Raw genomic sequence first — 115,343 nt, 5'->3', positions numbered from 1 at the left:
GACCATCGCCACGATTGAAAATATAGCTGGTATCGCCACGACCGCCAGCCAGACGGTCATCACCCGCACCGCCGGCCATGGTCGCGGTGATATCGAGAGCGGTGCCGAAATCGATATCGTCATCGCCATCACCGCCAGTGGCGGCACGGTCGTAAATATCCTGCAAGGACCAGCTGGTGCCATCGGCAAAGACGAATTGCTCTACCCCGCTATCCTGTTGGGTCGGGGTAAACATGTTGCGAATGGTGATGCGATCCTCGCCACCGGCAATGCCGATGGTGAGATCGGCGGGACCAACGGACAGGAATTCAATATCATCGGGGGCAATGCCAGCCTCGAAGCGCAGCGTATCGATACCGCCATTGGCGATCCCCTCAATGTCAAGGATGACATCCTGGCCGTCGCCACGCTCGAAGAAATAGCTGTTGCTGCCTGAATGACCTTGCAACAGGTCATTGCCCAGGCCGCCGGTAATGACATCATCGCCACGGCCACCCTCGATAGTGTCATTGCCCAACCCGCCAAAGATCGTGCTGCCCGATCCGCCAGCCTCATTGCGGCTCGGCGTCGGCACGATGACATGGTCATCACCATCGGTGGAGAGAATGGCGGCGGAAATGTCGCTGATCAGCGCGGTGCGGCCATCCGTGAATTCCAATGTGCCGACAATGGCATCGGGATCATTGACCGGATCGACCAGCGTGATGCGATCATCATCTCCGGCGATCTGCAGGATGATATTGCCATCGGCATCGCGCTTCGCCGAGATATCCTCCAGTGCAATATCGCGGCCAAATCTTATGGTGCCAAAGCCATCGGCGCTGCCGCTGGTACTGATACGGTCCTGGCCGTCGCCACGGTCGAAAAGATAGACATCGGTGCCATTGCCGTCGATGATCTCGTCATTGCCGCGGCCCGGGCGGAAGGTCTCGGCACCGTTCGTACCGACCAGCCGGTCATCGACTTCGGTGCCCGCAGTGTTGACGGTGGCCAGCAGCTCGGCGCGCGACAATGTGGCGCCACTCGCAAAGCGTACGGTGTTGATAACCGCACCGCGAATAATCACCGAATCTTCAGCATCGACAAAGGTCAGGCGCAGGTCATCGCGTCCTTCGGCCAGCCGCTCGACACGCATGTCGGCAATCGCATAACCGCTGATTTCGAGAGTATCGCTGCCGCCGCTATCCTCGATAACGTCCTGACCGCTGCCGCGTTCGAAGCGATAGACGTCATCGCCATCGCCGCCGCGCAACTGGTCATTGCCCGGGCTGCTCTCGAATATGCCGCCACGGTCCGGCCCGATAATCGTGTCGTCGAGCGTCGTGGTCTGGCCGTCGATCAAGGCCTGGGAAAGATCACTGGCATCCCATTCGACACCATCGGAAAATACGATGCGCGGCAGTGCGCCATCACCCAGGGCACCGGCGATAATCAACTGATCACCGGTTTGGGGGAAGGTCAGCACCAGATCATTGCGGTCGAGCGAGGACAGACGTACCAGAACGTCGCCCGATGTCAGATCGTCGAGCCTGACCCGCGCATCGCTCGCACCCGGGGCCATGACGATTCGGTCAATGCCGTCACCACGGGAAAATTCCGCAATATGGCCGTCATCGAGAATGACGGTGTCGTTGTTGAGGCCGGCGGAGAGCTCGGCGCCGGTATCGAAATCGCGGCTGTCGACAATATCCTGACCATCGCTCGAAAGGCCATCGCGAATACGGGCACGGACATCGGCGATGGACAGCGTCGTACCGTCGGCAAACTGGAACGTCTCGACCGGATTGTCGCGATAGCCCGAAAGCACCACCAGACGGTCATCGCTGCCATCCAGGCGGATCAGCAGGTCACCGTCGATATTCTGGAACCGCACCCGATCCTGGGTGATGGTGTCGCCAAAGACAATGGTGTCGACGCCGCCGACATCTTCGATGCTGTCACTGCCATCGGTATAGCCGAAATGATAGGTGTCATCGCCCAGACCGCCGATCAGCGCGTCGGAGCCGCCGCCGCCGCGCAGCACATCGTCGCGATTGTCGAGGCCGACAAGCTGCTCGTCGAGCTCGGTACCGGTGAGCATGCGGTCAAGCAGGTCATCAAAGGTCAGCGTCGTACCATCGGCGAACAGGAATTCCTCGACCCGCTGATTGCCGAGACCACCGACAATGGTCAGGATATCGGTACGGTTGCCCAGATCGATAACCAGATCATTGCCATCACGGGTAACCCGCAACGCATCAAGCGTTACCGAAGCCCCGAAGACCACCCGGTCGATGACACCGGCGACATCATTCCGTTCAATGATCCGGTCGGAGTCATAATCCGCGCTGAACGCATAAATATCGGCGGCATTGCCACCGATCAGCGTATCGTCGCCCTGCTGGCCATCAAGCGTATTGGGATTGTTGAGCGATCCCTCGATGACATTATCGCCACGATTACCACCCTCAATCTGCAACAGTTCCTCAACATCGGATATGTCGAGGAAGCTGCCATCGCTGAAGCGGAAGCGCTCGACACCATCATCGATGCTGCGGAACTGGTTGCGGATGCGCAGCGTGTCGACGCGCTGGTCGACCGAGATCACCAGATCATTGCCATCCTTGGTGAAGACGACATTCTCGCGGGTGATGTCGTCGCCAAAGGCAACCACATCATCGACCGGGACGTTGAAGCCGCGGCGATCATTCCACGAAGCACGAATACGCGTGTCGACAATGACATCCTGACCATAGCCGACATCGAAGCGATAGGTATCGCCACCATCATTACCGATCAGCGTGTCGTCACCGCCCCGTCCGTCCAGGGTCTCGGCAAAGTTGGAGCCGGTGATGGTTTCGCCGGCGTTGGTGCCAACCAGATCAATGTCTTCCGGGTTGAAATCGGTGAACACCAAAGTGCGGTCATCGAACTGGAAGAACTCGGTGGCAAATTGCTGCCGCCCGGCGCGGACATACTGGTTCTCCAGGACAATCCGATCACCAGTGCTGCGCACGGTGAGGATCAGATCAAGCGCGGTACGGCTGAATTCGATATCGGTCGACAGGATGTTGCGGAACTGGATGCGCTCCTCGCCGCCACTGTCAAGAATGGTGTCGGTGCCATAGCCAAGATCGAAGATATAGGTGTCATTGCCGCTCAGGCCCTCGAGCCTGTCGTCGCCCGCACCGCCATCCAGTGTGTCGGAAATGCGCTCAAAGCCGTAGATGACATCATCGCCATCGGTCTTGGCAATGGCGACATAATGTTCGAGCAGCTCGATCCAGTTCCATGTCGTGCCATCGGCGAATTCGAGCTCTTCGACGAGGTTCACATATCCGACCAGCAGAATATGTTCGAGGAAGTCGGTGAAGATGACCTCGTCATCGGTACCGCTGACCCTCAGCGTCAGCGTGTCACTGGCCCCTTCGCGCAGAAAATCGAAATCGGTCCAGCGCAGATCGTCGGTAAAGGTGATCTTGTCATCCTTGGGACCGAAGAGCGATGAACTCAGGTCATTGTCGAGAATGACATCACGGCCATAGTCGCGGCCGTAAATATAGGTGTCGAACCCTTCGAGACCGGTGAGGAAATCATCACCCGCGCCACCATCGAGCGTGTTGTCGTTGAGCACACCGTAAATGGCGTCGTCGCCATCGGTTTTGGCATTTTCCAGCACCCGCTGCACGATCTCGGTAAACTCGAGCAAAGTTCCGTCTTCGAACAGGAAGCGCTCGATGAGATTGGGCGCGACATAATCAAGGCCATCAGCGCTGCCGAGCAGTTCGCCAAAGGCGCCAAGATTGAGGCGCACACCGCCAAACTGGCCGACGACGTCGATGATATCGGATGTCTCATTGCCATCCTCGTCGAGCAGGATGATCCTGAGATCCTCGCTCGGTCCGTCGCGCAACAGCTTGACATTGTCAGCCGATATGTCGCCGCGGAACTGGATGAAGTCGAGGCCCGCCTTGACCGGGCCAAAAGAGAATGTCCCCAGATCATCAACGACATCCTGGCCATCGCCACGCTCGAAAATGTAGATGTCGCCACCGGCGCCGCCGCTGAGATAATCGCTGCCGCGTCCGCCCCAGAGAATGTCGCCTGATCCGGAACCGATATAGGGATCGCTGAAATCTCCGGCGGCGCGTTCGCGGTCGATCACTTCGAGCGACATGCGGAACCGGTCCCAGATCACCCCGTCGGAGAAAACTATCTTGTTTACACCCGATTCCAGCTGGGTGCCGTCACTCAGGAAACCGTTCAGCTCACCGAGAAACTGGTCTCTGAGGCGCAGCACATTGTCCTGACCCTCGATTTCGAGAATCAGGTCCTCGCCGTCACGAATGGCCTTGACCTCGGTCGACTTGACCTGGCTGAAACGCAGCTCGTCCTCATCGCCGTCATCGACGTCATGGATCAGATCCTCGCCGAAATCGCGCCCGACTATATAATAGTCGGCACCATTGCCACCTGTGAATGTCTGGTCGCCTTCGGAAACATAGAAAAAGTCGGTGCCGCCAGTGCCGTCAACATCGGTGTCATCGGCCAAGTGGGTGCGGATCAGGTCCTGATTGATCGACAGCGCATTGGCGGTAGCGAAGATGTCGAGATCGATGCCGATATTCTCGAATGCCGAGAGCATCATCTGGAAGATATAGGGCTGGTCTATCTCCGCGCTGGAGCCGAAGACATTGCCGTTACCGCTAGGGGCGTAGTCGGGATAGACCTGCCACAGCACCTCGTTCCAGTCGGTGAGATAATCGAAAACCGCGTCATTATCATTCGACGCCGGAGCCGCTTCGAAAATGGCGTCAAAGACTGGCGCAATCTCACGATCACCAGTGGGCCGGTATTTGTCGGTTTCGACATCATATTCCAGCTCGCGGGCAAATTCGGACAGGCCACCCTGAAGCGCCAGCCTGACGGCGAACCGCCGGCTGGTGGTGATATATTGCGCCATGACCGGGCTGAGCAGGTCGATAATCGCGTCGATGCCGGAGATATAATTGTCTTCAGTACCGAGATTGAACTGACCATCGCCATTGATCGCATAATCGATAATGCCGGTGGTATCGTTGGCTGTCGCGGTCAGTATCTCTGGCTGGAAGTCGATGCCGCTCAGCGATGTGGCAAAGTGGAATTGCGCCGGGGTGAGAATTTCCACCCGGAACTGGCTGTCATCGGTCGAGCCGACTTCATCGAGCGTGTCGAAATCGATCTCGAAATTGCGCAGGTTGAACTCGCGATAATCGCCGGTCTTGACCTGAAGCTCCAGCGCCCGGTCGAGATTGCGCGCCCAGACATGGAAGTCGCCATCACGGTCGGTGACCAGCACGGTATAATCGATCGCAATACCGTCCTGGAACCGTACACCGATTTCATCGACCGGAATACCGGCATAGGGGTTGAAGCCGATATCCTCGACACGCCATTCCTGCCCCTCGGCCAGGTCGAGCGCCAATATCTCCTCGGTGGTGGCATATTCGACATTGGGTGCCGAAGCGAGGCTCCAGCTGCCATTGCCGTTACGCACAGCGTAATCGAGGATGACCGCGCGGCCGTCGACAATGGTTGCCAGATAGGGCGCGTTATCGCGAAATTGGACCGCCTCGCCACGATCTATGGGAGACCATATCTGCTCGAGCCGCCAGCCTTGATCGGCATCGGTGGTCATCGCCAGCACGTCCTGCAGGGTGGCACGCGCAATGGGCTGTCCACCGGCATCCGTCACCGGAGCACCCGAATCCAGCACCCAATATCCGCCCTGATCGTCCTCGACATAGATGCCGCGATCAACCAGCGTGACATTACCCTCGGCATCGGTGGCAACCAGAACCGGCGCCAGCTCCCGCGTCGTCTCCAGCGTCTGGCCCCAATGACCGAGAATATCGCCCGCCTGCTGCACCAGAGTCTTCAGCTTCGGCGCGTTCATTTCAGGCACCCGCGCGGCAACCAGCTCTGCCAGATCGATATCATTGGCCATGGCCACGCCGAGATCGGTAATCGAACCGAAACCGGCAACATCGACTTCGAATCCTGCCTGCCAGTCGGCAAGACCGTCTTCGCCGGCAAAGCGTGTCTCGACCTCGCTCGATTCAAAGATCGCGTCAAAAGCGTTGCTTATCCGGCCATCGTCGAACACCACTTCGGCGCGGCCGAGCAACTGGGCCCCTTGCGCTGTTGTCGCGTCGAAATCGATAACATCCAGATCAAATTCGACGATGCCCAGTTCATCGAGGCTGAACAGTTCACCGGCATCGGTTTCGCCATCGCCATCAAAATCACGCCAGACCTGGAGTTCCTGCCAAACCGCATCGGCGACGGTGATGCGGCCATCGGCATTGCCGCCATTTTCCGCCAGATCCCATTGGCTGAGTTCTTCAAAGCCGGTGGTCTCGGCATCGCCGAACATTTCGCTGATGCCATCGATACGGTTGTTGCGATTTTCATCAAGGACCAGGAAGCCATCATCGCTGCGCAGCCAGCCGGTCTTTTCGGCAAACAGATCACCATCAATGTCGAAAAAGGCACGGCTCTGCTGCAACGCGATCGTCTCGATGCCATCACCATCGAGATCGATAATCAGCGGGTCGGCCTCAAACGCCCAGGCGGCCGCCTTGGCGGCACGGCCAAGCGCCGCCAGAACCACCAGCGAGCTATCGAGCACGGCCAGGGCCTGCAGCACCGCCGCAAACACTCCGGAGCCGGCTATCGGTGGCAAAGCCGCAATCAGCTGAATAACACCCAGCACCGGATTGGCCCGCTTGAAAACCATATTGAAGGTGCCGAGCGGACGGCCTTCTTCAAATATTTCACGCCCCAGCGCGAACTGCTCATAGCCCCAATAGCTGTCGACAAAGTCAAAATTGCGGATTCGCTGCACACCGGTGGCATCGAAGGTGCCACCATTGCCATCCGGTATTTGCGTTGGCGCACTGTCACCCGTGACCGCCCGGAGGAAATCATCAAAGACATTGCCAATCAAGAGATCATCGCCATCACGCTTATAGGTGATGAAAGGCAGCAGATTATCGAAATAGACGGTATTTCCGGTTGCGAAACCGGCCAAATTCAGCGCACCCACGACCCCGCTGGCAACCGCCAGACTTCCCGTGGCCGCACCGAGCGCCAGCCCGACACTGGACGCTGCGGCATCCCCACCGGTCAGGGGCAGGCCGTAAAAGGACAGAACATCAAAATGCTGCGCATCCTGGATGACGGTGTCGGGGGCGAACCAGAAAGCATCCGAATTTTCTTTTGAGTCTTCGATAGTGATCTGTTCACCATCGACAATCGCAACGCGACTGCCATCACCGGTCGAGGAACTGTTGGCTATGTCGCCCCAGATTTCACCGCCTTTGGTGAAATTGACCACCCAGTCACGACCCAGTCCACCGGAAACGGTAGCCGGCTCATCACCACCAGCAACAATGACCCAGTCATCGCCATCGCCGCCATCGACTGTGTCAGCGTTGTAAGCGAAAACAATATCGTCGCCATCATTGCCGAAAATCGCATCGCTATTGAAACCGATGACGATATCATTGCCTAAAGTACCTTCAAGCCGCTCCTCGCCAAAACCGAAAACCGTGCGACCATCGACATCCTGCCCATCATCATCGCCGTCGTCATCCTGGTCTTCGCCACCACCCTCATCACCAGCTCCTTGTGCCGCTGCCGGCTCCGGCGTTTCCGGCTCTTCTTCTCCTGCTTCAGGAAACTCGTAAATATCATCAATGGAGCTTCCGACGGTTAGATCGTCTGTAATCTCGCTATTATCGGCATCCACTTCGAACAGTTTATTGTAAAGCGCGATCCCGCCAAAAATGAGGCCGACAACACCCAGCACCAGGCCCGCACCAGCGATAAATGGAGCCGCGGGAGGAAATGCAATGCTGAGACCGAGCGCAGCGCCGGAAACGGCAGCACCGATTGCGAGATTCTGGCCCTCTTCGTACAGCGCCTGCACAAAGCCATCATATCCGCCTTTATAGATGCCGACCCCGATATTCGCCAAACTCAAAGCGATGCCGGCAACACCCAAGCCCTTGGCCAGCCTTTGAAGCCGTGGGCCGAGAATATTATTCGTGACCGCACGTGTGCCATGTTGCTGCTGCACAAACCGCAATATGGCCTGTGTGGTCCGATTTCGTGTTGCATGGAGATCATCAAGCGATGACGCATTGCGGTAATTTCTGTCACCGGCCTGAAAAGCACGCGTATTTTTGACATCATCGATAGTATCGACAATTCTGCCGTCATTTGCCTGAGGCCTTGGCTCATTGTTGTTCAGACGAACTTGCGAATGATTGACCTCTGGTCGACCGGCACCATTTCGGCTGCCAATAGACACGCGTTCATTCAAATAGGTCTGCACGCCGTGTATTTCGGGGGCGAGGTTGGCCAATGCCGCTCTATAGGCAGGGTTCGATAAGTTGCGATTTGCAGGCTCGATGTCCTTTAGAACCCCGTTTTCAGGGTCGAACATCAGCTCCGAGAGCAAACGCCTTACATCAGCGGTATAGCCTGCACTCGGACCCCTGTGCAAAGACAAGCCGGTTCTGCGCGCGAGAGTCTCGTCGGCCGGTAATCTGACACCGTTCGTGACTGCATCCCGCCCGCTGAACAGACCTTCTCTGGTCAAGTCACGCAGAACGCTTCCGACCGGATCATTCTGTGCGCGCAGCAGCTCTTGAGGAATTAAGTGATGAAGCTGCCATTGATTGGCATTACCGCCAAATGTGTTCTGGAAAAAACGGGGGTTAAGGTCTTTCGTCTTGCCGGTGAAATCAAAATTCGTAGCGGGTTGGTTACCTTGCGTTACTCTGCGCAGAGCAGTGAGACTATTCGAATTTATATTGCCAGTCGGAGTATTATATAACGACATCGCCAACCTCCACTAACTCGTCTTTTACACCGATTGGATAGAAACCCATCCACGGCGGCAATACATCACCCATCTCGTCAACAACATCAGGGCTAAAGACGTCAGAATAGGTCTCTGTTATAAAAAATACCTTCTGATCATCAACCGTATTTCTGCGCAGATAGAAGAAATAATAATCTTCTTCTTTTTCAGCTATGTATTGCGCACCATAATTGGGTATTGCCGACAGAGAAAAGTCACCATTTTCCTTTTCAAAGACCCTGTGCCCCACCATGTCACCATCGCGCGCGAGCATGGTGTGCTTTGACCCACCCCGATTGATGAAAACATATTGCCGCAGAGAATTGCCATCAGTTGATACGTCGACGGGGATAAACACATGCATGCCCGGTTCGTGACGCTCAATAATGTCGTGTACACGCTCGCTGACCAGCGATATTCCATAAGCGAATTCCGGCCATTTCTTCGGAGCCTTTCTGCTGACCACGCCGCTCAGGGGCTGTTTCCAGAGATCGCGCAGGCCACCCTGCTCATCAAACAGCACAGGGCTGGATCGCACATGATAGCCCTCCAGCATGTCATAAAGGACAGAGGCAATGAAATTGTTTGGAGGCTTATGGGCCCCGGGGCCGTCATAATGACCCTCTATACCGACAGGAGAATTGCCGATCCGCTTCCCATATTGCTGCGCCACCCTGTAATATATCGGGCCATCATAATTATCGGGCACATGGCCATAAATCCGGGGCGGTTTGTACGGCTTGTAAAAGCGCGTATCGTAATCGCCCATGGTCACGCCCCCTCTTGTCCCAAAAGGACCAGGCCATAGACCGGCTTGTTCACACCCCCCAGTGGCGACCAGCGAAAATCCAACCTCGCATCCTGGCCGTCATTCTCGCCAAAACCAAATGTATGGCCATCGGCAAATATGGGGCCGGCCTGGGCCATAAAACGCGCGACACCGAATACCGTTTCCGCCAATGGTCCGGGCGCAATATCATAGGGGCCGCATTCGATTTCACGATCCATGAAAATATCGAGCCCGCGTGACTGGCAAACGATCCTGCCATCATTGTCGTAATCCGGGCCCGGGAAAAAGCGAACAGAAAACCAAAGCTGCGGAGGAAATTCAGGCTGGGCCAGCATTGCCCTGGTGCCCTCCTCAAAGGCTGCCGGAGGAAATACGGATTCGCTTGATGGCCAATACACCCCCAAACCGCCATCCATTTGCGCGGCGCAATTTGTAACCAGCGTCAACAAACGCGCCTGATTATCCGCTTCCGCATGGTTATTCGTGGAGTTCATAACTGCAAGAAGCAGGTGCGAACGCGCTTTATCGAACTCGCTCGAGGCCGCCTTCCATACAAGCTCATTGCCAAAAGCATCTGCCAGCGTTTCGGTCGGTATTGCGAAGGGCATGAATATTGCCAGCACCGAATAGGGGCCAATGGTGATTATGAAGCTGCGGGTGTCCTCATAATCTGTATCGGTTAACTGCGGCTCCGGATCATCTTCTTCAAGATAAGTTTCAACACGCGAAAACAGAGCAGTGCTATCGATCTTGGACTTATCGGCGAATGCCACCATGGATATAAAGCGGCCATCATATTGTTCAGGACCCGCCGAACGGATAGCGTCTTGCAAAAGGGAATTATTCTCAGAATCGGAAGGCACTATGCACCTCGGACTCCAGAGTTGGCCGCGCAACTGTAAAAGAGCTGAAATTCAGTGGTGCAGCTCGTAGCGACACCAGTAAAGTAGCGCGATTCACGCGGCAATCCTCCCCCTGTTATTTTGGTTCAACATCCTCGGAAAGCTGCATCCCGTCAAGTTCAGACTGATAGTTTTTTCACACCGATTTCGTTTCTTTACCGATAGAATTGTGACCAAACCTTCATAAATGTGCCACAAGCCTGAAAAACGTTCTCTCCAAGACAGAATCGACAGTTGACTATATACTGGTGTAAGCTACTTTTTACTAGAATGTCACGCAAGCGCGTGACAAAAAAACAGCATGAATTACGCAGGAAAGCAAGAGGGGAAAATGGCCAAAAAACCGGCATCAAAAAGCAAGCCAGCAGCCAAGAAAGCCAGCGCCGCAGCCAATGGCGGCGCTGCACAGCAAGCAGCACCCGTGGCGGACGCGACCCAGGGACAGGCCAGCGCCACCGGCAACCCGGATCTCTCCCCCGAGGTGATCGAGAAAATCGTCGAGGTCCGCTCCGCGGTGCGCGAAAATTTCGGCAAGGCTGTGATGTCGATGATGATGTTGCCGCGCTATCGTGCCCAGACACTGGCCGACCTGCAGCATCTGGTACTCGATCCACTGATCCAGGATCGCCTTTCCATCGCCTATCCGAGCGAAGCCAAGGACGGGCTCGCCGATATGAGTGGCTTTGCCATCTGGGCCAGCGTATCCGAAGAGGTTGACCAGAAGATCCGCGAACAGATCAAGGCCGGGGTATTTCCGGTGAGGCTGGCCAGCGACGAATGGAAGTCCGGCGAAATCAACTGGCTGCTTGATGTCGTCGCCAAGGACAGCAAGACCACAGCCAGCGTCATCGCCAATTTCAAACAGGTGGTGAAGCAGGGCGGCCTGCGGCTCCACCCGATGATCACCCGGCTGGTCGACAAGGAAACGCTGGAGAAAATGGGCGCCGAACGGATGAAACAGCCCGAAGCCGGTGGAGCATCCGCCGAGGCCGATAGCCCAGCCGATACCAGCGATATGCCAAGCACCGCAGTCAACTGACCTCAAAAGCGGCCTTATAGCCCGTTAGACAGCGCAATTCTCGGCAATGTAATTGGCGTGCACCGGCAGCCGGTTGCATTGCTGCACATTGTCCTGCGCCACTTTACTGACCACCGATTGCAACTCCTCTGCCGGCACCGCATCAACCATGGGGTGATAGGCCCCGGCACGCTCACCCTGTCCCCACATCACCTGCAGCCAGCTGGTCACGTCGAACAGCTCCTGATGCTGGCGGATGATCTGACCCGAGCTGCGGAACATGTCGAGCTTGTGCTGCAGGCTGTCGGGCACCGCCATGGTGCGGCAATAGCGCCAGAATTCGGTGTCGTCGCGTTCGGTGGCATGATAATGCAGAATCAGGAAATCACGGATCGCGGCATATTCCTCATCGGCCTGAGCATTATATTCGGCGATGAGATGTGGCGCCCTTTGCCGCCCAGGGAACAGCGCCATCAACCGCGCCAGCCCTGTCTGGATCAGATGGATGCTGGTCGATTCCAGTGGCTCGAGAAAGCCTGAAGACAGACCGAGCGCGACGCAGTTGTTTTTCCAGACCTCGCGGCGCTTGCCGGTGGTGAAGCGCAAATGACGCGGTTCCGCGAGCCGGTCACCCGGAGCATTGTCAAGCAAGATCTGCGTCGCCGCATCACTATCCATATAGGCGCTGCAATAGACATGACCGTTTCCGGTTCGGTGTTGCAGCGGGATATGCCATTGCCAGCCGGCTCCGCGCGCAGTGGAGCGGGTGAACGGCTCAAGCCGACCATCGCCGGTAGTCGGCATCGCGACGGCGCGGTCGCAGGGTAGCCAGTGCGACCAGTCCTGATAGTCGCTGCCCAGCGTTTCCCCGATCAGGAACCCGCGAAAGCCCGAACAGTCGATAAAGAAATCGCCCGCAATGGTCTCTCCGCTCTCCAGGCTGAGCGCAGTAATGTCTCCGCTTTCCGTATCCTGTTCAGCGGCAACCACCCGGCCCTCGCGCCGCATAACCCCGCGCTGTTCGGCATAGCGGCGCAGATAGGCCGCATAATGCAGCGCATCGAAGTGATAGGCATAGGGCAGCGAGCGGACGATGCCGGCCTGACGGCCCGACCGACCGAAGCGGCGCGCCCGCGCCGCCAGCACGTTGAGGCTCAGCTGGTCGATATCGCGATTGCCCCCCTCGGCACGATAGCGCAGCCAATAATGGTAAAAGGGAACCAGCCCGACCTTGGCACCGACATCGCCGAAACCGTGAATATAGCTGCTCCCCTTGCGGTGCCAGTCGACAAATTCGATCCCCAGCTTGAACGTGCCCGCGGTCGCACGGACAAATTCGGCCTCGTCAATACCAAGGCCGGTGTTGAACAACCGGATCTGGGGAATGGTGGCCTCGCCAACGCCGACTGTGCCAATCGCCTCGGATTCGATCAGGGTGATGTTCAGCGCATTGGAAAAATATTGCGACAGCGCCGCCGCCGCCATCCAGCCAGCGGTGCCACCGCCCATGATCACCAGACGCACCGGTTCCGCATCGCGCTGCTGTGTTTCCGTCACCTTTTTGTCGGCCCCTCATTCTACTGTGCTTTCGCATCGACATGCGACTATGGATAGAGTGCAACAGAGGCACCGATTCTGCCATGACAAAATTGACTGCACAGCATTTTGCACCCGGCAGGGCATCGCAAACCGGATGGATACAGATCGGCCCTTCGGGCGAGCATGTGCTGGTGATTGATGACATGCTGGCCGAGCCCGGGCATCTGCGCGACCATGCTTGTCGCGAGGCGCAATTTTCCGCCGCTGACACAAATGGCCAGGGCTATCCCGGATTGCGGGCGCCACTGCCGACGGCTTATGCCCGGGCGATGCTCAACCGGCTCGACCCGCTGATCCGCGAAAAATTCGCACTGGCGGAGCGCAGGATTGACCGCTTCAATTGCGGTCTGTCCATGGTCACCCGCGCTCGCGACGCTCTCCATCCTTTACAGCGCGTGCCGCATATCGACATTGCCCGCAACCACCGCATCGCCATCCTGCATTATCTGTTCGACCGGCCCTATGGCGGCACCGCATTTTATCGTCAGGAGGCAACCGGGCTGGAGCGTGTCGGTACCGCCGACAAGCAGCGCTATCTCGATCAGCGGGAACAGGATATCGCGCTACTCGAACCACATCACAGCTATCCCGATGCCGACACGCCCGGCTATAGCCGGTTACTGGTTGTGCCCGCCCGAATGAACCGGGTGATCATCTATCGCAGCTGCGTGCTGCACAGCGGCGTAATCATGCCTGCGCCCGAATTGACCGACAATCCCGAAACCGGTCGGCTCACAGCCAATTTCTTTGTCGATTATGCCTGAGCCCTGGCCATCAGATGTTCGCTTTCGGCATCGGCCGGGAAGAACAATTCGATGCGGATATCGGCCAGCCGCAACACCATATCCCTGCTGGGCATCGCCTTGCCGGTCTCCAGATAGGAAAGATGCCGGGTTGAAACGTCGGACTCCAGCGCCAGAGTCATCTGGCTCATGCGCCGCCGGTTGCGCCATGATTTCAGTAGCGCGCCAAAGCCTTGCATACGCCATTCTCCTTTGGGCCCCGGCGTAAACCAGAGTGCAAATACGCAACCATAACCTGCGAGGTCATTGTTTTTGAAAAATGTTTGCGGTGAACTGCACATCCTCCGCAAGCAGCTACAGGAACAAGGCCATGTCCAACCCTGCCAATCCCGGTCCAGACAATGCCAATCTCGCCGACGCCATGCCGCTGGCCAGACTTTTGGGTGTTGCGGTGTCGCGTGCCGGTCCGCAAGAGATCATCGGTACGCTGCATGTGCGCGAAGATCTTTGCACCGCCGGCGACGGCGTGCATGGCGGTACAGTAATGGCGTTCGCAGATTCGCTCGCCGCAATTGGCGCGTTTTTGAATTTGCCGGAGGGGGCAACCGGCACCACGACCATTGAGAGCAAAACCAATTTTGTCGGGCGGGCCGCCAGCGGCATCACTTTGACGGGCATATCTACCCCGGTTGCGCGCGGCAAGCGTCTCTCTGTATGGCAGACCCGAATCGAGACTGATCAGGAGAGGCTGGTCGCGCTGGTGACCCAGACGCAGCTGGTGCTGTAAAATATTGACATTGTGACGGGCAAGCAGCCGCCGGTTCAGGCACCACCCACCGCATCCACCATCTCGGCCAGCACCGCCAGGCAATCATCGGCAAGCTTTTTGCAGCGCTCGGGGCTCCAGCCCTGATCGCTATCGGGCAGGTCGCGATTGTCCTTGAACGGCATTTCCAGCGTCATTGCGATACAGCCATGGCTTTTGGTGAATCGTTCAGCGACCTGGTTGGTCGACATTGACAGGTTGGCTTTGCCTTTGGCCGCCACCGGATAGCCAAGCTCGGTCTGGAAATCGGGGGTGCGCGCGGCGAGCAGGTCGCGATAGCGGTGATAGAGCTGTCCCTGGCGCTCGGTCCATGACGGGATACCTTCAAAACCGGCAATGAACACCGCCGGGATCGCCTCGTCGCCATGGACATCCATGGCAAAGGCGCAACCGGTCTCGTCCATGGCGTTGCGCACGCACAGCACTTCGGGGCTGCGTTCGGCGCTGGGCTGATGCCATTCGCGATTGAGATTGACCCCGGCAAAATTGGTGCGCAAATGCCCGCGGCGGCTGCCATCGGGGTTCATATTGGGTACGATATGCAGGCGGCATTTTTGCCGCAACAGCCGGGCATGTGGGTCGCTGGGGTCAGTCAGCTTTTCCAGGGCACCTTCCATCCACCATTCGGCCATGGTCTCGCCAGGATGCTGGCGCGCATAGAGCCAAACCGGAATGTCGCCCTCGCCGATTTCGAGACAGTCTATCGGTTGGCCTTCAAGGCTGTGGCCGAGACAGCGGTAATCGACGCCTTCACTCGCCGCCGCCTCGGCAACCAGATCGTGATGGCGTTCCATCGAATAGGGCGCGAAATAGGCAAACCAGCAGACACCCGATGCCGGGACATGGCGGATGGTCAACGTGCCTGTCTCTTTGTCATAGCCGGTCTCGGCACGCTGCCAATAGTCACGGTCCTCGCTGACACAGGCAGCATAATCGGGCCAGCCCTGGGGATAGGCGGAGTCGGTCAGGCCGGTAATCTCCAGCACGACTTCCTCGCCCGGGTCAGCGGTCAGGCGAAAGTGGAACCACTGGAAAAAATCAGACTCGCGGTCCTTGTTGATAGTCAACCGGGCGTAGCTGCCGGAATGCTCGGCAATAGCGATATTGCCGGAATCGAATGCGCTGCAAATGTCATGAATCATGGCACCGTGATAGTCTCACCCGGACGCCCTGGGAAGTCACCAAACATGGCCGAGAGTATTTTATCGGCAAAGCCATAGGGCTCGCTTTGCGGTGAGCCCGGCTTGGCCTCACTCTGACCGCGCGCCTCCCACAAGGTCTTCTCGCTCTCACGCTCCTCTATCGACACGGTTAGTTGACAGACCATGCGGTCACCGGGTCCGCCAAAAGGAACGGTGATGCCAAGCCCGACCGAACCACCGGTGCCGATGGCGGCCGGACCACCACCGGTCAGAATTGCCCGGTCATCGACATCGCGGCTGTCAAGGATGCGATATTCCAGATAGGCAATCTGGTCGCTGTCTCTGGCATCAGAAGCAATGGTATAGCCCTGCCCTTCCAGAATCCGGCTGAGCCGCTCGGCAAAGGCCTTATGTACCGGCGCATCAGGTGCTGCTTCGTTGGCAACCATTATGGTGATTGTGCCGCTACCGAGAGCCTCGGCCTTTTCGGGCAGGTGAAAGCGGGTGATTTCGGTTGGCCCCAAAGGAGCAGCACAGGCGGTAAGCAATCCGGCCAGCACCAGCAATATCAGATTGGAAAAGCGCATATCTTCTGTTGTTGCCGGATGATGACGGGTCATTCGACCTCGATGGTCGCGCCCGATTCACCGGGGAAATCACTAAACAGCGCGCTCGCCAGCTTGGCCGCGGCAATTTGCGGTTCTGCCGCCGGTGTTCCCGGCTTGGCCTCGCTCACCGCCTGCCCTTCCCATAGCCGGACATTATCAGCCGAGCGCATGATGATCACCTCAACGGTGGTGAAGATCCGCTCGCTCGAACCGCCACCGAGATTGAAGCCGATACCCCCGCCAACACCCGAGCGGAAACCGCCCGTGCCGCCGCCAACACCGACACTCACCGGCCCCTGCCGGCTGCCGACCGTCTGGGTCTGGCTGTTATAGGCCAGCGTCGCCAGTTGCTCGGGCGCATCGGTGCCATCGACCACGCTATAGCCCTGGGCAGAAAGCTCGCGGCCTATCGCCGAAGCATAGGCGCGAAATTCGAGACTGTTATTATCGAAGCCCTCAGCCGGAACTACCGCAATCCGCGCCGATGTCGCATCGGGTGCATCGTTCAGCACATGGAAGCGGCGCACTTCGATCGGACCGACGGGAGCAACACACCCGCTAAGCGCCATGGCCATCACCAGTGCGAGGCCGAGCATCAGCGACCGCAGGGCATTGAACGGAAGAGCAGAGGCATAAAGGCTGTGAGACATATCGGGGCATCCTGTCAATTTTGCGCATCTATAGCCTAAAATCGGCAAGGCTGCGAACCAAATAGCCTTGCACCAATGTAACAAAGGCTTTCGGATATATTTGCGATTTACCTTATGGCCCGGACTGGATTAAGCGGGACTGACCGCGACTGGAGAGGCCGGCAAGGCTGTGACAAGAGAGCAGAGCATGGCAAGAAAAGTAGAAGCAGAGCTGGCCAAATGCCCGGTGCTGGTCACTGGTGGGGCCGGCTATATTGGAAGCCATGCAGTATTGGCCCTGACCGACGCCGGATGGCCAGTGGTGGTAATCGACAATCTGGTCACCGGTTTTCGCTGGGCTGTCGCCGATGACGTGCCCTTTTATCAGGGCGATATTGCTGATGCCGAACTGATGAGCGAAATCATCGCCGATCATGATATCGGCGCGATCATGCATTTTGCCGGATCGGTGGTGGTACCGGAATCGGTCAGCGACCCGCTGAAATATTATCATAACAACACCGCCAAGAGCCGGGCACTGATCGAGACAGCAGTGACATCGGGGGTGAAGCACATCATCTTCTCGTCGACCGCCGCCACCTATGGCATTCCCGAAACCAGCCCGGTTGCCGAAGAGGCGCCGCAGCGGCCGATCAATCCCTATGGCATGTCGAAACTGATGACCGAGATCATGCTGCGCGACACCGCCGCAGCGCATCCGGTCAATTTCTGTGCCTTGCGCTATTTCAACGTCGCCGGTGCCGACCCTGAGGGACGTTCGGGCCAGTCAACGGCAGGCGCAACGCATCTCATCAAGGTCGCGGTCGAGGCGGCTTTGGGCAAGCGCGACAAGGTGGCCGTGTTCGGCAGTGATTTCGACACCCCCGACGGTACCGGGGTGCGCGACTATATCCATGTGACCGATCTCGCCGCAGCGCATCTGCTGGCACTGGAGAAGCTGATCGAATCACCGGCGGACAGCCATTTCCTCAATTGCGGCTATGGCCATGGCTATTCGGTGCTCGAAGTGCTCGATGCTGTCGACCGGGTGACCAACAGCCCGATTGTCCGTGAAATGGCCGGTCGCCGCGCCGGCGACCCGGATGCGCTGATTTCCGACAATCGCGCGATAAAAGCGCGCTTTGGCTGGCAGCCACAGCGCGATGATCTTGACCGGATTGTCGAAGATGCGCTCGCATGGGAGCGGAAACTGGCGGAAAAACACGGCCGATAGCGCTATTGTCCGCTTGACTTTGCCCCGGCTTTTGCCTTATCCGCCCGGCTTCGCATTGAGCGCGAGTCATTTCGGACGCCGGACCATAAAGGCTTTGGCGCGCATGGCTGGCGGACAAAAAGGCAGATGACAGATGAAAATTCGCAACTCGCTTAAATCGCTCAAGGGCCGTCATCGCGACAATCGCGTGATCCGTCGTCGTGGCCGCACCTATGTGATCAACAAGACCAACCGCCGGTTCAAGGCCCGCCAGGGCTAAGCGCCAGCGGACAGCCTATGGCATACAGGAAACCGCCCCTAGTCCGGGCGGTTTTTTGTTGGCCGAATGATTTTGGAGACCTCCGGGATGGCCGTGATTTCCAACGTTATCTTCGATGTCGGCAATGTCCTCTACCAATGGGATATCCGCCATCTCTATGCCAAGCTGATCGATGATCCGCAGCGGCTCGACTGGTTCCTTTCCAATGTTGTCACAACACAATGGCATTTCCAGCATGATGCCGGGCGCGAACTGGCGCCGATGGTCGCAGAGCTGATTGCCGAATGGCCCGGGGAGCGTGACCTGATCGAGGCCTATGTGCCGCGCTGGCTGGAAACCATACCGGGGCCGGTGCCAGGATCGCACGCGCTGGTCCAGGCACTGCACCAGAACGGCGTACCGATTTACGGCATTACCAATTTCGGCGTAGAGTTCTGGGACATGTTCCGCCCTACGGCACCGATATTCGACCTGTTCGGTGATATCATTGTCTCGGGTGCGGAAAAAATTCTGAAGCCCGATCCGCGCATCTATCGCCTTGCCGAACAGCGCTTCGGCATCGACCCTGTGACGGCGCTGTTCATCGATGACCGGCAGGACAATGTCGACGGTGCCCGCGCCTGCGGCTTCCAGGCGCATCGTTTTGAAGATGCCGGTACTTTGCGGGTGGTGCTCGCAGACTATGGGTTGATCTGATCCGCAAAACCATAAATCATGCGAAGCCGGACTGGAGCCTGTGACCCATGACAGCTCGCATACATCTGCTCGACTTTTTGCGCGGTTCTGCGGTTCTGGGCATGCTCGTCGTCAATATGCCTTGGCATGCTGGCGATTCCATGGCGCGGGTCTATGATCCCGATGTCGCCAGCGTCGCGGCCTGGTTGTCGCAATATCTGATCTTCGACCAGCGATTCATGCCGATCTTTGCCATGCTGTTCGGCTCCGGCCTGTTGCTGATGCACCGCCCGGAAAAGCCATTGGGACCATTTGCGCCCTATTATCTCAAACGCATGGCGATATTGTTGGCGATAGGCATCTGTCATGCCTATCTGCTGTGGCCTGGTGACATTCTCATCACCTATGCTGTCTGCGGGCCTTTTTTGCTGCTGGCATTGCATCTCTCGCCCGCGCGCCTGATTGTCATCGGTATCGCATTGAAGATGCTCAACATGGCGTTCAACCAGTGGCCGGAACTCTACGAGTTGACCGTTGAGGCGATGCTGTTCACATGGTGGGTCGATTATGGCGATGCACCCTCGACGATAAACCAGGCCTATGCCGGCGGCTATGGCGATCTGTTCCGCTATAATGTCTGGCGCAACCAGTTCATCCAATGGACGGCGTTGCCCTATTTCCGGGTCTGGAACGCGCTGGGCTTCATGCTGATCGGCATGGGGCTATTCAAGCTCGGCATAATACAGGGTCTGCGCTCGCCTGCTTTCTATCGCAGCCTGGCCGTCTGGGCCCTGGTGGCAGGGATACCGCTTGTCCTATACGGCATAGTGGCAAGAATCGGTGTCAATGAAACGGTCGGACCTTATCTGGGCTTTACCAGCGAATTGCCGCTATCGGGCATCACCTTTCTGACGGGGTGCGCGATTACCTCGCTCGCCATGCTTTCGGGGCTGAATATATTGCATCCGATGCTGCCGATATGGTGGCGGACCAGCATCGAGCGTGTCGGCCGGATGGCGCTGACAAATTATCTGATGCAATCAGTGCTGATACTATTGCTGTTCCATGGCCTCAAGCTCCTGCCTTTTGACGCGCTTGATCCCGATGCGCTGTTTGGCCTTACCGTGGCGGTCTGGCTGATCCAGATAGGATTCAGCCGCTTGTGGCTGTCGCATCATGATCAGGGCCCGGTAGAAGCATTATGGCGACGACTATGCGGCCCCAATCCATCATCTGCCGGCGCAAAACTGTCAGCTGCCTGATGGTCAGCCTGAAAAGCTAACTTTCTTTTCCGGCACGATAGTTCAGGAAATCCTCCAGATGGTGGAGCTTTTTGCTGCGCGATGCGGCAGCCGCCTTTTGCGCGGCGCGCGCCAGCTTCCTGTGCCAGCCGGCCATCTTCTTTTCCGCCGACCCGCGACGCACCGGGCCGAAAAGATAAAGTCTGGCGGGTTTGAGTCCGCAAAAACCCAGAATTTGCTTGCGCCAGCGGTGCATAATGGAATTGCCATAGGCAAAACGCAGGAAGATCGGCGGTGTATCAAGTGTTACCAGGGCATCGGCGGACCGGCCCGCCAGCAGGCCGTCCCAGAAGCTGTCATTGTCATGATAGCGAAAGGTGAAATGCGGCAGCAACACCCGGTCGACAAAGCCTTTCAGCAATGCCGGTTCCGCGCCCCACCACATGGGGAAGGCAAAAACCATATGGTCGCAGGCATCGATCAGCCGCGCCGCGTGGAGCAGATCGGGTTCCCAGGACTGCGGCTCGACATAGCCCTTGTGCAGTACAGGATCGAAATCCATGTCGCGCAGCACCAGCCGGTCGATCTGCGCTGCGCCACCGCAATGACGCTGATATTCGTCGAGCAGATGCGAAGTCAGCCGGTTCGCATCGGGATGGCCGTCAATCAGCACTATACGCATATTCTGAAGCCTCTCTGGCTGCTATTCGGGCTGCATGATCAGCGGGAATAGCCTTTCAGCTCATCACCGCTCAGCGTCACGATATGCAGCACATTGGTCGAACCGGGCGTGCCGAACGGAACTCCGGCCAGTGCGATGCAGCGATCCCCGGCCTCACCAAAGCCATGGCGCAGCGCCATACGCTTGCCCTTGCCAATCATTTCCTCGAAACTGCCGATGTCGCGCGTCACCACCGCATGTGCGCCCCATAGCAGTCCCAGCCGTCGCGCCGTTGCCCGGGTCGGGGTCAGCACCAATAGCGGGATAGACGGCCGCTCGCGCGCCACGCGACGCGCCGTTGAACCCGAGCCGGTAAAACAGACAATCGCCGAGGTACTGACCGTCTCGGCAATCTGGGCACAGGACGCCGCCAGCGCATCGGCAGTGGTGGCATCGGGCAGCGTTTCGGTGAGGTGCACCCGTTCGGCATAGCCAGGATCAGTTTCCACCTGCACCGCAATCCGGTCCATGATCGACACCGCTTCGACCGGCCAGTCCCCGGTCGCCGTCTCGGCCGACAGCATCACCGCATCGGCGCCGTCATAAACCGCCGTGGCGACATCGGAAACCTCGGCGCGGGTCGGTGTCGGCGCAGTGATCATCGATTCGAGCATCTGCGTCGCCACCACCACCGGCTTGCCCGAAACCCGCGCGGCGGCGACGATATTCTTCTGCAGCGGCGGCACCTCCTCGGGCGCCATTTCGACCCCCAGATCGCCGCGTGCCACCATCACCGCATCGGATAGCTCCAATATCTCGTCGAGCCGGTTGACTGCGCTGGGCTTTTCAATCTTGGCGATCAACGCGGCACGACCATCGATCAGCCTTCGTGCCTCTGCGACATCTTCGGGGCGCTGGACAAAGCTCAGCGCAATCCAGTCGGCGCCCTGATCGAGAGCGAAGGCCATGTCCTTGCGATCCTTTTCGGTGAGTGCCGCCATAGGCACCACCGCATCGGGCACGTTGAGCCCCTTGCGATCAGAGATGCGCCCGCCGACCTCGGCGCTGGTCAATATGCTGTCCTTTCCCGCACGGATCACCCGCAATTGCAACTTGCCATCATCGAGCAGCAGCCGCGAACCCTTGTCCAGCACTGCGAACAGTTCGGGATGCGGCAGATGCACCCGCGTCGCATCGCCTGGTGCCTCGTCGCTATCGAGGGTGAAATGGCTGCCATGACGGATAATCGCCTCGCCGCCTTCGAACGTGCCAACACGCAGCTTTGGCCCCTGCAGGTCGCACAAAAGCGTGATCGGACGCTGTACCCGCTGTTCAAGATCACGGATATGCATGATGACCCGGGCATGATCAGCATGGTCACCATGACTCATATTGATGCGGAACGCATCGGCACCGGCGCGATACAGCGCTTCGATCATCTCGGTGGTGCGGCTCGCCGGGCCCAGTGTGGCGAGAATCTTGACCTTTCTGTGACGGCGTCCGGGCCGCTTTCGTCCTGCGTCGCTCACCGTCACGTCCCCTCTATCCATCCGCTGCTGGTCACAGCACGCGCCTATGCCTTTGCTCTATGACAGGATGGTTGCGGGAAGTGCAATCTTACAGTGTATTTTCGTCTCTGAAGCGGTACCGGGTAAGACCATCACGGCGAGTCAGTCGGCAAGTCCGGCGCGTCGCATAAAGGCGTTTTCGAACATGGCACGGTCCTCGGCATCGGGCAGCAATCGCGCCCGGGCCGCCTTCCACTTGTCGACATTGCCGCCATAGGTTGCGCGGATACGCTGCGGATTATAGCCGTTGGTCTTGCCCCAATGCTGGCTGTAGGGAATGCCCAGAGCCTCCATTTTCTCGGGGATTTTTTCGAGAAAGTTCAGCGCACTGTTGTTGTAAACGCCGTCGATGCTGATGACAAAAGTGGTCTCCCACTGGTTGAAAGCCAGCAGCGCCGGAGATTTTTTGACATAGCGACAGCCAAAAACCAGCGGCACCGGGCCGATATCACCATTAAGGTCGATCAATGCATCAAGCGTTGCCAGCGCATGTTCCAGCGGTACCGCAACGGTGCCACTGGCGACCTTGGTGCGGTGCGCCTTATAGCCGAACTGCTCACCCCAGCTGCCGCTCTTCCTGCCCAGCGTGAACAGCTGCCCCGCCACCAGCTGCGCGAACAGCGGCACCGCGCTCTGGAACAGGTCGAGCGCACGCCCAGCCACCGTCACAAAATCATAGCCGGGTCCAAACTTCCCGGCCGGCATAAGATAATCGGGGTTGTGCCCTGTCTTCCATGGCTTGTCATGCATCTGGGTGATCAACACTTCAGGTGGGTTGGTATTGGGGTTGATGATCGGCTGAAAGAAATAGGGTCGCCCGGTATCGGGGCCATCCGGATTCTCGGGATCGGCAGGGGGGTCGAGATCGGGGTTGAGCGAAAAGTCGAGATGAGCAATGCGCTGGCGCATCGCGGCATCGAACACCAGCTTTTTGTTATTGGCCGCATCATAATTATAGGCATTGAGCAGGAAGCGCGGTCGCGCCTCGATAACCACATTATGGATTACGCCAAAGGCCCCGAGACCCACCAGCACCGCGTTGAAAACATCATCATCGCGGAGCAGTTCGGCATTGATTGAATTGGGCAGCGAATGCTTCATCACCGGATAGCTTGCGCGTTCCAGCCAATATTGCTTCTCCGGTCCGGCGAGCAGATGAATAGCGACAATATGGTCATGCAAAGCCCCGAAATCGAGTGCCGAACCATGGGTGCCGGTCGCCGTGGCGCCGGCAATAGTCTGACCATTGGCGGCGCCCGTTGTCTTGAACGACAGACCTTTTTTGGTTTCGAGCCAGGCATTAATCTCGGAAATATAATTGCCGCACTGTATTAGGCACAGGCCGTTGCGCGCCTCGGCATTGCCCTTATAGCCGGGGTCAAGCTGATCCGCGCGCAGTTTCTTCTTGCCAATCAGCACCGAGATATCGAGCAACACCCCATCACTCAGAGGCGCATCCGAAAGCGACCAGGCGCGGCCCACAGCCCGATAGGCTTTGCCCTTCTGTTTGGCATCGGCCATAGAGCGCTGAATCTGCCGGGTACAGCGGTTTATCGTTTTCGAGCCATAGGGCGGATTCTCCAGTGGCGGATGAACCTTGTCGATACCGGCAACCGTGCCGGAGACCGTCTCATGCCAATTTTCCCATTGGCGCGGGCCTGGAACCTGTTCCAGCATCTGGTCGTCATTGGGCATTGCATCTCTCCCTCACAGTCAAACGCATCCCGGCACGGGCTTCAAAACCCGTCAGGATCATTGTCTTCTTCGGGAGGCGGAGGTGGCTTGGCGCAATAATAATAGATTTTCGACGGATTCACGATGCCCAGAGTCAGCAGCGACAACAGTCCTTGACCGAAATTGCGCCGCACCTCGACCCGACCAAGTCCGGCAGAACGGCATTCGGAAACCAGAACACCTTTTTCGGCGTCGGTCGAAAAACCGCTTCTTCCCGCAAAGTTGGTCTGCGGCGCAGGGCTGTTCTCGCCGCGCTCGACAACGATAACTCTGGTATTCTTCTCCACCACCACGATCTGAACCTTGCAGTCCTCGCCATCGACCGCCGGATCGCAGCCACGGGCATCGGGCACATCGCCGGCAACCGAAGTCTGCGACGCCTCATAGGGGTTGCCGCCAATGCCGGTATAATCGGGCGGATTGATCTGGATCAGATGGCTGGCACAGCCGCTGCACAATAGCAGCGGCAGCGCAGACAGTATAACCGGGGTGCGTTTCATGGTCGCTTCATCCTCTTATTGCAGAAAATGCGACCATTATGTTCTGGACCGGAATATTATTTTTTCGGCCCAGACTATATCATGCATGGGTACATAACATGGCATGGCATTTCCACCAAACCGGAGAGGATTGGGGAAAGCTGCCACTCGCGCATTGCGGGAATCGGAGCCAGCCCGGTATAGCGCTGCTGCACCCGAACCGGGACACCACTATCCAGGATGGAGTATCTATGAGCGAAGGAAATGTCGCTGCCGATCAGCTGCGGCTGTTTATCGAGCGGGTCGAGCGGCTGGAGGAAGAGAAAAAGGGCATCGCCGATGATATTCGCGATGTCTATGCCGAGGCGAAATCGCAGGGCTATGACCCCAAGATCATGCGCCAGATCGTGCGGCTGCGCAAAATGGAAACGCATGACCGTCAGGAAATGGAAGCGGTGCTCGACACCTATAAATCGGCGCTGGGGCTGGCCTGAGTCATGGCCCTCTATGCGCCCCTTTGCTAAAGACTGTGTATGGGAGATGAGGCCATGTACAAAAAGCTGCTGATCAGCACCACGCCGACGCTCGAAGGCTATCGCATCACCGAATATTGTAATGTCGTCACCGGCGAGGTGATTGTCGGCGCCAATCTGTTCCGCGACCTGTTTGCCAATATCCGCGACATGGTAGGCGGTCGCTCCGGCTCCTATGAAAATGTCCTCGAACGCGCCCGCGCCGAGGCGATGACCGAAATCCAGGAACGCGCCGCCGATATGGGCGCCAATGCCGTGATCGGCATCGATCTCGACTATGAGGTGGTCGGCCAGAACGGCTCGATGCTGATGGTCTCGGCGACGGGGACCGCAGTGATCGTCGAGCGCACTGCCTAGAGGCACGCCGCCCCGGATCATCTGCTGCGATTGCCCATGGCGGATTTTGCCGCTATTGGGCTGTCCACTCCATCACCCGAAATGCTGAAGTGAAAAGACAGACATGGCAGGCCATTCCAAATTCAAGAATATCATGCATCGCAAGGGCGCGCAGGACAAGAAGCGCTCGGCGATGTTCTCCAAGCTGAGCCGCGAGATCACCGTCGCGGCGAAAATGGGCATGCCCGATCCGGACATGAACCCGCGCCTGCGGCTGGCAGTCAACAACGCCAAGGCGCAGTCCATGCCCAAGGACAATATCCAGCGCGCCATCGACAAGGCGACCGCCAATGACGGCGATGACTATGAGGAAATCCGCTATGAGGGCTTCGGCCCCGGCGGCGTATCGTTGATCGTCGAGGCGTTGACCGACAATCGCAACCGCACCGTCACCAGCGTGCGCACCGCTTTCTCCAAAAATGGCGGCAATATGGGCGCATCGGGATCGGTAGCGCATGGTTTCGACCGGCTCGGCCTGATCTCCTATCCGGCCAGCGCCGGCGATGAGGACAAGATGCTCGAAGCGGCGATGGAAGCCGGCGCTGAAGACATTGAATCCTCCGAAGACGGCCATGACATCTGGACCGGCATGGACGATCTGCACGAAGTGGCCGGGGCGCTGGAAACCGCGCTAGGCGAGGCAGAAAGCGTCAAGCTGGCCTGGCGTCCGCACACCAGGGTCGAAGTCGGCGAAAGCGAGGCGCAGACGCTGCTCAAGCTGATCGACGTGCTCGACGATGATGACGATGTCCAGACCGTCTGGGGCAATTATGATGTCTCCGACGAAGTCATGGAAAAGTTGGGCCAATAGCCGCGTAACTGCCGAATATCCGGTTATATTTCCATCCGGCAGGCCAGTGCCTGTTGCGGACAATTTTTGTGCTGCGCTGGACAAACACAGTATTTCCGCGCGATTCCATGGTTAACAGCCTTTTAATCTTTCAGATTTGCGCTATTTTACACCTCCACAGCGACAGCAGTTGAGGAGAATAGCGATGGGCACGGAGAAAAACGATCTCCCTGCAATCGACACCATGGCCACAGCGCGTCATGCCGACGGCCCGGCGGTGAGCAAGGATGCCGGAGCGGCAACGCTGCGCCAGCCATCCAACCCCAATGAGCAATCGCTGATCAGCGAAGACACCGCGCCCATGGGGGTCATCGTCAACGCGCCGCTGGCCAAGGCGCAGCGCAAGGAATATTTCGTCTATACCTCGATCAAGAATGGCGGCACGCTGCTGGCGCTGATCTGGATTGCCACCCAGCCGACTGACTGGGTCATATGGTCCGCTTTCTTCCTGTTCTACTGCCTCAATGTTCTCGGCGAGAGCCTGGCGCACCATCGCTATTTCACCCATGGCTCGTTCAAGACGTCGACGCCGATGCGCTATGCACTGGCCATATTGGCGCAATGCGGCGTCTATGGCTCGGCGCTGTACTGGGTCGCCGACCATCGCCGCCATCACAGCCAGACCGACCAGCCCGGCGATGTGCACAGCCCGTTTTTCGATGGCGAGGGCAAGGAACCGGTCAGCAAGCTCAAAGGCCTCGCCCATGCTCATCTCGGCTGGGCCTTCGACAATTGCTCCACCGATATGGAGATTTACGGCAAGGGCCTGCTCGAGGACAAGGTGCTGGTGTTCGCGCACAAGACGCGTTGGCTGTGGCTGTTCACCTCGGCGTTTTTCGTGCCCGCATTGTGGGGCTGGGCGTTTGGCGGCACGTGGAACCATGTCATCGGCACGGTACTGGTCGCCGGCACCTTCCGCATGATGCTCGGCCTGCATGCCATCGCGCTGCTCAACAGCGTCTGCCATTATTGGGGCTATGAGCGGTTCAAGGGGCCGCATCATGCCAAGAATAACTGGTGGGTCGCCCTGGTCTCGCTCGGTGAGGGCTGGCACAATAACCATCATGCCCATCCGCGCGCTGCCACCACCAGCACCCGCTGGTGGGAGATCGACCCGACCTATTGGGTGATTATGGTACTGGAGAAGCTCGGCCTGGTCTGGGACGTCAAGCGGATGCCGAAAGATGCCGGCCGCGAGGAAGAACCAAAGCCCAGTGCCCGCCCCGCCATCGGCTCGGCAACACGGACGGTCGCCAAGGTGACCGAAAACGCCTGACCTTTTCAAAACAGCAGTGCATTTCACATGAGCCTGATTCTGGGTCTTGATCCCGGCCTTGGCACCACTGGCTGGGGCCTGATCCGCACCGAGGGCAATCGCTTGGCGCATATCGCCAATGGCCAGATAACAACCCAGGCCAAGGCACCGCTGGCCGAGCGGCTGCTCACCCTCGATACTGCACTGCAGACGCTAATCCACGAATGGCAGCCCGATGCCGCCGCAGTCGAAGAAGTCTTCGTCAACAAGAACCCGCAATCGACACTCAAGCTGGGTCAGGCGCGCGGTGTGGTGCTCCTCGGTGCGGCGCGCGCCAGGGTACCGGTGGCGGAATATGCCGCGCGCGCGGTCAAGAAAGCGGTGGTCGGTACCGGAGCGGCAGACAAGATGCAGATCCAGGCGATGCTCAAAGTGCTGCTGCCCGGCGCGAAAATCAGCGGCGCCGATGCCGCCGATGCGCTGGCGGTGGCGATCACCCATGCGCATCATGGCTGAAACTTCGGATATTGTACCCGAAACCACGCTCCAGACGGCTGCAAAGCCGTTCGCAAGGCCGACCGGCCGCCGGCCCTTATTGGACCGAACCCGTTTGGAGGCGGCGCGAAGCGCCTTGCCGTGAAATCAAAAGAAGCTAAACCAGTCTGATGATCGCCAAGCTCACCGGAAAACTCGATGACGTCTCCGCCGACACCGCGGTGATCGACGTCAATGGCGTCGGCTATCTGGTGCATGCCTCGGCGCGGACATTGTCGGGGCTGGGCGCGCGTGGCGACAGCGTCACCATCCACACCGAGATGCAGGTCAGCGAGAATGACATGCGGCTGATCGGCTTTGCCACCGCCACCGAACGCGACGGCTTCCGCCTGCTCACCGGGGTGCAGGGCGTTGGCGGCAAGGTGGCACTGGCGATCCAGTCGGCGCTGACCCCCGAAGAACTCGGCACCGCCATCGCCCAGGGCGATGTGACCCAGGTGACGCGGGCCCAGGGCGTCGGCCCGAAACTGGCCAAGCGCATCGTCAATGAGTTGAAGGACAAGATGGGCGGCGTCGATCTGGGAGGCAGTGGAGCCAGTGGCGTCGCCCCGGCCCCCGCCGGCAGCGCCAGCGCCGATGCGGTCTCGGCGCTCAGCAATCTCGGCTTCAAACCCGCCGAAGCCGCGCGCGCTGTGGCCAAGGCCGAGGCGGAACTGGGCGATGACACCGATCTCGATGCGCTGGTGAAGCTGGCACTGAAGAAGGTGGGGCGGTGATGGAAAACTGGCCAGATTGGGTAAGCGCAATAGCCGCTCTAGCGGCAATATTGATTAGTCTATGGACAATCTATCGCTCTAGCCAGACGGAAAAGCGGACATCTGAATTAGAATCTAAAAGTGCTGATTTAGCTAAAGCACAGACGATTCTTGCTCAACAGTCATGGACTGACGAATATTTTCGAGAGATAGCTGACTGGGCTAGAGAAGTCTCTCAAACCTTATCAAATGCAATTCATCATTTTGAAGTCTTAGAGATTCAAAACGAGCATAAGCTGAAAATTTTAAGTGAATTGAGTTGGGCCATCGACACAGGGCGTTGGTATTTCCCAAACAGTATAACTGACAACTATGGTTCAGAAAAGCCACCAGCATATAGAGGCTACAGGCAGCCAATACTCGACTGGTTAGTAAGAGGTTACAACATCGTTGATAAACCGGACAGATTTCCTGAAGCCAAAGAACTTCTCATCGATGTACAGAGAAATTTTGTAAGTCTTGTGCAAGCACAACTAGACCCAAGAGCTCGAGAAGAATCTATAAATCGAATTTTAGCTGAGTTTGAGGGAATCGCAGAAATGCCTCAAAACTCTCCACCGAAGCAAGGCTAAGCCTCAGTGATGCCTATGCCTAAACGCCCTGGATTCCCGCTTTCGCGGAAATGACAATTTGTCTAGACCGGTTTGATGGAAGCCGAAGACCGCCCAGAAGACCGCCTCGTTTCGCCCGACAGTACCGCCATGGATGCGGATGCCGCATTGCGGCCGAAAAACCTGCGTGAATTTATCGGACAGGAAGCGGCGCGGGCGAATTTGCAGGTGTTTATCGAGGCCGCCAAGGCGCGTGGCGAAGCGCTGGACCATGTGCTGTTTTTCGGGCCGCCGGGGCTGGGCAAGACGACGCTGGCGCAGATTGTCGCGCGCGAAATGGGCGTCGGCTTTCGCGCCACTTCCGGTCCGGTGATCGCCAAGGCCGGCGATCTGGCGGCCTTGCTCACCAATCTCGAAGAAGGCGATGTGCTGTTTATCGACGAGATTCACCGGCTCAACCCGGTCGTCGAGGAGGTGCTCTATCCGGCGATGGAGGATCGCGCGCTCGACATCATCATCGGCGAAGGCCCGTCGGCGCGCAGCGTCCGCATCGACCTGCCCGCCTTCACCCTGATCGGCGCAACGACGCGGCAGGGGCTGCTGACCACGCCGCTGCGTGACCGTTTCGGCATCCCGGTGCGGCTCAATTTCTACACCGTCGAGGAATTGCAGCAGGTGGTGGCCCGCGCCGCACGGCTGCTCGGCCTCGCCATTGCCGAGGATGGCGCACGCGAAGTGGCGCGCCGGGCACGCGGCACGCCCAGAGTGGCCGGTCGGCTGTTGCGCCGGGTGCGCGACTTTGCCGGGGTCGCCGGAGCCGCCAGCGTCAACGCCGCGACCGCCGATGCCGCCCTGACCCGGCTCGAAGTGGACGGCCTCGGCCTCGATGCCATGGACCGGCGCTATCTCACCATGATCGCCGATATCTATAAAGGCGGCCCGGTCGGCGTCGAGACGCTGGCGGCGGGACTTTCCGAGCCGCGCGATACCATCGAGGATGTGATCGAGCCCTATTTGATCCAGCTCGGCCTGATTGCGCGCACCGCCCGCGGCCGCCAACTCAATGATCGCGGCTGGAAGCATCTCGGGCTGACCCCGCCATCGGGAACGGTCGATGGCGACCTGTTCTCCGAGTGAGGCGATATGCCTGCCCCGATGATGAACCGGCGACAGGCGGGCACATTGCTCGGCGGCGCTGCGCTGCTGCCGGCATTTTCCGGCATGGCCGGATGCCAGGGAGAGGCGGCCATGGCCGATAGCGAAGGCTATTACATGCCCGAAGAGGCCGAGCCGCATCAATGCACCTTCATGCAATGGCCGGTTAATCGCACTGTCCATCCCGACCCGGTGTTTCTGGAGATGCTGCAGGTGAGCATCGCCAAAGTCGCCAACAGCATCGCGCAATTTGAGCCGGTGGTTATGCTGATGGCGGCGGAGCATCAACCGGCGGCGCGGCGGCGGTTGAGCGATGCGGTGAACATATGGGACATTCCCACCGATGATCTGTGGTGCCGCGATTCCGGCCCGTGTTTTGTCCGCAATGATGCCGGCGCGCTCGCGATACGCCAGTTCAACTTCAACGGCTGGGGCAGCAAGCAGGTCCATCGCCATGACGGCAAAGTCGCCGCGCGCATCGCCGCGCGGCTGGGGCTGCCGGTGCTGGATAACGGCCTAGTCGGCGAGCCGGGCGGGCTGGAGCATGATGGCCAAGGCACGGTGATCGCGCATGAATCGAGCTGGGTAAACCCCAATCGCAATAAAGGCAGCCGCGAAGAGATAGAAGCGCTCATTCTGGAGGCTGTGGGCGCAGAGAAACTGATCTGGGCCAAAGGCGTTTATGGCGAGGATATCACCGACTATCATATCGACGCACTGGCCCGTTTCCCACAGCCCGGCACAGTGCTGATCCAGCTGCCCGATGCGGCAGACATTGCCTACGATCCGTTCGCCGCCTCGGCCTATGAGACCCATGAGTTCCTGGCCAATGCACGCGATGCAAGAGACCGCAAGCTGGAACTGGTCACCATTGCACAACCCTATGATATTCGCGTTGCGGCAGAGGATTTTGTCGCCTCCTATGTCAATTACTATGTCTGCAACAGCGCGCTGATCGGGGCGCAATTTGGCGATGCCGAAGCCGATGCCGAGGCGCGTTCGGTGCTGGAAGATCTCTATCCCGATCGCGAAATCATCCTGCTCGATGTCGACCCGGTTGGTGAAGTCGGCGGTGGTATCCATTGCGCCACCCAGCAAATGCCGACCAGCGGCTAGCCTTGCCGCGCACCCTGTCGGCAAATACGACCAGCCGAATCTCAAGCGCGGCTAATGGTTCACAACCGGCACTTGTTACTTTCCATGGCCTCGATTTGCGCCTATTTGCAGACCCATGACGGACGCCCAGCCTCCTGCCGATCTCGCCCCCTTTGCCGGGCGCTTTGTCGAGCGAACACACTGGTTTGCGCTGCGGGTCTATTATGAGGACACCGACTTTTCCGGCATCGTCTACCATGCCAATTATCTGCGTTTTTGCGAGCGGGCGCGCACCGACATGCTGCGTGCGATCGGCATCGACCAGCGCGCGGTGCACGAGGCCGGAATCGGCACCTATGCCATTGCCGCGATGGACATCACCTATCACCTTCCGGCGGTGTTCGACGATGCCCTGATCATCGCCAGCCAGGCCACAAAGGTACGCGCCGCAGGATGCCATATTCAGCAACGAGTCATGCGCAATGATGATCTGATCTTCACTGCCCAGGTTAAAGCCGCGTTTCTCAACCCGAAAGGCCGCCCTACGCGCCAGCCCAAACAGTGGGTCGAGGCGTTCCATTCCGTCCTCACCACCGACTGACAGCAAGGAAAGCATGTAAGCCTATGTTGGATCAAATGGGGTTATCGACCGAAACGGTCACACTTTCCCCCATCGCCCTGTTTCTCGAAGCCGATATCGTCGTCAAGCTGGTGATGATCGGGCTGGCGCTGGCCAGCATCTGGACCTGGGCGATCATCATCAGCTTTGCCGGGAAAATCCGCGGCGCGCGGCGAAGCAGCGAGAGTTATGAGGCTGATTTCTGGCAGACCGAGGATATCGACGCCTTTTACAAGACGCGTGGCAAGGAGGATGTCCCCGCCGCCAAGGTTCTGGCCGCCGGCGTCGGGGAATGGCGACGCTCGACCGGAGGCACCAATGTCGACCGCGAAGGCACGCGCCAGCGCCTGGCGACGGTGATGAACGCCAGCGTCACCGCCGAGATCGACCGGCTGTCCGAACGGCTGAACTTCCTCGCTACCGTCGGCAGCGTTGCACCATTTGTCGGGCTGTTCGGCACCGTCTGGGGGATTATGCGCAGCTTCTCCGCCATTGCCGCAGAACAGAACAGCTCACTCGCGGTGGTGGCGCCCGGCATTGCCGAGGCACTGTTCGCCACGGCTATTGGCCTGTTTGCCGCAATCCCTGCGGTGATCGCCTATAACCGTTTCTCGCACCGGCTGAACACGCTGGAAGCACGGTTGTTCCGTTTCGCCGACGGCTTCCACGCAACGCTGAGCCGCGAGCTGGAAAAGGCCGCTTAGGAGGCGCAGGAGCAGATAATGGCCTTTTCGATGAACAGCGGTGCAAATGGACGGCGAAGGGGCCGCGGCGGACGCGCACCCATGGCCGAAATCAATGTGACGCCGCTGGTCGATGTCATGCTGGTGTTGCTGATCATCTTCATGATCACCGCGCCGCTGCTGGTAGCCGGGGTGCCGATCGAACTGCCCGAAAGCCGCGCCAACCCGATCGAGCAGGAGCGCGAGCCGGTGCAGATCTCGCTCGCCGCCGATGGCGCGGTCTATATCGATGACAATGTGGTAGAACCAGGTGGGTTGGCGCCAGCGCTGGAGGCGATCCGCAGCGAGGCCGGAGAGGACGCGCCACAGATCACCCTGCGCGCCGACCGGGCGCTGGACTATGGCAGCATCGCATTGGTGCTGGGCGAACTGAACCGCGCTGGGCTGAACAAAATTTCCCTTGTTACACAGGCTGGTGGTGCCGGTGCGCGCGGTGATCCCGATGCGGTGATCGACCCTGATATGGTCACGGCGGGTTCATCTGGGGACGCTAGATAGTGGCGCTGTCATGAAACAGTCCGAAGCCATAGGTTTGGGGATTGCTACCATTGGCCACATCGCGCTGTTCGGGGCGTTGTCGCTGGGCATTGCCTCGCGTGGCGAATTGCGTGTGCCGCAGGAGAGCGTCGCGGTTATCCTCTCCGACGAGGTCGGCCTGGTCGACACCTCGCCGACCCCCAATGCCGAAGCGGCCACAAGCATGGCACCAGAGACGGGCGAGGTCATCCCTCCCGAGCCCGAGGACATTCCACAAGAGGTTACCGAACCAACACCCATGCCCGAAACCAGGCCGAGCACCAAACCGACCCGAATTGCCAGAGCCACACCCAAGCCGCCCCCCAAACCGGTCGACAAGCGCGACCGGCGACGCCCCGACCGGCGGCAGCGCGGATCCCGCTTCGGCGAGAACTTCCTCGACGGCGTGACCGACAAAGAGTCGCTCAGCCGCGAACAAAACCCGCCGGGCAAGCTTGCCGGTCCGGCGGTTGTTGCTTCTTTGCAACGTGAATTGCTGCGCCAGGTCAAACCACATTGGCGACCGCCTACGGGTGCTGACGCCGAAAAACTCCGCACCAAGATCACGGTTGCGCTCGACCGCAATGGCAAAATTGTCGGCACGCCGCGCATAAAAACCACCGGCGTGACCAGCAGCAACCGGCCACAGGTCAAGCTGCATGGAGAACGCGCCCTTGCCGCTGTCAGGCTGGCGGCCCCCTTCACATTTCCACCCGAATATTATGACGAGTGGAAAGAAATCGAACCGGTTCTTTATCTGGGATTGTGATCATGACCCTTGCCATTTGCCGCCATGCTTCCATGCTTCGGGCCGCCCGCTGGGCGATATTGCCGCTGCTCGGCCTGATGATGCCACATCATGCGGCGGCACAGCTGACCGTCGATGTCGAGAACAGTGCCGATGCGGAGATTTCTATCGCCGTCCCGGCGCTGCCGACGCCGCAGACCATTGCCACCCCGGCGGGTGACACCGATGATCTGGGCGACCGGATCAGTGATGTCATAGTTGCAGACCTGCGCTCCAGCGGCCTGTTCAGCCCCAAGGGGCGCAATGCGGTGCGTGGCATCAGCTTCGACGAGGTCACTCGCCCTGAATTCGGCTATTGGCGCGGGCGCGATACCGAGGCGCTGGTTCAGGGCTTTGTTCGCGCCATGCCCGATGACCGAATTACCGTCGGCTGCTATCTCTATGATGTCGCGCTGGGCAGCGAACTGACCCGCCAGGGCTTTGTTGTCGAGCCTGCTGACTGGCGCAGGGCCGCACATAAATGCGCTGATTCGATCTACTCGCGCCTGACCGGCGAAAGCCCGTTTTTCGACAGCCGCATCGCCTATATCGCCGAGACAGGGCCCAAGGACCGGCGCACCAAAAGACTGGCGATCATGGACAGTGACGGCGCCAACCACCGCTTCATCACAAATGGTCAGGCGACGGCGCTGACGCCGCGCTTCTCACCCGATTATCAGGAGATCGTCTATCTCAGCTATCTCAACGGCAAGCCCAGCATCTATATCTATGAGGTCGGCAGCGGCAAGCAGCGCAAGGTATTCAGCACCAGCAACGCCACCTTTGCGCCGCGCTGGTCACCCGATGGCCGGACGATATTGTTCTCCATGGCGGTCGCCGGCAACACCGATATCTACAGCATATCGGCACGCGGCGGGCGGCCACGGCGGCTGACCAATTCGCCGGGCATCGATGTCGGCGGCAGCTATTCCCCCGATGGAAGCCGCATCGTTTTCGAGAGTGACCGCTCGGGCGCGCAACAGATTTACGTGATGAATGCCGATGGCTCCAGCCAGCGCCGAATCAGTTTTGGCGGCGGTCGCTACGCCACCCCGGAGTGGAGCCCGCGCGGCGACCTGATCGCCTTTACCCGGACATCGGGCAATTTCCGCATCGGGGTAATGACGCCTTCGGGCGGCAATGTGCGGCTGCTGACCAACAGCTGGCAGGATGAAGCCCCAACCTGGGCCCCCAATGGCCGCATCATCCAGTTCTTTCGTACCCAACGCGGATCGGGCCGCACCAGCCTGTGGCAAGTCGATCTGACCGGTGCCAGCGAACGACGGCTACGCACCCCGGTCGATGGTTCAGATCCGAGCTGGGGACCGGTGCTGCCCTGATGTCATCTGCAGGACGTACGGCTGTGGCACATTGTCACAAATGGTCTGGCCGCAGACAGAAAAGAGCGTAAAATTAACAGATAAGGGATCAGCAAAGCATGAATGTCGATGGTGCTGACCCAGCCAAGGAGAAGAAGCAATGATCCAGAATGTTTCGCGCTATCCAACAGTGCGCCGGACCGGCACCATCATGCTGATGTCCGTCTCGATGCTGGCACTGGCCGCCTGCGGCAAGAAGGCACCCCCCGAATTGCCGCCGGCACCGGTCACAGCGACTGCACCGGCACCGACGCCAACCCCTGCGCCGCGTCCGGTCGAAACCGGGCCGATCCCCGGCAGCCAGGAGGATTTTGTCGCCACGGTGCGTTCGGACCGGGTGTTGTTCGACACAGATCGCTATAATATCGACAGCGATGACCAGGTAACGCTGCAGAGCCAGGCACAATGGCTGTCGCGCTATCCCAACAAACAGGTGATCGTCGAAGGCCATGCCGATGAGCGCGGCACCCGCGATTACAATCTGGCGCTGGGCGAGCGGCGCGCCAATGCTGCAAAAAACTATCTGGTGACGCTGGGCGTGGCACCCTCGCGTATTCAGGTTATCAGCTATGGCAAGGAGCGGCCTGAAGCACTTGGTTCGACCGAGGCGGCCTGGGCCCGCAACCGTCGCGCAGTCACCGTTACGGTACAATAGGCACGAAAAAGCCGCGCGCGTCCCAAAGGACCCGCGCGGCTCTTATATTATGATTGTCGGCGAAAATCAGGCCTGCTTGGTGCCGGTCATCGCCATCTTGCCGAACGCACCCGCATTGACGGTGCCGGTCAGCGCATCGCCATCAACCGTGGCTTCGCATTCCAGCTTCATCGGCATCGGCACCTTCATGTCCATGGTCCAGGTCAGGGTATTGCCGTCGATCTTGCCATCGGTAATTTCAAGCGTACCCATCTGGCCGGCATTCTGGCCGGTCCAGCTATCGCCGTCGACATTGACGGTGAGCACCGATGTCTGGTCACCCATGGGGGACTTGGTTACGCAATCATAAGCACCTTCTACGGACATATTCGTCTCCTTTATACAGTCCTGTGATTATTCGGTCGCGGCAGCGGTGCCAGGGTTGTGAGACTGGGCCGCTTCCTCAACAATTATGCTCCGGTTGATCCCGGAATACTGCCCGGGATATTCTTGTCTATGGTTCTTACAGCCTTGCTGTGGCGGTTCAAGATTAATCGGGGCGATAAGGCTTGGCGCCGCTCGCCATCAGGGCCTCACGGGTAAACAGCACCGGTTTCAGCTTGCGCGCCACGAACAGCTCGGCCTGATCGGTATAGTGCGGACTTTCCGGCCGTGTCGTTGCCGCGCCATAGGGCTGAACCGATTGCGAGCTGACATTGCCCTCGGCATCCCATTCGACAAACATGATGAAACTGTCGCCATGGACGATGTCGAGACGGCCATCGTCATCCACCTCCCAGCGGGTTGCGGCGCGCAGCGCATCGCTGCCGCCAATATAGGGCAGGTCGGTCTTGCCCTGGCGCAGTCGCATGACATCGCCCAACGGCGGATCAATCGAACCGAAATGTTTCTCCAGATGCTTGGTCGCCTTGATCAGTTCTTCACGCGGATCGAGATCATCGAGCAGCCGCCGTCCCTCCGGCGCGTTGAACAGTGCGACATTCATCAGCCAGGCCGCCAGTGCATCGCCCTCGCCCTTGCCGTCCATATTCCAGTCCCATTGCCGCAATAGCCGCTGCGCCTCGGTCAGCGTCCAGTCGCCATCGGTGTTGACCGCCAGCAACTTGTCCATCCACAGCCGCGGATATTCGCTCTGCTCATAGCCGGTATCATATTTGATCTGTTCCAGCTCGACCCGACCAATCGGCCCGGTCGCCTCGAACAGCGCGATGGCGCGCGCGGCGCGATTGGTCCAGTTTTCCTCTATGCCGAGCAGCGGGGAAAAGTCGTTGCGCTGCAATTCGTCACCCGGGCCCGCCGCCATATAAGGAGTGTTATTGGCGTTCATGACATAGCCCGATTCCGGATTGATCAGCTTGGGCACGACGCTCCACTTGACAGGATCGCTCCAGATCAGATCAGAGCGATCGCCAGGAACAATGCCTCGCCAGTCAACGCCCGCCACACGATTGGGGAAACGGGCATTATAGACAAACGCGATATTCCCGTCCTTATCAGCATAGATAAAGTTGGTTGCAGGCACGCCCTGTTCCGACATGGCCGACTGCCATTCATCAAAATTACGCGCCTTTTGCAGCCGGTAATATTGGGTCAGCTGGGTCAGATCATCGATGCTGACATAACGAAAGGCGAAATAGCCGTTGTCGTTCCTGATCACAGGGCCATGGGCCGAACGATAGACGGTCTGCGGATAGGGAATGGTGAACGGACCATATTTGACCCGCAACCAGACGCGCCTGCTTTCGAGTGGCTTCCACTCGCCATCCAGCTTGTACTTCTCCCCCGCTTCATCGACTTCGAGCCGGTAGACATCGATCAGATCAGGGCGGTTGACGGTATTGGTCCAGCCGAGATTCCTGTTATGGCCAAGAAACGGATAGGGGGATCCCGGGAAGGTCGCCCCGGCAAAATCCCACCCCTCCTCGCTGTGCACCACCAGCTCATACCAGGCTACCGGCCCTTCCCAGGGCTGATGCGAGTTGGACACCAGACGGGTGACATTGTCGGATGAACGACCGGGCGCGATGGCGAAGGCATTGGAGCCATTATGTTCGGGATAGCGGCCAATTGGCGTCATCATCGCGGTTTCGCTGGCACCGGGGCCTTCACTCTCGGCTGGCGCGTCTTCCAGGGACGGACCGCCATCGGGCCTGAGCTCGTCGCCGGCAACCAGCGGTGCAACGACGCGGTTGAGCCCGAAGAAAAATGGCGAGCGCAGTGCGAAACCGGCAGCGATATCGCGACCATTGATCGGGAACAGCCCGGAGATGCGTACCTCATCGGCATGGGTCTCGGCATAGCGGTTCATGCCCGCGGCATAAGCATCGAGCAATATGCGCACATCCTCGGGCAGCGCGTCATATTTGCGATCGACGGTACCGCGCACATCGAGCAGATGCGCAACATAATCGACCTGCGCACCATCCTGACCGGTCATCGCGCCGAGCCGCATTCGCGTCATTGCCGCCACCTCCTGCAGCGTCGCAAAATCATCCTCGGCATGCGCCCAGGCGATGCCATAAGCGGTATCGGCATCGGTTTTGCCATAAATATGCGGCACGCCGTAATCGTCGCGAAATATCTCGACATCATAGCTTCGCTCAGCCGGCGCTTCGGCGGTTTGGGCAAACCACGGCTCCCAGAAGGCGAGGGCAATGGCAGCGAGCAGAAAAAGAACGAAAAGAGTGGCGGCAAGGCGCTTGAAGATCAGGGTCATAGCGGGCACATTATCCATGGGCAGGAAAGCGGTCCATAGGCAAAATACAATCGCCGCGATGGACGTGCTGACAAAATGAGAAGGAAAATGTCGCCAGCATCTTGTGTTGCATAATTACAACACTATCTGGAAGGCAGAGAAGGAGTCCGCCCTAGATGAATATCGACAAATTTACCGACCGCGCCAAAGGCTTTCTGCAATCGGCCCAGACGGTCGCCATCCGCATGAACCATCAGCGCATTTCCTCGGCGCATATCCTCAAGGCTTTGCTCGAGGATTCAGAAGGCATGGCCGCAGGCCTGATCGCGCGCGCCGGCGGCAATGCCGGGGTTGCGCAAGAAGAGATTGACGCGCTGCTCGCAAAGGTGCCGCAGGTATCCGGCGGCGGGGCGCAACAGACGCCGGGGCTGGACAATGATGCCGTGCGCCTGCTCGATCAGGCCGAGCAGATTTCGGAAAAAGCAGGCGACAGCTTTGTCACCGTCGAGCGGCTGCTGCTCGCCGCGGCTTTGGTCAAAGGCCAGAATGTTGCCACGGTGCTGCACAAGGCCGGGGTTACGCCGGATAATCTCAACAAAGCGATCAACGATCTGCGGGGCGGTCGCACGGCGCAGACAGCGGGCGCGGAAGACAGCTATGAGGCGATGCAGAAATATGCCCGCGACCTGACCGAGGCGGCACGCGAGGGCAAGCTGGACCCGGTCATCGGCCGCGATGAGGAAATCCGCCGCACAGTGCAGATTCTCGCCCGCCGCACCAAGAATAATCCGGTGCTGATTGGCGAGCCGGGCGTCGGCAAGACCGCCATCGCCGAAGGCCTGGCGCTGCGCATTGCCAATGGCGATGTGCCCGAAAGCCTGAAGGACCGCAGCCTGATGTCACTCGATATGGGTTCGCTGATCGCGGGCGCCAAATATCGTGGCGAGTTTGAGGAACGGCTCAAATCGGTGCTTGACGAGGTGCGCGGGGCAGAGGGCGAGATGATCCTCTTCATTGACGAGATGCACACGCTGATCGGCGCGGGCGCTTCTGAAGGTGCGATGGATGCGTCGAACCTGCTCAAACCGGCTTTGGCGCGCGGTGAGCTGCATTGCATCGGCGCGACGACGCTTGATGAATATCAGAAGCATGTCGAGAAGGATGCGGCGCTGCAACGCCGGTTCCAGCCGGTGTTCGTCGATGAGCCCGATGTGCCCGATACCATCTCGATCCTGCGCGGCCTGAAAGAGAAATATGAACTGCACCATGGGGTACGGATCACCGATGGCGCGATTGTCGCCGCTGCGACCCTGTCGCACCGCTATATTTCTGATCGCTTTCTGCCAGACAAAGCCATCGACCTGATGGACGAAGCCGCGAGCCGCATTCGCATGGAGGTTGAGTCCAAGCCCGAGGAAATCGAGGTACTTGACCGCCGCATCATCCAGCTCAAGATCGAACGCGAAGCCTTGTCCAAGGAGAGTGATGGCGCCTCGCGCGACCGGCTCGCCAATCTGGAGAAGGAACTCGCCGAGATCGAGCAGCAGTCGAGCGAGCTTACCACCCGCTGGCAGAATGAGCGCGACAAGATTCAGGCTGAAGCGATATTGAAGGAACAGCTTGATGCTGCCCGGATCGAGCTGGAGCAGGCGCAACGCGCCGGCGATCTCGCCAAGGCGGGGGAGCTGAGCTACGGCACCATTCCCGAGCTTGAGCGCAAGCTTGACGAAGCCGCCGAAGCCACAGAGGGCGCATTGCTGCGCGAGGAAGTCACCAATGAGGATATCGCCTCGGTGGTGTCACGCTGGACCGGCATCCCGGTCGACAAGATGATGGAAGGCGAGCGCGACAAGCTGCTCAAAATGGAGGAGCATCTCGGCAAGCGGGTGATCGGCCAGAGCGATGCGGTCAGCGCCGTTGCCAAGGCGGTGCGCCGCTCGCGCGCCGGACTGCAGGACCCCAATCGCCCGCTTGGCTCATTCCTGTTCCTCGGCCCCACCGGCGTCGGTAAGACCGAGCTGACCAAAGCACTCGCCGGGTTCCTGTTCGATGATGACCAGGCCATGGTGCGCATCGACATGTCCGAATTCATGGAAAAGCATTCGGTCAGCCGGTTGATCGGCGCGCCTCCGGGCTATGTCGGCTATGATGAAGGCGGGGTGCTCACCGAAGCCGTACGCCGCCGCCCCTATCAGGTGGTGCTGTTCGACGAGGTGGAAAAGGCACATAATGATGTCTTCAATGTCCTGCTCCAGGTGCTCGATGATGGTCATTTGACCGATGGGCAGGGCCGCAAGGTCGATTTCTCCAACACGCTGATCATCCTGACCTCGAATCTCGGCGCGCAGCATCTTGCCGCAATGACCGATGACCAGACAGTCGATGATGTCGAACCACAGGTAATGGAAGTCGTGCGTGGCCATTTCCGCCCCGAATTCCTCAACCGTCTCGACGAGATTATCCTGTTCCACCGGCTGAGCGAGGAGCATATGGCGCCGATTGTCGACCTGCAGGTCGCACGAGTGCAGAAGCTGCTGAAAGACCGCAAAATCGTCATCAAGCTGGAAGAAAGCGCGCGCAAATGGCTGGCACGTGTTGGTTATGATCCGGTCTATGGCGCCCGACCTCTGAAACGCGCGGTGCAGCGCTATGTGCAGGACCCGCTGGCCGACATGATCCTGCGCGGCGATCTGGCTGATGGTCAGACAGTGACCATTGCCGATGGCGATGGCGCGCTCTCCATGGCGGTGACCGAGGCAGCGTGATCGCTGTCATGCGGCATGCCGGCGCCTGCATAGCAGGGTGGCAGCGTGGTTGAAGCTCCCGCCACCATTGGCGATCTGGCCGCACAGGCCGAGACCGCTTTGCAGGACGGGGATGTAGCCCATGCCCGTACGCTGTTGCAGCGGGCACTGGAACGGGAACCGCGCAATGTGCGGCTGTTGCAGCTGGCCGCACAAACGGCGGAGGCAGGTGGCCAGCGCGCCATGGCGGTCTCGCTTTTGCAGACGGCATTGCGACTCGCTCCGGAGAATCGCGATACGCTTTCCGCGCTGTTCGCACTGTGCCTGGAGCAGCAGAATATTGCCGCAGCAGGCCAGCTGCTGGCGCGAGACCGGGCGATTGCCGGAGAAGATGCTGCGCATCTGTTGCTGCAGGCAAAATGGGCGCTCGCCATTTGCGAGGAGGAACAGGCAGAGAGTGCGCTGGCACAGCTATGCGACCAGGCACCGGATCATCACGAAGCATTGGCAATGCAGGCGCGCTTAGCCATGCGTCGTGGCAGAGCGCAAGCACCGCAACTTTTCCAGCGGGCGCGCAAACATGCCGCCAATGACGTTGCACTGCTGCGCGACCATGCCCGCAGCCATGCCAGTCAGGGTGATTATGATGCGGCGCTGGCGCTGCTTCATGGTGCTCTCGAACGGGGTCATCCCGACGCATCACTGACGACCGATAAACTGGCACTGCTGGAGGAATCTGGGCAGGTGGAAGCAGGCCAGACGGCATTGGCCGAGGCCCGCGAACACGCTAGCAATGATACCGATCTGCGCATGGCGCTGGGTGACCTGATGATGCAGCGGGACAATCCGCATGACGCGCTCACCCTGCTGGCCGGGCAGCGGTGCAATGACGATCCGTGGGAGGTACGGCTGGCCGAAGCCCAGGCTGCGGGCATGGCGGGAGAGCTCGATCATGCCGAGCAGATTTTGGTAGCGTTGCAGGATACAGGGCACAAGGTACCGCCATTGATACTGGCGCGGCACCTTATCCGCCGTCATCGTTTCGGCGATGGCGAAGCGCTGTTGCAGCAACAGCTCGAGCGTGATCCCGGCAATATCTCGGCCTGGGCGTTGATCGATTGCATATGGCGCAGCATCGGCAAGCTTGAACGGCATCGCTGGCTGCACGATCCCGACCGGGTCACCGCCAATCTGGATCTCGGGCTTTCAGCGGAAGCGGTCGCCGAAGCGGTCAATTGGCTGCGACAACAGCATCATGCGCGCGCCGCACCAACGGGCCAGTCATTGCGCCACGGGACCCAGACCGGCGGTGCAATACTCAGCTTCGATGATGATATCGCACGCATGCTGCGCCACCATATCGGGCAAGCCATTGCGCGCTATATCGCGCAATGGCCAGAGACCGATGCGCACCATCCGCTGCTGCGCCTGCGCGAACAGAAATGGCGTTTTCGCGGCAGCTGGTCGGTACGGCTGGGCGATGGTGGGCACCACAAGGCCCATATCCACCCCGAGGGCCATATCTCATCGGCCAGTTATTGGGTTCTGCCGGACAGCGAAACGCCCGATGACACTGCCGGCGCGCTTGAGCTGGGCCGGCCGCCAGACGATTTGCGGCTCGACTTGCCGCCATTGCGGACCATCGCTCCGCGCACAGGCCATCTGGTGCTGTTTCCGAGCAGCCTATATCACGGCACCCGGTCCTTTACCGCTGGAGAGCGGCTGACTCTGGCTTTTGATGCCACCTTCATGAATATATCGGCAGAGAAGAGGTGATTATTGCCGTTGCAGCATGAAGCCGTCCTGCTGCTGCTGAATCCACTCGCGCGAGAGGTCGTTGCCATCGCGCGCCGTTTGTTCCCATTGGCGATTGGTCATACAGGTGCGCTTGCGCTTGGCCAGCGAGCCCATGACCCGCTCACTCTTGCAGCGCACATAATCGGGATGGCTGCGATCGGTAATTTTCTCCCGCTTGGCCCGAACCGTCTCGGTGTTTTCTTCAACTTCCTGCTCGGGCTTTTCCTCATCCTGCTGCGCAGCGCCGGGCACGGCAACCAGCAGCGATGGGATAGCGGCTATAGCGATGGCTGAGCGTTTCATCCTGGCCCCCCCCCTTTAATGGACAATATTAGCTTCTGTGTTCCGCAAGCGGAAGAGAGGAGACAAATCTGTCTCCTCTTCTCTGTTCCGCGAAATCACGGCGTAACATGCCGACACGCGGCTATCCAAAACACCGCGCTGTGGAGCCCTGAAGCGAATCCGCGCTTAGTTGCTGCCTGCGAGAAAACCGTCCTGGTTCTGTTGCAGAAATTCACGCGAAAGATCATTGCCGTCGCGTGCCGCCTGCTCCCATTGCCGGTTGGTCATGCAGGTGCGCTTGCGCTTGGCCAGCGAGCCCATGACCCGTTCGCTCTTGCAGCGCACATAATCGGGATGGCTGCGATCGGTAATCTTGTCGCGCTTGGCCTTCACCGTTTCGGTGTTCTCTTCGACTTCCTGTTCGGGCTTTTCCTTATCCTCATCCTGCTGCGCGGCAGCGGGGGTGGCGATCAGCAAGCCGGAAACGGTGGCCAGAGCAACTATCGAAAGCTTCATAACGGGGAACTCCTCAATATCGAACAGCAATGTTCATAGCATATTTTTGCTGCACGGCAAAAAAAGAAAAGGCGGGCCGAAGCCCGCCTTTTCCAAAGTCTGTGATCTGTGGTTACTATCAGAACCGCAGACGTGCGGTAGCCGCATAGCGACGACCCAGCGGGTCATAGCTCGACGGGAAGATATTACCGCTGTTGAACGCCGTGGTACCGATGTTCGAACCAACGATTGCCGGCTGGTTATCGAACAGGTTCTGTACCGTGAAGGTGAACAGCAGATTTTCCGTAGCATCCCACTGCAGCGAGAGGTCAAAATAGCTCTCATCGGGGATCTGGGTGAAGTCCACGTCACCGAAGATCGGCGAATTACCAATAAAGGCCGAGCCCTGGTTGGCAATATCATCCGGTTCCTGCTCCAGGCCGCTCAGGAAGCGCCACAGGAGCGATACGGTCAGCTCATCGTCAAAGATCAGCGAGGTACGCTGGTTCCAGGCGAATTCAGACTGCGGCGAACCACAGTTGACGCTGAAGAAGCCAACGCAATCACGGTCAAGACTTGCCGGGGTGGCCTGGAACCGGTTTTCGTTGGTCCAGGTACCGTTGAACGAGACGTTCAGGCCGATATTGTCGGTCAGATCGGTGCCATAGAAGATGGTCAGATCGATACCGTCGGTCCGGATCCGGCCCAGGTTACTCGCATTGAGGAACAGACCCGGGGTCTCGTCAGGCGCACCATCGATACCACCAGTGGTCGGGTTACGCGAAATACGGTCGATACCGCAGTTCGGGTTAGCCGCCGACGGGTTGTCGAAACAGGCGCTGATGACGTCACCCACAGCCGGGGTACTGATTGCACCGTCAACCGCGATGTTGAAATAGTCGACCGTAACCGTCAGACCCGGAATTTCTTCCGGCTGAATGATCACACCGAAGGTGTAGGTCTCAGCTTCTTCAACGCCCAGATTCGGGTTACCGCCCGTGGTCACGTTGATCTGACCAGCGGCAGGCGGCTGAACCTGGCCGGCTGCGATAGCAGCTGCACCCGGCGAGCCAGCCGGCACCTGAGCCAGACAGGCTTCGAGCAGACCACCGGTTGGCGGCGTCGGGCCCTGACACGGCTCATTCTGCAGGTTGGCCAGACCGGTCACAACCGGAACGAACAGTTCACCGATGTTCGGCGCACGTGCCGCACGCTGGAAGTTACCGCGGAAGGTCAGACCGTTGACCGGGGTCCAGCTTGCGCCGGCTTTCCAGGTCCATTCGGTGCCTGCGGTCGAATAGTCGGAGTAACGAACACCCGCTTCAAGGACCAGTTCCTCAGCGAAGGACTGACCTTCGAGGATAGGAATGACGATCTCACCGAAAGCATCGAGCACATCGTAGGAACCGTTAATGTCCGGAGCGGCACCGCCGCCACCGACAACCGCGCCCGGAGTCTGCGAAGCTTCGTCCGAAAGACGCGTGGCGGTGAATTCACGATATTCGACACCGGCAGCGAAGGCGATCGGGGTCTCGGCGATTGCGAAACCGTCAAAGTCACCGGTGATGGTGCCGTTAACAGTAGCAATGGTCGAGGTGTTGATCACCTGCTGTGTCAGGTCGAAGACAAAACCGATTGTCTCAGGCGAACCGAGGTTGCCCAGCGTGCCGAAGAGGTTGATCGGCAAACAGCCTGCCGTTGTATCGGTACAGACCGCACCACCTGTGCCATCGGGAATGGCGAGCAGCGACTGCTGCAGACGCTCGAAACGGGCAAAGCCGCTCTGACGCTGGATACGTTCACTCTCACCATAGGTACCCGACACGTCATATTGGATGTAATCGGTGATGTTACCGCGGACACCGGCCACGATGTTGAACAGCGTGGTGGTGAAGTCGGAGTTACGCGTACCGGCCTCGACAGAACGACGACGTACCTGAGCAGCGAATTGGACATAATCCGGGTTGGGATCACCATTGGCCAAGGTCGGACCGAATTGCGTGTTGCGGGCCGCATCAAAGTCGGCACCGAACAGGCCAAGGCCAGCACCGAAGCGCTCGGCAATCGCGTCAGGAATAAGTGGGTTGTTCAGGTTCAACTGATAGGTGTTGAAGAACGAACCACCCGGCGCAATGATCGTCGAAACGGTCTGACGGGTGAAGGTGCCCTGGGTGTAGAGTTCGACATTCTCGTTGATCTCGTAGCGCGCCGAACCGAAGATGTTGAAGCGCTCAAACGGAGTCTGGAAAATGTTGAACGGGTTGAAGTTGAACGGATTCGGGTTGAACAGGCCGTTGTTGAACGGATCGTCCAGCTCGATATCGGTACCGGCCTGGTTGATCTGTGCAATGATGCCGTTGGTAAAGCCGAAGCCGTTCGGAACCTGCTGGCGACCGTTATTGGCCGGGTTCGCACTGCCCGCAACCAGCGGACACATTGTGGGATCGGTGATCGCTGGATCACAGATACTGGCCGGGTCGGTCAGGCTGGCGAAGATGATGTTCGCCGGAACCGCGTTCGAGGAACCGCCTGGGTTGCCCGAGAAGGAGCTGACGTTGAACAGCGAGAAATCACGACCGCCCTGCAGCACTTCATCGGCATTCTGATAGCCGACGCTGAGGACTGCGTTACCGCGGCCATCATCGAAGTTCGCGCCGATGGTGATGTCGGTACGGAAGACCGCGCCATCACCCTGCTCGGTGATCTGCGAAGCGACGCTGGCATCGATGCCGGCAAAATCACGACGGGTGATGAAGTTGATAACACCCGAAACCGCGTCGGCACCGTAAGTGGTGGTAGCACCGCCGGTCAGGATGTCGGTACGCTCCAGAACCGCCAGCGGAATGGAGTTCAGGTCGACACGACCGGTGGAGTCAGCAGGCACGAAGCGCTTGCCGTCCAACAGGACGAGGTTACGGACCGAGCCGACGCCACGCAGGTTGACGAAGGCGGCACCGCCGTTGCCGTTGTTAACCGCCGAGCCGATGCTCGGAACAGATGCCGGCAACTGACGCAGAAATTCTTCCGCAACGTTGGTCTGACGCAGTTCCAGTTCCTCGGACGAGATAACCGCAACCGGGTTGGTCGCTTCAATCGCCGGGTTCTTGATAAGAGTACCGGTAACGACGATGGGTGTCTCGTCAGCGCCCGGACCCTGATCATCGGCTTCCTGAACATCTTCAGGCGCCTGGTCCTGCGCAAAGGCAGGCGAAGCGATCAGCGACAGCCCCAATACGACCGGTGCAGCACCGGTCTTGAGCTGTTGGATGACAGTTTGTCTTTTCACGTAATGTCCCCTTGGTTTTGGATCACATGCTCTTTTTGACAGAGCTTACTAAATTCAAGGCAGTTTGCGGTGCTGTGCATTTATTTCAAAAAACACACCCAGCGCACAACTAACTGCTCAGGAAACACATCTGCCGCGCCATCTGCCTGCTGTAAAGCGCGCTTGCCCGTGATCTGGCACTTTCGTGCAGCAGTGAGACAAAATTGCAACATTTCGTTTCGGAGACATCGCCAGCCGGGCAATATTGACGTCTCAAACCCCGGATTTCGCGATTCTGGCCAACATTTCCGCAATGGCAGACAACCCTGTTTTGTGCCTGGCAGGACGACCAGGCATCAATGATAGCGACTCCGGTTCCGGCTGTCGGATAGTGGCGGCCCGACCCAGGTGCGGAACACGCTTTCCTGCTGCATCCAACATGGCTAATGTCCGTGCAGACACCATTTCCCCGGGGAGAAGATCATGTACAGCCGAATCGCAATCAGGCCTGTCACCCTCAGCGTTACCGCCATTTGCCTTGCAAGCCTCGCCACCGCAGCACCGGCGCAACAGCGCGACAGAATCGAGACCGCAGACATTGCCAACAGCCTCTATGCCTGTCTCGACATAGAGGATGATAGCGAACGGCTGGCCTGTTATGACCGCGAGGTGCGATCCTTCAGTCAGGCACAGAATGCGGGTGAGGTGATTGTCGCAGAGCGCAAGGATGTCGAGAAAGCCCGGCGCGAGCTGTTCGGTCTCAGCCTGAGCGAAAACCCGTTGTTCGGCGATGCCGATGATGAGGGCGTTAGAAGCATCACGGCAACGATAAAATCGGTGCGGCAACAGCGCGATGGTCGCTGGATCATGACACTCGATACCGGCGCCCGCTGGATACAGGCAGAATCGCGGCGGAATCGCAGAGGCCCGCGCACCAATGATACCGTCGAGATAAAGCGCGGCGCGCTGGGTGCTTTCGTCGCCACACCAGAAGGTGGAAAGTCATTCAAGGTGCGGCGCATTAACTAAGCACGCCGGTCCAATCATCTCCGGGGCAACGGGTTTCGAGCTTTTTTCGGCTAGGACATCGGCCCGGTAAGCAAGATCGGGTCGAGCCGCGCGGCACCCCATTTGATGCTCCAGTGGAGATGCGGGCCTGTAGCGCTGCCGGTGGCGCCGATATTGCCGATATATTGGCCTTTGCGAACTCTATCGCCCTTCCTCACCGCGATTTTGGAGAGGTGCAGAAAGGCACTGTTCAGGCCCATGCCATGGTCGAGCATCAGCAGATTGCCCTCAAGCGAAAAGGGTTTGTCCGCAGCCAGCGTAACCACGCCATCAGCAGGCGCCACAATCGGCGTGCCAGTAGGTGCGGCAATGTCTATTCCGGTATGATAGCCGCCCGGCGTACCGGCATAGATGCGCTGATTGCCGAACATGCCGGAAATGCGGCCCTTTGCAGGCCAGGCAAAATCCTGCCGCCAGCCTTCGGCGCCGGTGTCCATGGCCCGCGCCGCACCGATCGCTTCCAGTTCGGGTGCACGGCGGCGCTGCCATGAAGCGCTGGCGGTGCGCTTGCGCCGGGGCAGGTTGACCCGCTCAATATTCCATTTGCGTTTGGCCACGGAGATAAGCTGGCTCTCGGTCGCGCCGGAGGCAAATCGGGCGGTAAGCAGCGCCGAGGAATCGGCATCCCGGTTAAAGGCGACCATGAAGCGCCCATCCTCGGCGATCTTGAGCGGCTCGCCATTGAGCATCAACTGAGCGATATCGCCCCGAATCTCTCCGAGCAAAACCCCGCCCTGAATCGCATTATCGGCGATGATCAGTTCTTCGACCGGGACCAGTGCCTTGCCGGCTGCCAGCGCGCGATCGGCCATGGCCTGGGAATTTACTGTTGTATTTTGAGGGCGCTGCGGATCACCATCGGGCGCCGCAAAAGCGGTGCCAATGGCCAAGGCTGCGCAGGCGAGGGCAATGGCCGATTTGCGCCCTGGCATCAGCGATCCGCTCCAGCCAGGGCCTGCTGCACCGATATTTCGGCTGTGGCATAGGGCTCCTGCCGCTCTACGCTCCAATAACGCAGATCTTCCAGGCCGATACGCTCACCCGATACCGCGCATACGACATGATCGCCCGAAGACACGATGCGGAAGGTGCCGGGCAGATAATGCAGCTTGGCCATACGGTTCTTGTTCGATAACAACATGCTGTATCCCTACAATATTCGGCCTGACTATAGCGTTTACAAGCCCGATTGGAAACCGCTCGTGATGCGATCCGGGCCTATAACAGCTTCGGCTGATCCGCATTTTGCCCGGCTGGCTTGCGCCGGGCCGGCTTTGGGGCAGGGGCAACAGGTGACGCTTTTTCTGCTTTGGCGGCCCCTTCAATCCACGCTGCAACTGTACCATCGGAAAAGTGAAGGCCAACCTCTCCGGCAGCCTTTGCCGCCGCTGCCGAATCCACAATTGCACCAGTCATGTCCGTAACCTTGGCATAGCCGCGCTGCAGCGGCGCATCGGGGTGGCATTGCGCCAGCAGGCGCTCCAATGCACCGAGGCGCTCGACCGCACGGCCATGCGGCGCGGTGACCAGGGCCGGTCGCAAAGGCAGGCGCGCCAGATCGCGCACTGCAGCTTCGGCACGCCGCGACAAGAGTTGCGGATCCAGTCGACCGGAAACGTTGCGCAGCGCATCACCGGCGCGTTGATGGCTGAAACCCAGCGCCCGTCCCAGCCGCTCACCCTGTTCGTCGAGCCGCTGCATGGCGGGAGCGAACAGCGCTTCGCGTTTCGGCAGTAGCCGCACCCGCTGCTCCAGCCGCTCGACCGCCAATGCCTGTTGCCGCCGCACGGCACGTCCGGCACGCAGGCCCAGTTCGTCCAGTTGCGCCGCAATTTCAGCGCGCACCGGTACCGCCATCTCGGCCGCAGCCGTGGGCGTCGGTGCGCGACGATCGGCGGCATAATCGGCCAATGTCGTATCGGTTTCATGGCCGACAGCGCTGATCAGCGGGATGGCGCAATCGGCGATGGCGCGGACCACCACTTCCTCATTGAAACTCCACAGATCCTCGATCGAACCGCCGCCGCGCGCGACAATGACGAGATCGGGCCCTGGCACCTCACCATTGGCGGGCATATCCGAAAAACCGCGGATCGCGCTGGCGATCTGCTCCGCCGCCCCCTCACCCTGTACCAGTACCGGCCAGACCAGCACATGGCTGGGGAAGCGGTCGGCGAGGCGATGCAATATATCGCGGATCACAGAGCCGGTTGGCGAGGTCACCACACCGATGGTGCGCGGCAGAAACGGCAGCGGCTTTTTGCGCTCCGGTGCGAAAAGGCCCTCTTCACCCAGCCGCGCCTTCAGCTTCTCGAACAGCTGCATCAGCGCGCCTTCGCCCGCCAGCTCGAGCCGCTCGATAACGATCTGGTATTTCGACCGACCGGCATAGGTGGTGACCTTGCCGGTGGCGATAACGTCAAGACCATCTTCCGGCGCAAAGCCCAGCCGCGCGGCATTGCCGCGCCAGATCACGCCGTCAATTACCGCTTTTTCGTCTTTCAGAGCCATATAAACATGACCCGATGCCGCACGTTTGAAGCCGGAAATCTCACCCCGCAACCGCACATGGCCGAAGCGATCCTCAACCGTGCGCTTGAGCGCGGCGGAAATCTCGCTGATGGTAAGCGGCGGCGCATTATCACCGGGCTGGTTTTGGTGGATGGTCATAAGCGACCGATAGGTATAACATGGCGATTGGTCAAATAAGCGGGATGACAGGATAATCAGGGGACGAGACATATGGCTGAGGGTGGAAATGGCAGCAAAATCGCGATCGTCACGGCGCTGATCACCGCAGCCGGCGGCATCATAGTCGCGCTGATCCAGACCGGCGCCTTTGGCGGCAAGGACGATAGCGCGAACAACGCCGATAGCAGCCAGACCGTAGCCGTCGCGCCGCCCGCTTCCAGCCTCGATCAGCCCGGCACAGAGCCACAGCCAGGAACAGGCACTGACGCATCCAATGCCGGGGCGGAAGCACCCGAAGAAGATATGGGCAATATCTATGGCAAAGGCGAAGCGCTGCCGCTGGCCGAATTGCCACCCCCGCCGACAAATCTGGCAATCGATCTTTCCGGCCTGTGGATTGCCGAAACCATGGGGACACGCTTCGCCATCGAGCAGGATGGCAGTGATTTTGTCATATTGCCACTCAGCATGCCCAATGCCGTCCCGCTCGAAGGAGTCATTGTCGGCGGCACCATGCAGTGGCAGGCCCCGGTCGTAAATGGCGTCGCCAATTGCCAGGCACGGTTGACACCCGATGGCGGCTTTTTACGGGGTCAGTGCGTCAACACTTTCGGTCAGGCATCGCCGGTCTCGCTGATACGCGGCGACAATTATTGATCGACCGATGGGGAAAAGCCCCGCGCCGTTCATTGCCGCTGGCCCTGACAATGATTAGGGTTCGGACCCATGATAGATATATTGCTTATCGGCGGCGGCGGGCGCGAACATGCCTTGTGCTGGAAATTGGCGCAATCTCCACAGGTGCAGAAAATCCATGCCGCGCCCGGCAATCCGGGCATGGCAGAACTGGCCGATTGCGTCGCTCTCAATGTCGCTGACCATGCGGCAATAGGTGATTTCTGCCGCGACAATGGCATCGGCCTGGTGGTGATCGGCCCCGAAGCGCCGCTGGTCGATGGGCTGGCCGATTCGCTGCGCAGCGCCGATATTGCGGTTTTCGGGCCATCTGCAGCGGCGGCACAGCTGGAGGGATCAAAGGCCTTTACCAAGGCGTTATGCGATGAAGCGCATATCCCCACCGCCGCCTATGTCCGCGCCACGCATATCGCCGAAGCCCGGGCGGCGCTGCAGCGATTCAGCCTGCCGGTGGTGATCAAGGCAGATGGACTGGCCGCAGGCAAGGGGGTGATCATCGCTCACACCGCTGAAGAAGCGGCTGATGCCATCGGCCATATGTTTGCCGGGGGCTTTGGCAATGCCGGGGCCGAAGTGGTGATCGAGGAATTTCTCGATGGCGAGGAAGCCAGCTTTTTCGCGCTCACCGATGGCGAGACGGTGGTACCGTTGGGCACAGCGCAGGACCATAAGCGCGTTGGCGATGGCGATACCGGCCCCAATACCGGCGGTATGGGCGCCTATAGCCCGGCACCGGTGCTCAACGCTGCGCTGCAGGTCGAGGTGATGGAAAAGATCATCGTCCCGACGGTCAAGACCATGGCGGCACGGGGCACGCCCTATTCGGGTGTGCTCTATGCCGGGCTGATGCTGACGGCCCATGGCCCCAAGCTGATCGAGTATAATTGCCGCTTCGGCGACCCGGAATGTCAGGTGCTGATGATGCGGCTGGACAGTGATCTCGCCGAATTGATGCTGGCCACCGCCGAAGCCAGACTGGCCGATTGCACCGCACCGGCATTCAGCTCTCAGAGCGCAATCACCATCGTCATGGCGGCCAAGGGCTATCCCGGCAAGCCGGAAAAAGCGGCGCCACTCAATGACCTTGATCATGCCGAGGCGCGTGGTGCCAAAGTCTTTCATGCGGGCACCGCATTGGACAAGGACCAGCTGATCGCCAATGGCGGGCGAGTGCTCAATGTCTGCGCCACAGGCGAAACGCTGTCACAGGCGCGGGAAGAGGCATATGATGCCGTGGACCTGATTGATTTCCCAGATGGTTTCTGGCGCAGCGATATTGGCTGGCGCGAGATTGCACGGCAGGAAAGCGACTGATGCGCTGACTGGCCAACATCGCGAATATGCAACCGGCAGCGCTGTCTTTTACCTATATGACACAGCCGCCAGTTGCCAAGCGACTAAATCGAATATCCGTGCCTATCTGTCCCTGAGCCGCACAGGGATTAACCGCCTGAGCGGCATTGACTTGCCCGCCCCGCCAAGCGCATATGCCCTGACCTGCTGAGGAAGGGCATGATATGACAACGGAAAACTGGATCGTCATCGGCATAGCGGCATTGCTGGTGCTCATCCTTATCTGGTGGCTGGTCTCACGTCCAGGCCGTGACCACATATCCGAGGGGGGAGCACGCCCGTTCGAGGATGGCGACGATCAGGCGCTGGAGGATATGACCGAGGAAGTTGCCTCGGTGCTGACACGCGACCGCAAAGAGACGGTGGCGCTGAACAAGGATCTGGAACAGGCCCGCGATGAACTGAGGATCGACAAGCAGCCTGCCGCCAGGGCCAATCCGATCGCGCAAATGCCGGCACCGGCCCCTGCCGCAGCCGAACCGACCGACAACAGCAAGCCCAATATCGCCGCTGCCACAGGCGAACCTGATGACCTCAGCAAGATCAAGGGCATCGGTCCCAAACTCAACACCCTGCTCGGCTCGCTTGGAGTCAGCCGATATGACCAGATTGCAGCCTGGACCGAGGCCGACACCGCCGAAGTCGACGGCTATCTTGGCAATTTCAAGGGCCGCATCACCCGGGACAATTGGGTCGACCAGGCGAGATATCTGGCTAAGGACGACATCGCCGGATTCGAGGCGAAATACGGCAAGATCTGAGCCGGTTTTACTGTGGGCTCCCAGGCCTTCTTATCGGTCCTATCACTTATTGTGATTGAGAATTATCATTTTCTCAATCTGTAACGCACTGCTAGGCCTCGCCCTGCAGATGCGCCTGCCCCGTACAATGCCCGATTCCGGCATTGGTTCGCGGTCCTGACGTGCGCTCATCTGAACCGTTTTGTGATCACCGAGCAATGTGAGGATTCCCGATGCGCCATACCCTGAAATCGCTTTTGGCAACAACCGCAGCGCTGAGCCTGGCCAGCACCGCATATGCTACCCCGCCCGGCTTTATTGGCGGCGACCGCCCGACCGAACATCCGTCAGCCGCCAAGGCCCGACCGAACAGCTTCTGGTGGCCTGACCAGGTTGATTTGTCCGAGCTGCGAAAAAACCGCTACACTGCGGACCCGGCAGGCGAAGATTTTGACTATCCTGCGGCTTTTGCCCAGCTCGATCTTGACGCTGTCAAAGCCGATATTGCCGAGGTTCTGACCACATCGCAGGATTGGTGGCCCGCCGATTTCGGCACCTATGGTGGGCTTTTCATCCGTCTCGCCTGGCACAGCGCCGGCACCTATCGCGCCGGTGACGGTCGCGGCGGTTCGGATGGCGGCCAGATCCGCTTTGAACCGCTCAACAGCTGGCCCGACAACGGCAATCTGGACAAGGCCCGGCGCCTGTTGTGGCCGGTCAAACAGAAATACGGGAAGAACCTGTCCTGGTCGGACCTGATCGTTCTGTCCGGCAATGTCGCGCTCGAGCAGGCCGGGTTCACAACCTATGGCTTTTCCGGTGGTCGCACCGATGCCTGGCAACCGGAGCTGGTCTATTGGGGCGCGGAAACCAAGTTTCTGAGCTCCGACAAACGCTATTCGGGCGACCGCGAACTGGAAAAGCCGCTCGCCGCTTCGGAGATCGGCCTGATCTACGTCAATCCCGAAGGCCCGGAAGGCAATCCCGATATTCTCGGGGCCGCCGGTGATATCCGCACCACCTTTGGCCGCATGGGCATGAACGACGAGGAAACCGTCGCGCTGATCGTCGGCGGCCACACGCTTGGCAAGGCGCATGGCGCGCACAAGGGTGCGGAATGCAACGGCCCTGAACCGGCAGCCGCAGGCGTTGAAGAGCAGGGCTTTGGCTGGAAAAACCGCTGCGGCAAAGGCAATGCCGAAGACACGGTGACCAGCGGCCTGGAAGGCGCATGGACGTCGTCGCCTGCGGTGTGGAGCAACAATTATGTCGAAAATCTCTACGCTTTTGACTGGGTGCAGACCCGCAGCCCCGGTGGCGCGATACAATGGGTGCCGGAAGACGCGGAAAATCTGAAGATCGTACCCGATGCGCATGACCCGAACAAATATGTTCCCCCGGTAATGCAGACCACCGACCTGGCGCTGCGCTATGACCCGGAATATGGCAAGATCACCAGGCGTTTCCTGGCAAACCGCGGCAGCATGGATGCAGCCTTTGCCCGTGCCTGGTTCAAGCTGACCCATCGCGATCTCGGACCGAAAGCGCGCTATGTCGGTGCCGAGGTGCCCGGTGACAGCCAGATCTGGCAGGACCCGATACCGGCAAAACGCTCGGATGCGCTGAATGGTGAGGATATTGCTGCGCTGAAACAGGCCATCCGCGACACCGGCCTTGGCACATCGGAAATGGTCCGCGCGGCCTGGGCCGCAGCCGTGACCTTTCGCGACACCGATTATCGTGGCGGTGCCAATGGTGGCCGCCTGCGTCTGGCGCCGCAAAATGGCTGGGATGTCAACAACCCGGATGAGCTCGGCACCGTACTGGGCGCACTGGAGCGTGTGCAGGCCGGTTTCAACGCTGACGGCAAGACGGTCAGCATGGCCGACCTGATCGTGCTTGCCGGTGCTGTCGGTATCGAGGATGCGGCAAAAGCTGCCGGCCACAGCGTCACCGTGCCGTTCACCCCGGGTCGCGGCGACGCCAGTCAGGAACAGACGGATGTGGACTCTTTCGAATTGCTGCGCCCCGCTGCCGATGGCTTCCGCAACTATTATAGCGAACGCGCGCGCCTCAGCCCCAGCGACATGCTGATCGACCGGGCCGATATGCTGACGCTGACGGTGCCGGAAATGACCGCACTGGTCGGCGGTCTGCGCGCGCTTAACGCCAATGTCGGCGGATCACAGCACGGCGTCTTCACCGATCGCCCGGGCGTCCTGAGCAATGACTTTTTCGTCAATCTGCTCGACATGGCCACCGAATGGAAACCGTCGGAAACCAGCAAGGGCATTTACGAAGGCACTGATCGCGCCAGCGGTGCAGCCAGATGGACCGCGACCGAGGTTGATCTGGTGTTCGGCTCCAATGCGGAACTGCGCGCTGTGGCCGAGACCTATGCCTATGACGATGCCGAGCAGGTGTTTGTCGATGACTTTGTCAAAGCCTGGACCAAGGTGATGATGCTCGACCGTTTCGACGCGCAATAAACGGCCAGGAAAGAGCCGCGAAAAGACCCTTCAGGTCGCAAATACAAGCCCCGGAAGCGCAGCATTGACGCCTCCGGGGCTCATTTTGTCACCTCGGCAACGGCCCGATCGCTCGCCGGCAAGCCGGGCCAGCTTATTTCATTCGTCACGCCCTCGCGAGCATCAGACGAACACCGCATCGGCATCACAGCTAGCAGCCTGTGGCGCGATTGACTGCAAGCGCAAAGCCCCATGCTGCAGAATTAGCCATCGCCGATCTGGAAGCGCACCCGGCTGACATAATAGCTGGCGACAGGCTGTCCCGTCGCATCCAGCGCAGGTTCGAAGGTCGCGCGCCGCATGATCGACTTGCACACGGCGTCATCAAATTCCTTTAACCTTGTGGTGCGCTGAATATGGCAGCTTTGCACCGCGCCACTACTGTCGATCATCAACCGGAAATTGACGATTGCCGGCTGCCCCTGAAGCAGCATGTCAGCAGGATATTCTATGTCCCATTTGGCCGGGCTTCGCTTGGCTTCGGGGCGACGCGTCAAGCTTTTCTGCGTTTCCGGGTCGAGGCCCCAGTTCGAGACCAGGTCATCAATGCATTTGCCGAATGCCGCGAGTGGCTTTTCCATGGAACCCAGTTCGAACCTGACCGGGCGCCGCACTGCTTTACTGACCTCCAGAGACTGTATCGCCCGCTGTCTCGCGAGAATGGCCTCTTTTCCCGGCCACGTCTCGTCGGCTTCCGGTGGTTGTGAAAGGCCGTTCGTGCTCTGGCTGAATACCATGGCGGGAATATTGTCGCCAAGCTTGCCCGAGAAAAAGAGCAGATCAATCTCATCCTCATCGGGGCCAAAACGCAGCGTTGCGGATTTTGCCCGCCCTTTCGCCCGAAACGGATCCCCCGCAAGGGTTAGCAGGAAAGAACTGCCCGGCGCGTAACGACGGAAAATCACGACAGCCTTGTCATCACCCGCAGCATAGCTGTGCAGCATGCTGCAGCCGTCTTCATCATAGCTGACCACCCATTTGCCGGTAGGCGCAAACACAACCGGCTCGCGCTTGGCCAGTGCGGGGGTGGTAATAGAAAGCGCCAGCGTGATGGCAAGACTTCGCTTTACAGTGTCAGTAATGGACATGACTTTCCCGAAAAAACTATCTGCGGCTGCAAGATAACCACTTTTATGGCATGATCATGACAAAAAACCCCGGCGCGCTATTGCAGCGCGCCGGGGTTTCCGTTTGGGCCGGTCAGTCGTCGGAAAGCTTGACCAGATCATTCATCAGGCCAGCGGTACCGTTGGTAACCGTCAGCTTGTCCACCTTGGTCGCGATGCTTTCCAGCGACTCCAGCTCCTTCAAACGGAGCATGACCGGGTTGTCCGCCATCACCTTGGCCGTGTTGAGCAGCGAACGGGTTGCGTTCGTTTCTTCACGACGCCGGATGACATTGGCTTCCGCCTCCTTCTGCGCGGCGACCACCTGGTTCAGGATTTCGCGCATCTCGCCCGGCAGGATAACATCCTTGAGCGAGATTTCCGAAACCTCGATACCGATGGCGGCCATGTCGGCACGCACCTTTTCCGCCGCTTCGGCATCGACCGAGACCTTGTTTTCCAGGATCTGGTCGAGCGTCATGGCGCCGAGCGTCTTGCGGAAGGCGTACTGCAATCCGCGATAGAGCGCATCGGCAAAGTCGCGCACCTCGGTCACCGCCCTGACCGGATCAACAACGCGGTATTCCGCCGCAATGTTGACCCGCAGCGTCACCCGGTCACGGGTCAGGATTTCCTGCCCCGCGACATCGAGCGACTGGCGCGCCAGATCGATCTGGCGTGCGATGACCTTGCGGCCCGGGGTCCAGTAACCATAGACGCCCGGTGCCAGCGTATCGGCCAGCTGGCCGTCGATCGAAACGAGCGCGGTCTTGCCCTCGTCAACCTCTACCAGCATCACCTGCTGCATCTGGCCGGCCTTTTGCAGCCGCTTGAGCAACCTGGCCGAGACCCGCGGCTCATCGGCAATGTCGATAAGCTGCGACGTCCACGGACCGGCATCGGTCCACAGAACCAGCTTGCCATCCGGCTTGAGAATGGTGTTGATCATTCCGTCGCGCTCGATGACAGCTATCTCGTTTTCGCTCGTGCGGACCTGGGTCAGATGTGTCGCCACATCCTCTTCCAGCCGGTCAAGCACAGCCTGGGTATAGGCCGAGACAAACAGCTGGCGATCCAGCGCCTGCCGTTCCACCATCAGGCTACCATCCCGGTTCGGCAACATGTGCTCACCCGGTCCGATAAGTCCCTTGACCATACCCTTATAGAGCCAGACGGCCCGTTCATCTTCATTGATGAGCACACGCTTGCGGCCCATCAGCCTGTCAATCAATCGCTTCAACATATCATTCACCATTACTATCCGGCTAAGTCACACGGATTTCCTTTCTTCCTGTTTTTGAAGACGGAAACCATTTCCCGTCCCTTCTGTCCCCCGATAAAAAGGACCGGGGATTGGTGGCATGCCGCAGGGCGGGTGACGCGGGAGCGGGCACAGCAGCCATCCGGGCGGAGCCGACCGGTTCGAAAACCGGCCTTTTCGGCCCGGATGCGGCGGTGCCATCACCTGTCACCAGTTCCTTTGGCATGGATCGGGAAGGCCAGCCTCGGGCCGCGCCGGCATCCGAAGATGCCCTTGCCGCCGTCCGCCGGCTTTCCGTCACATGCCGATCCCCGGCCCCTCAAGATTGCAAACAGCGTAACAGGCTGTTGTCCCTGTGAAGGACGAGTGTGGAGCAGGATTCGAACCTGCAACAACGGAGTTATCAGTTCCGTGCTCTACCGTTGAGCTATCCAAGTGCGATGAGACGGGAATCGAACCCGCGCTCCTAGCGCCTGAAGCTAGTGCTCTCCCATTGAGCTACCCATGCAACCGATCTGACAGCGCAGCGTCCGTACACAATGGCCCGATGAGAACCTTGCGCGGGTGGGCCCTGCAGAGACCCTGTACCGTTGACGTCTGCCCCGCCGGATGACCAGGGGACGCGCCGTCTATGCGCGCTGCTTTCGAAGCGCAACAAAAAAATCGCACATAAAGAAGAATTTATATGACAGGAAGAAGACAGCAGCAGACCCGGGACCGGCATCAGGGCTCAAAATGCCGGGTCTGTGATATAGTCACTGTAGAAATCATTGCCTCTGGCAAAGCCGGTAAAGGACATGCTGATGGTCCGGTCCAAGCCGGTGACATGGTGCCACCAACCCACGGGCAGGAAGATCGCCTCGCCTGGGCCGATTTCGCATTCCAGCATCGGAGGCATAGCGCGGCCTTCCGCCTCTGCCCGATCAAAATCCTCGGCGGTCCATTGGCTGAAACAATGTTCATGATTGCGCATCTGCGCGACATGATGTGCGGCAACCATGCGGATATGTTTGCGCCCGGCAATCTGCAGCAGCAGGTTATTGGTCAGGTCATGATGAAACGGCGTGATCGTACCCTTTGGCCCCATCCAGAAAAAGCCGTTGGCGACGCCATCCGCGTCCAGCAGCGTCAGCGCGCCCAGATCATCCCATAAGGCCGCCAATGCCTGTTTGTTGGTGGTGTCATTATAGGCGGTGATATAGAAATCATTGCTGGTTTCATCGGCACGCAGGGCACGGACCAGATCGGCCATGCGGATATGGCGCTTATGGCGGTCTTTAACGATTTCATAATCATCGTCCGATTGCCGCTCGGCCTGCAGCTCGACAATCGCATCGCCGACCTTTGCCTCGAGATAATCGAGCGTCCATCGCTCCAGCGCAGGCCAGTGGTCAATCAGGCCGGTCAGCTTGACCGGCCGGTTGGCAAAATAGAATTCGCGAAAAAATTGCTCCGGGTCAATCACATCAACGGTCGGGATAGACGTCTGACGCTCATCCATCGCGGCGAGTTTGCTGTAAATGCCCAGGGTCCAGTCACGCTTGCCCAATCGGGCGCGCAGCCTTCTCGCCGCGACAAAAAGCGGGTCTTTCGGCGCGCGCGACAGCTCATAGCGCGCCTTGGATTCGCTCATTCCCACAGCCAGAAGCCGCTGAAACATTTCCGCTTCATCACAGCCATCGAGCAACGCCTCGGCCAACAGGCTGCGCGTATCGGTCTTGGCCTTGGGAGCATTTGCTGCGGTCGCCATAGGATTCACTGTCCGTCAGATACAAAGATAAGACATTTAGGCATTGAGAATGACATATTGATGACGCCCAAAAAGAGAACCCCGACGCTGACACGCCGGGGCTCATAATTTCGTCATCCTGAACTTGTTTCAGGATCTGTATTGCTACGTTCCACTTTTCTCGTGAGATGCTGGCACGCAGTCACCGCAGGTGAACCGAGTTCAGCATGACGAGTAGGGTAACATTAGTTTGTTCAGACCTTGCCGGTCAGCTCGGGCACCACATCGAACAGGTCAGCGACCAGGCCGATATCGGCGATCTGGAAGATCGGAGCGTCTTCGTCCTTGTTGATCGCGATAATCGTTTTGGAGTCCTTCATGCCCGCCAGATGCTGGATCGCACCGGAAATGCCGATGGCGATATAGACTTCCGGGGCGACGATCTTGCCGGTCTGGCCGACCTGATAGTCGTTCGGCACATAGCCCGCATCGACAGCGGCGCGCGAGGCACCGATGCCAGCGCCGAGCTTGTCGGCCAGCGGGGTGATGACTTCCTCGAACTTTTCGCTCGAGCCCAGGGCACGACCGCCGGAAACGATGATCTTGGCACTGGTCAGTTCCGGACGCTCGCTCTCGGCGATTTCCTCGCTGACAAAGCTGGACAGGCCAGCATCGCCCGAACCGGAAACGGCTTCAACTGTGCCACTGCCGCCTTCGGTTGCAGCCTTGTCAAAGGCGGTGCCGCGTACGGTGATCACCAGTTTTTCGTCACTGCTTTCGACGGTCGCGATGGCGTTACCGGCATAGATCGGACGGGTAAAGGTCTTGTCGCCTTCGACCGAGAGAATGTCGGAAATCTGCATCACGTCGAGCAAGGCTGCGACGCGCGGCGCGACATTCTTGCCGGTGGTGGTAGCAGGGGCCAGGAACGCGTCATGGCTGCCCATCAGATCGGCGATCAGCGGTGCCAGATTTTCCGCCAGCGCATGCTCATAGGCCGGATCGTCGGCGATATGGACGGTGGTGACACCGGCGATTTTCGCTGCCGCTTCGGCCACGGCCCCACAGCCGGACCCGGCAACCAGCGCATGGACTTCACCCAGTTGCGACGCAGCAGTGACCACCGACAGGGTAGCGTCTTTCAGACTTGCATTGTCATGTTCTACGAGGACGAGGGTCTTCATCAGGCCACTCCCAATTCTTTGAGTTTACCGACCAGCTGGTCGACATCTTCCACCTTGATACCGGCCTGACGCACCGGCGGTTCGCTGACGTTCAGTGTTTTCAGGCGTGGCGCGACATCGACGCCATAATCACCGGGAGCCTTGTTATCGATCGGCTTTTTCTTGGCCTTCATGATGTTCGGCAGGGTGGGATAACGCGGCTCATTGAGACGCAGATCGGCGGTGATCACCGCCGGCAGCGTCACCTTGACTGTCTGCAGGCCACCATCAATCTCGCGCTTGACCACGGCGGCGTCGCCGTCAACCTCGATAGTGTTGGCAAAAGTCGCCTGGCTGGTGCCTGCCAGCGCCGCGAGCATCTGTCCGGTCTGGTTGCTGTCGTCATCAATGGCCTGTTTGCCCATCATGATGATCTGCGGCGATTCTTCCTCGACCACCTTGGCGAGCAGCTTGGCCACACCCAGCGGTTCGACTTCGTCATCGGTCTCGATCAATATGCCGCGGTCGGCGCCCATGGCGAGCGCGGTGCGGATGGTTTCCTGCGCCTTGGCCGGGCCGATGGAAACCGCGACGACTTCTTCGGCTTTGCCCGCTTCCTTGAGGCGAATGGCTTCTTCGACCGCAATTTCGTCGAACGGGTTCATCGACATTTTGACATTGGCGAGGTCAACGCCCGAGCCATCGGCCTTGACCCGCGGCTTGACGTTGTAATCGATCACCCGTTTTACGGGCACGAGGATTTTCATGTGATTATCCTTCCTACTGCTTTGTTTCTTTACCGTTCGGGCTGAGCCTGTCGAAGCCTTGCCCTTACTTCAAAGAAAGAACGGCCGTTGGCGCTAGCGCCGTCTTCGACTCCGACAAGCTCAGGGCGAACGGAAACTGAATAGCTGCCTTTTAGTTTCCGTTCACGTTAACGTCAAGCGCCGCTTCTTCGTTCTGACTATCGGCTCAGGCCGCTTCTTTCACCTGCGCGACAATCTTCTGCGCCGCATCGCCCAGATCATTGGCGCTGACGATCGGCAGACCGCTATTGTCGAGAATGGCCTTGCCCTTGTCGACATTGGTGCCTTCCAGACGCACCACCAGCGGCACGTCGAGTTCCACTTCCTTCGCCGCAGCGACAATGCCCTCGGCAATGGTGTCGCAGCGCATAATGCCGCCAAAGATGTTGACGAGAATGCCCTCGACCGCATCATCGGCGAGGATGATCTTGAACGCCGCGGTCACCTTCTCGGTGGTAGCGCCGCCGCCCACATCGAGGAAGTTCGCCGGGAAAGCGCCATTCAGCTTGATGATGTCCATCGTCGCCATCGCCAGACCCGCGCCATTGACCATGCAGCCAATATTGCCGTCGAGCTTGATATAGGCGAGGTCATATTCGCTCGCTTCAACCTCGGCCGGGTCTTCCTCGGTTTCGTCGCGCAGCGCGGCAATGTCCTTGTGGCGGAACAGCGCATTGCCGTCGAAGCTCATCTTGGTGTCGAGCACGAGGAGTTGACCGTCCACGGTTTCCACCAGCGGATTGATCTCCAGCATCTCGCAGTCCATTTCCATGAAGGCGTGGTAAAGCTGTTTGCCGAGCTTCTGTGCCGCCTTGTTGAGATCACCCTTCAGCTTGAGCGCAAAGGCCAGCGAACGGCCATGATGCGGCATAAAGCCCTGGGCAGGATCGATAACGATAGTGGTGATTTTTTCGGGCGTATCATGCGCGACCGCCTCGATGTCCATACCGCCTTCGGTAGAGACCACCATGGCCACACGGCCGGTGGCGCGATCAACCAGCATCGAGAGATAATATTCCGAGGCAATATCGACGCCATCGGTGACGTAGAGACGGTTGACCTGCTTGCCGGCCTCGCCGGTCTGGATCGTCACCAGCGTATTGCCCAGCATTTCGGTCGCCGCTTCGCGCACTTCGTCAACCGACTTGGCCAGCCGCACGCCGCCCTTGGCATCGGGACCGAGCTCCTTGAACTTGCCCTTGCCGCGACCACCGGCATGGATCTGCGCCTTCACCACATAGAGCGGTCCGGGCAGTTTCTCGGCGGCGGCAACAGCTTCTTCAACCGTCAGGGCCGCATGGCCAGTTGGGATGCCGATACCGTGTTTCGCCAGGAGTTGCTTGGCCTGATATTCATGAATATTCATGGGGGAAGAGCAGCCTTTCTACATGCTGTTTGCCGACGCCCATCCGGCGGGCCATCCAGCCGGAGAAAGCGGACTCAGGGAAATTGCGCAGTCCCTAAAGCATAGACAGCAGGCGATTGCCAGAGGGCAATGGAGAAAAGGATCGCTGTTGTTGCAGCGGCATCATCTTGCGGAAGGAAGGGCAGGCCCGGTCCGGACGCTCACAGCCAACCGTTGACAAGTGTAGACGACAGCAGCAAGAGATTGATGTTGCAGAGCTAAAGTGAGGAGTCTCCATGGCGAAATGCGCAATGTTCCGAAGCTGCATATTGGCGTTGGCGGCGATGCTGCCCAGCCCTTCCATGGCACAGCCGGATGACGAGGTTGCTGATACGGAAGAGGCCAGGCAATTTGAACAGTTCCTGCGAGACTTTGCCGAACAACGATCGGCACCGGCGCTGGCCGCGATGGTGCTGCATAAAGGCCGACCCGTCGCGTCAGCCATGCTGGGCTATTTCGACGATGAAGGCGAGCTGCCCACCACAGAACAGACGGTATTCGGCATCGCATCGGTCACCAAGCCGATAACCGCTGCGGCAATGCTGCGCGGTGCGGATGCCGGGTTGCTGTCACTCGATACGCCATTGAAAGCACATCCCGGTTTCGATGGCCTGTGCGCCTGGCTGGGAAGCAGTGAAATACCCTTTGGCGGCGGCGCCACTACAGCCGATGGCAGCACCATCGCGCCAGTGGCATGCGACAGAGAGCTGACCGTGCGTGACGCGCTCAATATGCGCGTCAACGGCACCGGAGAACGTTATGTCTATAATCCGATCATCTATGCCCGCATCGACCGCGCCCTGGAATCGGCTGGTCTGGCATCGTTTCGCGACATGGTGCGGCAACAGGCCGTGCTGCCGGCAGGCATGGAACATACCGCACTGGGCCGGCGAGACCCGGAAAGCGGGCAGGCTTTGCAACGGCTTGCCGAACCATTCCGCCTTGAGCAGGGGCGATTGGTCAAGGCCAGCCTGCCAGACGATGACTTTCGCGCCGCCGCGGGCATTTATACCAGTGTCGAGCAGCTGGCGCGATTCGACCGGGCTGTGGACGGTGGACTGATTCCGCAACCCTATAGCGAGGAAATTTTCAAAAAACCGGTCGGACCCGATGGGGATTATCGCTGGGGCTGGCATGTCCAGAACTGGCAAGGCATGCGGCTGGTGTGGCACAGCGGATGGGAGCCGGAAAAATATTCCGCGCTTTATCTAAAGGTTCCGGACCGATCGCTGACCCTGATCGTTCTTGCCAACACCGAAGCCATATGGTGGGGAAACCCGTTGAACCGCACGCAGGTAGAGAATAGCGCTATTGCCGCCGAGTTTCTGCGGCTTTATGCCAAGGGCAAATAGACCGGCACGCCAAGAGCAACTGAACCGGCACTAACCATCCCGGACGGACGGATATTCGGTGATATTTGCGAGCGCGAACAATAGAGGCGAGAAAGATCGCGGCAAAGGCCATGCCATCTGGGCCATTGTCGTAGCATTTATCTGCATATTGTTGCTGTCGCTTCCGTCTCGCGGCGCGGCACAGCTCGTGCAGGAGGCCGCCAATCCTGTCCGCCTTTCCGCCAGCATGTGCACCCTGGCCGGAGATGGCGATGCCATGCCCGAGACGGTAGCCGCGATGCGCGACAGCTTTGACTGCTCTTCGAACAAGCTGCAAAAGGCCACCGATCATTTCTGGCTGCTCGCCGATATCAGCGAAGCGCAGGCAGGGTTTCGCAATCCGGTGCTGCGTTATCGCACCGCGCGCCATGGCGACATTGTCATTCATCGCAGGCTCTCCGATGGTCGCTGGGTTTCCACCCGTCATGACCAGGCCAGCATGACCGCCAATTGGCGCGCGCCCTGGGCGGTGGCGGCGCCATTACTCGGCCCGGACGGAGAGCGTCCGGACCTGTTGCTGGTCAGCGTCGATCGGCCCTGGGATCCTACCAATCTCTCCGATCTCGAAATATGGGAAGCCGATCAGGACATCGCAGCAGGCCAGCGCCAGCAGGTGCTGAGCGCGCTGTTTGCCGGGCTGATCTTCGGGCCGCTGCTGCTCAATATCGTGTTCTTCGCTACCCTGCGCCAGCGCTTCGTGCTGTTTCACAGCCTGATGCTGGTTTCGATTCTGGCCAGCCAGATCTTCTGGACCGGTCTGATTTTCGATCTGGTCCCCGGTGCCACCATGATCGACCGGTCGGTCGCAGTGCATCTGCTGCTGCCGATATTCGGCTTTGCTATCTGCATGCTGGTGCGCTCGCTGTGCGATCCGATAAAGCTCGGCCCCCGCGCCCGCACCGCATTGCCGGCCATCGGCATGGCCAGCATGGTAGCGACGCTGCTGGTGATTCTGATCGCTCCGGGCTGGCCGCTGATCGGGCCGCAGATATTCCACGGCTTTTACAGCCTGATGGTGCTCACCGTACTGATCAGTCTCGTCATCGCGGCAATGCGCGGTGATCGCATGGCCATGCTTCTCATCCTCGGCCTGTCGGGTTTTCTGGTCATCGCCATATTGCGGCTTGGTCGCGCGCTGGGCTGGCTCGACGATGCACCGATATTCGATGCCGGCTTTCATCTTGCGGTGCTGCTTGAAGTGCTGGTGACCAGCGCCATTGTCGGCATCAAGGCGTGGCAGCTGCGTCAGCGTCATGATCTGGCACTCGAGGTCGGCGCGAACGAGGCACTGCTGGCGCGCACCGACCCACTGACCCGGATCATGAACCGGCGTGGCTTCATGGAGCATTTCCGCGCGCTGGAGAGCAATCATCGCGCGCCATCACGCACCACCGCGCTGATCCTTGTCGATATCGACCATTTCAAGCAGATCAATGACCGTTTCGGCCATGAAGCCGGCGATGTCACGCTGATGCAGCTGGCCGATATGCTGCGCCTGTGCTGTCGCAAGGATGATGTGCTGGCCCGTTTCGGTGGCGAGGAATTCGCCATTCTTGCAAGGTGCAGCAACAGCGACGGCGTGCATCAATTTGCCGAACGCATCAAGGACAGCATCGCCCAGACCCGCTTCGGCGATGCGCGTCACCCGGTCGGCGCGCTCTCGGTCAGCATCGGCGTTGCCGAAATCGACCCGGGCAGCGACGCGCCCGATTTCGACCGCCATTATCGCGCCGCCGACCGGGCGCTCTATCGCGCCAAGAATCTGGGGCGCAACCGAATCTGCTATGCCGGTGATCCGGCTGAAGCCGGTGACGATGAAACCATCATCGAGTCCGAGGCAAACCAATTGCCCGACCTTCGCGGCCCGGCAAAGCCGGCCGGAGCCGGTTAACCGGCGCTAACAAGCATCAGGCTTCGCCTTTTTCCTTGGCCCGGTCCATCGCTTCCAGCACGATCTGCCGCGCTTCTTCAGCACCGCCCCATTTGCCGACACGCACCCATTTCTCGGCTTCCAGGTCCTTGTAATGGGTAAAGAAATGTTCGATCTGCTGGCACACAATTTCGGGCAGGTCCTCGCGCTCGCGGACATTGGTATAATAAGGGAAGGTCGCGGTGTCGGGGACGCAGACCAGCTTCTCGTCGCCACCATGCTCATCTTCCAGGTTGAGCACCGCAATCGGCCGAGCGCGCACCACCGCACCGGGCATGAAGGGCGAGCGTGCGACCACCAGCGCGTCGAGCGGATCACCATCGGGCGAGAGCGTATGCGGCACAAAGCCATAATTGGCGGGGTAACGCATCGGCGTATGCAGGATGCGGTCGACAAAGATCGCACCCGAAGCCTTGTCGAACTCATATTTCACCGGTTCGCCCCCGGTGGGCACTTCGATGATCACATTGACGTTATTGGGCGGGTTCTTGCCCACGGGAATTTCGCTGATGCGCATGTCTGTTCGTCTTTCCTCATGAGGCGCAGGCCATGTAAAGCGGCGCCGGAAATCTGCTCTAGCCTTCACTTTCGGCGATGTCGCCGGTCTGCGGTGCAAGCAACATGTCAAGGCCACCCGCGCCGTCTCCGGTTTTGACGAGGCGCGGATAGCGCAGGCCACCGCGATAGTCCAATCTTACTGTCTTGTATCGCTCGCCCTTTTTAACCAGCAGCCGGACCGGGCTGCTGTTGCGTCCCTGGGTGCCCCTGATCGCGATTTTCAGCGCCTCGAACGAGAAATCGGCATCATTGACCGCGACGATCCTGTGACCATTGGTCAGGCCAGCACGAAAGGCCGGCGAATCCCATATCACCGAATTGATATCTCCGCCGGCGCCGACCGAAAAGCCAAGGCTGTAGCTGTGATCGGAAAATCTGCCGCGCCTCTCATTGGCGCGCAGATAGTCGCTCTGGCTGTCGCTATAGACCAGCCGGTAACCGCCCAGGGTCAGGCCATTTTTCGGGGACTCACTGGTGGTCGAGAATACCCGTTGGCGAAACAACCCCTCCCAGTCATGGGAATGCACCTGATTGAGCGTGTCGATGACATCGCTATAGTCATAGGTGACGACACCCCAATCGCCATCACGGCCGCCAAAAAACGCTTTGGCAAAGTCTTCCAGCGATTTGGTGCCGCCGCTGTCACGGCGGATAATCTGGTCGGCTTCGAGCCAGATCATCATCCCCTCATTATAATAATCCTCGGAGCGCTGCCAGCTGGTCCATGGCTTGGGTTTGCGCGCCGCAATCACCGGATCATGGGTGGTGTCTGCCAGCGGTCGCCACTGGCGCCCCCTGCGCAGATCGAGCGACGCCGCCACCGATGCCAGCGCCGCCAGCGTATCCTGTTTCGAGATCAGGCCAGAGCGTGCGGCAAGCACATAGCCCCATAGCTGGGTCTGTCCCTCATAGATCCAGAGCAGATTGTCGCGTTTCACGGTGCGATAGTCCGGGGTCCAGATGCCGGCGGGACGACGATATTTGCCGTTCCAGCTATGCGTCATTTCATGCGGCAGCAGGCCGCGACGCCCCGGCCCGTTGTCCCATTCGGTGAAATATTCGGGGTTGACCCCATTCTCGCTCGATCGGTGATGCTCGATGCCGATCCGGCCCATCTCCTTTGTCAGCGCCAGCAGGAAGTCATATTCATCATATTGCTGGCTGCCGAACAGGCTGACCGCTTCGGCGACAAGCTTGCGATGCGCCGCAATCTGCTCGGCACTGGCCTCGAGAAACTCCGCCTCGTCGGCAACGACATTGAGCCACACCCGGTCCGACAGCCGCCAGCGTTTGAAATATCGGCCGGCAAAGACCGGGCTGTCGACCAGCGTGTCATAATCCACACTGCCATAGGTAACGGTGTCGCCGCGGGTCTCGGTCGGGCGCAGCGCGGTGCCGGCCTTCCAGCCTTTGGGCCAGGTCACCGTCGCCCGCACCGGAATATTGCGAACATAATAGCCGGCCGGATAAAGCGACATGGCATGCCAGCGCAGGTTCATCATGCTGGGGGTGACAACCACCCGCCCCTGGGACGGTTTTGTCGCCGATGTGAACTGGAACTGCGCGACAATCGCCGCCGCCCCCTCAGGCACGGTAACATGAAAGGCGTGAATATCAGTCGGGTCACGCTCCCATGCCAGCGGAATATCGCCCGCAGAAAAGCTGAGTCCGACCAGCTTCTCAATCTCGCCGCGCGGCGCATGATTACCCGGCAGCCATTCGGGATAGAGCAGGGTAAAGGTGCCCGGTTGCGGCACCGGGATGGTCTGCTCGACCTGAAAAATCCCCCGCTCGGTATCGGTGGCGTCGATTTTCAGCTGGATCGTGCCGGGAAAAGGACGGTCCTCGGCCAGCGGCACGCGGTCTATATAGGGCTCTTCGACCGGCTTGCTGTTGCCTTGCTGCGTTTGTGCAATGCCTGCGCCCCAGAATGATACAGCTGACAGGGCGAGAACGGCAAAGGACAGCGCAGAACGGGCAAGGGACATCGGGGAAACTTTCGATGAAGCAGGGCAAAATGGTGGCAAGGCGGATATACCGGGTGCAAAAAACCCATAAAGCGAGCCTTTGGAATTTGCAAAAAACACGCTAGAGCGCGCAGAAATTTGGACATGGAAGACGATGGCAAAGCATGATATCCCCGGCGCGGTCCGGGGTACCCAGGATATTTTCGGCGACGAGCAGGAGCGGTTCGGCCATGTCGTCGAGACCTTTGAGCGGGTGCGCCGCCTGTACAATTTCCGCCGCGCCGAACTGCCGGTGATCGAGGCCACCGGGGTGTTCGCCCGCTCGCTTGGCGAGAGCACCGATGTGGTTTCCAAGGAAATGTATACGTTCGATGATCGCGGCGGCGACTCGATCACCCTGCGCCCCGAATTCACCGCCGGCATTGCCCGGGCCTATCTCACCAATGGCTGGCAGCAGCATGCGCCGCTCAAGCTGGCGACGCACGGGCCGCTCTTCCGCTATGAGCGACCGCAAAAGGGCCGCTATCGCCAGTTTCACCAGATCGATGCCGAAATTATCGGCGCTGCGGAGCCGCAGGCCGATGTCGAGCTGCTGGTGATGGCCGATCAGCTGCTCAAAGAGCTGGGCATCACCGAGGGCGTGACGCTGCAGCTCAATACGCTGGGCGATGCGGCGACGCGCAATGCCTGGCGCGACGCGCTGGTGGCGCATTTTACCGCGCATCGCGGCGATCTGTCCGAAGACTCGCAGGACCGGCTCGAGCGCAATCCGCTGCGCATCCTCGACAGCAAGGACCCACGCGACCGGCCGATTGCCGATGCCGCCCCCGATATCGACCGGTTTATGAGCGATGAGGCGGGGCAGTTTTTCGCCAGCGTTACCGCCGGACTCGATGCCGCCGGTGTCGCCTGGACCCGCAACAGCCGGCTGGTGCGCGGTCTCGACTATTATCGTCACACTGCCTTTGAATTCGTCACCGACCGGCTCGGCGCACAGGGCACGGTGCTCGGCGGCGGGCGCTATGACGGGCTGATCGAAAATCTCGGCGGCCCGCATACGCCGGCTGTCGGCTGGGCGGCTGGGATTGAGCGGCTGGCTATGCTGGTGGAGGGCGTAACGCCACCGCGCCTTGATATCGCCGTTATTTGGGATGGTAAGTCGAAAACTTCGTTAGAGTTCGCACAATGCGTTCTGAAGTCTTATCGCGATGCTGGGTATGTAGCCGAATCTGTTTTCTCCGGCTCCGCACGGAAGCGCTATGATAAAGCGCTAAAATTAAACCCGAAGTATGCTGCAGTTATTACCGATCACTTACTCGAAGATGGGATGATAGGACGTATTAGGCTTAGACCTAAAGAGTATGGAGAGGTGATGGTTTCTGATGCAGAAAAATCTCCAATCTATCAAGCAATGGAAGGCAAAGTGCAGAAGGCCGTATTGGAACAAACGGCACAAGGCTGGGACGCCGATCTGTGGCCGCTATGATTTGTCATTCTAAAACAATTCGTCAGTCCCGCCTCCGCGGGAATGACGAAAGTTTGAAACTCTTTCCATGACATCCACCACCCCGCATATCTCCGCCGAGCGCATTGCCCAGATCGAGGCGCGTTTTGCCGAGCTGGAGGCCAAAATGGCTTCGGGCACGCTTGAGGGCGATGCTTTTGTCGCGGTGTCGAAAGAATATGCCGAGGTCGAGCCGGTCGCCAAGGCAGCGGCAGAAGTGCGGCGGCTGCGTGCCGAACTGGAGGTGCTTGACGGGCTGATCAGCGAAGCCGGGCAGGATCCGGAAATCAAGACGATGGCCGAAGAGGAGAAGGCGGATATTGGCGAGCGCCTGCCTTCGGCTGAGCGGCTGCTGGCGCTCAAACTCCTGCCGCGCGACAACGCCGATGACCGCCCGGCAATGCTCGAAATCCGCGCCGGCACCGGTGGCGACGAGGCGGCGTTGTTCGCCGGCGACCTTTACCGCATGTATGAGCGTTTCGCCGCCGATCAGGGCTGGCGGGTCGAGATGATCAGCGCCAATGCCGCCGATCAGGGCGGATACAAGGAAGTCGTCGCCAATGTCACCGGCACCGGGGTGTTCGCCAAGCTGAAATTCGAGAGCGGCGTGCACCGGGTGCAGCGGGTGCCGGTGACCGAGAGCGGCGGCCGCATCCATACCTCGGCCGCCACCGTGGCGGTGCTGCCCGAGCCCGAGGATGTCGATGTTGCGATCAATGACAATGACCTGCGCATCGATGTGTTCCGCGCCTCGGGCGCGGGCGGTCAGCACGTCAACACCACCGACAGCGCGGTGCGCATTACCCATATCCCCACCGGCCTGGTGGTCAGCCAGCAAGACGAAAAATCGCAGCACAAGAACAAGGCCAAGGCGATGAAAATCCTGCGCGCCCGACTCTATGAGCAGGAGCGTGCGCGTATCGCCGAGGAAGAGGCCGGAGCGCGCAAATCGATGGTCGGCTCGGGCGACCGTTCCGAGCGCATCCGCACCTATAATTTCCCGCAGGGCCGCGTCACCGATCACCGGATCAACCTGACGCTGCACCGGCTCACCGAAATCCTCGAGGGGCCGGGGCTGAACGAGCTGACCGATGCACTGATCGCCGAGGACCAGGCCGAACGCCTCGCCAATCTCGCGGCGGAATAATGCCGAGTATCGCCGATATGTTGCGCGATGCCGCTGCACAGCTCGAGACGGTGAGCGAAACCCCGCGCCTCGATGCCGAACTGCTGATGGCACACGCGCTCGACGTGGATCGCGGCACCTTGCTGCTCAACCATATGCAGCAGGCTACACCGCATATTTTCGGTGCCCTGCTGTTACGACGGCTGGCGCATGAGCCGGTGGCCTATATTACCGGCGAAGCCGAGTTCTGGAGCCTGCCGCTGCAAGTTACTCCTGATGTGCTGATCCCGCGCAATGACAGCGAAACGCTCATCGCTGCAGCCACTGCGCATTTCCGCGGAAAGGCGCCCAGGCATATCCTCGATCTCGGCACCGGGTCGGGTGCGCTGCTGCTCGCCGCACTGTCCGAATGGCCACAAGCGCAGGGGCTGGGTCTCGACCGGTCGGCTGCAGCGCTCGGCATCGCCAAGGACAATGCGGCACGCCTGCAACTGGCCGATCGCGCGCAATTTCGACGATTCGACTGGACCGGTGCTGATGCCTGGAGCACACTCGACCGGCATTTCGACCTGATCCTGTGCAACCCGCCCTATGTCGAGGAGCATGCACAGCTGGCACCGCAGGTGCGCGATTATGAGCCGCATCAGGCGCTGTTTGCCGGTAGCGACGGGCTGGATGACTATCGACGGCTGATCCCGGAGCTGCACAGGCTGCTAACAGATTGTGGCATCGCGATTTTCGAGATCGGCGCGACGCAGTCAGAAGCCGTCGGCAAAATTGCCCGAGAAAGTGGTTTTATATCGCATCTGCGTCATGATCTTGCCGGACATCCCCGCGCTCTTCTGCTTGTCGCACACAATGATAGCAGCAGCCTATGATGCATTTTTCGCTTGGCAAGCCCGTCATCGCCCGTTAGGCCTTGTTTCAGCAAGACAGCGATAGCCATGTGGTTCCTGTCTTGGCTGGTCCCGACAATGAAGGATGTTTTCTGGACCCATTGACGTATCTGCATGACATGTAGTCGGCACAACAGCCTGTCGGACACAACGCATTTTGGCGCTACGGGCCATTGCTTGGTGCTGCGGCGGTCATGCATGACCCGATAATGGCTCCTGAAGATCCGCTGGACGGACATCGCCCAACAACACGCAAAACAGGATTGGCGAACATTGAATCACAATAACCGGGGACAGAACCGCCGTCGCGGTCGCAACAACAACCGCAATAGCGGCGGCAATCGTGGTGTCGACAGCGGCAACCGTATCGACAGCCGGGCACGCGGCAATGCCAACCAGCTGATGGAAAAATACAAGAAGCAGGCGCATGATGCCCAGATGGCCGGCGACCGGGTCAATTATGAATATTATATGCAGTTCGCCGATCACTATTTCCGCGTCCTCGCCGACAATAAGGCGCGGCAGGAAGAAGCACGCGCAAAGCGTGAGGAAGAGCGTCAGGAGCGGCAGGAACAGAGCGCCGACAACCGGGCACCGGACCAGCAGGCTCAGGACAATGATGCCGGTGACGAATCCGACGATTCCAAACCACGCCGCCGCCCGGCCCGTTCGCGCAAACCGAAACAGGCTGCCGAGGCCGATTCCGGCAATGAGGATAGCGGTCTCAACCTCGATGCGCTGCCACCCTCCATCGCCGGGGATGACGACACCAAGCCGGCACCAAAGAAACGCGCGCCGCGGCGCCGCAAGGCCGCATCCGATGATGATGCGGCAGAAGCCGTAGCAGCCGAATAAGCCTGTCTTTAGCGGTGTGAATTCGCCCGCACCGCCGCGCGCCAGGTGATTCTGACAGTATGATTTTCCTCTTGTTCATGTCGCCATCGTTACGGCATGATAGCGCAACAAGGGGAGACATATATGCGCCGTTCCAGCATCGCCAAAACCGCCACTGCCACCACCGCATTCGCTGCGCTGATGGCACTTTCCGGTCCCATACCGCTGGCGGCGCAAACCGCCCCGACCGAAGCCAGCGCCCAGGGCGATATTTCGGTCACCATTTACAATAACGGCCAGGCGCTGATCCGTGACGAACGGCAGGTCAATGTGCCGCGCGGCGTCACCCGTATCCCCTTCCCCGATGTCTCGGCCCAGATTCGCCCCGAGACGGTAACGCTCAACGGCGACGGCTTCAGCATTGTCGAGCAGAATTTCGATTATGACCTGCTGTCCCCGGGCGCGCTGATGGCCAAGGCTGTGGGGCAGCAGGTGACGCTGCTGCGCACCAATCCGGCCACCGGTGCTGAGACCCGCGAGCGCGCCAAGGTATTGGCGGTGAATGGTGGCGTGGTGCTGCAAATCGGCAACCGTATCGAGGTGCTGCGCGACGACGGCCTGCCGGTGCGGGTCATTTTTGACCGCATCCCGCCCAATTTGCGGGCCAAGCCAACGCTTTCGATCACCCTCGATGCCGCACGCGGCGGCACAAGGCCATTGGCGCTGAGCTATCTCTCCCAGGGCCTGGGCTGGAATGCCGATTATGTCGCGCTGTTCGATGAAGCCAGCAACAGCATCGATGTCCAGGGCTGGATCACGCTGACCAACAATACCGGTACCAGCTTTACCAATGCCCGCACGCTGCTGGTGGCCGGCAGTGTCGGCCAGGTACGGCAGAGCCGGGGCCGCCGGTCATCGCCGCGCGGCAATCGCCCGGGCACCGAAACCGCCAATCGCGAGCGGCTCGGCGATTTCTATATCTATCCGCTGGAAAAGCGCACCACCATCGCCAATGCGCAACAGAAACAGGTCAGTTTCCTCGATGTTGCCGGGGCACCGGCGGCACGCGGCTATCAGTTCACCAATGGCTGGCGGCGCAGCAGCGACGAGGCGCAAAGCGTATCCTCGGTGCTGAAATTCTCGACCAGCCGCGAAGGCGGGCTTGGCGATGCGCTGCCGGCCGGCACGGTGCGCGTCTATCAGCGTGATGCCCGCGGCAATGCGCAATTTGTCGGCGAAAGTGGCATCGGCCATACGCCGGGCGGATCGGAGCTGGCGCTGGTCACCGGCGAGGCGTTCGACATCAAGGTGCAACCTGTGGTGGTCAACCGCTCGCGTATCGCTTCGGATGAATGGGAACGCACCGCGCGCTATCGCATCACCCGGTCGGACGGCACCAGCGAGACCGCCACTATCGAGCGGCAGCGGCAATATTACCGCACCGAAATGCGCTATACCGTGACCAATGCCAGCAACCGCACGGTCACCGTCGATCTCGCCCAGACCGGGCTGGGCGGCTATTATGCCGATACCAGAGTGCCGAGCGAAAGCATCCCCGGCAAGCAGCGCAACAATGACACCCGCGTCTGGCAGGTGCCGGTGCCCGCCAATGGCGAAACGGTGCTGACCGTCACTTTCGATACCCGGTATTGATGAGACCAATGACCTCTAGCCGTCATTGCGAGCGAAGCGAAGCAATCCAGAGCATCTCATGTGTCCCTGGATTGCCGCGTCGCCTTCGGCTCCTCGCAATGACGATCCTGTTACTTATGCCCGCTCTTGCTGCGGCGCAGACGGTGGTCACATCCGACGGCCCAGATGCGGTCGAGGTGTCGATCTATCGTGATAATGATCGCGGCCCCGATGCAACCTTGGACCTCGATTATCTTGAGGGCTTTGCGCTGATCAGCGAGACCCGCAGCATCACCTTGCCCGCTGGCCCGGCGACCATCCGTTTTGAGGGCGTCGCCAGCGGCATCGATCCCGCCAGCGCGCTGGTCAAGGGCATTGGTATCGAGGAGAAGAATCAGGACGCCCGGCTGCTGACCCAGCGCGGTCTGCTCGACCATTTTACCGGCCAGCGTGTCACCCTGCGCCGCACCGACCCGGCCAGCGGTGCGGTCACCGAGGAAAGCGCGATCATCCGATCCGGTGCCGAGCGGCTGATGATCCAGACCGCCGCCGGTTTCGAGGCGGTCGCCTGTACCGGCCTCAACCAGACGCTGCTGTTCGACCGGGCACCGGAAAACCTCTCGGCCAAGCCGACACTCTCGGTTGCCATTGGTGACCAGCCGGGCGGGCGCTACACCGTCATGCTCACCTATTTGACGCAGAATTTCGACTGGCAGGCCAATTATGTCGCCGAGCTTGATGATGATGGCGACAGCGTCGACATATTGGGCTGGATGACCATGGCCTCGGGCGATGCCACCAGCTTTGTCGATGCCAATACCAATGCCATTGCCGGCACCGTGTTTCGCGACACCGATTATGCCAATACGCTGTTCGCCGAAGGCCGCCGCCCGGTGCGCTATCAGTGCTGGCCGGCAGGCACCACCGGCGCGTTTGAAGGCTATCGCTACCGGCCCTATGCACTGCCTGCGCCGCCACCGCCACCTCCGCCTCCAATGATGATGCCCCGCTCCGCGCCGATGCAGATGGAGATGGCGGAAGCGGCAATGGATATTGTTGTCACCGGTGCCCGTCGTGCCGAGCAGGAAGATCTGGGCGATCTCAAGCTCTACCGCATCCCCTTCCCGACCACCGTTGCCGCCAACAGCCAGAAGCAGGTCGCTTTCCTCCAGAAAACCGACGTCAAAGGCGAGATCGTCTATCGGCTCTTCATCGAGAGAGACTATGTCTATGGCGATGTTGACCGCATTTTCCGCATGCAGAATGAGCGCGAAGACGGGCTGGGCGAGCCGCTGCCCTCAGGGCAGTTTGCGTTCTTCCAGCAAGCCCTGGGGCTGCGCCAGCTGGTCGGCGAAGATAGCATGACCGACAAGGCGGTCGGCGAGGAGGTCGAACTGACCCTCGGCGCAGCGGATAATGTGGATTATATAATCGAACGGGGCGGCAAGGGCGGCAAGAACTGGAGCAGCCATATATTGACCATCACCAACGCCAATCCGGTCGCCATCACCTTTGAGAGCGAATTCTACCGCGATCCCGAATATAGCTATCGCAAGATCAGCGAACGCACCTTTGAGCGTGATGGCAGGACCGTCTGGCGCACCACCATCCCCGCCAATGCCGAGGTCAGCCTGCGCTATCGTGTGTATGATGAAGACCGCGGATGAATTTGTCCGCCCTTAGCGGGCCTATTCGTCATTCCAGCCGGCATCGACCCGCTCGTCAATCGCCTCGTCATGGCCGGTGCCGCTGGACAGGAACACCAGCCCCATCAGCGCTGCGGTGACCAGCATCGTCGCGCCAATGCCGAGCGATGCGGCGATGTAGAGATGGATCGAGACAAAACCATATTGCGCGAACAATATCGCCAGCGCGATGACCACGCATATCAGCGTCAACAGCGCCATGAAGCGCATGATCCGCCAATAACGCGCCCAGGCATGGGCCGCGACTTCGGGATCATCGAGATTGGAGCGTTTGGTCACTGCGTTTATCCGGTTGTTGCGGAACGGGGGCGATGCCGCATCGCACAGCATCATGCCGTGCCGATATAGGCGCTGGAGCGGGCGCTGCCAACCAAATCCCGGATCAGCCGGTGATGCCATGGCCCGACCGGCCCGACCGCCAAAATGGCGGTACTTTTACAAAAGCCGCTATTCATGAAACCATGGCGACGCAAAGACCGCGAGTCGTCGCGCCATGCTGGAACAATCGCACGCATGACCACAGGCCTTGCAGGGGAGAAGCTTTGAAAGAGAGGACAAAGCCATGACCATTTCGGCCATTTTGGAGCACCATGGAGATCATGACATCGTCAGCTGCGATTGCAGTGATACCGTCCGCGAGGTTGTCGCCTTGCTGGCAAAGCACCGCATCGGCGCGGTCCCGGTGCTGCGCGATGGCAAGGTCGAGGGTATATTTTCCGAACGCGACCTGGTCTATCGCATTACCGATCAGGGCGACGCCATTCTCGACAGCGAGGTGAAAGAGGCGATGACCACACCCGCGGTCACCGTGTCATCGGATACCGGTGTACTGGCGGCGCTGTCGCTGATGACCCGGCGGCGCATACGCCATCTGCCGGTGGTCGATAATGAGCGGCTGGTCGGTTTCGTCTCGATCGGCGATCTGGTGAAGTTCCGTATCGACAAGATAGAGGCGGAAGCTGCGGCAATGCGGGATTACATCCAGCATGGTTAATGCGCTATTGCGCATGAAACTTCGATAAAAGGCAGAACTCCCTGAGCCAATTTCATGGTGTTTCGCTTGAAAATCGCGCAAAAATCGCGATATTGGTAGGAAATCGGCAATTGTGCCGACGTTGAGGAGTATAACCATTATGGCCGATCGCTTTGATCCACGCCTGACCCGGGGGAGCCAGTCCGGATCACCCTATGTCGGCGCACCCGGCGATATCCGCAGCGAGGCATTCGATGCCGGACTGCGCAGCTATATGCTGTCAATCTACAACTATATGGCAAGCGGTGTATTGTTCACCGGCATCATCGCCATGGTGGTCGCAGGATCGGGACTGGTGCCTGTGATTTTCAATGGTGGCCTGTTGATGTGGGCAATCATGCTGTCCCCCCTGGCCATCGTCCTGGCCATGAGCTTCGGCTATGAGAAATTCTCCGCCGGAGCGCTGCAGGTGATGTTCTGGCTTTATGCCGCCCTTACCGGACTTAGCATGGCGCTGGTCTTTGCCCTTATACCGGGGACGACAATAGCGCTCGCATTCTTCTCTACTGCGGCGGCCTTTGCCGGGCTTAGCCTGTGGGGCTATACCACCAAGAAAGACCTGTCCGGCTGGGGTAGCTTCCTGCTGATGGGCCTGATCGGCCTGATCGTTGCCAGCCTGATCAACTGGATCGCAGGCTCGTCCACCATGAACTATGTGCTGAGCTTCATCTCGATCGGCATTTTTGCCGGGCTGACTGCTTATGAAACGCAGCGGCTGAAAAGCGTCTATGCCTATGTTTCCGGCACCGAGAGCCAGAACAAGGTGGTGATCATGGGTGCACTGATGCTGTACATCGCCTTCATGGCCATGTTCCGCAACCTGCTTTTCCTGCTCAGCAGTCAGGAATAGGCATTTATAAGCGAAAGATCCGTAAAGTCATATTGGCCCGGCAATCCCAGATTGCCGGGCTTTTTTGTGCGCTGGACAGTGCCAATAGGCAGCGGCGCTTGCCTATCATCGATCCTGGCAATAAACGGTTAACCATGACGGTCGCATAATGGCCGCAACAAGACATAATGAGGGATATCATGGGCCTGAGGAAAGCAAAGCTGGTCATTATCGCGGCATTGACCGCAGCCGTTGCGGCATGTGCAACGCCGCCACCGCCACCGCCACCAGTGGTGGTCCAGGCCCCCCCGCCACCACCGCCGGTCTTTACCCCGCCGCCACAGCCGACCCCGCCACTTGGTGCCACCGCGGCCATGGCAATCCCCGCTGTCGGTGCCGATGGCCTCAGGCTGACACCCAATCGCGGTCTTGGCGAGCTGGAAACGCTGTGGCATTTCCGTGCCGCCTATAATGTTGCCGCGCTCAACTGTCAGGCCAGCCAGTATTTCGCCATGGCCGACGAATATAACCGGTTTCTCCAGACCCATCGCGGCATATTGAAAACCGCCAACACCGCAATCGAACGCAAATATCGCCGCGAACATGGCAATAATTACCGCCGTGTCCGCGATACCCACACCACCCGGGTCTATAACTTCTTCTCCTTACCTCCGGTCAGGAACGAATTCTGCGAGAGCGCATTTCTCCTCGGCCGCCGCTCGCTCGAAGTGCCGTCGAACGAACTGACCCGTTTCGCTGCTGACGCCCTGCCGCAGCTCGAATCGATTTTCGACCGTTTCTTCGTCGCTTATGAGCAATATGAAACCGATCTGGCGGCATGGAACGCGATATATGGCCAGGGCGCGCCGACGCGGATGCAGGCCGTTGACGGGCTCGATGGCACGCGCGGTGAGCCGCTGCCGGACAATCCTTTCGGCCCTCCGGCACCAGCCAGTGACAATTCGGCTGCACCGCAGGTTCAGCCACCAGGCTGAACCGCACAGCCTCAACAGCTTTCCACACAACAAAAAACCCGACGGCCACAAGGGGGAAGGCCGCCGGGTTTCTTGTAATTTGCTGCTCCCCTGAGGGTGAGGGAGGAGTTGAGAGCGGAGAGCAGCAAACTGCTTACACTGGGCTGTTCGCAGAATATTCAGGCGCGGTTACAACCAGTTCGAAAAAATATTTTCAGCCGTTATTTTGCGGTTTTTCTTACAGCGCAAAGCGTACAGAGGCCGAGCGACGCTGATGCCATGCACGCTGATTGGCTCCGTCCAGCTCGGTCGATAATTCACCAAATTCAGGTCGACCGACACTCAACGCCGCAAGGCCGGTGCCTTCACGAAAAGCCGGTGTTTCGCCGTCATAATCCGGCACGCGGTTGAGACCGTTGATGCCAACGCCGGGAAAGTCGCTGCTATCCAGATCATCAATGCGGAACTCGCGGCCATTGCTGAAACCATTGACGGCAACGCTGCCCGGCAGAGCGCCGAGATCAAACGCCGGAGCATCGGTAACGGTTGTCACTTCACCGCGATCAACGGCGGAAACCGCTGCAACCGAAGCAGCCGGGACCGCATTGGCAGCGGCGCCCTCATCGGCTTGGGCAGCGGTGGAAAATCCGGCCACAGCCAGCGCCACTACGATTGTCGAGAATGCCTTGTTCATGATGAAATTCCCTTCTGTGTTGCGGCCTGTCGCGGCCGCTTGCTTAACCTTGCATTCGTCACGAGAACGGAAATCGTTACACTCCAGTTCCGATAACAATGCTTGGAGCGCTGCAAGCCGGATTATCATCTCGGCTCTGGCAATTGCCCCGGCTGTGGCATAAGGGCTGGGCCATGCATTTTCTCGACCAGGCCAAAATCTATCTCAAATCCGGCGCGGGCGGACCGGGAGCGGTGAGCTTCCGGCGCGAGAAATATATCGAATATGGCGGCCCCGATGGCGGCAATGGCGGCAAGGGTGGCGATATCGTGTTCGAGGCAGTGACCGGGCTCAACACGCTGATCGATTTTCGCTACCGCCAGCATTTCAAGGCGGCCCGGGGTCAGGGCGGCATGGGCAAGCAGCGCACCGGAGCCGGCGCCGATGATCTGGTGATTGCGGTGCCCGTCGGGACCCAGATCCTGTCCGAGGACAGGGAAACGGTATTGGCCGACCTGACCCATGCCGGGCAGAGCATCACCATGCTGTATGGCGGCGAGGGCGGCCGCGGCAATCTGAGCTATAAAAGCGCGACCAACCGCGCCCCGCGCCAGCATCAGCCGGGCGAACCCGGCGAGGAGATGTGGATCTGGCTGCGGTTGAAGCTGCTCGCCGATGTCGGGCTTGTGGGCCTGCCAAATGCGGGCAAGTCGACCTTCATCAACCAAGTCACCAACACCAAGGCCAAGGTCGGTGCCTATGCCTTCACCACCTTGCGGCCGCAGCTCGGTGTGGTGCGCCACCGCGATCGCGAATTTGTGCTGGCCGATATTCCCGGACTGATCGAAGGCGCGGCGGAAGGTGCGGGCATTGGTGACCGCTTTCTCGGCCATATTGAGCGTTGCCGGGTATTGTTGCACCTGATTGACGGCGACGGCGATGATCCGGCACTGGCCTATCGCACGGTACAGCATGAGCTTGAGGAATATGGCGCAGGGCTCTCCGACAAACCACAGATCGTGGCGCTCAACAAGGCCGATGCGATGGATGAAGATCTGACCAACTTCATCGCCGGACTGCTGGCCGAAGAAGGCGTGAAAAAGGTAATCCCCGTTTCCGCCGCCTCGGGCAAAGGCGTCGATACCTTACTCGATACATTGCTCGATTATCTTCCCGGTGTCACCGCGACCGAACAACCCGAAGGCGTGCCCGTGGCATTGGGCGATGGCGAGAATGTCGACAGCGATACCGATGACAAGCCATGGTCTCCGATTTGAGTGTCAGCAATTTCGCGCCCGAGCATTGTCGGCGTCTGGTGATCAAGATTGGCTCGTCGCTGCTGGTCGACAGCGATGGCACGCTACGCGAAAGCTGGATGCAGAGCCTTGGTACCGACATTGCCGAGCGCGTCGCTGCGGGCCAGAAGATCATCATCGTCTGTTCCGGCGCGATCGCGCTCGGCGCGCGTCGTCTCGGGCTCGGGCATGGCGGACGGGCGACATTGGCCGATGCACAAGCGGCAGCGGCGGTCGGGCAGATTGCATTGTCACGGTTATGGCAGGACATTCTTTCCGGACGCGGCCTGATCGCGGCGCAGATATTGCTGACGCTCGGCGATATGGAAGATCGTAGCCGCTATCTCAACGCCACCGCCACTCTGGAGCGGTTGATCGAGACCGGAACGGTTCCGGTAATCAACGAGAATGACAGCGTCGCCACCGAGGAAATCCGCTTCGGCGATAATGACCGGCTCGCCGCCAACCTAGCCCAGGCAGCGCGCGCCGGCGGTCTGTTGCTGATGAGCGATGTCGACGGGCTGTACACCGCCAATCCGGCACATGATCCCGAAGCCACGCTGATCCGCCATGTCGAAACCATCGACACCCGGACCACCCGCCTGGCCGATGACGGCGATGGCTCATTGATGGGCACCGGCGGCATGGCCTCGAAGCTGGCAGCAGCCGGGCTGGCGACCGAGGCGGGTATTGCCACCGCAATCATTTCCGGACGGCCCGACCATCCGCTACGCCATTTCGCCACTATCGGGACCGGCACCATCTTTGCCGCCAGCCCCAGTCCGTCGGCCCGCAAGAGCTGGCTCGCGGCGCGGCAAAAGGCAGCGGGCAGTATCACCATCGATGACGGCGCGGTGCGCGCCTTGCAGCAAGGGGCCAGCCTCCTCGCCGCAGGGATGACAGCCCTTCATGGCGATTTCCTGCGCGGCGATCTGGTACGGATCATCGCCAGTGACGGCAGCGCGATTGCTCAGGGGCTGAGCGAATATGATGCCGATATTGCACGCTATCTTATGGGGCGACGCAGCGAGGAACATCAGGCAATTCTCGGGACCACGCCGCGCAGCGCGGTGGTGCACCGCGACCATATGGTGCTGCTATGAGCGCCAAAAATAATGAGCGCCTGACCATCGCCATGACCGGCGCGACCGGTTTTCTCGGCAAGCGCACTTTGCTGGCAGCGCTGGCGCAGGGCTTTACGGTACGCGCACTCACGCGCAGGCCGCAGCCTGACAAGCCGGGCGTCGCCTGGATTGCCGGCGCGCTCGATCAGACGCAACCGCTCGACACACTGGTCCAGGGCGCCGATTGCGTGCTGCATATTGCCGGGGTGGTCAACGCACCCGACCGCACCGGATTTGCCGCGGGCAATATCACCGGTACCGCAAATATACTGGCCGCGGCGGAGAAAGCCGGAACCGCTCATTTCATCCATATTTCCTCACTTGCTGCGCGCGAACCCGACCTCTCCATTTATGGCTGGTCCAAGGCGGAAGCCGAAAATCTTGTGGTCGCCTCCGGCTTGCCCTGGTCAGTGATCCGCCCGCCCGGCATTTATGGCCCGGGCGATACCGAGATGCTCGACATGTTCCGCATGGCCAAGCGCCGCCTGATGCTGCTGCCGCCCAGGGGCCGGGTGTCGATCATCCATGTCGATGACATGGCCCAGCTGCTGCTGGCGACTGCGCTGACCGGGCCGGGCCGAGCCATATGGGAGGCCGATGACGGCACCGAAAATGGCTGGACACACAAGGCGTTTGCCAATGCCATTGCCAATGCCGTGGGCAAGGCCGTCGGCACCGTCGCCGCACCTGCTGCGATGCTTACTCTCGCAGCACGCGGTGACCGGCTGGTCCGTCGCGACAAGGCGAAGCTGACGCCGGATCGCGCACGTTATCTGTCGCACCCGGACTGGACCGTCGACCCGGGCCGTCGTCCGCCGGAAGGGCTGTGGACGCCGCAAATACCCACCCCGCAGGGACTGAAGGACACCGTGCGCTGGTATCGCCAACAGGGCTGGCTCTGAATCTGGTTGCAGGCGCTAAAATGCGCCGAGATTCTCCAGCGCGAACAGTGCCACCGTCAACAATATGCCAGCGATGAAGATGCTGTAGGACCAGCGCAGATAGCGATATTTCTTTTTCGCCAGCACTTGCCCCATTTGATAGACATCGCGCAGCATCGCCCGATACACGGCATCATCGGTGCGCATTTGCGCCGAAAGGGCCGTGATATATTCATCTTCCTCCATCTGGCGAAACGCACCGAAAAACAGCAGATTGCCTCTGTCTGTGGCAGCGGTCGGAACGGCACCGATATTGGGAATAACCGCCATGGCGGCGAGGAGTGCACTGATCGCCGAGCTGATCGCCAGCGCCAACAGATAGAGGCTGATCGAGCCAGCATTGGCGGACTGGCTGACCGCGATCGAGAAGACGACAAAGGCCGCACCGATCAGCATATTCGCCTTGTGGTCGGCCATGAGGCTGAGCTGGACATGATGCTGTTGCGTTGTTCGCAGCAGATAAATGCTCTGCTCCGACCATGCTTCGCTGTTTTGTGTCATTGATCACCCCCTTTTGGACGTATTCAGCCCGCAAGTGTCGGAAGAGTCAATCTTTGCCGCACTTAAGACGGGCCGGGAGGCATGATCGGCGCCATGCCACAAAATGGCCGCACACTGCCGTATTGCCGCTGCCTTGTCTTGCCAATGCCATGCCGCTAGAGGCTAGGGCAATTGGCAGAAACAGAGAGATACATGCAATGACCGACCGCAGCGCGATTTGGGGCAAGGTGACCGAGCAGATCGCCCCTTTCAACAAAAAGGGCGTCGAACTGGCCGAGGCCACGACATTCCAGCACGACCTGGAATGGGACAGCCTGACCGTGATGGACTTTGTCGCGGCGATCGAGGACGAGTTCGACATCATCATCACCATGAACATGCAGGCCGAGATTGAGAATGTCGGCCAGCTGGTCGATGCAGTGATGAAGCTGGCGGATAGCTGATATAAATACAAAACGCGTCGTCCCGAACTTGTTTCTGGATGACGAATTGTTGAGACCGATATGACCGATCTGCTTTCAAAATTTGACCCGTTGATCCAGGAGCGCGAGGCGCTGCTCGCCACCGGCGTCGCCGACCCTTATGCGCTGGTGATGGAAGAGGTGAAATCACCCACCGTCGCCATCTGCAATGACCGCGAGACGATATTGCTCGGCACCTATAATTATATGGGCATGACCTTTGACGATGATGTGCTGCATGCGGGCAAGGAAGCGCTGGAGAATTTCGGTTCCGGCACCACCGGCAGTCGCGTGCTGAACGGCACCTATTCGGGGCACAAGGCGTGCGAGGAAGCGCTGAAGGAATTCTACGCCATGGACCATGCCATGGTGTTCTCTACCGGCTATCAGGCCAATCTGGGCATCATCTCCACCCTGGCCGGCAAGGGCGATTATATCATCCTCGATATCGATAGTCATGCCAGCATCTATGATGGCTGCAAAATGGGCGATGCCGAGATTGTCGCCTTTCGCCATAATGACGTCGAGGCGCTGGAAAAACGCCTGCGCCGCTTGCCCGAAGAGGCGGGGAAGCTGGTGGTGCTGGAGGGCGTCTATTCGATGCTCGGCGATGTCGCGCCACTGAAAGAGATGATTGCGCTGTGCAAGCAATATGGCGCGATGAGCCTGGTCGATGAGGCACATTCAATGGGCTTTATCGGCGAGCATGGCCGCGGCGTCGCCGAGGAACAGGGCGTGCTCGACGATGTCGACTTCATCATCGGTACCTTTTCCAAAAGCGTCGGCACGGTGGGCGGCTTCTGCGTCTCCAACCACCCGAAATTCGAGATTTTACGGCTGGTCTGTCGGCCTTATGTGTTCACCGCCAGCCTGCCCCCCAGTGTCGTCGCCACCGCCGCGACCAGCATCCGCAAGTTGATGCATGCGGGCAACAAACGCACGCACTTATGGGAAAACTCCAAGCGCCTGCATCAGGGCCTGCGCGATATGGGCTACAAGCTCGGTACACCGGAAGCGCAAAGCGGCATTATCGCGGTGATGGTCGAGGATATGCTCGAAGGCGCCCGGCTGTGGCAGGCGCTGCTGGAAAATGGTCTCTATGTCAATCTGGCCCGCCCGCCAGCGACCCCGATGGGGATGACATTGCTGCGCTGCTCGCTCTGCGCCGAACATAGCAGTGAGCAAGTGACGCAGATATTGGACATGTTCGAAAAGGCGGGCAAGGAAGTCGGGATTATCTGATCCCCTAACGCACCGCCCCGCTCAACAACAGCCGCGGCAGCAGCACCAGCGCGCCCAGTAACGGCCATTTGCGCTGCCAGGGTTTGATGGCGATTTCGGTCCCGGCATGGCGGTTGATCTTCCAGGCGAGATAATCGATGCCGCCGGCATAGGTTGCACTGGCCTTGGCCAGCCGCGCCAGTGTCATCCATTTGCCGCGCCGCCGTAGCGCCGACCAGCGCTGTTTCTCCGCGGCAATGGCAGCAGTCTGGCCGGGCAAGCAGCGTACAATATCGTCATCGGTCTCCGCAGCTATTGCGGTCTCCGCCAGCGCTGCGGCGGTAAAGCGGCGATAGCGACCCGGATCGAAATCGACCACAGATTGCGACCGGCTGCTACGCTCGGCGCGCAATTCTGCGCCATAGGTCAGAGCATAGCCGCGTTCCCACAGGGCCAGCATATCAGATTCAGGGCGATCCATATGCGCCAGGGCCGCATTGAGCAGTGTCGGCGCCGCGCCCGAGATCGCCTCGGCGGCCCGCGCTGCGGCATCCTCGTCACGCGACCAGGCCAGCCGTGCAGGCTGCGAGAAACGCGCCCAGACCGAAACTGTATCCGCCTCCACACGGTTCAACCGGTGGAAGTCATGCTCGCTCAGCACCGCATATTTCGCCACCAGTCCGTCATGCTGCGCCGGAAACACATTGGGCGGGATCATCTCATTGGCGCGCACCATCCAGCTGTCGCCATAGGCAGCACGATAGTCCGAGACGATGAGATAAAAGTCGAGCATCTCACCTTCAAGCTGTTCCGAGCGGAGGCAGGAGCCATAAAACAGTACCGCCTGCGCTGCATCGGGATAGCGCGCGGCAATATCTGCGGCAAAAGCGGCGATACGCGGATCGATTGCGACCGCCAGTTCCACAGCGACCAGTTTTGCGAGAGACGACATTCAACCCACCATCACTGCGCCATGGCAGCTCTCAGGCCGCGATGCGCAGAAACGGCATCGGGTCGGTGGTGCGCAGGGTGATCGGCTTGCCACGATTGGCCTCGAACAGTTCGCCATCGAGAACAACACAGCTGCGCTCGCCCTCGATCTGGATAACATCATCGCGTTCAAGATGCAGGCCCGCACCAGGGCGGGTGCCGAAGCGGCCGAAAATAGTGTCGCGCACCATCGTCCACAGGCCGGCACGGTTATGCTCGACGGCAACAAACTTCATGTTTCCGGGCGCCTTTGCAGCCGCTTCTTCCTGGGTCGTGCCGCGTAACAGCAGCTTCTCCAGCGTGGTCACCATCAGCAGCGCAAAACTGCCCTGAATCTCTCCGTGACGCACCATGGATATGCGCACACTCGAACGGGTCTTCGGCAGGAAGCGGGCGCTGACATTGAACAGGACCGCGACAATGGTGGCACAGGCAGCGAGAAAATGGCTGACACTGTTGGGCAGGCCGAGCGGATAGATTTTGTGACGACAATAAAGGATGATCTCTGCCAGACCGGCGCCGCCGAGAAACATGCCGAGCACAGGGCGGCTATCAGAACCGTTGCTCAAGGCGATCATCTGACGTTCAATGATGTGATCATCGAGATCATTGGCGGCAATGTCGACAATCTGCTCCAGCGCCGTCAGCGAATTGCCGACAGCACCCAGATCGAGCGCAATAAGATTGGTCTTGCCATTGGGCAGAACAGCCACCGGCGGCGGATTGTCGCCAAAATGGCCCCCCTGATACATTTCGGTGAGAGTCGCCTGCACCGTACCGTCGCCGCCATTGATCACCAGCACCCTGGGCTTGACCCGGGCAATGCTTTCCAGTGCACGGGCAATCTGGTCGACTTCTTCCACCTCATAGTGGAAGATATCGGGATGCCGCGCACAATAGGCCCGCACGTCGGGTAAACCTGAGCGGTTGCCGGTCGATTGCGGGTTGGAGAGGAGCGCCACCAGCGTCATGACTTGCCCCATGGTTCAATCGACAGGCCCTGGCGATAGTTGAGCACAACAGTGATGGTGCGCACCCCGCCGCCGACAGCGATACGGCTTTTCTTCACCGACGGCTTCAAATTGGTCAGCGAGATATCCGGATTGTTGGAAAAACCGCCGCCATCATTCCAGCCGGACTTGCCATTGCCATCGAGATCATGGCGCACCGCAATGCCATAATCGCCACTCGCAGGTACCGGCATGCAGAATCGCATCTTGCCACCACGCAGCGCCACCGGGATGTCGATACGGTTGATCCACTGGCCCTTTTTCAGCCACTTTTTCTTTGTGGCGCTGTAGGATTGCACCCGGATACGACCTTTGGCCGCCTTGAAGCCGACAACCTCGACCAGCACTGCCGGACCAGCACTGCCTGCGGCGCATTTGTTCATGTCGTTGGAAATCTTCTGCCGCTGCGCCGTGGCGGATGCAGGAAAGGCCAGCAGGGACGGGAGCAAAAGGGCAGCACATACCGCAGACCAGCGAAATTTGTGCATGGCGTTTTTGCTCCCAAAGATTATATCAGACTGCGCTGTGCACGCGCAAAAGCCTATTTTTCCAACCTTGCCCTATTATGTGCGGAGCATTTGCGGCGAAAACGTGGTGAGAGGGGGACGACAAGTTGAATTTTCTCACCGCCACCGACCGTTATATTGCGCGTCTGGTGATTGTGCCGCTGCTATCAACGCTGGTTATTGCGGCCATGCTGCTGGTCCTCGACAAGATGCTGCGGCTGTTCGATTTTGTCGCCGCAGAAGGGGGCCCGGTCAGCGTCGTCTGGCAGATGCTTGCCAATTTGCTGCCCGAATATCTCTCGCTCGGCATCCCTATCGGCTTGCTGCTCGGAATATTGCTCGCTTTTCGCCGCCTGTCGCTGTCGTCCGAACTTGATGTATTCCGCGCCGTAGGCCTCAGCTATGGCAGGTTGCTCAGAATACCCTATATCTTCGCCATCATCCTGGCCGGGGTCAATCTCGCCATTGTCGGCTGGATTCAGCCGGAATCGCGCTATGCCTATGAACGGCTGGGCTTTGAGCTGCGTTCGGGGGCACTGGGTGCCTCGATCAAGGTCGGCGAGTTCACCAATCTGGGCGAAAATATGACCATGCGTATCGAGGGCAGCCGCGACAATGGGCGCCAGCTTTCGGGCATTTTCGTACGCGTCAAAAGCGGCAGCGACAACATTCTGACCGTAACCGCTACCCAGGGCCAGTTCATGGCCACCGACGACCCTGACACCATCATATTGCGGCTCAGCGACGGCACCCTGGTGCATGAGGACCCGGATTATGACACGCCGCGTATCCTGAATTTCAGCAACCACGACCTGCCCATAGACCTGCCGAGGATCGACGCTTTTCGCGAACGCGGCGGCAAGGAGCGCGAATACACCATTCCCGAGCTGGTGCGCATCGGCACCAATCCCGACACTTCAGCGCTGGAACGCGCCGAAAGCCGGTCGAGCTTTCACTTCCGTATCGTCGAGGTGGTGATGATGCTGTTGATGCCGCTGCTGGCGGTGGCGCTGGCGATCCCGCCCAAACGCTCGACATCGGCGCTCGGGGTTTTCCTCTCCATTGTGATGATCGTGACCTATCACAAGGTGAACCAATATGGTGAGGATATCGGAGCCCTGGGCCGGGTCGATCCGATCATCGCCCTTTGGGGACCGTTCATATTGTTTGCTGCGCTGATCGTGTGGATGTACTGGCAGGTATCGCATGTCCCCGGCGGTCAACCCATTGGCGCGCTGGAGCGCTTCTTCGCCAAGTCCGGCACTTTCCTCAAGGGCATGCTCTCCATCGGTCGCAAACGCCAGATCCATATGGAAAAATAGCATGCAGGTCGAATTCTTCCCGTCGCGCACCATGGCGCTCTACATGGCCCGGATGTTCGCCATCCGGGTTGTCGCAGTACTGCTGCTGCTGGTGCTGGTGCTGCAGGCGCTCGACCTGCTTGGAGAGAGCGGCAAGATTCTCGCTTATCCGGGCAATGGCCAGGGCGAATTGCTGACCTATATATCGCTGCGCGTACCGCAGCTGATCGAGCGCTTCCTGCCCTTTGCAGTGCTGCTCGCCACTATTGTGACGCTGGCCACGCTGAACCAGAATAGCGAGGTCATTGCGATGAAGGCTGCAGGGCTGTCGGCGCATCAGGTGCTGGCACCGCTGCTGCTCACCAGTCTGGTCATCGCGATCCTGTCTTTTGCCTTTAACGACCGGATCGTTTCGCGTGCCACGGCGACGCTCGCAGCATGGGAGGCGGCCGAATTCGGGCCGATACCCGAAGACCCTTACAGCCTGACCAATGTCTGGGTGCGCGATGGCCATATGATCATTCAGGCGCGGACGGTGCTGGGCAAGAGCGACAATACCCGGCTGCGCGATGTCACCGCCTTTGTCCGCGACGAGAATGACGCGCTGCGTGAAACCGTTTCCGCAGCAAGGGCGCGCTATACCGGCAATGGCTGGCGGCTTGAGGATGTCGAGCGCTTCGAATTGCTGACCGGCAATGTCGAGACAATCGACTCCATGGTTATCGGCACCGGTGTCACGCCCGACCAGTTCACACTGAGCAATGTCAATGCCGCCGGTCTGTCCTTTGCCGAGCTGGGCACCACCATCACCGACATGCAGCTTGCCGGCCGCCGGACCACCGATCTGGAAACCACCTGGTGGCACAAGATTTCCGGGCCGCTGTCATCGGTGCTGATGCCGCTGCTCGGCGCTGTTGCCGCCTTTGGCCTGGCCCGGTCGGGTCGTCTGTTCTTCCGCGCGGTGATAGGCATGGCGCTGGGCTTCGCCTATTTCGTCGTCGATAATTTCACCCTCGCCATGGGCAATCTGGAAGTCTATCCGCCGCTGCTCGCGGCCTGGGCACCCTTCATCCTGTTCCTGCTGATCGGCGAGACGGTGCTTGTCCGAACCGAAGAATAGCAGCATGCAGACGCCGGAATCAGGGAACGGCCAGGACAATAGCGACGCCGCCATTGGCCGACACGATGTCGGAAGAGGCGCCGGCATGGCGGCACTGGCACGGCTGGGGGCATTGATCGAGCTGGTGGCACAGCCGGTCTATGTCTGGCTCTACGGCCTTGTCGGCTATGGCCTCTATATCAGCCTGTGGTCGGCGGTGAATATTCTGGCTTTCCTGTTCAACCTCGCGATGCATCAGGCGTTGCAGCGGCTGATCCCCGGTGCCAAAGACGATGTCGAGGCGCATGGCGTGCTGCGCTTTGCGCTGCTGGTGACAGTGGTCCCGGCCATTATCCTCGCCGCCATCATCAGCACACTTGCCGGACAGATTGCCCCGGCTTTTTCCGCCAGTGCGAGCGCCTCCGGGCAATTGCCGCAGATTATCACCCTGTTCATCTGGTCGCTGCCGCTGCTGATCCTTCTCGAAGTGGCAACCGCCGCGGCACGGGCGCGCCGCGCTTTCGGGCCAGAGATACGCCTGCGAATCCTGTGGGAACAATCGCTGCGGCTGACCATCGCCGTCGCCGCCTATAGTGCCGGCGCGCTGGTGTTCGGCCTGTTCATCGCCCATCTCGCCTCGCTGGCGGTAACGGCCTTGCTGGCGCTGCGGCTGCTCGGCAAATATTATGATCTCGCGCTGCTGTTACGCGCACCGATGCCGTCGCCACTGCGCCGCAATGTGCTGGTCACCGGCTTTGCCATGCTGCCGCCCAGCCTCACTCGCCGCGCCTTCAACGATCTGCCCCCGGTGCTGCTCGGCCTCACCCTGCCCGGAGCGAGCGGTGCCATTGCCGCTGGCCTGTATGGCATTGCCCGCAAGGTGGCATCGGTGCCGCTGATCGTACGCCAGGCATTTCTCTATGTGCTGGCGCCGCTGAGCGCGGCCCAGGCCAAAACCGATCCCGCCGCGATATTGCCGCTCTATCAGTTCGCCAACCGGCTGGCGGCGATATTTGTCATCCCGCTGACCGTGGCAATGATGCTGTCCGGTGATATCATTCTGCTGATCTTTACCCGCGATGCCCTCGCCGCGATGCCGATATTGCTGGTGCTGCTCGCCGGACGCGCCGGTGAGGCACTGCTCGGCGCGGCAACACCAATTGTCGAGATGACCGCTCACCGGCTACTGCCCCTGGCCAATAGCCTGCTCGGCCTTGCCGTTGCCGCAACAACCTATCTACTGCTGCCGGTGGAGAGCGGCGCGGTCGGCATGGCGCTGGCAGTGGCTCTGGGGGTGACCGCAGCAAGCTGGATCGCGGCCTGGGAGTTGAGCCGCTTTGGCGCGATGCCGGTCTGGGACCGCCATATGATCTGGGCCGTAATGCAGCAGCTGGCCGGGTGCACACTGCTGGTCTTTGCCGCCCGCCTGGTGGCCGACCAGGACATTGTGATCCGTCTTGGCGTGATTCTCGGCGGCCTGCTGTTGCTGGTCTGGACCGGATTGAAATGGGGGCTGGAACCGGAAGACCGGCAGGCACTGGGACGGACCGCGCAGCTGCTGCGTCTCTAGTCTCTGCTATCAGCGGCGGTGTGCACCGACAAAAGTGCTGCGCACCAGCCGCGACACCAGCCCTGCCAGACTCCGGTAATTGGCGCCATGATAGTCGGATGATTGCGGCAGGGTCTCGACCAGACGGCGATGTGCCTGTCCCAGCGCATGATAGGGTACGCTCGGCAGCAAATGGTGCAGCGCATGATAGCGCAGGCCCACAGGCGCCCAGAGCGCCGGCAACAGGCCCGGTGGTGGCACATTGACACTGTCGAGATATTGCGCGGTAACACTCATCGCTTCGCCGTCATTCTCCCACAGATGCGCCACCAATGTGCGGATTTGGTTGAGCACGATCGATGCCGACATCACACCAAGAAAAATGGCAAAAGCCTTGAGCGGGATGATTCCGGTCGCTGTCAGGGCGACAAGTGCGATCGCCCAGATACTGGCGGCAGCCTCTTCCATGGTCCATTCGCGGGCAAACTGGCCGGTCGGCATGCGGCGGCGAAAATCCGGATTGATTGCCAGCGCGGAATAGCGTTCGACGACCATGGTGCGCAGCGGCGGAATGATCGCCGATAGCGGCGTCAGCACGGCATAGCGGAACAGCAACGCAATCGGCGCCAGCGCCGCGACAATGACGAACACGGGTACCGACCAGGGTTTCATCCGCGCCAGCGGCAAATATTCAGGATCGCGCACCGTGCCATAACGGGTCTTGTTGTGGTGCAGATTATGCACCTCGATATACATGAAGCTCGGCACCAGCAGCGGCACCCCGATCAGGGCATTCCAGGCAAGGCGGAAACCGGGCACGGCATCGCGCTTCAAATGGGTCAGCTCATGAATGAAGCTGCCGGCACGATACAGCGCCAGCACCGCAACGACGGCGCCGAGAATGGCGATGCCGGTCGAGGCGGCAAAGATGGCGGTGGCAAGACCGGCATAGCCAAAAATGGTAGAGGCCAGAAAATCACCCCAGTAGATCGCCGGATTGGCGACATGCAGTTCCCGCGTCAGCTTGGCGGCGAGACGGACCATGTCCTGGTCATCGGCGATTTCGCTCAGCTTTGCCGGCGTCTCGGCGATGCGTTTCTTCATTTGCGGTGTTTTGCCGGACGCGCGGTCCAGCGGCAATGTCTGTGCAGTCATGTCATTTTCGTCCATTTTGTCGCCGTCCCTCAAGCAGAGCAACATGGCAGGATCATGGCGAAACTGGGCCATTATCGCTGCTTGACATCATGCCCCTTTGCTCGTCACAAGGCCAGCCGGATAAGGTCTTATACCGGTTGCCGGTAAGGAGGCCGGTCCTTTTGGGGGAATGGTATATGGCGGCCAAGGGCGAAATACGAGTCAACAAGGCGAACGGAAAGGCGGCGATGGCCGCGTTCGTCAATATCGGCTACCAGCTCAATCGCCACGATCCGCACTGGGTGCCGCCGCTGCGCCAGGACATATTCGATATGTTCAACCCGGCAAAGAATCCATTTTACGGCCATGCCACGGTGCAGCCGATGATCGCCACCCGCCAGGGCCGTATCGCCGGCCGGATTTCCGCCCATATCGACCATCTGGCAACGGCACAGCCCGCCGAACAGGGCATGGGGCCGGGCACCGGCAATTGGGGCATGCTGGAAGCCGAAGACGGCGACACCGCCCGGGCGCTGATCGCCGCAGTCGAAGACTGGCTGCGGGGCGAAGGCATGACCCGGGCATTGGGGCCGCTCAGCCTGTCGGTCTGGGACGAACCGGGACTGCTGGTCAAAGGTCATGACCATGATCCGACTTTCATGATGGGACACCACAATGCGGCACAGGAAAAATGGATAGAGACGGCAGGCTATAAGCCCGCCAAGTCGCTGTTCACCTATGAACTGGATATCACAAAGGACTTCCCGCCGCTGATCCAGCGCATCGTCAAATCGGGCGAACGCAGTAGCAAAATCAACATACGCAATGTCGACAAGAGCCGCTTCGATGAGGAAGCGGCGACAATATTGGGCATATTGAACGATGCCTGGTCCGACAATTGGGGGTTCGTGCCGATTACCGATGACGAGATCGCCCATGTCGGCAAGAAACTGAAGCCACTGGTGCGCGAGGACCTGATCATGATCGCCGAAATAGAGGGCGAACCGGTGGCCTTCATGATGACGCTGCCTGATCTCAACGAGGCGATCAAGCCGCTGAACGGCAATCTCTTTCCCTTTGGCTGGGTCAAATTGCTGTGGTGGCTGCGCAGCTGTCGTTCGCGCACCATGCGGGTGCCGCTCATGGGGGTAAAGAAAGAGCTGCAAAACTCGCGTCTGGCGAGCCAGCTGGCCTTTATGATGATCGAATATATTCGTCGCGCATCGACCAAAAACTATGGTTCTGTGCGGGGTGAGATTGGCTGGATCCTGGAAGATAATCAGGGAATGGTGGCAATTGCCGACGCCATCGACAGCAAGGTCAACCGCGAATACCGGCTCTACGAAAAAGACCTGTAACCCTATGACACAGACGCTCAGGCGGTGACGTCATGGCCGTAGAGCCAGGCCAGCCGCCTATCCGCGACATCGAGCTTAAGCCGGTCGGCAGCAATCATCGGGCCATGATTCTGTAATTTGCCCAGCGGGGTTTTCTGGTGAAACAGCTCGGCATTGCGTCGCGCCGCCATCTGCACCCGTGCGGTACGGTCACGGCGTCGGGTAAAATAACCGGACAGCGCGCGCTCTGGCGCATCACTCCCCGCCAGCGCCTGTGCCAGCGCATAGCCATCCTCCATCGCCTGCACCGCACCCTGCGCCATGAAAGGCAGCATCGGGTGGCAGGCATCGCCCAGCAGTGCGACGCGGCCATAGCTCCATTGCTTCAATGGCTTGCGATCGAACAGCGCCCAGCGATAATGCGCCTCCGCCTTTTCGATCAGCGTCGTGATCACCGGATGCCAGCCGGCGAAATCCATCAGCGCCTCATCGCGGCTGGCCTGCTCGGTCCAGCTCTCCGAGCGCCAGTCATCGCGCTCGACCACGCCGACAAAATTGGCCAGTTCGCCGCCGCGCAGCAAATAGGTCACTGCATGCTTGTTCTCGCCAAACCAGACGGTTGCCGCCGGTTCGGGCATATGACTGCCCAGCCGCGCCACCGGCACCACGGCGCGCCACGCGACATGGCCGGTAAAGCGCGGCTTCTCCGGACCCAGCATCTGGCCGCGGATCACCGAATGGATGCCATCGGCACCGACAAGCACATCTCCGGTGACCTGCGATCCGTCGGCCAATATCGCCCGGACCGTGTCTGCATCCTGGTCATAGCCGGTGATTTTTATGCCAGTAGATATCGCCCCCGGCATCCGTGTTTCCACCGCCTGCTGCAACAGCGCAATCAGGTCAGCACGGTGAATATGGACATAGGGCGCGCCATATTTCGCATCATAGCCGGTCATCGGCTGACGCAGCAGCAGCCGACCCGATCGCCCGCCGCGAAATTCCGCCGCCCTGGGCTGAAAACCCGCAGCCAGAACCTGTGGTTCGAGTCCCAGTTTGCGCAGCACCTTCATGCCATTGGGACTGATCTGGATACCGGCGCCGACCTCGCTTATGGCCTTGGCCTGCTCGCAGACTATCGCCTGCCAACCAAAATGGTGCAGCGCCAGAGCAGCGGTCAGTCCGCCAATCCCGCCGCCTGCGATCACCGCCTGTCCCATGTGTTTCACCTGTAAGGGCTTTCCCGATATTCCCGCTAAAGCGAAATATCGCCATCATAGCCAGTCATTTCGAGATAGCCCCTGCCACCCTCGGTTGTCACCGCGCCTTCCCAATAGGTCGGGGTGAAGGAACCGCTCAGTTCCTGCGCATCGAATAGCGGCTGCAGGACGAATCGCTTCTCCTCACCGTCCAGAGTCACGATGAAGGCCGCCTCGACCGGATAGGCAGCGCCGGTCTTGGGCGAGGTCCAGATACGCCGCGGCTCGAAACGGACGGCATCGGGTGCAAGAATGGTCTGCTTGCCAGCAGCATCGCGGTAGCTGCCACCGGCATAGACCGCCTCGCCATTGCGACCGCGCACCTGAAACGCCATCAATGCGCTGCCATCGTCAAAATTCAGCCCGGTCCAATCCCAGCCCACAGCATTTTCCGGCAGCACATCGGACGACCATTCACGATCAAGCCATGCGGTGCCGGTGACGCTCTGTTTGTCGCCATTGCGCATCACCAATCCGCTGACCGCAAGCTGGGGTATCGAATAATAGTAGCTGGCCTGTGACGGCCGTGGTCCCTTGCGGCTATAGCCTGCCTCGCCGTTGAGCATCACCTTCTGGGTCGGGCGCATTTGCAGGTCGAGGGTGAAACCTTTCGCGGCAACCTCACTGACAAAAACGCCTTTGCCATCGCGCACCAGAGTCCAGCCCAGCAGCGCAACATCGGCATCGCCAGCCGCCGCGTCGACAATGCCGAAACCAGCCCGGCCAAGGCGCTGGTCATGGACGAGCGTACCGGTCTGCGGATCGGAGATGGCGGCATGGGCAAAGACAATCTGGTTCGGTGCAAAGCCGCTGGGATTATCATCGGGGATATCCGGCCGGGTGCGGAAAAAGGTGACCTGGAACCCCAGCGGCTGACCACTTTCAGTCTCGAGCCAGCCGGTAAAATACCACCACTCGGTACGGAAATCGTCATGCGAACCATGGTCGCGCGGAAAGCTGATCGGCTGACCCGGCCCAACCTCGGGATAGCGTATCACAGAGGCAGCCCAGGCGCCCATTGCAGTCAGCAGCGCCATGATCAGCGCAGAGAGCATCACCAGCCGCATCACCAGTCCTCGCTCACAGCCTGCAACGCATCCTGCGATGCCGCGCGACGCCCGGCAAATATGGCTGTCAGTGCCGATGTCGTCAGCAGCGCCAGCGCAATCGTGACCAGCAGGGCATAGGGAATATGGGTGGTCATGGTCAGGTTGAACGATTGCGGATTGATCACATGGATCAGGATCTGGCTGATCGCCAGCCCGGCCGCCAGCCCCGCGACCAAGCCGATGGCGCCGAGCAGGAAACCTTCGCTGGCCAGCATCGCGATGATCTGACGGCGGCCGAAACCGATATGGCGCAACATGCCGAACTCCCGCACCCGGGCAGCCACCTGTGCGGCAAAGGTGGCACCAATACCGGCCATGCCGATCAGGATCGCCACTGCCTCGAGCCCATAGGTGATGGCAAAGCTGCGGTCGAACAGCGCCAGCGCCATGGTCCGCAAACCGCGCGCATCGGTAACATCGACACGGGCACCGGCAATCTCGGTAATCTGCGGCCCGAGACGGTCAATCGCAGCTGCCGCATCACTGCCTTGCCTGAGGGTAAGCGCTATATCGCTGCGTGCACCATCGCCGGTCAGGCGCGCATAGTCTGCTGCTTCCATCGCAATTGCCCCTTGCTGGCGGGCGTAATCGGTCCAGATGCCGGCCACCGATGCAGTAACATTCTGTGCCGCCAATGGCAGCGCCACTTTGTCGCCAACGGCAAGGTCATAGAGCCGCGCCGCCGGTTCGGATATCCAGATCACCAGCCCGTCCTGTTGCGGCGCTACACCGCCGTCGATAAAGGATAGCGGATAACGGCTATCGGCGACCGGTCGCACGATCAGGTTGATCGGTGGTCTTTCGGGATCGAGGCTCAGCGGCAGTGTCTTGCTGAACTCGGCATCGGCGATATCGGGCAAGGCAGCAATGCGCCGTTGCTGTTGAGGGTCAAAGGTCGCGCCGGAAAAACCGCCGGTGACATAGACATCGGCGCTGAGGATGTTCCCAAGCCAGCCATCCACCGAGGTGCGGAAGCTCGATACCATGATCGCCATAGCCATCATCAGTCCGACACTTGCCACGATCCCCGCCAGCGCGGCGGCGGCCCTGGTCGGGGTACGCATCAGGTGATGCAGCGCCATGTCGAACGGCAGATGGTTACCCGAGAGCCGGGTCAATGGCTGCAACAATGTCTGCGCCAGCCATGGCGTCAGCCAGATGGCTCCGCCCAGTATCGCGGCAATCGCACTATAGCCGAATAGCGGCAGATCGGCGACCGGCGGCAGCAGCGTCAGCCCGGCCCCAGCCACAATCAGCACCAGTCCGGGCGGCCATAGCGGCTTATGAGCCATTTCGGTCGAACCGCCGGCAGACTTGATCGCCTGCGCTGGCTGTATCCTCGCCGCGCGGCGCCCCGGGGCAAGGCTGCCAATGATCGCGGTACCGATGCCGAAAAACAGAAACAGCAGCAATGCCAGCGGCGAGACGTCCAGCGCCCGGGTGGCGCCGCGAAAATAGCCGGCACCGAGATCGGCACCGAAGGCGCTGAGGACCAGCAGCGCAAAACCATAGCCCAGCACCAGCCCTGCCAGCGATCCTGCTATACCCAGTGCCAGTCCCTCGATCAGCAGCTGGCGCTCGATGCTAGCCTGCTGCATCCCCAATATCCGCAGCAGCGCGAATTGCTGTTGCCGTGTTTCAGCCGAGAGCGACTGCGCCGAGTAAACGAGGAACCCTCCTGTCACCAGCGCCACCAGTGCCAGCATCTCCAGATTGACCCGATAGGCACGCGACAGGCTGGCGCGCTTTTGTGTCTCATTTTCGGCCCCGGTGATCCGCGCATTATCGGGCAATATCGCCTGCAACGTACCGGTCAGGCGGTTCTGCGACACACCATCGGCACGTCTGATGTCAAGGCGGTCGATCTGCCCCAGCCGGTCGAAACGCCATTGCACCGTGGCGATATCGGCGACCGCCACCGCCTGCCCCGCCGCCATGCCGGGCAGGTCACCGGCGATGGTGAAACGATGGGTGCGGCCATTGGCGCGCAACGAAACGCTGTCACCAATCGCCAGTCCGGCCTGGTCAAGCGCAGTACGGCTGAGATAGATCGCGTTGACATCAAATCGTGCCTGGTTGTTGCCGCGCCCCGCCGACTGGTCCTGCGCAATATCCTGCCTCCCCAGGAGCAGCGGCGTGATATTGGCGGCGCGAAACGGATCCGTGCCGAGCAGTTTCAGCCTTGTGTCCGATCCGGTCAGCACCGCCGGCATGTAGATGACCGGACTGACATCGGCGGTTTCGGCCAGGTGGAAAATCTCCGGGTAGAGCTGCTCGTCGAAACCGAGGCTGGTCGCGCCGGTGATCTGGGCATCGGCACTGCCTGATATGTTGCGCACTGCGTCGCCAAAGGCATCGCTGGCCGAGCTGTTGATCAGATGCACCGCAAAGCCAAGCGCAATGCCGATGGCGATCGACATGGCGGCGAGAATATAGCGGAACGGGAAGCTGCGAAATTGTCCGGTGAGCAGCCAGCGCCAGACGGTGCCGCTGGCCTGGCCGGTCGCGGCATCGCTCATGCCAGTATATCCATGCCGGCCTCGGTCAGGCGCAACTGGCGATCCGCAATGGCTGCGTCGACCGGCGAATGCGTGACCAATATCATTGCCGCTCCAGTCGATTTCACCGCCTCGCCGAGAAGCGCCATGACCTCTTCCGACGTCGTCGGGTCGAGATTACCGGTCGGCTCATCGGCAAGAATCAGCGCCGGAGCATGGACCAGCGCACGGGCTATGGCCACGCGCTGCAATTCCCCGCCCGAAAGCTCTGCGACATAGCTGTCAACCCGGTCCGCAAGCCCGACACGACCCAGCATCACCACCGCCTTTTCGCGCGCGCTGGCACGGTCATCAGCGCCGAGCACCGCCGGCAGCGCAACATTTTGCGCCAGTGTGAGAAAGGGCAGGACATGAAAGGACTGAAACACAAAGCCGATATGTCGGCCACGCAATGCGGTAAGCTGCGTCTCGGAGAGACCCGACAGGCTCCGCCCCGACACTATCACCTCGCCGGCACTGGGCTTGTCGAGCCCGGCGGCAAGATTGAGCAGGGTCGATTTGCCAATCCCCGACTCGCCCTGGATCGAGACAAATTCGCCAGCAGCCACAGTCAGGTCGATATCGGCAAAGAGCTGACGGCCATTGGGCAATGTCTTTGCGATTGAGCGTAGCACAAGAGGCGGCGCAGCGGACATGATGCGCTCAGGTCTTCCCGTCATCCGATGCGTGCAACGCGTCCATCCGCGCCGGAAGCAGGTCGATAATCGCCTGTTGGCGCTGATGCGATGCCGATGCCCATTCGGTAATTTCTACAATGGTCCGGCCGCAGCCCCGGCAAAAGCCCGTAGCACCATCGATGGTGCAGATATTGGTACAGGGCGATTCGACCGGATTCATGATGCGATGACTCTAGACGAAGGGCCGGTTGAGTTGCACGATTTTCGCATTCAGCATGGCGGCGAACGACACCCATAGGAGATAGGGCAGGATCATCAGTCCCGCGGCCAGAGAGAGCCGCGCCGTTACGAAAAGCATCGCGGCAACCGAGAACCACAGAAACAGGACCTCGACCAATGCCCAGTCGGGACGCCGATATCTGAAGAACAGCGGAGACCAGAGAAAGTGGAAGACGAAATTGGCCGCATAAACGATGACCAGCGACAATCTCTCACTGTCGGAAGTTGCTGCGGTCCAGCCCGTCACCGCAGCCCAGGCGGCAAGGCCGAGAATAACGGTCCAGGCCGGGCCGAACAGCCAGTCAGGCGGCTGCCAGCGCGGTTTCCTTAGCGCGTGATACCAGGAACCGATTTCGGTCAGCAGGCCACCAGCGCCACCAAGAATGATCGCCCAGAGAATCGCAGCCGTGACAGGTGCCGAAAACATGGCCCGGAGGTAGGGACTGATGCGGCCGGGTGCAATGCAACCCGCCAAATTCGACCGCTGCGGCCGGGCTTCTTTTCATCCATCATGGTCACAGGCTTCGCCGTGCCATAGCAAATCCGGAATTTACAATGGCCTTTCATATTGCTGACAATCCGGGCTGCTAAAGGGGCCATATACAGAGTCGGGCAGTCGGTCAGGCTAGGCTGCTGCATCACAGGATGAGGGAGAAATGGTTATGAGACGCATGATGGACATGGTGTTGGCCGCGGGTCTGATGACAGTCGCCGCGCCGCTGGCGGCACAGCAGGACGCGGCGACCGATCCCAATGCCGCTCTGGTGAATCTGACCTGTGCCGATTTCAACACCGCCGCGCGGATTGCTGTAGTGGAAGAAGACGCATCGCCCGAGCGGATCGAACTGGCCGAGGCGGCGCAGGACGATATCGCTTATGCCCTGACCTGGATGCATGGCTATTTCTACGCCTATAAGCGCGAGAAAATGCCACAACTCAACCAGGCCTGGCTGAAAGAAACCGCCGAGGCGCTGGCGCGCAAATGTGGCAGTGTCGAAAATCCGCAAGACATCAAGATCATCGACCTGGGAGCCGAGCAATGATCGGTCGCGCCCTGCTCTGCATCGCCTCGGTGGCGCTGGTTTCGCTCGCCATCACCGCTCCGGCCGACGCCCGCAAGCGGCACCGCCACCATCACCACAATGACTGGCATGACGACTGGGACAATCGCCGCGATGCGCGCCGTGCCGGGATTATCGCCGGCACCGTGGCGGGTGGCATTGCGGGCGCTACGGCACGGAACCGTGCGCGCGAACAATATCGCGAATGCATGCGCGATTGGGGCTATGATTATGAGTGCGAGCGTGAATATTATCATGATCGCGCCCGCGCCCGCCGCGCCGCACGCAGAACCGGCATTGCCGCTGGCGTGATTGTGCGCGAGATTGTGCGGGATTAGCCCAGAATCAGGAGATATATGGCCAGATTGACAGAATTGCGATGTTAAAGGCCGATATCGTTCGCCTCTTATTCGGTCACCAGGCAGTTTTTGCGAAGCTTTGTGTGTGCCAATAGAATTGGGATTACAATAACCGCCTGGCTATGCTAAGTAACCGTTAATCAGAAACAAAATCATTTCAGAATCCGATCCGGGTCGTTCGTTTCAATGCAGGAGTGCAACACTCCGACGAAGGGCCGAGCATGGTGGGAACATTCAAGTCTGCTTATAGTGACGGCGAGGGCGAAATCCCCTCCCATTGCCGCATCGCCCGTTGGCCTGAGGCACATTGAGCATGCCGACGTCGCGCCTCTTTCTTTCGCGCGACCTCATGGCCTGGTCCCCGTCCCGGGAGTCTGGCCATGGCTAGCATTGCCCCCGACCTGCTCGGCACACTGATTGAGGACAAGCCCGAACTGGTGCAGGAAGCACTGGACAAGGTGCATGACGGCACCGGAATCCAGATGAAGCTTGACGACATCATCCGGCTCGACCCGTTCAACACTGCAGAACAGGCGATCATCGGATATCTCACCCGCTTCAACAAGGTACGCGAATTCATCATCGCGCTGGCAGGCGAGGGCGAAGCGGTCGCGGATGACGACACGGCACAGGCCCGGCTCGACCGAATCAGGCAGGCCGGCATCGACCCCGATGGCCTGGCGGCATTTTCGCTTGCGGCCAAGTCGTTCCGCTGCCGGATTCTGGTCAACAATATCGTGATGGGCAGCGGCGTTCTGGTGTCCTACCGGCTGGTGCTCACGGCATGGCATGTGGTCAACCGCAAACAGGGATGGAATGCGCAAAATCCCCCGCGCATCGAAGTGCTGACATCCGATGGCCAACGTCTGCCGGCGCGCCCCACCGACCCGTCATCGCCATGCCACCCGGATGAATGGGACGGCATTATACCGAATGATAACGAACTTGAGGGCTTCGACGATTTCACCCTGCTGCGTCTGTCGCAACCGGTGGGCTTTGCCCTGGGTTTCGCCGAGCCGGTGTGCCCGCCACCCACATGGCCCGGCCAGACCCACTGTCTGCTGGTGCATTATCCGCAGGGAGAACTGGTCGGTCTGTCCCCCGGTCAGGCGACGTTCGGCGGGGAACGGCGGCGCTTTCTCCACACCGCATTGAGCGATGGCGGGTCGTCGGGCGGCGCGCTGTTCAACAACAGGCTGGACATGATCGGCATCCATCAGAAGAGCGTTGACGGCAATCGCAAATTTGTGCCGATACGCAATTTCGCCAATGACAATAGCGCCGAACTGATCCGGACCCTGGAGCGCGACCGGCGACCGACCTATTTATGGTCGCTTGACCAGACACTCGACAGCCATATGGTTATCGGTCGGCGCATGTTTTTCGATGCGCTGGACCATATGCTGGACAGCGACAAGGCAGCAAGCAAGCGACTGCGCGGCATATGGATGCGCCGCGAACAGGCCGAGAAAGACCAGTCCGGCCTCGGTTTTGGCTTCGAGCTGCTTCAGGCCTTTCTGGCCCGGCGCCAGCCTGAGGCCAGACTGGTGCGAATAGCTTTACGCGCTGGCGAATATGATCTGTTCAAGCTGATAGAGGTGGCCTTTGATGGCGCTGCGGGTGCCAGCGTCGCGCGCGCCGGTGTGCGCGAGGATGAAACCACCCCGATTGCCTTTGAGGCTGATCGCGCCGATGCGCTGATCCGGCGTATCGAGGCACAGGTGCAGGGACCGATCTGGCTTTATATTGATGGCCCGCGAAGCGAATTGGCCGGGGTGGCACTCAATCAGCTCGAGCAACTGCTGGCCCGGATCATGCGGTCAGAGCGTATTCGCTTCGTGCTGACACGGATGGAAACCCACCAGCTGCCGCTGACCCGCTTCGATACGCTGGACGAGATTGACGAGAGCAGTGCTCCGGGTGTGGTCAGCGAATTCACCGGTGATTTCGAGCTTGAGGATGTCAACACCACAATCCGCGCAGCATCGCATGATCTCGAGCTGGATCTCAGCCCCGAGCAGATCGATGATATCGCCAAAGATGCCCTGATCGGGGTCCAGCCGCAATTTGGGCGCTATCCGGCGCAGAGTCTGGGCCAGGTTGCCCGGCGTCTGGTCGCGGCTTTGCGGGACAGGGCGGCAGCGGCATGAAAGAGAGCGACGACAAAATTGCCGAAATGGCCGACCGCGCGCGCAACTATGCGGCACTGTCGGTAGTGTTCGATCCGGTGAAAGCGGTCCAGACCAGCTTCGGAACGGAAGAATATGACCCTCCGGTTGCGGCCAGGATCATGGGGTTTTTGCGCGCCGACTGCACCACTGCGGAAGATGGCGAGGGCTGGATCATGCGTCAGTCACCGCGCGACCGGGTACTCGATCGGCTCGGCCCGGAAGGTATCGCCCAATCGGTGGAATGGGATCTGCCGGATGATCCACTGGCAACCACCATGCGCAGCACGCTGACGGCCAGCCCGGACGTGGTGACCGGCGAAATAGAGTCGGTGCTGAACAATTCCGCACCCGATCTTGACCGGCTCAACATATTGGCGAGAGCCTTGGAACTGGCCGGAAATGCCTCCGGAGCTGCTTATGACAAACTGCCGGCATTGCAGGGCATGCTCAACCGCCACCACACCATCAGACGCGCCGAGGAACAGCTGGCCGAGGGGTATTTTGGCAATGAAGCGCTGCGCGAACGGCTGGGCAGCTGGATTGACAATCCCCAGGAGACCAAATTGGCCCGGGCGCTCTATATTCAGGGGATCCCCGGTGTCGGCAAATCTTTCCTGTTGACCAAGCTGGTACAGGAGGCGCGCGAACGATCAGACCCGATCGTGCTGTGGCTGGATTTTGACAGACGCGGCCTGAATCTGGTCGATCCGGAAGGGCTGACAATGGAACTCGCCCGTCAGCTTGGCAATGAATTGCCCGAAAGTGCGGTTGAACTGGCACAGATGCGGGCACGGTTTTCCGGCGAAAGCGCGCAGGATTCAAGCAAGCGCGGCTCCAGAACCATGCCGTTCGCACTGGTCGAGGCGATGGGCGCCGCAGTGCGGGCAGCCGGGCGGAATGTGCTGCTGGTTCTCGACACGCTTGAGGTACTGGCAAGCTATGGACGCACCCATCCGCAACGCCTGTTCGCCTTTCTCGACGACCTGCTGGGATTTGGTGTCGCACCAACCGCAATCATAGCCGCAGGACGCGGCGAGGCGCTCGCGACCCTGGGGAAGAAACGGGTCGAGGACGTGCTGCTGCTTTCCGGTCTGCCTGATCGGGTGGCGCGGATGATGCTCGAAAAACTCGAAACCCCGGAGGAAGCCGTCGAGCCGGTCCTGCAAATCGCGCATGGCAACCCGCTGATCCTGAGACTGGCGGCGAAGCTGGCCCGCGATGGTGGCGCACAGGCTGTCGAGATCGAGAATATGGCGGGCGAGCCGCCCGAAATTGCCGGCGGCTATCTCTATCGCGCCATCCTGTCGCGCATCGATGGCGATTCACTGTGCGAAATTGCCAATCTTGGCCTGGTAATGGACCGGGTCGATGCCGGCGCCATTGCCAATGTCATCGCTCCAGCACTCGGCATGGAGATCAGCGAAGAGGAGAGCAGCCGACTGCTCGAACAGCTGTCCAGTCATCACTGGCTGGTAGAGGAAGAGCCGGGCGGATGGGTACGCCATCGCAGCGATGTCCGGCAAGTGGTGCTGAAGCTGCTCTATGCCGACCGGCGCGAGCAGGTGACCGCTGTCAACCGGGCAGCAGCGCGCTATCTCGCCGACAAGGACCCTGTTGCCGCGCTGTATCACCAGCTCCAGGCCCTTGACCCGGACGATACCTTGCCGACCATCGACACATCGCTGGCGACACAATTTTCCGAGACGATGATCGAGGAGCTGCCCGATCACACCGCCGATGCCATATTGCACGCACGCCGCGAGCTTTCGCGCAGCGCTCGCTCGGAACCCGCCCGGAACGCGGCCGGGAACACGCAACAGAACATCCCGCCCAAGGCATATGGGACAAGGCGAGAGAGTGCGAAGCGATCCATCGATGAGGCTATGCTGACTGACCTGCTGATCCTGCTCGAAAAAGGTGATCTGATCGAGGCCCGGTCGCTATTCGAAGCGCTGTTCGACGATATTCCCGGCCCGCAGGAAGCAGCAGGCGTCGCCGCCATGTGCTATTTCTGGCTCAGCGGGCAGTGGAGCAAAGCGCATAAGCTGTTCCGCCAGGTCAAAAAAGATGATTATCGCCATGCCAGCTGGAAGGGTGCCGAAGCACTGGTGCATCTGGTTCTGCTCGAGATGCGCGCCGAATTTGATTTCGATGCGCTGGTGTCCGAATTCGAGCGTGACGACAAAACGCTGCTCAATGCCCAGCACATTTATCGCGATGCCAAGGCGTTGCGCCTGACCGAGGGCGCGCTAGCCTTTGCGTTACTCGCCGAACGACGGGCGACGACCATATCAGACAGTTGGCGTGAAACGGTAGGCGCAGCCGGAACCGGACTGCGGGACGAGACCAGCCAGGATTTTGCCCGTAAGGATGCCATGGCGCTGCGCGAGCGGCACGGGTTTCCGGTTAAATTCGGGGACAATCCACCATGGCAGGTTGCGGCATGCCTCAACCCCTATTCAGCGCCGGTGGCGATGCTGGTTTCGCTGCGGATGAGCCCGACACTGCAATCCTATCTGATGGCGGTGGCCTCGCATTTCGGCACCGTGTCGCACATGCCTTTCGATATCGATCAGAGCGGCGGAATTACCAGACAGCTTACCGGACGGCCGGAAGTGAGCGTGGGACAACTCGGCGCTCTCGGGGCAACTGCCGACTGGCTCTCGGCATTCAGCTTTTTCAAGCAGGTGGCGGATGTTCCGCTAATCGCGCGCCGCGCCGAGGCGTGGCGGCGCAGCGCCGCCGGACAATGGGTTTATGGCTCCAATGCACCGGAAGCCTGGGTCGAACCGGAGTTCAGGCTGGATCATGGCACGCTGACCTGGCTGGAACGGCTGCTATCCACGGGCAATCCGGTCGAGGAAGCAGCGCGGCAATTGCTGTTCTGGTACGATCCTGCAACTGCGGAGCATGACCAGAGCCGCGCCATGGGGCAGCGTCCCAGCATGCGGCTGGCGCGGGCATTGCGCTTTGCAAAGCGGACCGCAAGACGGACTGCCGACAATCCCGAACGGGCGGCGGTGCGGGCACTGATGGCGCGGCATGTCGGACGCGCCATTGCCGTGCCGATGGCAGTGCTTGCGACCACCATGGATAGAGCCATCGATCCCGATTCCCGTACGGGCCTGCTCGCCCGGATAGGCGGGCCTGAATTCGCACGGATATTGCAGCAGGAGGAATAGATCATGTCGGAGAATTTCGAGGAGAATGTCGAGCGCGTTTCGCGCATGCCGAATGCGATGAAGGAACAGGCCGCAAAGGCCCTTAGCGAGGGCCACCCGTTGCTGCGCGAGGCTGGTCTTGAGGGCGCGCTGCCGTCTGAGGCGCTTGATAGCAGCAAGGCGCAGCTGGAAAGCATGGGATCGAACGCAGCGCAGCTCGAGGCGATCATCCGCATGACCAACCGGCCACCGCTGGTGGTACGCAACAACAGGGTTGAACTGGCCGGCATTACCCTGCCCGGCCTTGGTGCCGATATCGACACCCGGATCCGCGCGGTCGAACCGAAAATTGCTTCGGTTGGCCGGATCGAGTTTATCAACCATGATATGGCCTGGGGCGGAACCGGCTGGGTAATCGCGCGTGAGGGCGACGGACATTTGCTGATTGCCACCAACCGCCATGTCGCGAAGATTGTCGCCCGCCGTACCGCTTTCGGCTCCGGAGCATTTCTGTTCGACCCCTTTGGCGGCGGTCGCTATGGTGCCCGGATCGACTTCAACGAAGAAATCGACGCGCCCGACGACCAGGCCCGGCTCGCACGTATCGAGCGCTTCACCTATATCGCTGCAGACACCGCCGCCGATGTCGCGCTGGCACGCATCGCGGTGCCGAGCGGCTTCAGCATCGATCCCTTGCCGCTGGCGGAAGACGAGGGCCGGGATGAAGAACGCATCGCGGTGATTGGCTATCCCGCCCGCGACAGTCGCAATGACAGCACTCATATGGAACGCTATTTCAAGGGGTTGTACGATGTAAAGCGCTTCTCTCCCGGACGTCTGATGATGCAGCCAGGGGCGACGCGGCTGCGGCATGATGCCACCACGCTGGGCGGCAATTCGGGCAGCCCGGTGCTGAGCCTCGACAGCGGCAATGTCGTCGGGCTGCATTTTGCCGGCCGCTTTGCCGTCAGCAACAGTGCTGTAAGGGTCGGTACGCTGAAGGACGTGTTGAGCGGTGCCGAACGATCGGTGCCGGTCGGTGGTGCCGACACCGGGAATGATGATACGGAGAGGCGCGACGGCACTCGGGAAGCGGATGATCTGGCACAACGTCCAGGCTATGCCCCGTCATTCCTTGAGCATTTCGATGTGCCGATGCCCGATGCGTCGGGTGTTCCCGGCGCATCGCTCACCGAGCCAAGCGATGCGGAAGCATGCCGGCCGCACGAGCTGCGCTACCAGCATTTCGGCATCCTCTTCTGTCAGAATTATCGCAGCCCGGTTGTTGCGGCAGCCAATATCGATGGCGCCAACCCGGTCCGCATCAAGCGCAAACGCGATCGCTGGTTTTATGACCTGCGGATTCCGCAGGAGATCCAGATCGGCAGCGAGGCCTATTCCGATGCCGGGGTCGACCGTGGCCATATGGTCAAGCGCGAGACGCCCAATTGGGGTGAGGATATGGACGTCGCCGAACGGGCCAATTACGACACCTTCCATCTCACCAACTGTTCGCCACAACATGGCCGCTTCAACCGCAACACCGCGACCTGGCGTGGGCTCGAAGACTATCTGATCGAGAATTCGCGCACCCATGGCTTTCGTGCCTGCATCTTTACCGGTCCGGTGTTGAATGAAGAACTGGATATGATCGAGGAAACGATGCTGTTCCTGCCGCGCGAATATTGGAAAGTCGTGGTGATGCCGGTCGAGGAAGAGGACGGGACGATCAGGCCGCACGCCAGCGCCTATCTGCTCAGCCAGGGCCAGCTGATCCAGCAATTGCTTCAGGATCGCGGCGTCACCGAGTCGACCGAGGGCTTTGTCTTTGGCGAGTATAAAACGTTTCAGCTACCGGTCCGGACGCTGGAAGGCATCACCGGGATTGATTTTGGCGAGCTGCGCAATTTCGATCCGCTCGATCAGGACGAAACCGAATCCCCGGTGCCGGTCTACATCGCCGTCGAGCATATGGAGGAAATTCGCCTCTAAGCCCCTTCGCCGTCACAGCCATGTCCGGCAGCACCATAAAAGAAAAGGAACAGGCCCATGTTATCAGCCAGAACCCCCAAGCGTCACATGGCGGCATTTGCCTCCGGCTGCGGCTTGCTCGCGCTACTGAGCGGATGTTCATTATTTTCATCCGACCCGACACCGAGCAGCTGCGCGCTGTCGGGCACGCCGCTGAAACAGATGGTGCTGGCCAATGGGCTTGACGACCAGCAGTTGCTGGAATGGGCACAGGCATCACAGGGATCCCGCCTGCTTCCGCAAAGCTGGTTCGACGCGCTCGAGCAGCCGGGCGGTGGCGGCCAACTGGCCGATCCGGATTATCTTGCGCGCTTCGGGTTGATCACCGATGCAGCGCTTGCCTATCCGGTCGGCATGGCGCTCGATTGCCAGGATGACAGCGATCTGCCGAACACCGGGTTCAGCTGGTATGAAGGGCAGAACCACACAGTTGATCGGGACGCCGGCGCCGAACCCTGGATCGGGCTGACATGCGCTGCCTGTCACACCGGCAATGTGACCATTGACGGAGTAACCAGACTCGTCGCCGGAGCACCAGCACGCTTCGACTATCAGTCCTTTGTCGAAGCGCTCGACCAGTCATTGGCCGAAACCCACCCCGATGCCGACAGCGCCCGGTTCGACCGCTTTGCAGAGGCGGTATTTGCCGCCAGCGGGCAGGAGGCGAGCGAGAATAATCGCAAATTGCTGACCGATGCACTTGACCGTATGATTGCCTGGCAGGCCGAAACCGAACGGCGCAATTTCCCCCAGGGCGATGACCGGCCGCGCTACGGCTTTTCGCGCGTCGACGCTTTTGGCCATATCTACAACAAGATCACCATTTTCGCCGGAGCTGAAGAGGGCAATCCCTCCACCGCACCGGTGAGCTATCCCTTTTTATGGGGCATTCAGGAACAAAATACGGTGCAGTGGAATGGTCTGGTCGCCAATGCCCGGCTCAACAATCCGCTGCCTGTCGGCGGCGATGAACTGATCGACTATGGCGCGCTGGGTCGCAACACCGGCGAGGTGCTTGGCGTGTTTGGCGACCTGGCGGTTGTTGAGCGCGAAGGGCAGCGGCCCAATTATGTGTCGAGCGCCCGGGTCAATAATCTGATGCGGCTGGAAGAGCTGGTCGGTGCAATGAAAGCGCCGCAGCTTGGCGACTTCGTCGACCTCGGTGAACAAGAGACGCTGGTCACCAGCGGCCGCGCACTGTTCGTCGATCATTGCCAAGATTGCCACTTGCAGGGCGACGCACGCAATGATGACGGTGGCACCGAAGTCAATGTCAGCTTCGCCGATATGGCCAGCGACGGCAATCTGACCGACATCAACATGGCGTGCAATGCCATGCTCTATTCCAGCACTACCGGTACCATGGCCGGGACCAAGACCGAGCTGGTTGGCGGTCGCGAACTCGCCGCTGTCGAGCCGGTGAGCTATATGCTGGAGGTCGGGGTTAAAGGGGTAATGGCCAATAACGTCAAGGATCTGGTCAACGAAGTCTTGCGCAATTTGTGGGGTATGGACCGTCGCTTTGACGAAACGGTCGGCCTGGAAATGGCCACCGATCCGAACTTCGAATGTCGCCAGCAGATTTTCACCGAAGAAGGCAGGAAGTCGCTGCAATATAAGGCTCGTCCGCTTGACGGTATCTGGGCCACCGGGCCCTATCTGCACAATGGCTCGGTGCGCACGCTCTATCAGCTGTTGCTGCCACCCGATCAGCGCGAGTCCAGATTCTGGGTTGGCAGCGCCGAATATGACGCAGATGAGGTCGGCTTCCGCTCGGTTGCCGATCCTGGCGATGGCAGCACGTCGCTATTCGATACGACACTGTCCGGGAACAGCAATGCCGGCCATGTCTATGGCGCCCGTGGCTTTTCGGAAAGCGACCGCGCCGCACTGCTAGCCTATATGCGAACATTGTGAGGGAGCGCTGATCATGACCGGTTATCTGGCGCAACTCGATGCCATCCCGGCTGAGCAGCGATGGGCCATGGCGCGCGGCTGGCTGTTCGACAAGGCCGATGCGCGGCCATTCTTCGCCGAACTGCGCGCTGACCGCCCGGTGCTGATACTGCCCGAAGTGACGCTGGTGACGCGCTGGGCTGACTGCATGACCGTGCTGCGGCGTCACAACACATTCGGCGTCGACCTCTACAAGCCGAAACAGGGCGATTATTTCATGGCCCAGGACGATACCGCAGCGCATTGGCGCGAAAAGTCACTGATGAAGGCGATTCTAGACCGCGAAAAAATCCCCGAAATGCGTGAATGGATCGGCGAGAGAACCCGCGACATACTCGCCGCAGCGCCCGGAGAGATCGAAATCGTACGGCAGGTGAGCCGCGGCGTCCCCGTTCATCTGGTCGAAGAGTGGTTTGGATTTCGCGGTGGCGACCATGACGACATGATCCAATGGTCCTATTGGAACCAGCAGGACGCCTTCTGGAACCAGCCATTTGATGCGCCGTTCATCGACGATCCCGAACGGATCGTACGGAAGCGCAAAAAGGCGATCTTCATGATGTTCCTCTATCTCGCGCGGCTGACCGCCGGGCGCTCGGTTGCCGTCAAGATCGGTGGTGCGGGGCATGATGATGGCGACCCGGTTAGCAGGCTGATCCGTATGACCTTTGCCGACATGTTTCGCTTCAACCTGCGCGACGTGATCTCCAATGTCGGCGGCTTGCTGATCGGTGCAGTCGAAACGACGTCGCATTGCGTGGTTAATGCGGTCGAATATCTGCTCGAAAACCCTGATCTGCATGCCGAGGCGAGAGCAGCGGCGCTACGAGCAGAGCCCGAGGACTTCGACGGCTATATATTCGAGGCGCTGCGTTACCGGCCCGCCTTTCCCTATTATTTCCGTACCGTGAAGCGCGACACATTGCTGGCCGCTGGCACCGGTCATGAAGAGACGGTGCACACGGGCAGCACGGTATTGGCGGTAACCTATTCGGCTATGTTCGACCCGGAAGGATTTGCTGCACCCGACAGTTTCGACCCGCAGCGCGATTTCAGCGACAGCTTCACCTTCGGCCAGGGTATCCATTCCTGCCTCGGACGGCATATAGCTGCGGTGATGGTGCCGGAGATCGCGCGGCAGATTCTCCGCCTGGACGGTCTGAGCGCCACAGCCGCACCAGACTATCGCAGCGGTCGCGTTCCGGAAACCTGGCAGCTAAACTGGCGCTGAAACACGAAAGTGCCAGCAAGCGGAGAGCTGTGTTGGTGTGTTGGGAAGTGCTGGTTGCGGGAGCAGGATTTGAACCTGCGACCTTCAGGTTATGAGCCTGACGAGCTACCGGACTGCTCCATCCCGCGCCACCAAAAGTCGGCCTCTATCGGCCAGAAAAGCAAAAAGCGACCGGCCCGTTGCCGGACAGGCCGCTTTTTCTAAGACATGTAAATGGGTTCCTCATGCACCAGCTGCAATGCCTGGCGGCGACCTACTCTTCCAGTGCTTAAGCAATAGTACCATCGGCGCTGTCCGGTTTCACGGCCGAGTTCGGGATGGGATCGGGTGGGTCACAGACGCTATGACCACCAAGCAATGAAGCCAGTGCATGAAGTTTTTAATCGATATGTTCGGGCGTATCCGGCTGGCATAACCATCCGCCAATGTGCCTTTGTCCAAGGCTGTCATTGATGGCGGGATTCTGCAAGCGCGAAAAGAGTAATTAGGACCGGTTAGCTACACGCATTACTGCGCTTCCACACCCGGCCTATCAACGTGGTAGTCTTCCACGACTCGATGATTGCTTATCTTGAGGGAGGCTTCCCGCTTAGATGCTTTCAGCGGTTATCCCGTCCATGCATAGCTACCCTGCTGCACCACTGGCGTGATGACAGGTACACCAGAGGCATGTTCACCCCGGTCCTCTCGTACTAGGGGCAACTCCTCTCAACAATCGACGCCCACGGCAGATAGGGACCAAACTGTCTCGCGACGTTCTGAACCCAGCTCACGTACCACTTTAATTGGCGAACAGCCAAACCCTTGGGACCTGCTCCAGCCCCAGGATGTGATGAGCCGACATCGAGGTGCCAAACAACCCCGTCGATATGAGCTCTTGGGGGTTATCAGCCTGTTATCCCCGGCGTACCTTTTATCCGTTGAGCGATGGCCCTCCCACGAGGGACCACCGGATCACTATGACCGACTTTCGTCTCTGCTCGACCTGTCGGTCTCGCAGTCAGGCAGGCTTATGCCATTGCACTCTCGCAGACGGTTTCCAACCGTCCTGAGCCTACCATCGCGCGCCTCCGTTACTCTTTAGGAGGCGACCGCCCCAGTCAAACTACCCGCCACAGAGGGTCCCTGAACCGGTTTCACGGTTCTAGGTTAGACATCAAAAAACAATAGGGTGGTATTTCACAGGTTGGCTCCACTTGGACTGGCGCCCAAGTTTCAAAGCCTCCCACCTATTCTACACAATTCTTTTCTAATGCCACTCTGAAGCTGCAGTAAAGGTGCACGGGGTCTTTCCGTCTAACCGCGGGTACTCCGCATCTTCACGGAGAATTCAATTTCGCTGAGTTGGTGTTGGAGACAGTGG

General features: G+C 59.8%; 96 protein-coding genes, 2 tRNA genes, 2 rRNA genes and 1 pseudogene (1 of these 101 running past the window's edge). 56 read left to right on the top strand and 45 right to left on the bottom strand.

Features of this window, described 5'->3' with window-relative positions; translation table 11 throughout:
- The 3 genes from AAFX04_00505 to AAFX04_00495 form a co-directional block, all read right to left on the bottom strand.
- Positions 1-8,359, bottom strand: partial view of a tandem-95 repeat protein gene (locus AAFX04_00505; protein ID MEO1043901.1) — the beginning only. The gene continues 27,002 nt to the left of window position 1, outside the view; the window shows 8,359 of its 35,361 coding nt (coding positions 1-8,359); it begins with the start codon at positions 8,357-8,359; the stop codon falls past the left edge of the window.
- 496 nt (positions 8,360-8,855) lie between these two features.
- Positions 8,856-9,659 carry a DUF1629 domain-containing protein gene (locus tag AAFX04_00500; GenBank protein ID MEO1043900.1) on the bottom strand — a complete coding sequence of 268 codons (804 nt, stop codon included), beginning with the start codon at positions 9,657-9,659 and terminating at the stop codon, positions 8,856-8,858.
- Between the two features lie 2 nt (positions 9,660-9,661).
- Positions 9,662-10,456, bottom strand: coding sequence for a hypothetical protein (locus AAFX04_00495; protein ID MEO1043899.1), 795 nt, complete (start codon positions 10,454-10,456; stop codon positions 9,662-9,664).
- A gap of 457 nt (positions 10,457-10,913) precedes the next feature.
- On the opposite strand from AAFX04_00495, the gene AAFX04_00490 reads away from it, so the two are divergent.
- Positions 10,914-11,621, top strand: coding sequence for a toxin-activating lysine-acyltransferase (locus tag AAFX04_00490; protein MEO1043898.1), 708 nt, complete (start codon positions 10,914-10,916; stop codon positions 11,619-11,621).
- A 24-nt stretch (positions 11,622-11,645) separates the two neighbouring features.
- On the opposite strand, the gene AAFX04_00485 is transcribed toward AAFX04_00490, so the two are convergent.
- On the bottom strand, positions 11,646-13,157 hold the full coding sequence (locus tag AAFX04_00485; protein MEO1043897.1) for a tryptophan halogenase family protein: 1,512 nt from the start codon (positions 13,155-13,157) through the stop codon (positions 11,646-11,648).
- 83 nt (positions 13,158-13,240) lie between these two features.
- On the opposite strand from AAFX04_00485, the gene AAFX04_00480 reads away from it, so the two are divergent.
- Positions 13,241-13,963: a DUF6445 family protein gene (locus AAFX04_00480; GenBank protein MEO1043896.1), complete on the top strand. Its 723-nt coding sequence runs from the start codon at positions 13,241-13,243 to the stop codon at positions 13,961-13,963.
- Positions 13,964-14,022: 59 nt separating this feature from the next.
- Here AAFX04_00480 and AAFX04_00475 read toward each other — a convergent pair.
- Positions 14,023-14,181, bottom strand: a pseudogene (locus AAFX04_00475) (helix-turn-helix transcriptional regulator).
- 131 nt (positions 14,182-14,312) lie between these two features.
- On the opposite strand from AAFX04_00475, the gene AAFX04_00470 reads away from it, so the two are divergent.
- On the top strand, positions 14,313-14,729 hold the full coding sequence (locus AAFX04_00470) for a PaaI family thioesterase (GenBank protein ID MEO1043895.1): 417 nt from the start codon (positions 14,313-14,315) through the stop codon (positions 14,727-14,729).
- Between the two features lie 35 nt (positions 14,730-14,764).
- Here the strand turns inward: AAFX04_00470 and AAFX04_00465 are convergent, their stop codons facing one another.
- From AAFX04_00465 to AAFX04_00455, 3 genes are read right to left on the bottom strand one after another with little or no spacing between them, the layout of a single operon-like run.
- Positions 14,765-15,910, bottom strand: a complete 1,146-nt coding sequence (locus AAFX04_00465) for a M14-type cytosolic carboxypeptidase (protein MEO1043894.1) — start codon at positions 15,908-15,910, stop codon at positions 14,765-14,767.
- The gene (locus AAFX04_00460; GenBank protein MEO1043893.1) at positions 15,907-16,530 is read right to left on the bottom strand and encodes a hypothetical protein; all 624 of its coding nucleotides are present in this window, start codon (positions 16,528-16,530) and stop codon (positions 15,907-15,909) included. The genes AAFX04_00465 and AAFX04_00460 overlap by 4 nt, the downstream gene beginning before the upstream one ends.
- Positions 16,527-17,168: a DUF4136 domain-containing protein gene (locus AAFX04_00455; protein ID MEO1043892.1), complete on the bottom strand. Its 642-nt coding sequence runs from the start codon at positions 17,166-17,168 to the stop codon at positions 16,527-16,529. Before AAFX04_00455 ends, AAFX04_00460 begins: the two co-directional genes overlap by 4 nt.
- A gap of 187 nt (positions 17,169-17,355) precedes the next feature.
- On the opposite strand from AAFX04_00455, the gene galE reads away from it, so the two are divergent.
- The 4 genes from galE to AAFX04_00435 all read left to right on the top strand — a co-directional run bounded on the left by galE (position 17,356) and on the right by AAFX04_00435 (position 20,577).
- Positions 17,356-18,381, top strand: coding sequence for a UDP-glucose 4-epimerase GalE (gene galE / locus AAFX04_00450; protein ID MEO1043891.1), 1,026 nt, complete (start codon positions 17,356-17,358; stop codon positions 18,379-18,381).
- 133 nt (positions 18,382-18,514) lie between these two features.
- Positions 18,515-18,640 carry a type B 50S ribosomal protein L36 gene (ykgO, locus tag AAFX04_00445; GenBank protein MEO1043890.1) on the top strand — a complete coding sequence of 42 codons (126 nt, stop codon included), beginning with the start codon at positions 18,515-18,517 and terminating at the stop codon, positions 18,638-18,640.
- An 87-nt stretch (positions 18,641-18,727) separates the two neighbouring features.
- Entirely contained in the window at positions 18,728-19,336 is a 609-nt protein-coding gene (locus AAFX04_00440) for an HAD family phosphatase (protein MEO1043889.1), read from the top strand.
- Between the two features lie 47 nt (positions 19,337-19,383).
- Positions 19,384-20,577, top strand: coding sequence for a DUF418 domain-containing protein (locus tag AAFX04_00435; GenBank protein ID MEO1043888.1), 1,194 nt, complete (start codon positions 19,384-19,386; stop codon positions 20,575-20,577).
- 16 nt (positions 20,578-20,593) lie between these two features.
- Here the strand turns inward: AAFX04_00435 and AAFX04_00430 are convergent, their stop codons facing one another.
- The 4 genes from AAFX04_00430 to AAFX04_00415 form a co-directional block, all read right to left on the bottom strand.
- Complete coding sequence (locus AAFX04_00430) at positions 20,594-21,238, bottom strand: NAD(P)H-dependent oxidoreductase (protein MEO1043887.1); 645 nt, start codon at positions 21,236-21,238, stop codon at positions 20,594-20,596.
- 38 nt (positions 21,239-21,276) lie between these two features.
- A complete protein-coding gene (gene pyk / locus AAFX04_00425; protein ID MEO1043886.1) occupies positions 21,277-22,746 on the bottom strand; it encodes a pyruvate kinase in 1,470 nt (489 codons plus the stop codon).
- 141 nt (positions 22,747-22,887) lie between these two features.
- Positions 22,888-24,480, bottom strand: a complete 1,593-nt coding sequence (locus tag AAFX04_00420; protein MEO1043885.1) for an FAD-binding protein — start codon at positions 24,478-24,480, stop codon at positions 22,888-22,890.
- A 41-nt stretch (positions 24,481-24,521) separates the two neighbouring features.
- Positions 24,522-25,019, bottom strand: coding sequence for a hypothetical protein (locus tag AAFX04_00415; GenBank protein ID MEO1043884.1), 498 nt, complete (start codon positions 25,017-25,019; stop codon positions 24,522-24,524).
- A 230-nt stretch (positions 25,020-25,249) separates the two neighbouring features.
- Between AAFX04_00415 and AAFX04_00410 the strand changes: the two genes are divergently transcribed.
- From AAFX04_00410 to pal, 15 genes are all read left to right on the top strand, one after another.
- Positions 25,250-25,492 (top strand): DUF2312 domain-containing protein, encoded by a 243-nt coding sequence (locus AAFX04_00410; protein MEO1043883.1) that lies wholly within the window; start codon positions 25,250-25,252, stop codon positions 25,490-25,492.
- 66 nt (positions 25,493-25,558) lie between these two features.
- A complete protein-coding gene (locus AAFX04_00405) occupies positions 25,559-25,888 on the top strand; it encodes a heavy metal-binding domain-containing protein (GenBank protein ID MEO1043882.1) in 330 nt (109 codons plus the stop codon).
- Positions 25,889-25,991: 103 nt separating this feature from the next.
- Positions 25,992-26,738, top strand: coding sequence for a YebC/PmpR family DNA-binding transcriptional regulator (locus AAFX04_00400; protein ID MEO1043881.1), 747 nt, complete (start codon positions 25,992-25,994; stop codon positions 26,736-26,738).
- A gap of 184 nt (positions 26,739-26,922) precedes the next feature.
- Positions 26,923-28,053 carry an acyl-CoA desaturase gene (locus AAFX04_00395; GenBank protein ID MEO1043880.1) on the top strand — a complete coding sequence of 377 codons (1,131 nt, stop codon included), beginning with the start codon at positions 26,923-26,925 and terminating at the stop codon, positions 28,051-28,053.
- Between the two features lie 27 nt (positions 28,054-28,080).
- Positions 28,081-28,548: a crossover junction endodeoxyribonuclease RuvC gene (gene ruvC, locus AAFX04_00390; GenBank protein ID MEO1043879.1), complete on the top strand. Its 468-nt coding sequence runs from the start codon at positions 28,081-28,083 to the stop codon at positions 28,546-28,548.
- Between the two features lie 149 nt (positions 28,549-28,697).
- Positions 28,698-29,303, top strand: coding sequence for a Holliday junction branch migration protein RuvA (gene ruvA, locus AAFX04_00385; GenBank protein MEO1043878.1), 606 nt, complete (start codon positions 28,698-28,700; stop codon positions 29,301-29,303).
- Positions 29,303-29,914 carry a hypothetical protein gene (locus tag AAFX04_00380; GenBank protein MEO1043877.1) on the top strand — a complete coding sequence of 204 codons (612 nt, stop codon included), beginning with the start codon at positions 29,303-29,305 and terminating at the stop codon, positions 29,912-29,914. The genes ruvA and AAFX04_00380 overlap by 1 nt, the downstream gene beginning before the upstream one ends.
- A 129-nt stretch (positions 29,915-30,043) precedes the next feature.
- Entirely contained in the window at positions 30,044-31,030 is a 987-nt protein-coding gene (gene ruvB / locus AAFX04_00375) for a Holliday junction branch migration DNA helicase RuvB (GenBank protein MEO1043876.1), read from the top strand.
- Positions 31,031-31,036: 6 nt separating this feature from the next.
- Positions 31,037-32,164: an agmatine deiminase family protein gene (locus tag AAFX04_00370; GenBank protein ID MEO1043875.1), complete on the top strand. Its 1,128-nt coding sequence runs from the start codon at positions 31,037-31,039 to the stop codon at positions 32,162-32,164.
- A gap of 115 nt (positions 32,165-32,279) precedes the next feature.
- Positions 32,280-32,744, top strand: coding sequence for a YbgC/FadM family acyl-CoA thioesterase (locus AAFX04_00365; protein ID MEO1043874.1), 465 nt, complete (start codon positions 32,280-32,282; stop codon positions 32,742-32,744).
- A 35-nt stretch (positions 32,745-32,779) separates the two neighbouring features.
- Positions 32,780-33,466: a protein TolQ gene (gene tolQ, locus AAFX04_00360; GenBank protein MEO1043873.1), complete on the top strand. Its 687-nt coding sequence runs from the start codon at positions 32,780-32,782 to the stop codon at positions 33,464-33,466.
- A gap of 18 nt (positions 33,467-33,484) precedes the next feature.
- Positions 33,485-34,003, top strand: coding sequence for an ExbD/TolR family protein (locus AAFX04_00355; protein ID MEO1043872.1), 519 nt, complete (start codon positions 33,485-33,487; stop codon positions 34,001-34,003).
- 10 nt (positions 34,004-34,013) lie between these two features.
- Complete coding sequence (locus AAFX04_00350) at positions 34,014-34,790, top strand: hypothetical protein (protein MEO1043871.1); 777 nt, start codon at positions 34,014-34,016, stop codon at positions 34,788-34,790.
- Between the two features lie 32 nt (positions 34,791-34,822).
- Positions 34,823-36,148 carry a Tol-Pal system beta propeller repeat protein TolB gene (gene tolB / locus AAFX04_00345; protein ID MEO1043870.1) on the top strand — a complete coding sequence of 442 codons (1,326 nt, stop codon included), beginning with the start codon at positions 34,823-34,825 and terminating at the stop codon, positions 36,146-36,148.
- 139 nt (positions 36,149-36,287) lie between these two features.
- Positions 36,288-36,842 (top strand): peptidoglycan-associated lipoprotein Pal, encoded by a 555-nt coding sequence (gene pal / locus AAFX04_00340; protein ID MEO1043869.1) that lies wholly within the window; start codon positions 36,288-36,290, stop codon positions 36,840-36,842.
- Between the two features lie 66 nt (positions 36,843-36,908).
- Here the strand turns inward: pal and AAFX04_00335 are convergent, their stop codons facing one another.
- Positions 36,909-37,208: a hypothetical protein gene (locus AAFX04_00335; GenBank protein ID MEO1043868.1), complete on the bottom strand. Its 300-nt coding sequence runs from the start codon at positions 37,206-37,208 to the stop codon at positions 36,909-36,911.
- A gap of 163 nt (positions 37,209-37,371) precedes the next feature.
- Positions 37,372-39,558, bottom strand: a complete 2,187-nt coding sequence (locus tag AAFX04_00330; protein ID MEO1043867.1) for an acylase — start codon at positions 39,556-39,558, stop codon at positions 37,372-37,374.
- A 155-nt stretch (positions 39,559-39,713) separates the two neighbouring features.
- Between AAFX04_00330 and clpB the strand changes: the two genes are divergently transcribed.
- Entirely contained in the window at positions 39,714-42,302 is a 2,589-nt protein-coding gene (gene clpB / locus AAFX04_00325) for an ATP-dependent chaperone ClpB (GenBank protein MEO1043866.1), read from the top strand.
- Positions 42,303-42,347: 45 nt separating this feature from the next.
- Positions 42,348-44,057, top strand: a complete 1,710-nt coding sequence (locus tag AAFX04_00320) for a putative 2OG-Fe(II) oxygenase (GenBank protein ID MEO1043865.1) — start codon at positions 42,348-42,350, stop codon at positions 44,055-44,057.
- Here the strand turns inward: AAFX04_00320 and AAFX04_00315 are convergent, their stop codons facing one another.
- The 3 genes from AAFX04_00315 to AAFX04_00305 all read right to left on the bottom strand — a co-directional run bounded on the left by AAFX04_00315 (position 44,058) and on the right by AAFX04_00305 (position 48,141).
- Complete coding sequence (locus AAFX04_00315; protein ID MEO1043864.1) at positions 44,058-44,381, bottom strand: hypothetical protein; 324 nt, start codon at positions 44,379-44,381, stop codon at positions 44,058-44,060.
- 165 nt (positions 44,382-44,546) lie between these two features.
- Complete coding sequence (locus AAFX04_00310) at positions 44,547-44,876, bottom strand: hypothetical protein (GenBank protein MEO1043863.1); 330 nt, start codon at positions 44,874-44,876, stop codon at positions 44,547-44,549.
- Between the two features lie 118 nt (positions 44,877-44,994).
- Positions 44,995-48,141 carry a TonB-dependent receptor gene (locus AAFX04_00305; protein ID MEO1043862.1) on the bottom strand — a complete coding sequence of 1,049 codons (3,147 nt, stop codon included), beginning with the start codon at positions 48,139-48,141 and terminating at the stop codon, positions 44,995-44,997.
- A 462-nt stretch (positions 48,142-48,603) separates the two neighbouring features.
- Here AAFX04_00305 and AAFX04_00300 point away from each other — a divergent pair, with 462 nt between their 5' ends.
- Complete coding sequence (locus AAFX04_00300) at positions 48,604-49,149, top strand: hypothetical protein (protein ID MEO1043861.1); 546 nt, start codon at positions 48,604-48,606, stop codon at positions 49,147-49,149.
- 50 nt (positions 49,150-49,199) lie between these two features.
- Here AAFX04_00300 and AAFX04_00295 read toward each other — a convergent pair whose 3' ends face one another.
- The 3 genes from AAFX04_00295 to xseA form a co-directional block, all read right to left on the bottom strand.
- Complete coding sequence (locus AAFX04_00295) at positions 49,200-50,120, bottom strand: M23 family metallopeptidase (protein MEO1043860.1); 921 nt, start codon at positions 50,118-50,120, stop codon at positions 49,200-49,202.
- Complete coding sequence (locus AAFX04_00290) at positions 50,120-50,329, bottom strand: DUF2093 domain-containing protein (protein MEO1043859.1); 210 nt, start codon at positions 50,327-50,329, stop codon at positions 50,120-50,122. The genes AAFX04_00295 and AAFX04_00290 overlap by 1 nt, the downstream gene beginning before the upstream one ends.
- Before the next feature lie 77 nt (positions 50,330-50,406).
- On the bottom strand, positions 50,407-51,858 hold the full coding sequence (gene xseA / locus AAFX04_00285; GenBank protein ID MEO1043858.1) for an exodeoxyribonuclease VII large subunit: 1,452 nt from the start codon (positions 51,856-51,858) through the stop codon (positions 50,407-50,409).
- Positions 51,859-51,930: 72 nt separating this feature from the next.
- Here xseA and AAFX04_00280 point away from each other — a divergent pair, with 72 nt between their 5' ends.
- The 4 genes from AAFX04_00280 to katG all read left to right on the top strand — a co-directional run bounded on the left by AAFX04_00280 (position 51,931) and on the right by katG (position 57,157).
- A complete protein-coding gene (locus AAFX04_00280) occupies positions 51,931-52,536 on the top strand; it encodes a hypothetical protein (protein MEO1043857.1) in 606 nt (201 codons plus the stop codon).
- A 72-nt stretch (positions 52,537-52,608) separates the two neighbouring features.
- On the top strand, positions 52,609-53,889 hold the full coding sequence (gene purD / locus AAFX04_00275) for a phosphoribosylamine--glycine ligase (GenBank protein ID MEO1043856.1): 1,281 nt from the start codon (positions 52,609-52,611) through the stop codon (positions 53,887-53,889).
- A 203-nt stretch (positions 53,890-54,092) separates the two neighbouring features.
- Positions 54,093-54,689, top strand: coding sequence for a hypothetical protein (locus AAFX04_00270; GenBank protein ID MEO1043855.1), 597 nt, complete (start codon positions 54,093-54,095; stop codon positions 54,687-54,689).
- 212 nt (positions 54,690-54,901) lie between these two features.
- Complete coding sequence (katG, locus tag AAFX04_00265) at positions 54,902-57,157, top strand: catalase/peroxidase HPI (protein ID MEO1043854.1); 2,256 nt, start codon at positions 54,902-54,904, stop codon at positions 57,155-57,157.
- Positions 57,158-57,399: 242 nt separating this feature from the next.
- Here katG and AAFX04_00260 read toward each other — a convergent pair whose 3' ends face one another.
- The 7 genes from AAFX04_00260 to sucC form a co-directional block, all read right to left on the bottom strand.
- Positions 57,400-58,284: an energy transducer TonB gene (locus AAFX04_00260; protein MEO1043853.1), complete on the bottom strand. Its 885-nt coding sequence runs from the start codon at positions 58,282-58,284 to the stop codon at positions 57,400-57,402.
- 112 nt (positions 58,285-58,396) lie between these two features.
- Entirely contained in the window at positions 58,397-59,557 is a 1,161-nt protein-coding gene (locus AAFX04_00255) for a slipin family protein (GenBank protein MEO1043852.1), read from the bottom strand.
- Between the two features lie 442 nt (positions 59,558-59,999).
- Positions 60,000-60,071 (bottom strand) — tRNA-Leu (locus AAFX04_00250).
- A gap of 222 nt (positions 60,072-60,293) precedes the next feature.
- A complete protein-coding gene (locus AAFX04_00245) occupies positions 60,294-61,313 on the bottom strand; it encodes a cupin-like domain-containing protein (GenBank protein MEO1043851.1) in 1,020 nt (339 codons plus the stop codon).
- 233 nt (positions 61,314-61,546) lie between these two features.
- On the bottom strand, positions 61,547-62,476 hold the full coding sequence (locus AAFX04_00240) for an electron transfer flavoprotein subunit alpha/FixB family protein (protein MEO1043850.1): 930 nt from the start codon (positions 62,474-62,476) through the stop codon (positions 61,547-61,549).
- Entirely contained in the window at positions 62,476-63,222 is a 747-nt protein-coding gene (locus AAFX04_00235; GenBank protein MEO1043849.1) for an electron transfer flavoprotein subunit beta/FixA family protein, read from the bottom strand. Before AAFX04_00235 ends, AAFX04_00240 begins: the two co-directional genes overlap by 1 nt.
- Before the next feature lie 205 nt (positions 63,223-63,427).
- Positions 63,428-64,627 (bottom strand): ADP-forming succinate--CoA ligase subunit beta, encoded by a 1,200-nt coding sequence (gene sucC, locus AAFX04_00230; protein MEO1043848.1) that lies wholly within the window; start codon positions 64,625-64,627, stop codon positions 63,428-63,430.
- A 275-nt stretch (positions 64,628-64,902) separates the two neighbouring features.
- Here sucC and AAFX04_00225 point away from each other — a divergent pair, with 275 nt between their 5' ends.
- A complete protein-coding gene (locus tag AAFX04_00225; GenBank protein MEO1043847.1) occupies positions 64,903-66,018 on the top strand; it encodes a serine hydrolase domain-containing protein in 1,116 nt (371 codons plus the stop codon).
- A gap of 58 nt (positions 66,019-66,076) precedes the next feature.
- On the top strand, positions 66,077-67,948 hold the full coding sequence (locus tag AAFX04_00220; protein MEO1043846.1) for a diguanylate cyclase: 1,872 nt from the start codon (positions 66,077-66,079) through the stop codon (positions 67,946-67,948).
- Positions 67,949-67,964: 16 nt separating this feature from the next.
- Here AAFX04_00220 and ppa read toward each other — a convergent pair whose 3' ends face one another.
- On the bottom strand, positions 67,965-68,504 hold the full coding sequence (gene ppa / locus AAFX04_00215; GenBank protein ID MEO1043845.1) for an inorganic diphosphatase: 540 nt from the start codon (positions 68,502-68,504) through the stop codon (positions 67,965-67,967).
- Between the two features lie 58 nt (positions 68,505-68,562).
- The gene (locus tag AAFX04_00210) at positions 68,563-70,533 is read right to left on the bottom strand and encodes a peptidase M61 (GenBank protein ID MEO1043844.1); all 1,971 of its coding nucleotides are present in this window, start codon (positions 70,531-70,533) and stop codon (positions 68,563-68,565) included.
- A 133-nt stretch (positions 70,534-70,666) separates the two neighbouring features.
- On the opposite strand from AAFX04_00210, the gene hisS reads away from it, so the two are divergent.
- The 6 genes from hisS (at position 70,667) to AAFX04_00180 (ending at position 78,171) form a co-directional block, all read left to right on the top strand.
- The gene (hisS, locus tag AAFX04_00205) at positions 70,667-71,998 is read left to right on the top strand and encodes a histidine--tRNA ligase (protein MEO1043843.1); all 1,332 of its coding nucleotides are present in this window, start codon (positions 70,667-70,669) and stop codon (positions 71,996-71,998) included.
- Positions 71,999-72,065: 67 nt separating this feature from the next.
- Complete coding sequence (gene prfA, locus AAFX04_00200) at positions 72,066-73,163, top strand: peptide chain release factor 1 (GenBank protein ID MEO1043842.1); 1,098 nt, start codon at positions 72,066-72,068, stop codon at positions 73,161-73,163.
- Entirely contained in the window at positions 73,163-74,020 is an 858-nt protein-coding gene (gene prmC, locus AAFX04_00195) for a peptide chain release factor N(5)-glutamine methyltransferase (protein MEO1043841.1), read from the top strand. The genes prfA and prmC overlap by 1 nt, the downstream gene beginning before the upstream one ends.
- A 291-nt stretch (positions 74,021-74,311) precedes the next feature.
- Positions 74,312-74,893, top strand: coding sequence for a DUF4167 domain-containing protein (locus AAFX04_00190; GenBank protein MEO1043840.1), 582 nt, complete (start codon positions 74,312-74,314; stop codon positions 74,891-74,893).
- 180 nt (positions 74,894-75,073) lie between these two features.
- Positions 75,074-76,525 carry a DUF4139 domain-containing protein gene (locus tag AAFX04_00185; GenBank protein MEO1043839.1) on the top strand — a complete coding sequence of 484 codons (1,452 nt, stop codon included), beginning with the start codon at positions 75,074-75,076 and terminating at the stop codon, positions 76,523-76,525.
- A gap of 116 nt (positions 76,526-76,641) precedes the next feature.
- Positions 76,642-78,171 (top strand): hypothetical protein, encoded by a 1,530-nt coding sequence (locus AAFX04_00180; protein MEO1043838.1) that lies wholly within the window; start codon positions 76,642-76,644, stop codon positions 78,169-78,171.
- Between the two features lie 21 nt (positions 78,172-78,192).
- On the opposite strand, the gene AAFX04_00175 is transcribed toward AAFX04_00180, so the two are convergent.
- A complete protein-coding gene (locus AAFX04_00175) occupies positions 78,193-78,489 on the bottom strand; it encodes a hypothetical protein (GenBank protein MEO1043837.1) in 297 nt (98 codons plus the stop codon).
- A 283-nt stretch (positions 78,490-78,772) separates the two neighbouring features.
- On the opposite strand from AAFX04_00175, the gene AAFX04_00170 reads away from it, so the two are divergent.
- From AAFX04_00170 to AAFX04_00160, 3 genes are all read left to right on the top strand, one after another.
- On the top strand, positions 78,773-79,204 hold the full coding sequence (locus tag AAFX04_00170) for a CBS domain-containing protein (GenBank protein ID MEO1043836.1): 432 nt from the start codon (positions 78,773-78,775) through the stop codon (positions 79,202-79,204).
- Between the two features lie 139 nt (positions 79,205-79,343).
- Positions 79,344-80,093, top strand: a complete 750-nt coding sequence (locus tag AAFX04_00165; protein MEO1043835.1) for a Bax inhibitor-1/YccA family protein — start codon at positions 79,344-79,346, stop codon at positions 80,091-80,093.
- Between the two features lie 167 nt (positions 80,094-80,260).
- A complete protein-coding gene (locus AAFX04_00160) occupies positions 80,261-81,067 on the top strand; it encodes a hypothetical protein (GenBank protein MEO1043834.1) in 807 nt (268 codons plus the stop codon).
- A 217-nt stretch (positions 81,068-81,284) separates the two neighbouring features.
- Here AAFX04_00160 and AAFX04_00155 read toward each other — a convergent pair whose 3' ends face one another.
- A complete protein-coding gene (locus AAFX04_00155; protein MEO1043833.1) occupies positions 81,285-81,740 on the bottom strand; it encodes a hypothetical protein in 456 nt (151 codons plus the stop codon).
- A 173-nt stretch (positions 81,741-81,913) separates the two neighbouring features.
- Between AAFX04_00155 and obgE the strand changes: the two genes are divergently transcribed.
- Genes obgE through AAFX04_00140 form a run of 3 tightly spaced genes read left to right on the top strand, consistent with a single transcriptional unit; the run spans position 81,914 to position 85,040 of the window.
- On the top strand, positions 81,914-82,996 hold the full coding sequence (obgE, locus tag AAFX04_00150; GenBank protein ID MEO1043832.1) for a GTPase ObgE: 1,083 nt from the start codon (positions 81,914-81,916) through the stop codon (positions 82,994-82,996).
- Positions 82,981-84,117, top strand: coding sequence for a glutamate 5-kinase (proB, locus tag AAFX04_00145; GenBank protein MEO1043831.1), 1,137 nt, complete (start codon positions 82,981-82,983; stop codon positions 84,115-84,117). Before obgE ends, proB begins: the two co-directional genes overlap by 16 nt.
- Entirely contained in the window at positions 84,114-85,040 is a 927-nt protein-coding gene (locus AAFX04_00140; protein MEO1043830.1) for an NAD-dependent epimerase/dehydratase family protein, read from the top strand. Before proB ends, AAFX04_00140 begins: the two co-directional genes overlap by 4 nt.
- 15 nt (positions 85,041-85,055) lie before the next feature.
- Here AAFX04_00140 and AAFX04_00135 read toward each other — a convergent pair whose 3' ends face one another.
- Entirely contained in the window at positions 85,056-85,580 is a 525-nt protein-coding gene (locus AAFX04_00135; GenBank protein MEO1043829.1) for a Pycsar system effector family protein, read from the bottom strand.
- A 197-nt stretch (positions 85,581-85,777) separates the two neighbouring features.
- Here AAFX04_00135 and AAFX04_00130 point away from each other — a divergent pair, with 197 nt between their 5' ends.
- Positions 85,778-86,023 carry an acyl carrier protein gene (locus AAFX04_00130; protein MEO1043828.1) on the top strand — a complete coding sequence of 82 codons (246 nt, stop codon included), beginning with the start codon at positions 85,778-85,780 and terminating at the stop codon, positions 86,021-86,023.
- Positions 86,024-86,083: 60 nt separating this feature from the next.
- Positions 86,084-87,283 carry an aminotransferase class I/II-fold pyridoxal phosphate-dependent enzyme gene (locus tag AAFX04_00125; GenBank protein MEO1043827.1) on the top strand — a complete coding sequence of 400 codons (1,200 nt, stop codon included), beginning with the start codon at positions 86,084-86,086 and terminating at the stop codon, positions 87,281-87,283.
- Between the two features lie 4 nt (positions 87,284-87,287).
- On the opposite strand, the gene AAFX04_00120 is transcribed toward AAFX04_00125, so the two are convergent.
- From AAFX04_00120 to AAFX04_00110, 3 genes are read right to left on the bottom strand one after another with little or no spacing between them, the layout of a single operon-like run.
- On the bottom strand, positions 87,288-88,214 hold the full coding sequence (locus AAFX04_00120) for a hypothetical protein (GenBank protein ID MEO1043826.1): 927 nt from the start codon (positions 88,212-88,214) through the stop codon (positions 87,288-87,290).
- Between the two features lie 31 nt (positions 88,215-88,245).
- Entirely contained in the window at positions 88,246-89,223 is a 978-nt protein-coding gene (locus tag AAFX04_00115; GenBank protein ID MEO1043825.1) for an acylglycerol kinase family protein, read from the bottom strand.
- Entirely contained in the window at positions 89,220-89,750 is a 531-nt protein-coding gene (locus AAFX04_00110) for a DUF2141 domain-containing protein (GenBank protein ID MEO1043824.1), read from the bottom strand. Before AAFX04_00110 ends, AAFX04_00115 begins: the two co-directional genes overlap by 4 nt.
- A 125-nt stretch (positions 89,751-89,875) precedes the next feature.
- On the opposite strand from AAFX04_00110, the gene lptF reads away from it, so the two are divergent.
- Genes lptF through AAFX04_00095 form a run of 3 tightly spaced genes read left to right on the top strand, consistent with a single transcriptional unit; the run spans position 89,876 to position 93,738 of the window.
- Positions 89,876-91,090: an LPS export ABC transporter permease LptF gene (gene lptF / locus AAFX04_00105; GenBank protein ID MEO1043823.1), complete on the top strand. Its 1,215-nt coding sequence runs from the start codon at positions 89,876-89,878 to the stop codon at positions 91,088-91,090.
- A gap of 1 nt (position 91,091) precedes the next feature.
- On the top strand, positions 91,092-92,189 hold the full coding sequence (lptG, locus tag AAFX04_00100) for an LPS export ABC transporter permease LptG (GenBank protein MEO1043822.1): 1,098 nt from the start codon (positions 91,092-91,094) through the stop codon (positions 92,187-92,189).
- Between the two features lie 4 nt (positions 92,190-92,193).
- Entirely contained in the window at positions 92,194-93,738 is a 1,545-nt protein-coding gene (locus AAFX04_00095; protein MEO1043821.1) for a hypothetical protein, read from the top strand.
- 9 nt (positions 93,739-93,747) lie between these two features.
- On the opposite strand, the gene AAFX04_00090 is transcribed toward AAFX04_00095, so the two are convergent.
- Positions 93,748-94,821 (bottom strand): fatty acid desaturase, encoded by a 1,074-nt coding sequence (locus AAFX04_00090; GenBank protein MEO1043820.1) that lies wholly within the window; start codon positions 94,819-94,821, stop codon positions 93,748-93,750.
- Between the two features lie 227 nt (positions 94,822-95,048).
- On the opposite strand from AAFX04_00090, the gene AAFX04_00085 reads away from it, so the two are divergent.
- A complete protein-coding gene (locus tag AAFX04_00085) occupies positions 95,049-96,209 on the top strand; it encodes an N-acetyltransferase (GenBank protein MEO1043819.1) in 1,161 nt (386 codons plus the stop codon).
- Positions 96,210-96,226: 17 nt separating this feature from the next.
- On the opposite strand, the gene AAFX04_00080 is transcribed toward AAFX04_00085, so the two are convergent.
- Genes AAFX04_00080 through AAFX04_00055 form a run of 6 tightly spaced genes read right to left on the bottom strand, consistent with a single transcriptional unit; the run spans position 96,227 to position 102,437 of the window.
- Positions 96,227-97,408: an FAD-dependent monooxygenase gene (locus AAFX04_00080; protein MEO1043818.1), complete on the bottom strand. Its 1,182-nt coding sequence runs from the start codon at positions 97,406-97,408 to the stop codon at positions 96,227-96,229.
- 35 nt (positions 97,409-97,443) lie between these two features.
- The gene (locus tag AAFX04_00075) at positions 97,444-98,514 is read right to left on the bottom strand and encodes a lipocalin-like domain-containing protein (protein MEO1043817.1); all 1,071 of its coding nucleotides are present in this window, start codon (positions 98,512-98,514) and stop codon (positions 97,444-97,446) included.
- Positions 98,514-101,075 (bottom strand): FtsX-like permease family protein, encoded by a 2,562-nt coding sequence (locus AAFX04_00070; GenBank protein ID MEO1043816.1) that lies wholly within the window; start codon positions 101,073-101,075, stop codon positions 98,514-98,516. Before AAFX04_00070 ends, AAFX04_00075 begins: the two co-directional genes overlap by 1 nt.
- Entirely contained in the window at positions 101,072-101,749 is a 678-nt protein-coding gene (locus AAFX04_00065; GenBank protein ID MEO1043815.1) for an ABC transporter ATP-binding protein, read from the bottom strand. The genes AAFX04_00070 and AAFX04_00065 overlap by 4 nt, the downstream gene beginning before the upstream one ends.
- Before the next feature lie 7 nt (positions 101,750-101,756).
- Positions 101,757-101,951, bottom strand: coding sequence for a DUF1289 domain-containing protein (locus tag AAFX04_00060; protein MEO1043814.1), 195 nt, complete (start codon positions 101,949-101,951; stop codon positions 101,757-101,759).
- Between the two features lie 12 nt (positions 101,952-101,963).
- A complete protein-coding gene (locus AAFX04_00055; protein ID MEO1043813.1) occupies positions 101,964-102,437 on the bottom strand; it encodes a TspO/MBR family protein in 474 nt (157 codons plus the stop codon).
- 235 nt (positions 102,438-102,672) lie between these two features.
- Here AAFX04_00055 and AAFX04_00050 point away from each other — a divergent pair, with 235 nt between their 5' ends.
- From AAFX04_00050 to AAFX04_00020, 7 genes are all read left to right on the top strand, one after another.
- Positions 102,673-103,053 carry a hypothetical protein gene (locus tag AAFX04_00050; GenBank protein MEO1043812.1) on the top strand — a complete coding sequence of 127 codons (381 nt, stop codon included), beginning with the start codon at positions 102,673-102,675 and terminating at the stop codon, positions 103,051-103,053.
- Positions 103,050-103,409 (top strand): hypothetical protein, encoded by a 360-nt coding sequence (locus tag AAFX04_00045; protein MEO1043811.1) that lies wholly within the window; start codon positions 103,050-103,052, stop codon positions 103,407-103,409. The genes AAFX04_00050 and AAFX04_00045 overlap by 4 nt, the downstream gene beginning before the upstream one ends.
- 401 nt (positions 103,410-103,810) lie before the next feature.
- Positions 103,811-105,580, top strand: coding sequence for a serine protease (locus tag AAFX04_00040; GenBank protein MEO1043810.1), 1,770 nt, complete (start codon positions 103,811-103,813; stop codon positions 105,578-105,580).
- Positions 105,577-108,783 carry an ATP-binding protein gene (locus tag AAFX04_00035; protein MEO1043809.1) on the top strand — a complete coding sequence of 1,069 codons (3,207 nt, stop codon included), beginning with the start codon at positions 105,577-105,579 and terminating at the stop codon, positions 108,781-108,783. The genes AAFX04_00040 and AAFX04_00035 overlap by 4 nt, the downstream gene beginning before the upstream one ends.
- A gap of 3 nt (positions 108,784-108,786) precedes the next feature.
- Positions 108,787-110,754 (top strand): DNA/RNA non-specific endonuclease, encoded by a 1,968-nt coding sequence (locus tag AAFX04_00030; protein MEO1043808.1) that lies wholly within the window; start codon positions 108,787-108,789, stop codon positions 110,752-110,754.
- Between the two features lie 57 nt (positions 110,755-110,811).
- Positions 110,812-112,710: a di-heme-cytochrome C peroxidase gene (locus AAFX04_00025; protein ID MEO1043807.1), complete on the top strand. Its 1,899-nt coding sequence runs from the start codon at positions 110,812-110,814 to the stop codon at positions 112,708-112,710.
- 13 nt (positions 112,711-112,723) lie between these two features.
- A complete protein-coding gene (locus tag AAFX04_00020; GenBank protein MEO1043806.1) occupies positions 112,724-113,980 on the top strand; it encodes a cytochrome P450 in 1,257 nt (418 codons plus the stop codon).
- Between the two features lie 51 nt (positions 113,981-114,031).
- On the opposite strand, the gene AAFX04_00015 is transcribed toward AAFX04_00020, so the two are convergent.
- The 3 genes from AAFX04_00015 to AAFX04_00005 all read right to left on the bottom strand — a co-directional run.
- Positions 114,032-114,108: transfer RNA gene (locus AAFX04_00015), tRNA-Met, on the bottom strand.
- Positions 114,109-114,220: 112 nt separating this feature from the next.
- A 5S ribosomal RNA gene (rrf, locus tag AAFX04_00010) occupies positions 114,221-114,335 on the bottom strand.
- 110 nt (positions 114,336-114,445) lie between these two features.
- Positions 114,446-115,343: ribosomal RNA gene (locus AAFX04_00005) — 23S ribosomal RNA — on the bottom strand; the annotation flags it as partial.

Source organism: Pseudomonadota bacterium (genome assembly GCA_039818985.1).
Lineage (GTDB): Bacteria > Pseudomonadota > Alphaproteobacteria > Sphingomonadales > Sphingomonadaceae > Alterisphingorhabdus.
This window is presented reverse-complemented; position numbering and strand designations above follow the sequence as displayed.

Bases quoted from the DNA above. Each gene is read 5' to 3' on its own strand.
- AAFX04_00500 (MEO1043900.1), bottom strand. From the start codon at position 9,659: ATGGGCGATTACGATACGCGCTTTTACAAGCCGTACAAACCGCCCCGG.
- AAFX04_00495 (MEO1043899.1), bottom strand. From the start codon at position 10,456: ATGGTGGCATTCGCCGATAAGTCCAAGATCGATAGCACTGCTCTGTTT.
- AAFX04_00490 (MEO1043898.1), top strand. From the start codon at position 10,914: ATGGCCAAAAAACCGGCATCAAAAAGCAAGCCAGCAGCCAAGAAAGCC.
- AAFX04_00480 (MEO1043896.1), top strand. From the start codon at position 13,241: ATGACAAAATTGACTGCACAGCATTTTGCACCCGGCAGGGCATCGCAA.
- AAFX04_00470 (MEO1043895.1), top strand. From the start codon at position 14,313: ATGTCCAACCCTGCCAATCCCGGTCCAGACAATGCCAATCTCGCCGAC.
- AAFX04_00465 (MEO1043894.1), bottom strand. From the start codon at position 15,910: ATGATTCATGACATTTGCAGCGCATTCGATTCCGGCAATATCGCTATT.
- AAFX04_00460 (MEO1043893.1), bottom strand. From the start codon at position 16,530: ATGACCCGTCATCATCCGGCAACAACAGAAGATATGCGCTTTTCCAAT.
- AAFX04_00455 (MEO1043892.1), bottom strand. From the start codon at position 17,168: ATGTCTCACAGCCTTTATGCCTCTGCTCTTCCGTTCAATGCCCTGCGG.
- galE (MEO1043891.1), top strand. From the start codon at position 17,356: ATGGCAAGAAAAGTAGAAGCAGAGCTGGCCAAATGCCCGGTGCTGGTC.
- ykgO (MEO1043890.1), top strand. From the start codon at position 18,515: ATGAAAATTCGCAACTCGCTTAAATCGCTCAAGGGCCGTCATCGCGAC.
- AAFX04_00440 (MEO1043889.1), top strand. From the start codon at position 18,728: ATGGCCGTGATTTCCAACGTTATCTTCGATGTCGGCAATGTCCTCTAC.
- AAFX04_00435 (MEO1043888.1), top strand. From the start codon at position 19,384: ATGACAGCTCGCATACATCTGCTCGACTTTTTGCGCGGTTCTGCGGTT.
- AAFX04_00430 (MEO1043887.1), bottom strand. From the start codon at position 21,238: ATGCGTATAGTGCTGATTGACGGCCATCCCGATGCGAACCGGCTGACT.
- AAFX04_00420 (MEO1043885.1), bottom strand. From the start codon at position 24,480: ATGCCCAATGACGACCAGATGCTGGAACAGGTTCCAGGCCCGCGCCAA.
- AAFX04_00415 (MEO1043884.1), bottom strand. From the start codon at position 25,019: ATGAAACGCACCCCGGTTATACTGTCTGCGCTGCCGCTGCTATTGTGC.
- AAFX04_00410 (MEO1043883.1), top strand. From the start codon at position 25,250: ATGAGCGAAGGAAATGTCGCTGCCGATCAGCTGCGGCTGTTTATCGAG.
- AAFX04_00400 (MEO1043881.1), top strand. From the start codon at position 25,992: ATGGCAGGCCATTCCAAATTCAAGAATATCATGCATCGCAAGGGCGCG.
- AAFX04_00395 (MEO1043880.1), top strand. From the start codon at position 26,923: ATGGGCACGGAGAAAAACGATCTCCCTGCAATCGACACCATGGCCACA.
- ruvC (MEO1043879.1), top strand. From the start codon at position 28,081: ATGAGCCTGATTCTGGGTCTTGATCCCGGCCTTGGCACCACTGGCTGG.
- ruvA (MEO1043878.1), top strand. From the start codon at position 28,698: ATGATCGCCAAGCTCACCGGAAAACTCGATGACGTCTCCGCCGACACC.
- AAFX04_00380 (MEO1043877.1), top strand. From the start codon at position 29,303: ATGGAAAACTGGCCAGATTGGGTAAGCGCAATAGCCGCTCTAGCGGCA.
- ruvB (MEO1043876.1), top strand. From the start codon at position 30,044: ATGGATGCGGATGCCGCATTGCGGCCGAAAAACCTGCGTGAATTTATC.
- AAFX04_00370 (MEO1043875.1), top strand. From the start codon at position 31,037: ATGCCTGCCCCGATGATGAACCGGCGACAGGCGGGCACATTGCTCGGC.
- AAFX04_00365 (MEO1043874.1), top strand. From the start codon at position 32,280: ATGACGGACGCCCAGCCTCCTGCCGATCTCGCCCCCTTTGCCGGGCGC.
- tolQ (MEO1043873.1), top strand. From the start codon at position 32,780: ATGGGGTTATCGACCGAAACGGTCACACTTTCCCCCATCGCCCTGTTT.
- AAFX04_00355 (MEO1043872.1), top strand. From the start codon at position 33,485: ATGGCCTTTTCGATGAACAGCGGTGCAAATGGACGGCGAAGGGGCCGC.
- AAFX04_00350 (MEO1043871.1), top strand. From the start codon at position 34,014: ATGAAACAGTCCGAAGCCATAGGTTTGGGGATTGCTACCATTGGCCAC.
- tolB (MEO1043870.1), top strand. From the start codon at position 34,823: ATGCTTCGGGCCGCCCGCTGGGCGATATTGCCGCTGCTCGGCCTGATG.
- pal (MEO1043869.1), top strand. From the start codon at position 36,288: ATGATCCAGAATGTTTCGCGCTATCCAACAGTGCGCCGGACCGGCACC.
- AAFX04_00335 (MEO1043868.1), bottom strand. From the start codon at position 37,208: ATGTCCGTAGAAGGTGCTTATGATTGCGTAACCAAGTCCCCCATGGGT.
- AAFX04_00330 (MEO1043867.1), bottom strand. From the start codon at position 39,558: ATGACCCTGATCTTCAAGCGCCTTGCCGCCACTCTTTTCGTTCTTTTT.
- clpB (MEO1043866.1), top strand. From the start codon at position 39,714: ATGAATATCGACAAATTTACCGACCGCGCCAAAGGCTTTCTGCAATCG.
- AAFX04_00315 (MEO1043864.1), bottom strand. From the start codon at position 44,381: ATGAAACGCTCAGCCATCGCTATAGCCGCTATCCCATCGCTGCTGGTT.
- AAFX04_00310 (MEO1043863.1), bottom strand. From the start codon at position 44,876: ATGAAGCTTTCGATAGTTGCTCTGGCCACCGTTTCCGGCTTGCTGATC.
- AAFX04_00300 (MEO1043861.1), top strand. From the start codon at position 48,604: ATGTACAGCCGAATCGCAATCAGGCCTGTCACCCTCAGCGTTACCGCC.
- AAFX04_00295 (MEO1043860.1), bottom strand. From the start codon at position 50,120: ATGCCAGGGCGCAAATCGGCCATTGCCCTCGCCTGCGCAGCCTTGGCC.
- AAFX04_00290 (MEO1043859.1), bottom strand. From the start codon at position 50,329: ATGTTGTTATCGAACAAGAACCGTATGGCCAAGCTGCATTATCTGCCC.
- xseA (MEO1043858.1), bottom strand. From the start codon at position 51,858: ATGACCATCCACCAAAACCAGCCCGGTGATAATGCGCCGCCGCTTACC.
- AAFX04_00280 (MEO1043857.1), top strand. From the start codon at position 51,931: ATGGCTGAGGGTGGAAATGGCAGCAAAATCGCGATCGTCACGGCGCTG.
- AAFX04_00270 (MEO1043855.1), top strand. From the start codon at position 54,093: ATGACAACGGAAAACTGGATCGTCATCGGCATAGCGGCATTGCTGGTG.
- katG (MEO1043854.1), top strand. From the start codon at position 54,902: ATGCGCCATACCCTGAAATCGCTTTTGGCAACAACCGCAGCGCTGAGC.
- AAFX04_00260 (MEO1043853.1), bottom strand. From the start codon at position 58,284: ATGTCCATTACTGACACTGTAAAGCGAAGTCTTGCCATCACGCTGGCG.
- AAFX04_00255 (MEO1043852.1), bottom strand. From the start codon at position 59,557: ATGGTGAATGATATGTTGAAGCGATTGATTGACAGGCTGATGGGCCGC.
- AAFX04_00245 (MEO1043851.1), bottom strand. From the start codon at position 61,313: ATGGCGACCGCAGCAAATGCTCCCAAGGCCAAGACCGATACGCGCAGC.
- AAFX04_00240 (MEO1043850.1), bottom strand. From the start codon at position 62,476: ATGAAGACCCTCGTCCTCGTAGAACATGACAATGCAAGTCTGAAAGAC.
- AAFX04_00235 (MEO1043849.1), bottom strand. From the start codon at position 63,222: ATGAAAATCCTCGTGCCCGTAAAACGGGTGATCGATTACAACGTCAAG.
- sucC (MEO1043848.1), bottom strand. From the start codon at position 64,627: ATGAATATTCATGAATATCAGGCCAAGCAACTCCTGGCGAAACACGGT.
- AAFX04_00225 (MEO1043847.1), top strand. From the start codon at position 64,903: ATGGCGAAATGCGCAATGTTCCGAAGCTGCATATTGGCGTTGGCGGCG.
- ppa (MEO1043845.1), bottom strand. From the start codon at position 68,504: ATGCGCATCAGCGAAATTCCCGTGGGCAAGAACCCGCCCAATAACGTC.
- AAFX04_00210 (MEO1043844.1), bottom strand. From the start codon at position 70,533: ATGTCCCTTGCCCGTTCTGCGCTGTCCTTTGCCGTTCTCGCCCTGTCA.
- hisS (MEO1043843.1), top strand. From the start codon at position 70,667: ATGGCAAAGCATGATATCCCCGGCGCGGTCCGGGGTACCCAGGATATT.
- prfA (MEO1043842.1), top strand. From the start codon at position 72,066: ATGACATCCACCACCCCGCATATCTCCGCCGAGCGCATTGCCCAGATC.
- prmC (MEO1043841.1), top strand. From the start codon at position 73,163: ATGCCGAGTATCGCCGATATGTTGCGCGATGCCGCTGCACAGCTCGAG.
- AAFX04_00185 (MEO1043839.1), top strand. From the start codon at position 75,074: ATGGCACTTTCCGGTCCCATACCGCTGGCGGCGCAAACCGCCCCGACC.
- AAFX04_00180 (MEO1043838.1), top strand. From the start codon at position 76,642: ATGCCCGCTCTTGCTGCGGCGCAGACGGTGGTCACATCCGACGGCCCA.
- AAFX04_00170 (MEO1043836.1), top strand. From the start codon at position 78,773: ATGACCATTTCGGCCATTTTGGAGCACCATGGAGATCATGACATCGTC.
- AAFX04_00165 (MEO1043835.1), top strand. From the start codon at position 79,344: ATGGCCGATCGCTTTGATCCACGCCTGACCCGGGGGAGCCAGTCCGGA.
- AAFX04_00160 (MEO1043834.1), top strand. From the start codon at position 80,261: ATGAGGGATATCATGGGCCTGAGGAAAGCAAAGCTGGTCATTATCGCG.
- AAFX04_00155 (MEO1043833.1), bottom strand. From the start codon at position 81,740: ATGAACAAGGCATTCTCGACAATCGTAGTGGCGCTGGCTGTGGCCGGA.
- obgE (MEO1043832.1), top strand. From the start codon at position 81,914: ATGCATTTTCTCGACCAGGCCAAAATCTATCTCAAATCCGGCGCGGGC.
- proB (MEO1043831.1), top strand. From the start codon at position 82,981: ATGGTCTCCGATTTGAGTGTCAGCAATTTCGCGCCCGAGCATTGTCGG.
- AAFX04_00140 (MEO1043830.1), top strand. From the start codon at position 84,114: ATGAGCGCCAAAAATAATGAGCGCCTGACCATCGCCATGACCGGCGCG.
- AAFX04_00135 (MEO1043829.1), bottom strand. From the start codon at position 85,580: ATGACACAAAACAGCGAAGCATGGTCGGAGCAGAGCATTTATCTGCTG.
- AAFX04_00130 (MEO1043828.1), top strand. From the start codon at position 85,778: ATGACCGACCGCAGCGCGATTTGGGGCAAGGTGACCGAGCAGATCGCC.
- AAFX04_00125 (MEO1043827.1), top strand. From the start codon at position 86,084: ATGACCGATCTGCTTTCAAAATTTGACCCGTTGATCCAGGAGCGCGAG.
- AAFX04_00120 (MEO1043826.1), bottom strand. From the start codon at position 88,214: ATGTCGTCTCTCGCAAAACTGGTCGCTGTGGAACTGGCGGTCGCAATC.
- AAFX04_00115 (MEO1043825.1), bottom strand. From the start codon at position 89,223: ATGACGCTGGTGGCGCTCCTCTCCAACCCGCAATCGACCGGCAACCGC.
- AAFX04_00110 (MEO1043824.1), bottom strand. From the start codon at position 89,750: ATGCACAAATTTCGCTGGTCTGCGGTATGTGCTGCCCTTTTGCTCCCG.
- lptG (MEO1043822.1), top strand. From the start codon at position 91,092: ATGCAGGTCGAATTCTTCCCGTCGCGCACCATGGCGCTCTACATGGCC.
- AAFX04_00095 (MEO1043821.1), top strand. From the start codon at position 92,194: ATGCAGACGCCGGAATCAGGGAACGGCCAGGACAATAGCGACGCCGCC.
- AAFX04_00090 (MEO1043820.1), bottom strand. From the start codon at position 94,821: ATGAAGAAACGCATCGCCGAGACGCCGGCAAAGCTGAGCGAAATCGCC.
- AAFX04_00085 (MEO1043819.1), top strand. From the start codon at position 95,049: ATGGCGGCCAAGGGCGAAATACGAGTCAACAAGGCGAACGGAAAGGCG.
- AAFX04_00080 (MEO1043818.1), bottom strand. From the start codon at position 97,408: ATGGGACAGGCGGTGATCGCAGGCGGCGGGATTGGCGGACTGACCGCT.
- AAFX04_00075 (MEO1043817.1), bottom strand. From the start codon at position 98,514: ATGCGGCTGGTGATGCTCTCTGCGCTGATCATGGCGCTGCTGACTGCA.
- AAFX04_00070 (MEO1043816.1), bottom strand. From the start codon at position 101,075: ATGAGCGATGCCGCGACCGGCCAGGCCAGCGGCACCGTCTGGCGCTGG.
- AAFX04_00065 (MEO1043815.1), bottom strand. From the start codon at position 101,749: ATGTCCGCTGCGCCGCCTCTTGTGCTACGCTCAATCGCAAAGACATTG.
- AAFX04_00060 (MEO1043814.1), bottom strand. From the start codon at position 101,951: ATGAATCCGGTCGAATCGCCCTGTACCAATATCTGCACCATCGATGGT.
- AAFX04_00055 (MEO1043813.1), bottom strand. From the start codon at position 102,437: ATGTTTTCGGCACCTGTCACGGCTGCGATTCTCTGGGCGATCATTCTT.
- AAFX04_00050 (MEO1043812.1), top strand. From the start codon at position 102,673: ATGAGACGCATGATGGACATGGTGTTGGCCGCGGGTCTGATGACAGTC.
- AAFX04_00045 (MEO1043811.1), top strand. From the start codon at position 103,050: ATGATCGGTCGCGCCCTGCTCTGCATCGCCTCGGTGGCGCTGGTTTCG.
- AAFX04_00040 (MEO1043810.1), top strand. From the start codon at position 103,811: ATGGCTAGCATTGCCCCCGACCTGCTCGGCACACTGATTGAGGACAAG.
- AAFX04_00035 (MEO1043809.1), top strand. From the start codon at position 105,577: ATGAAAGAGAGCGACGACAAAATTGCCGAAATGGCCGACCGCGCGCGC.
- AAFX04_00030 (MEO1043808.1), top strand. From the start codon at position 108,787: ATGTCGGAGAATTTCGAGGAGAATGTCGAGCGCGTTTCGCGCATGCCG.
- AAFX04_00025 (MEO1043807.1), top strand. From the start codon at position 110,812: ATGTTATCAGCCAGAACCCCCAAGCGTCACATGGCGGCATTTGCCTCC.
- AAFX04_00020 (MEO1043806.1), top strand. From the start codon at position 112,724: ATGACCGGTTATCTGGCGCAACTCGATGCCATCCCGGCTGAGCAGCGA.